This is a genomic window from Kytococcus aerolatus (genome assembly GCF_900187395.1).
GTDB classification, from domain to species: domain Bacteria; phylum Actinomycetota; class Actinomycetes; order Actinomycetales; family Dermatophilaceae; genus Kytococcus; species Kytococcus aerolatus.
This window is the reverse complement of record NZ_FYEZ01000001.1, coordinates 961,119-1,073,513: the sequence shown is the minus strand read 5'-3', so window position 1 is coordinate 1,073,513 and position 112,395 is coordinate 961,119. Positions and strand designations below refer to the sequence as shown.

105 protein-coding genes and 2 tRNA genes (2 of these 107 running past the window's edge) are annotated in these 112,395 nt (G+C 72.4%); 60 read left to right on the top strand and 47 right to left on the bottom strand.

The genetic code is table 11. The annotated features are described in order from the left end of the window. From hemB to CFT82_RS04965, 8 genes are all read left to right on the top strand, one after another. Positions 1-545, top strand: partial view of a porphobilinogen synthase gene (gene hemB / locus CFT82_RS05000; protein WP_088817916.1) — the 3' portion only. The gene continues 436 nt to the left of window position 1, outside the view; the window shows 545 of its 981 coding nt (coding positions 437-981); the start codon falls outside the window, past its left edge; it ends in the stop codon at positions 543-545. A gap of 90 nt (positions 546-635) precedes the next feature. Then, on the top strand, positions 636-1,967 hold the full coding sequence (gene hemL / locus CFT82_RS04995; protein ID WP_407656021.1) for a glutamate-1-semialdehyde 2,1-aminomutase: 1,332 nt from the start codon (positions 636-638) through the stop codon (positions 1,965-1,967). After that, positions 1,964-2,665: a histidine phosphatase family protein gene (locus CFT82_RS04990; RefSeq protein ID WP_088817915.1), complete on the top strand. Its 702-nt coding sequence runs from the start codon at positions 1,964-1,966 to the stop codon at positions 2,663-2,665. Before hemL ends, CFT82_RS04990 begins: the two co-directional genes overlap by 4 nt. Then, entirely contained in the window at positions 2,662-3,261 is a 600-nt protein-coding gene (locus CFT82_RS04985; protein WP_088817914.1) for a TlpA family protein disulfide reductase, read from the top strand. The genes CFT82_RS04990 and CFT82_RS04985 overlap by 4 nt, the downstream gene beginning before the upstream one ends. Next, positions 3,261-4,016 carry a cytochrome c biogenesis CcdA family protein gene (locus CFT82_RS04980; protein WP_088818335.1) on the top strand — a complete coding sequence of 252 codons (756 nt, stop codon included), beginning with the start codon at positions 3,261-3,263 and terminating at the stop codon, positions 4,014-4,016. Before CFT82_RS04985 ends, CFT82_RS04980 begins: the two co-directional genes overlap by 1 nt. Further along, positions 3,986-5,590, top strand: coding sequence for a cytochrome c biogenesis protein ResB (gene resB / locus CFT82_RS04975; RefSeq protein WP_234994274.1), 1,605 nt, complete (start codon positions 3,986-3,988; stop codon positions 5,588-5,590). The genes CFT82_RS04980 and resB overlap by 31 nt, the downstream gene beginning before the upstream one ends. Continuing rightward, positions 5,587-6,489, top strand: a complete 903-nt coding sequence (gene ccsB / locus CFT82_RS04970; protein ID WP_088817912.1) for a c-type cytochrome biogenesis protein CcsB — start codon at positions 5,587-5,589, stop codon at positions 6,487-6,489. The genes resB and ccsB overlap by 4 nt, the downstream gene beginning before the upstream one ends. A gap of 5 nt (positions 6,490-6,494) precedes the next feature. Next, the gene (locus CFT82_RS04965; protein ID WP_088817911.1) at positions 6,495-6,800 is read left to right on the top strand and encodes a DUF4229 domain-containing protein; all 306 of its coding nucleotides are present in this window, start codon (positions 6,495-6,497) and stop codon (positions 6,798-6,800) included. A 14-nt stretch (positions 6,801-6,814) separates the two neighbouring features. Here CFT82_RS04965 and CFT82_RS04960 read toward each other — a convergent pair whose 3' ends face one another. Continuing rightward, positions 6,815-7,828: a hypothetical protein gene (locus tag CFT82_RS04960; protein ID WP_143469491.1), complete on the bottom strand. Its 1,014-nt coding sequence runs from the start codon at positions 7,826-7,828 to the stop codon at positions 6,815-6,817. Between the two features lie 127 nt (positions 7,829-7,955). Next, positions 7,956-8,855: a 1,4-dihydroxy-2-naphthoate polyprenyltransferase gene (locus tag CFT82_RS04955; RefSeq protein WP_088817909.1), complete on the bottom strand. Its 900-nt coding sequence runs from the start codon at positions 8,853-8,855 to the stop codon at positions 7,956-7,958. A 162-nt stretch (positions 8,856-9,017) separates the two neighbouring features. Between CFT82_RS04955 and CFT82_RS11695 the strand changes: the two genes are divergently transcribed. From CFT82_RS11695 to CFT82_RS04940, 3 genes are all read left to right on the top strand, one after another. Continuing rightward, positions 9,018-9,530 (top strand): hypothetical protein, encoded by a 513-nt coding sequence (locus CFT82_RS11695; protein WP_159461862.1) that lies wholly within the window; start codon positions 9,018-9,020, stop codon positions 9,528-9,530. Positions 9,531-9,621: 91 nt separating this feature from the next. After that, positions 9,622-9,876, top strand: a complete 255-nt coding sequence (gene relB, locus CFT82_RS04945; RefSeq protein WP_088817907.1) for a type II toxin-antitoxin system RelB family antitoxin — start codon at positions 9,622-9,624, stop codon at positions 9,874-9,876. Beyond that, on the top strand, positions 9,876-11,093 hold the full coding sequence (locus CFT82_RS04940) for an MFS transporter (RefSeq protein ID WP_143469490.1): 1,218 nt from the start codon (positions 9,876-9,878) through the stop codon (positions 11,091-11,093). The genes relB and CFT82_RS04940 overlap by 1 nt, the downstream gene beginning before the upstream one ends. Positions 11,094-11,120: 27 nt before the next feature. Here the strand turns inward: CFT82_RS04940 and CFT82_RS04935 are convergent, their stop codons facing one another. Then, positions 11,121-12,269 carry an AMP-binding protein gene (locus CFT82_RS04935; RefSeq protein WP_143469489.1) on the bottom strand — a complete coding sequence of 383 codons (1,149 nt, stop codon included), beginning with the start codon at positions 12,267-12,269 and terminating at the stop codon, positions 11,121-11,123. A 67-nt stretch (positions 12,270-12,336) separates the two neighbouring features. Between CFT82_RS04935 and CFT82_RS04930 the strand changes: the two genes are divergently transcribed. Next, positions 12,337-13,416, top strand: coding sequence for a restriction endonuclease (locus CFT82_RS04930; protein WP_088817904.1), 1,080 nt, complete (start codon positions 12,337-12,339; stop codon positions 13,414-13,416). A gap of 7 nt (positions 13,417-13,423) precedes the next feature. On the opposite strand, the gene CFT82_RS04925 is transcribed toward CFT82_RS04930, so the two are convergent. Then, entirely contained in the window at positions 13,424-14,422 is a 999-nt protein-coding gene (locus CFT82_RS04925; RefSeq protein ID WP_088817903.1) for a 1,4-dihydroxy-2-naphthoyl-CoA synthase, read from the bottom strand. A gap of 137 nt (positions 14,423-14,559) precedes the next feature. Between CFT82_RS04925 and CFT82_RS04920 the strand changes: the two genes are divergently transcribed. Both CFT82_RS04920 and CFT82_RS04915 read left to right on the top strand, forming a co-directional pair. Further along, on the top strand, positions 14,560-16,032 hold the full coding sequence (locus CFT82_RS04920; RefSeq protein WP_088817902.1) for an HNH endonuclease signature motif containing protein: 1,473 nt from the start codon (positions 14,560-14,562) through the stop codon (positions 16,030-16,032). A 10-nt stretch (positions 16,033-16,042) separates the two neighbouring features. Beyond that, positions 16,043-17,131, top strand: a complete 1,089-nt coding sequence (locus tag CFT82_RS04915) for an o-succinylbenzoate synthase (RefSeq protein WP_234994273.1) — start codon at positions 16,043-16,045, stop codon at positions 17,129-17,131. Here the strand turns inward: CFT82_RS04915 and CFT82_RS04910 are convergent. Further along, positions 17,110-17,346 (bottom strand): hypothetical protein, encoded by a 237-nt coding sequence (locus CFT82_RS04910; RefSeq protein WP_088817900.1) that lies wholly within the window; start codon positions 17,344-17,346, stop codon positions 17,110-17,112. The two genes, CFT82_RS04915 and CFT82_RS04910, sit on opposite strands and share 22 nt — an antisense overlap. Positions 17,347-17,436: 90 nt before the next feature. Here CFT82_RS04910 and CFT82_RS04905 point away from each other — a divergent pair, with 90 nt between their 5' ends. From CFT82_RS04905 to CFT82_RS04890, 4 genes are all read left to right on the top strand, one after another. Next, positions 17,437-18,339, top strand: coding sequence for a hypothetical protein (locus CFT82_RS04905; protein WP_088817899.1), 903 nt, complete (start codon positions 17,437-17,439; stop codon positions 18,337-18,339). A gap of 109 nt (positions 18,340-18,448) precedes the next feature. Then, positions 18,449-18,850 (top strand): cold-shock protein, encoded by a 402-nt coding sequence (locus CFT82_RS04900; RefSeq protein ID WP_088817898.1) that lies wholly within the window; start codon positions 18,449-18,451, stop codon positions 18,848-18,850. After that, complete coding sequence (locus tag CFT82_RS04895; protein ID WP_088817897.1) at positions 18,850-19,578, top strand: DUF3027 domain-containing protein; 729 nt, start codon at positions 18,850-18,852, stop codon at positions 19,576-19,578. The genes CFT82_RS04900 and CFT82_RS04895 overlap by 1 nt, the downstream gene beginning before the upstream one ends. Further along, a complete protein-coding gene (locus CFT82_RS04890) occupies positions 19,575-21,029 on the top strand; it encodes an NCS2 family permease (protein ID WP_088817896.1) in 1,455 nt (484 codons plus the stop codon). The genes CFT82_RS04895 and CFT82_RS04890 overlap by 4 nt, the downstream gene beginning before the upstream one ends. A gap of 157 nt (positions 21,030-21,186) precedes the next feature. Here CFT82_RS04890 and CFT82_RS11485 read toward each other — a convergent pair whose 3' ends face one another. From CFT82_RS11485 to CFT82_RS04875, 3 genes are all read right to left on the bottom strand, one after another. After that, entirely contained in the window at positions 21,187-21,702 is a 516-nt protein-coding gene (locus CFT82_RS11485; RefSeq protein WP_143469488.1) for a hypothetical protein, read from the bottom strand. 89 nt (positions 21,703-21,791) lie between these two features. Then, positions 21,792-24,500 (bottom strand): aminopeptidase N, encoded by a 2,709-nt coding sequence (gene pepN / locus CFT82_RS04880; protein WP_088817894.1) that lies wholly within the window; start codon positions 24,498-24,500, stop codon positions 21,792-21,794. A 152-nt stretch (positions 24,501-24,652) separates the two neighbouring features. After that, positions 24,653-25,195 carry a hypothetical protein gene (locus tag CFT82_RS04875; protein ID WP_088817893.1) on the bottom strand — a complete coding sequence of 181 codons (543 nt, stop codon included), beginning with the start codon at positions 25,193-25,195 and terminating at the stop codon, positions 24,653-24,655. A gap of 86 nt (positions 25,196-25,281) precedes the next feature. Here CFT82_RS04875 and CFT82_RS04870 point away from each other — a divergent pair, with 86 nt between their 5' ends. Continuing rightward, positions 25,282-26,091, top strand: a complete 810-nt coding sequence (locus CFT82_RS04870; protein ID WP_234994272.1) for a pyridoxine/pyridoxamine 5'-phosphate oxidase — start codon at positions 25,282-25,284, stop codon at positions 26,089-26,091. Between the two features lie 172 nt (positions 26,092-26,263). Here CFT82_RS04870 and CFT82_RS04865 read toward each other — a convergent pair whose 3' ends face one another. Beyond that, positions 26,264-27,310 carry a S66 family peptidase gene (locus CFT82_RS04865; RefSeq protein WP_088817891.1) on the bottom strand — a complete coding sequence of 349 codons (1,047 nt, stop codon included), beginning with the start codon at positions 27,308-27,310 and terminating at the stop codon, positions 26,264-26,266. Between the two features lie 114 nt (positions 27,311-27,424). On the opposite strand from CFT82_RS04865, the gene CFT82_RS04860 reads away from it, so the two are divergent. From CFT82_RS04860 to CFT82_RS04820, 9 genes are all read left to right on the top strand, one after another. Continuing rightward, the gene (locus tag CFT82_RS04860; protein ID WP_088817890.1) at positions 27,425-28,159 is read left to right on the top strand and encodes a metal-dependent transcriptional regulator; all 735 of its coding nucleotides are present in this window, start codon (positions 27,425-27,427) and stop codon (positions 28,157-28,159) included. A gap of 7 nt (positions 28,160-28,166) precedes the next feature. Continuing rightward, complete coding sequence (locus tag CFT82_RS04855; RefSeq protein ID WP_088817889.1) at positions 28,167-29,522, top strand: hemolysin family protein; 1,356 nt, start codon at positions 28,167-28,169, stop codon at positions 29,520-29,522. Continuing rightward, positions 29,522-30,589, top strand: coding sequence for a hemolysin family protein (locus CFT82_RS04850; protein ID WP_088817888.1), 1,068 nt, complete (start codon positions 29,522-29,524; stop codon positions 30,587-30,589). Before CFT82_RS04855 ends, CFT82_RS04850 begins: the two co-directional genes overlap by 1 nt. A gap of 2 nt (positions 30,590-30,591) precedes the next feature. Then, on the top strand, positions 30,592-30,948 hold the full coding sequence (locus tag CFT82_RS04845; protein ID WP_234994271.1) for a CrcB family protein: 357 nt from the start codon (positions 30,592-30,594) through the stop codon (positions 30,946-30,948). Next, the gene (locus tag CFT82_RS04840) at positions 30,942-31,364 is read left to right on the top strand and encodes a fluoride efflux transporter FluC (protein ID WP_159461861.1); all 423 of its coding nucleotides are present in this window, start codon (positions 30,942-30,944) and stop codon (positions 31,362-31,364) included. The genes CFT82_RS04845 and CFT82_RS04840 overlap by 7 nt, the downstream gene beginning before the upstream one ends. Positions 31,365-31,464: 100 nt before the next feature. Continuing rightward, a complete protein-coding gene (locus tag CFT82_RS04835; RefSeq protein ID WP_234994270.1) occupies positions 31,465-32,610 on the top strand; it encodes a metallophosphoesterase family protein in 1,146 nt (381 codons plus the stop codon). Further along, complete coding sequence (locus CFT82_RS12190) at positions 32,607-35,267, top strand: AAA family ATPase (RefSeq protein WP_088817886.1); 2,661 nt, start codon at positions 32,607-32,609, stop codon at positions 35,265-35,267. The genes CFT82_RS04835 and CFT82_RS12190 overlap by 4 nt, the downstream gene beginning before the upstream one ends. Before the next feature lie 135 nt (positions 35,268-35,402). Next, positions 35,403-35,867, top strand: a complete 465-nt coding sequence (locus tag CFT82_RS04825; protein ID WP_088817885.1) for an SRPBCC family protein — start codon at positions 35,403-35,405, stop codon at positions 35,865-35,867. An 84-nt stretch (positions 35,868-35,951) separates the two neighbouring features. Continuing rightward, positions 35,952-36,908, top strand: coding sequence for a hypothetical protein (locus CFT82_RS04820; RefSeq protein ID WP_088817884.1), 957 nt, complete (start codon positions 35,952-35,954; stop codon positions 36,906-36,908). 162 nt (positions 36,909-37,070) lie between these two features. On the opposite strand, the gene CFT82_RS04815 is transcribed toward CFT82_RS04820, so the two are convergent. Then, a tRNA-Arg gene (locus CFT82_RS04815) sits at positions 37,071-37,142 on the bottom strand. A gap of 44 nt (positions 37,143-37,186) precedes the next feature. On the opposite strand from CFT82_RS04815, the gene CFT82_RS04810 reads away from it, so the two are divergent. Together CFT82_RS04810 and CFT82_RS04805 are read left to right on the top strand one after the other, a co-directional pair. After that, positions 37,187-40,876: a hypothetical protein gene (locus CFT82_RS04810; RefSeq protein WP_088817883.1), complete on the top strand. Its 3,690-nt coding sequence runs from the start codon at positions 37,187-37,189 to the stop codon at positions 40,874-40,876. After that, a complete protein-coding gene (locus CFT82_RS04805; RefSeq protein ID WP_088817882.1) occupies positions 40,873-41,085 on the top strand; it encodes a hypothetical protein in 213 nt (70 codons plus the stop codon). The genes CFT82_RS04810 and CFT82_RS04805 overlap by 4 nt, the downstream gene beginning before the upstream one ends. Positions 41,086-41,225: 140 nt before the next feature. Here CFT82_RS04805 and mscL read toward each other — a convergent pair whose 3' ends face one another. From mscL to CFT82_RS04780, 5 genes are all read right to left on the bottom strand, one after another. Beyond that, positions 41,226-41,603, bottom strand: a complete 378-nt coding sequence (gene mscL, locus CFT82_RS04800) for a large conductance mechanosensitive channel protein MscL (RefSeq protein WP_088817881.1) — start codon at positions 41,601-41,603, stop codon at positions 41,226-41,228. A 151-nt stretch (positions 41,604-41,754) separates the two neighbouring features. After that, the gene (locus tag CFT82_RS04795) at positions 41,755-42,417 is read right to left on the bottom strand and encodes an SAF domain-containing protein (RefSeq protein ID WP_088817880.1); all 663 of its coding nucleotides are present in this window, start codon (positions 42,415-42,417) and stop codon (positions 41,755-41,757) included. A 108-nt stretch (positions 42,418-42,525) separates the two neighbouring features. After that, on the bottom strand, positions 42,526-42,759 hold the full coding sequence (locus tag CFT82_RS04790) for an FmdB family zinc ribbon protein (RefSeq protein ID WP_088818332.1): 234 nt from the start codon (positions 42,757-42,759) through the stop codon (positions 42,526-42,528). 42 nt (positions 42,760-42,801) lie between these two features. Further along, entirely contained in the window at positions 42,802-44,346 is a 1,545-nt protein-coding gene (locus CFT82_RS04785) for a potassium/proton antiporter (protein WP_234994269.1), read from the bottom strand. Continuing rightward, positions 44,343-44,960, bottom strand: coding sequence for a 5-formyltetrahydrofolate cyclo-ligase (locus CFT82_RS04780; protein ID WP_088817879.1), 618 nt, complete (start codon positions 44,958-44,960; stop codon positions 44,343-44,345). Before CFT82_RS04780 ends, CFT82_RS04785 begins: the two co-directional genes overlap by 4 nt. 88 nt (positions 44,961-45,048) lie before the next feature. On the opposite strand from CFT82_RS04780, the gene galU reads away from it, so the two are divergent. The 5 genes from galU (at position 45,049) to CFT82_RS04755 (ending at position 48,407) form a co-directional block, all read left to right on the top strand. Beyond that, positions 45,049-45,966: a UTP--glucose-1-phosphate uridylyltransferase GalU gene (galU, locus tag CFT82_RS04775; protein WP_088818330.1), complete on the top strand. Its 918-nt coding sequence runs from the start codon at positions 45,049-45,051 to the stop codon at positions 45,964-45,966. A gap of 10 nt (positions 45,967-45,976) precedes the next feature. After that, entirely contained in the window at positions 45,977-46,597 is a 621-nt protein-coding gene (locus tag CFT82_RS04770) for a GNAT family N-acetyltransferase (protein ID WP_088817878.1), read from the top strand. Between the two features lie 92 nt (positions 46,598-46,689). Further along, positions 46,690-47,442, top strand: coding sequence for a hypothetical protein (locus CFT82_RS04765; RefSeq protein ID WP_088817877.1), 753 nt, complete (start codon positions 46,690-46,692; stop codon positions 47,440-47,442). A gap of 86 nt (positions 47,443-47,528) precedes the next feature. Continuing rightward, positions 47,529-47,604: transfer RNA gene (locus CFT82_RS04760), tRNA-Ala, on the top strand. A gap of 68 nt (positions 47,605-47,672) precedes the next feature. After that, on the top strand, positions 47,673-48,407 hold the full coding sequence (locus tag CFT82_RS04755; protein WP_159461860.1) for a restriction endonuclease: 735 nt from the start codon (positions 47,673-47,675) through the stop codon (positions 48,405-48,407). A 109-nt stretch (positions 48,408-48,516) separates the two neighbouring features. Here the strand turns inward: CFT82_RS04755 and CFT82_RS04750 are convergent, their stop codons facing one another. Beyond that, positions 48,517-49,047: a toll/interleukin-1 receptor domain-containing protein gene (locus CFT82_RS04750; protein WP_159461859.1), complete on the bottom strand. Its 531-nt coding sequence runs from the start codon at positions 49,045-49,047 to the stop codon at positions 48,517-48,519. Between CFT82_RS04750 and CFT82_RS04745 the strand changes: the two genes are divergently transcribed. Continuing rightward, positions 48,929-49,789 carry an Abi family protein gene (locus tag CFT82_RS04745; RefSeq protein WP_159461858.1) on the top strand — a complete coding sequence of 287 codons (861 nt, stop codon included), beginning with the start codon at positions 48,929-48,931 and terminating at the stop codon, positions 49,787-49,789. The two genes, CFT82_RS04750 and CFT82_RS04745, sit on opposite strands and share 119 nt — an antisense overlap. On the opposite strand, the gene CFT82_RS04740 is transcribed toward CFT82_RS04745, so the two are convergent. The 4 genes from CFT82_RS04740 to fabG all read right to left on the bottom strand — a co-directional run bounded on the left by CFT82_RS04740 (position 49,779) and on the right by fabG (position 53,290). Continuing rightward, positions 49,779-50,006, bottom strand: coding sequence for an amphi-Trp domain-containing protein (locus CFT82_RS04740; protein WP_088817874.1), 228 nt, complete (start codon positions 50,004-50,006; stop codon positions 49,779-49,781). The two genes, CFT82_RS04745 and CFT82_RS04740, sit on opposite strands and share 11 nt — an antisense overlap. Before the next feature lie 125 nt (positions 50,007-50,131). Continuing rightward, positions 50,132-51,502 carry a branched-chain amino acid transport system II carrier protein gene (brnQ, locus tag CFT82_RS04735; RefSeq protein WP_200815046.1) on the bottom strand — a complete coding sequence of 457 codons (1,371 nt, stop codon included), beginning with the start codon at positions 51,500-51,502 and terminating at the stop codon, positions 50,132-50,134. 109 nt (positions 51,503-51,611) lie between these two features. Further along, complete coding sequence (locus CFT82_RS04730; protein ID WP_143469486.1) at positions 51,612-52,517, bottom strand: hypothetical protein; 906 nt, start codon at positions 52,515-52,517, stop codon at positions 51,612-51,614. Beyond that, positions 52,514-53,290, bottom strand: a complete 777-nt coding sequence (gene fabG / locus CFT82_RS04725) for a 3-oxoacyl-ACP reductase FabG (protein ID WP_088817871.1) — start codon at positions 53,288-53,290, stop codon at positions 52,514-52,516. Before fabG ends, CFT82_RS04730 begins: the two co-directional genes overlap by 4 nt. Positions 53,291-53,392: 102 nt before the next feature. Between fabG and CFT82_RS04720 the strand changes: the two genes are divergently transcribed. Beyond that, entirely contained in the window at positions 53,393-55,540 is a 2,148-nt protein-coding gene (locus CFT82_RS04720; protein WP_088817870.1) for a RecQ family ATP-dependent DNA helicase, read from the top strand. A gap of 3 nt (positions 55,541-55,543) precedes the next feature. Here CFT82_RS04720 and CFT82_RS04715 read toward each other — a convergent pair whose 3' ends face one another. After that, positions 55,544-56,557: an LLM class flavin-dependent oxidoreductase gene (locus CFT82_RS04715; RefSeq protein ID WP_088817869.1), complete on the bottom strand. Its 1,014-nt coding sequence runs from the start codon at positions 56,555-56,557 to the stop codon at positions 55,544-55,546. 49 nt (positions 56,558-56,606) lie between these two features. Between CFT82_RS04715 and CFT82_RS04710 the strand changes: the two genes are divergently transcribed. Further along, on the top strand, positions 56,607-57,206 hold the full coding sequence (locus CFT82_RS04710) for a PH domain-containing protein (protein ID WP_088817868.1): 600 nt from the start codon (positions 56,607-56,609) through the stop codon (positions 57,204-57,206). Next, complete coding sequence (locus CFT82_RS04705; protein WP_088817867.1) at positions 57,203-58,885, top strand: PH domain-containing protein; 1,683 nt, start codon at positions 57,203-57,205, stop codon at positions 58,883-58,885. The genes CFT82_RS04710 and CFT82_RS04705 overlap by 4 nt, the downstream gene beginning before the upstream one ends. A gap of 24 nt (positions 58,886-58,909) precedes the next feature. Here CFT82_RS04705 and CFT82_RS04700 read toward each other — a convergent pair whose 3' ends face one another. Then, positions 58,910-60,523, bottom strand: a complete 1,614-nt coding sequence (locus tag CFT82_RS04700; RefSeq protein ID WP_234994266.1) for a dolichyl-phosphate-mannose--protein mannosyltransferase — start codon at positions 60,521-60,523, stop codon at positions 58,910-58,912. An 84-nt stretch (positions 60,524-60,607) separates the two neighbouring features. On the opposite strand from CFT82_RS04700, the gene CFT82_RS04695 reads away from it, so the two are divergent. The 4 genes from CFT82_RS04695 (at position 60,608) to CFT82_RS04680 (ending at position 65,481) form a co-directional block, all read left to right on the top strand. Beyond that, positions 60,608-61,303, top strand: coding sequence for a succinate dehydrogenase cytochrome b subunit (locus CFT82_RS04695; protein ID WP_088817865.1), 696 nt, complete (start codon positions 60,608-60,610; stop codon positions 61,301-61,303). Between the two features lie 21 nt (positions 61,304-61,324). Continuing rightward, on the top strand, positions 61,325-63,478 hold the full coding sequence (locus CFT82_RS04690; protein WP_088817864.1) for a fumarate reductase/succinate dehydrogenase flavoprotein subunit: 2,154 nt from the start codon (positions 61,325-61,327) through the stop codon (positions 63,476-63,478). Next, positions 63,475-64,206, top strand: coding sequence for a succinate dehydrogenase/fumarate reductase iron-sulfur subunit (locus CFT82_RS04685; protein WP_088817863.1), 732 nt, complete (start codon positions 63,475-63,477; stop codon positions 64,204-64,206). The genes CFT82_RS04690 and CFT82_RS04685 overlap by 4 nt, the downstream gene beginning before the upstream one ends. Before the next feature lie 402 nt (positions 64,207-64,608). Then, positions 64,609-65,481: an SGNH/GDSL hydrolase family protein gene (locus CFT82_RS04680; RefSeq protein ID WP_088817862.1), complete on the top strand. Its 873-nt coding sequence runs from the start codon at positions 64,609-64,611 to the stop codon at positions 65,479-65,481. A 32-nt stretch (positions 65,482-65,513) separates the two neighbouring features. On the opposite strand, the gene CFT82_RS04675 is transcribed toward CFT82_RS04680, so the two are convergent. Next, positions 65,514-66,725, bottom strand: a complete 1,212-nt coding sequence (locus CFT82_RS04675) for a helix-turn-helix domain-containing protein (protein ID WP_088817861.1) — start codon at positions 66,723-66,725, stop codon at positions 65,514-65,516. 102 nt (positions 66,726-66,827) lie between these two features. Between CFT82_RS04675 and CFT82_RS04670 the strand changes: the two genes are divergently transcribed. After that, the gene (locus CFT82_RS04670) at positions 66,828-67,955 is read left to right on the top strand and encodes a ferredoxin reductase (protein ID WP_088817860.1); all 1,128 of its coding nucleotides are present in this window, start codon (positions 66,828-66,830) and stop codon (positions 67,953-67,955) included. Then, positions 67,952-69,331, top strand: a complete 1,380-nt coding sequence (locus CFT82_RS04665; protein ID WP_200815045.1) for a fatty acid desaturase family protein — start codon at positions 67,952-67,954, stop codon at positions 69,329-69,331. The genes CFT82_RS04670 and CFT82_RS04665 overlap by 4 nt, the downstream gene beginning before the upstream one ends. 188 nt (positions 69,332-69,519) lie before the next feature. Here CFT82_RS04665 and CFT82_RS04660 read toward each other — a convergent pair whose 3' ends face one another. From CFT82_RS04660 to CFT82_RS04630, 7 genes are all read right to left on the bottom strand, one after another. Continuing rightward, a complete protein-coding gene (locus CFT82_RS04660) occupies positions 69,520-70,719 on the bottom strand; it encodes a thiolase family protein (RefSeq protein ID WP_088817859.1) in 1,200 nt (399 codons plus the stop codon). A gap of 128 nt (positions 70,720-70,847) precedes the next feature. Then, on the bottom strand, positions 70,848-72,197 hold the full coding sequence (locus CFT82_RS04655; RefSeq protein WP_088817858.1) for an FAD-dependent oxidoreductase: 1,350 nt from the start codon (positions 72,195-72,197) through the stop codon (positions 70,848-70,850). Further along, complete coding sequence (locus tag CFT82_RS04650; protein ID WP_088817857.1) at positions 72,194-73,075, bottom strand: D-hexose-6-phosphate mutarotase; 882 nt, start codon at positions 73,073-73,075, stop codon at positions 72,194-72,196. Before CFT82_RS04650 ends, CFT82_RS04655 begins: the two co-directional genes overlap by 4 nt. 377 nt (positions 73,076-73,452) lie before the next feature. After that, on the bottom strand, positions 73,453-74,574 hold the full coding sequence (locus CFT82_RS04645; protein ID WP_088817856.1) for an AI-2E family transporter: 1,122 nt from the start codon (positions 74,572-74,574) through the stop codon (positions 73,453-73,455). 100 nt (positions 74,575-74,674) lie between these two features. Next, a complete protein-coding gene (locus CFT82_RS04640; protein WP_088817855.1) occupies positions 74,675-75,337 on the bottom strand; it encodes a class I SAM-dependent methyltransferase in 663 nt (220 codons plus the stop codon). Positions 75,338-75,383: 46 nt separating this feature from the next. Next, positions 75,384-75,905 carry a hypothetical protein gene (locus tag CFT82_RS04635; protein WP_088817854.1) on the bottom strand — a complete coding sequence of 174 codons (522 nt, stop codon included), beginning with the start codon at positions 75,903-75,905 and terminating at the stop codon, positions 75,384-75,386. 350 nt (positions 75,906-76,255) lie between these two features. After that, positions 76,256-76,957 carry a DUF6318 family protein gene (locus tag CFT82_RS04630; protein ID WP_088817853.1) on the bottom strand — a complete coding sequence of 234 codons (702 nt, stop codon included), beginning with the start codon at positions 76,955-76,957 and terminating at the stop codon, positions 76,256-76,258. A gap of 182 nt (positions 76,958-77,139) precedes the next feature. Between CFT82_RS04630 and CFT82_RS04625 the strand changes: the two genes are divergently transcribed. Continuing rightward, on the top strand, positions 77,140-77,580 hold the full coding sequence (locus tag CFT82_RS04625) for a phosphatase domain-containing protein (protein WP_088817852.1): 441 nt from the start codon (positions 77,140-77,142) through the stop codon (positions 77,578-77,580). Positions 77,581-77,634: 54 nt separating this feature from the next. On the opposite strand, the gene CFT82_RS04620 is transcribed toward CFT82_RS04625, so the two are convergent. Continuing rightward, positions 77,635-77,955, bottom strand: coding sequence for a hypothetical protein (locus tag CFT82_RS04620; protein WP_143469485.1), 321 nt, complete (start codon positions 77,953-77,955; stop codon positions 77,635-77,637). Between the two features lie 545 nt (positions 77,956-78,500). On the opposite strand from CFT82_RS04620, the gene CFT82_RS04610 reads away from it, so the two are divergent. Beyond that, a complete protein-coding gene (locus tag CFT82_RS04610; protein ID WP_234994265.1) occupies positions 78,501-79,739 on the top strand; it encodes a metal-dependent hydrolase family protein in 1,239 nt (412 codons plus the stop codon). 110 nt (positions 79,740-79,849) lie between these two features. Here the strand turns inward: CFT82_RS04610 and CFT82_RS04605 are convergent, their stop codons facing one another. Next, positions 79,850-81,019, bottom strand: coding sequence for a hypothetical protein (locus CFT82_RS04605; protein ID WP_088817849.1), 1,170 nt, complete (start codon positions 81,017-81,019; stop codon positions 79,850-79,852). A 1-nt stretch (position 81,020) separates the two neighbouring features. Beyond that, the gene (locus tag CFT82_RS04600) at positions 81,021-82,208 is read right to left on the bottom strand and encodes a M20 metallopeptidase family protein (protein ID WP_088817848.1); all 1,188 of its coding nucleotides are present in this window, start codon (positions 82,206-82,208) and stop codon (positions 81,021-81,023) included. Between the two features lie 161 nt (positions 82,209-82,369). Here CFT82_RS04600 and tyrA point away from each other — a divergent pair, with 161 nt between their 5' ends. Continuing rightward, on the top strand, positions 82,370-84,481 hold the full coding sequence (gene tyrA / locus CFT82_RS04595) for a bifunctional chorismate mutase/prephenate dehydrogenase (protein WP_088817847.1): 2,112 nt from the start codon (positions 82,370-82,372) through the stop codon (positions 84,479-84,481). A gap of 75 nt (positions 84,482-84,556) precedes the next feature. Here the strand turns inward: tyrA and CFT82_RS04590 are convergent, their stop codons facing one another. Continuing rightward, the gene (locus CFT82_RS04590) at positions 84,557-86,002 is read right to left on the bottom strand and encodes a GntP family permease (protein WP_088817846.1); all 1,446 of its coding nucleotides are present in this window, start codon (positions 86,000-86,002) and stop codon (positions 84,557-84,559) included. Between the two features lie 102 nt (positions 86,003-86,104). Continuing rightward, the gene (locus CFT82_RS04585; protein ID WP_234994264.1) at positions 86,105-87,643 is read right to left on the bottom strand and encodes an HNH endonuclease signature motif containing protein; all 1,539 of its coding nucleotides are present in this window, start codon (positions 87,641-87,643) and stop codon (positions 86,105-86,107) included. A 360-nt stretch (positions 87,644-88,003) separates the two neighbouring features. Here CFT82_RS04585 and CFT82_RS04580 point away from each other — a divergent pair, with 360 nt between their 5' ends. After that, entirely contained in the window at positions 88,004-88,615 is a 612-nt protein-coding gene (locus CFT82_RS04580) for a hypothetical protein (protein ID WP_088817844.1), read from the top strand. Between the two features lie 99 nt (positions 88,616-88,714). Here the strand turns inward: CFT82_RS04580 and CFT82_RS04575 are convergent, their stop codons facing one another. From CFT82_RS04575 to CFT82_RS04550, 6 genes are all read right to left on the bottom strand, one after another. Continuing rightward, the gene (locus tag CFT82_RS04575; protein ID WP_088817843.1) at positions 88,715-89,263 is read right to left on the bottom strand and encodes a hypothetical protein; all 549 of its coding nucleotides are present in this window, start codon (positions 89,261-89,263) and stop codon (positions 88,715-88,717) included. Positions 89,264-89,311: 48 nt separating this feature from the next. Beyond that, a complete protein-coding gene (locus tag CFT82_RS04570) occupies positions 89,312-92,338 on the bottom strand; it encodes a type I restriction endonuclease subunit R (protein ID WP_088817842.1) in 3,027 nt (1,008 codons plus the stop codon). Between the two features lie 4 nt (positions 92,339-92,342). Then, positions 92,343-93,425, bottom strand: coding sequence for a restriction endonuclease subunit S domain-containing protein (locus tag CFT82_RS04565; RefSeq protein ID WP_159461857.1), 1,083 nt, complete (start codon positions 93,423-93,425; stop codon positions 92,343-92,345). Between the two features lie 164 nt (positions 93,426-93,589). Next, positions 93,590-95,524: a type I restriction-modification system subunit M gene (locus tag CFT82_RS04560; protein WP_088817840.1), complete on the bottom strand. Its 1,935-nt coding sequence runs from the start codon at positions 95,522-95,524 to the stop codon at positions 93,590-93,592. A 195-nt stretch (positions 95,525-95,719) separates the two neighbouring features. Continuing rightward, on the bottom strand, positions 95,720-96,652 hold the full coding sequence (locus CFT82_RS04555) for a nucleotidyl transferase AbiEii/AbiGii toxin family protein (RefSeq protein ID WP_088817839.1): 933 nt from the start codon (positions 96,650-96,652) through the stop codon (positions 95,720-95,722). Next, a complete protein-coding gene (locus CFT82_RS04550; protein WP_088817838.1) occupies positions 96,649-97,560 on the bottom strand; it encodes a type IV toxin-antitoxin system AbiEi family antitoxin domain-containing protein in 912 nt (303 codons plus the stop codon). Before CFT82_RS04550 ends, CFT82_RS04555 begins: the two co-directional genes overlap by 4 nt. A 167-nt stretch (positions 97,561-97,727) precedes the next feature. On the opposite strand from CFT82_RS04550, the gene CFT82_RS04545 reads away from it, so the two are divergent. Both CFT82_RS04545 and CFT82_RS04540 read left to right on the top strand, forming a co-directional pair. Further along, positions 97,728-98,618 carry a PI-PLC domain-containing protein gene (locus tag CFT82_RS04545; RefSeq protein ID WP_088817837.1) on the top strand — a complete coding sequence of 297 codons (891 nt, stop codon included), beginning with the start codon at positions 97,728-97,730 and terminating at the stop codon, positions 98,616-98,618. A 102-nt stretch (positions 98,619-98,720) separates the two neighbouring features. Then, positions 98,721-100,601, top strand: a complete 1,881-nt coding sequence (locus CFT82_RS04540) for a LamG-like jellyroll fold domain-containing protein (RefSeq protein ID WP_088817836.1) — start codon at positions 98,721-98,723, stop codon at positions 100,599-100,601. Between the two features lie 99 nt (positions 100,602-100,700). Here CFT82_RS04540 and CFT82_RS04535 read toward each other — a convergent pair whose 3' ends face one another. Then, positions 100,701-101,663: an acetamidase/formamidase family protein gene (locus CFT82_RS04535; protein ID WP_088817835.1), complete on the bottom strand. Its 963-nt coding sequence runs from the start codon at positions 101,661-101,663 to the stop codon at positions 100,701-100,703. Positions 101,664-101,782: 119 nt separating this feature from the next. On the opposite strand from CFT82_RS04535, the gene CFT82_RS04530 reads away from it, so the two are divergent. The 3 genes from CFT82_RS04530 to CFT82_RS04520 are packed head-to-tail and all read left to right on the top strand — an operon-like array spanning position 101,783 to position 102,768. Continuing rightward, the gene (locus CFT82_RS04530) at positions 101,783-102,058 is read left to right on the top strand and encodes a type II toxin-antitoxin system VapB family antitoxin (protein WP_088817834.1); all 276 of its coding nucleotides are present in this window, start codon (positions 101,783-101,785) and stop codon (positions 102,056-102,058) included. Then, positions 102,055-102,450 (top strand): type II toxin-antitoxin system VapC family toxin, encoded by a 396-nt coding sequence (locus CFT82_RS04525; RefSeq protein ID WP_088817833.1) that lies wholly within the window; start codon positions 102,055-102,057, stop codon positions 102,448-102,450. The genes CFT82_RS04530 and CFT82_RS04525 overlap by 4 nt, the downstream gene beginning before the upstream one ends. Positions 102,451-102,507: 57 nt before the next feature. Continuing rightward, positions 102,508-102,768: a hypothetical protein gene (locus CFT82_RS04520; RefSeq protein ID WP_088817832.1), complete on the top strand. Its 261-nt coding sequence runs from the start codon at positions 102,508-102,510 to the stop codon at positions 102,766-102,768. A gap of 19 nt (positions 102,769-102,787) precedes the next feature. Here CFT82_RS04520 and CFT82_RS04515 read toward each other — a convergent pair whose 3' ends face one another. The 5 genes from CFT82_RS04515 to CFT82_RS04495 all read right to left on the bottom strand — a co-directional run bounded on the left by CFT82_RS04515 (position 102,788) and on the right by CFT82_RS04495 (position 106,876). Beyond that, positions 102,788-103,192, bottom strand: a complete 405-nt coding sequence (locus CFT82_RS04515) for a hypothetical protein (protein WP_088817831.1) — start codon at positions 103,190-103,192, stop codon at positions 102,788-102,790. Between the two features lie 75 nt (positions 103,193-103,267). After that, positions 103,268-104,110, bottom strand: a complete 843-nt coding sequence (locus CFT82_RS04510) for a 5-oxoprolinase subunit C family protein (RefSeq protein WP_088817830.1) — start codon at positions 104,108-104,110, stop codon at positions 103,268-103,270. Further along, positions 104,107-104,748 carry a 5-oxoprolinase subunit B family protein gene (locus tag CFT82_RS04505; protein WP_200815044.1) on the bottom strand — a complete coding sequence of 214 codons (642 nt, stop codon included), beginning with the start codon at positions 104,746-104,748 and terminating at the stop codon, positions 104,107-104,109. The genes CFT82_RS04510 and CFT82_RS04505 overlap by 4 nt, the downstream gene beginning before the upstream one ends. Next, the gene (locus CFT82_RS04500; protein ID WP_088817829.1) at positions 104,745-105,533 is read right to left on the bottom strand and encodes a LamB/YcsF family protein; all 789 of its coding nucleotides are present in this window, start codon (positions 105,531-105,533) and stop codon (positions 104,745-104,747) included. Before CFT82_RS04500 ends, CFT82_RS04505 begins: the two co-directional genes overlap by 4 nt. 56 nt (positions 105,534-105,589) lie before the next feature. Beyond that, positions 105,590-106,876: an NRAMP family divalent metal transporter gene (locus CFT82_RS04495; RefSeq protein WP_088817828.1), complete on the bottom strand. Its 1,287-nt coding sequence runs from the start codon at positions 106,874-106,876 to the stop codon at positions 105,590-105,592. A gap of 134 nt (positions 106,877-107,010) precedes the next feature. Here CFT82_RS04495 and CFT82_RS04490 point away from each other — a divergent pair, with 134 nt between their 5' ends. The 6 genes from CFT82_RS04490 to CFT82_RS04465 all read left to right on the top strand — a co-directional run. After that, positions 107,011-107,730, top strand: a complete 720-nt coding sequence (locus CFT82_RS04490; protein ID WP_088817827.1) for a GntR family transcriptional regulator — start codon at positions 107,011-107,013, stop codon at positions 107,728-107,730. 65 nt (positions 107,731-107,795) lie between these two features. Further along, entirely contained in the window at positions 107,796-108,587 is a 792-nt protein-coding gene (locus CFT82_RS04485) for a putative hydro-lyase (RefSeq protein ID WP_234994263.1), read from the top strand. 72 nt (positions 108,588-108,659) lie between these two features. Continuing rightward, complete coding sequence (locus CFT82_RS04480; RefSeq protein ID WP_088817825.1) at positions 108,660-108,947, top strand: FmdB family zinc ribbon protein; 288 nt, start codon at positions 108,660-108,662, stop codon at positions 108,945-108,947. 54 nt (positions 108,948-109,001) lie between these two features. Further along, complete coding sequence (gene fmdA / locus CFT82_RS04475; RefSeq protein WP_088817824.1) at positions 109,002-110,255, top strand: formamidase; 1,254 nt, start codon at positions 109,002-109,004, stop codon at positions 110,253-110,255. A gap of 261 nt (positions 110,256-110,516) precedes the next feature. Continuing rightward, positions 110,517-111,698 carry a vWA domain-containing protein gene (locus CFT82_RS04470; protein ID WP_143469484.1) on the top strand — a complete coding sequence of 394 codons (1,182 nt, stop codon included), beginning with the start codon at positions 110,517-110,519 and terminating at the stop codon, positions 111,696-111,698. Positions 111,699-111,821: 123 nt separating this feature from the next. Beyond that, positions 111,822-112,395, top strand: partial view of a zinc-dependent alcohol dehydrogenase family protein gene (locus CFT82_RS04465; RefSeq protein WP_088817822.1) — the 5' portion only. It continues 479 nt past the right edge of the window; only the first 574 of its 1,053 coding nucleotides appear in the window; the start codon lies at positions 111,822-111,824; its stop codon lies beyond the right edge, outside the window.

Below are 112,395 nucleotides of genomic sequence, written 5' to 3'. Positions count from 1 at the left end.
AGCGCTACGCCGAGATGGCCGTCGCCCAGGCCCGCGCCGGCGCCCACGTGGTCGGCCCCAGCGGCATGATGGACGGCCAGGTGGCGGTGATCCGGGAGGCGCTCGACGCCGCCGGATTCGTCGACGTCGTGATCATGGCGTACACCGCCAAGTACGCCTCGGCCTTCTACGGCCCCTTCCGGGAGGCGGTCGCCTCCTCGCTGCAGGGGGACCGCCGCACCTACCAGCAGGACCCGGCCAACTTGCGCGAGAGCCGCGTCGAGCTGGAGCTCGACCTGGCCGAGGGGGCGGACATGGTCATGGTCAAGCCCGGCCTGCCCTACCTGGACGTGCTGGCCGACCTGCGGGCCCGCACCGACCGACCGATGGCCGCCTACATGGTGAGTGGCGAGTACTCCATGATCGAGGCGGCCGCCGCGAACGGGTGGCTCGACCGCCGTGCGAGCGTGCTGGAGGCGCTGCTCTCCCTCCGCCGGGCCGGGGCCGACGTGGTGCTGACCTACCACGCCCTCGAGGTCGCCGACTGGCTCCGCACCACCGACTGACACGCCTCCCGGCGAGCCGCCCCGGACGCCCGGAGGCGGCTCGCCGCACCCCGATCGCCCAGCGAACACTCAGGAAGGACTGAGATCGTCATGAGCATGCCCGGAACTGCCTCCCCCGCCGAGGGCGCCCAGCCCACCGCCTCCAGCGCCGCCTGGCTGGAGCGTGGCCGCGCCGTCATCCCGGGCGGGGTGAACTCGCCGGTCCGTGCCTTCGGGGCCGTGGGCGGCGAGCCCCGCTTCGTCGTCGAGGCGGAGGGTGCCGTGCTGCGGGACGTCGACGGCAACGAGTATCTCGACCTCGTGGGTTCCTGGGGGCCGATGATCCTCGGGCACACCCACCCGGAGGTCCTCGAGGCCGTCACCGCCGCCGCCTCCCGGGGCTTCAGCTTCGGCACCCCCAACCCGACCGAGGTGGAGCTCGCCGAGGAGATCGTCCGCCGCATCGACCCGGTGGAGTCGGTGCGCCTGGTGAACTCCGGCACCGAGGCCACGATGAGCGCCCTGCGCCTGGCCCGCGGCTTCACCGGGCGGGAGCTGGTCGTGAAGTTCGCCGGCAACTACCACGGGCACGTCGACGCGCTGCTGGCCTCCGCCGGCTCCGGTCTCGCGACCTTCGCGCTGCCGGACTCCGCCGGGGTGCCGGCCGCCACGGCCGCGCAGACCCTCGTGCTGCCCTTCAACGACGTCCCCGCCCTGGAGGCCGCCTTCGCCGAGCACGGAGCCGGCGTCGCGGCCGTCATCGTGGAGGCCTCCCCGGGCAACATGGGCATCGTCCCGCCCACCCCGGAGTTCGAGCAGGCCATGCGCCGCCTCACCCGCGAGCACGGGGCCCTGCTCATCTCCGACGAGGTGATGACCGGCTTCCGCGCCTCCCGCACCGGCTGGCTGGGTCTCTCGCAGATGGGGGACGCGCCGGACCTGTTCACCTTCGGCAAGGTCGTCGGCGGTGGCTTCCCGGTGGCGGCCTTCGGCGGGCGTGCGGAGGTCATGGCCCAGCTGGCCCCGGCCGGGCCGGTCTACCAGGCCGGCACCCTGAGCGGGAACCCGGTGGCCGCCACGGCCGGCCTCACCACGCTGCGCCGGTGCACCGACGAGGTGTACGCCACGCTGGACCACGCGCGGGAGGTCATCACCGGCGCCGTCACCGAGGCCTTCACCGCCGCCGGAATCCCGCACCGCATCGGCCGCGCCGGCACCATGTTCAGCGTCTTCCTCACCGACGCCGAGGTGACCGACTACGCGTCGGCGCAGCAGCAGGACACCGCGCTCCACGCCCGCTTCTTCCACGCCATGCTGCGGCGCGGCGTGCACCTGCCGCCGAGCGCCTTCGAGGCCTGGTTCGTCTCCGCGGCGCACACCGGTGACGTGCTCGACCGGATCGTCGAGGCCATCCACGCGTCGGCCCGGGAGATCACGGCATGAGCCGTCCCACCGTCCCGCCGACCGCGGCGCCCACGGAGGTGGTCCGTCACGACGGGCGCGCCGACCGCACGCTGGTCCACCTGGTGCGCCACGGCGAGGTCTTCAACCCGGAGAAGGTGCTCTACGGGCGCCTGCCGGGCTACCACCTCTCCGAGCTCGGCCGGGCCATGGCCGAGCGGGTCTCCGTGGCCTTCGAGGGCCACGACCTCGCCCTGCTCGGCGCCTCTCCGCTGGAGCGGGCGCAGGAGACCATCGCACCGCTGGCCCAGCGCACCGGCCTGCCGGTGACCACCGACGTCCGCGTCGTCGAGGCCGGCAACCGCTTCGAGGGGCAGCGCATGACCGGCCCCGACAGCGCGCTGAAGCGCCCCTCCTCCTGGCCGCCCCTGTGGAACCCGCTGCGCCCCAGCTGGGGTGAGGCCTACGAGACCATCGCCGCCCGCATGGACGCCGCCCTGCGCGAGGCCCGCACCGTCGCCGCCGGGCGGGAGGCCGTCATCGTCAGCCACCAGCTGCCCGTCTGGACGCTGCGCTCGAAGCTGGAGGGGCGCCCGCTGGCCCACGACCCGCGGCAGCGCGAGTGCTCGCTGGCGAGCGTCACCACCTTCGACTTCACCGGCACCGAGCTCTACGCCGTGCACTACGCCGAGCCCGCCGGGGAGCTGCTGACCGACGCCACGAAGGTCCCGGGGGCATGAGCCCGCTCGTTCGCCGTCGGGCCCTGCTCACCCTGCCCGGCCTGCTCGGCCTCTCCGCGCTGACCGCCTGCGGGGACGACTCCAACAGCGTCACCGGCCGGGCCCGCGGGGAGGGCGAGGCCGGCTACATCTCCGGGGACGGGGCCGTGGAGCAGCTGCCGCCGGAGGAGCGACGCGACCCGGTGACCCTCACCGGGAAGACCCTGGACGGGGAGGAGTTCGACCTCGCCGAGGTCGAGGAGCCCGTGGTCGTGCTCAACACCTGGGGCTCCTGGTGCCCGCCGTGCATCGAGGAGATGCCGGCCCTCCAGGAGTTCTGGGAGGCCCACGAGGGCAAGGACGTCCTCCTGCTCGGGCTGGTGCAGCGCGACACGGTCGAGACCGCGCAGGCCTTCCTCGACTCCCTGGAGATCACCTACCCGAACCTGGCCGACGACGGCGGGGCCACCCTGCGGGGGCTGCAGGGGGCGGCCGCCGCCACCCCCACCACGCTCGTCCTCGACGAGCAGCGCCGCATCGCCGCGCGGGTCTCGGGCCCGGTGGACGTCTCCACCCTCGACGGCCTGGTCGCCGACGTGCGCGCCGAGCAGACGTGATGGTGGCCAGCGTCGGGGAGACCATCACCCAGGGCTTCCTGCCCTGGGCGATGCTGCTGGCCTTCGCCGGGGGCGTCGTCTCCTTCGCCTCCCCCTGCGTGCTCCCGCTGGTCCCCGGCTTCCTCGGGTACATCACCGGGCTGGGCGGGGTCGAGGCCGAGCAGCCCGGTCGGTGCCGGCTCGTGCTCGCCGCGACGCTCTTCGTCCTCGGGTTCACGGTGGTCTTCCTCGCCCTCGGGGTGGTGGTCAGCTCGCTCTCGCTGACCCTCGCCGGGGAGCGGGGGCTGCTGCTGCGCCTCGGGGGCCTCGTCGTGCTCGTGATGGGCGCGATCATGACCTTCGGCACCGGCGGCCGGGAGTGGCGGCTCCGTTGGCGCCCGGCCGCCGGCCTGCTCGGCGCCCCCCTGCTCGGGGCGGCCTTCGGGGTGGGCTTCAGCGCCTGCATCGGCCCGGTGCTGGCGGCGATCCTCACGCTCTCCACGAGCCTCTCGGGCTCCTCGGAGGCGATCACCCGCGGCACCGTCCTGGCCGCCGCCTACAGCTTGGGCCTGGGCCTGCCCTTCGTGCTCGTGGCCGCCGGGTGGGGGCGACTCACCCGGGCCTTCCGTTGGATGCGAGACCGCCACCACCTGGTGAGTGCGGTCGGAGGAGTGGTGCTCATGGTGCTGGGCGTACTCATGCTCACGGGTGTCTGGGACGCCCTGACCGCGTGGATGCAACGCGAGTGGACCTCGTCGTTCAGGCCGGTGATCTGATGGTCGGCACGCTGCGCTGGGCCTGGAACCAGCTCACGAGCATGCGCACCGCGCTGCTCCTGCTCATGCTGCTCGCCGTGGCCGCCGTGCCCGGCTCGATCTTCCCGCAGCGCTCGGTGGACTCCGGGGCGGTAGACCGCTATCTCGACGAGCACCCGAAGATCTCCCCGGCCCTGGACGCCCTCGGCTTCTTCGAGGTCTACTCCAGCCCCTGGTTCGCGGCGATCTACCTGCTCCTCTTCACCTCGCTGGTGGGTTGCATCCTGCCGCGCTCGAAGACCTACTGGAAGGGCTGGCGCCAGCAGCCGCCGCGCGTCCCGCGCCGCCTCACCCACCTGCCCGGGCACCTGGGCGGGAGCGCCGCGGAGGTGGGGGTCGACGAGCTGGCCGACGCCGCCGAGGCGCTGGGGCACCGCCGCCGCTACCGCGTCCGGACCGGGGACGACGCCCCGGACGGCACGCGCGAGGTCTCGCTGGAGACCGGCATGCTGCGCGAGCTGGGCAACCTGGTCTTCCACATCAGCCTGGTGGGCGTGCTGCTCAGCGTGGCCGCCGGCTACCTCTTCGGCTGGCGCGGCGAGGTGATGCTCGTGGAGGGCGAGACCTTCACCAGCTCCAACGGCCGCTACGACACGCTCAACGCCGGGCCGTGGGTGGACACCAAGGACCTGCCGGACTTCACCCTCGCCGTCGACGAGGTGCGGGTGCGCTTCGAGACGGACCCGGACGCCGGCAAGGGCCAGTTCGGCCAGCCGCGCGGCTTCGAGGTGGATGCCCGCTTCGACGCCGGCGACGGGCTGCGCGAGGAGCTGCTGCAGGTCAACGATCCGCTCACCGTCGGCAGCGCCCGCATCCACCTGCTGGGCAACGGCTACGCCCCCCAGGTGAGCTACCGGGACGCCGCGGGGACGCTGCTCTTCCAGGGTGCCTCTCCCTTCCTGGTGCAGGACAACAACTACGCCTCCAGCGGGGCGGTGAAGGTGTCCGCCGCCGGGGCCGACGAGCAGATCGGTCTGGCCGGGCTCTTCCTGCCCACCCAGAAGGTCGACGCCCAGCGCGGCCCGCACTCGACCTTCCCGGGGCTGGCCGACCCGGCCCTGTTCATGACCGCCTGGAAGGGCAATCTCTTCCCCGGTGGCCGTCCGCAGTCGGTCTTCACCCTGGAGACGAAGGAGATGGAGCAGATCCAGGGCGAGGACGGCACCCCGGTGCGGATCATGCTGCGCCCGGGGGAGACCTTCGACCTGCCCGACGGCAGCGGGCAGGTGGCCTTCGAGGACGTCCGCCGCTTCGCCGGCCTCTCGGTGCGGGAGGACCCCGGCCAGGTGCCGGCCCTGGTCTTCTCGATGATCGGCCTGGCCGGGCTGGTCCTCAGCCTCGCCGTGCGACGTCGGCGATACTTCCTCCGCGTCGTCCCCGCGGGGGAGGGCGGCTCCCGGTGGGAGATCGCCGGCCTGGCCAAGGGGCACGACCCGACGCTCGACGACGGCGTGGCCCGCCTGGAGCACGACCTCCGAGAGCGCCTCGGACTGACGACCGGCGGCGAGACCGCCGGTGAGAAGGAGAACTCATGACACTGGCAGTCCTGGCCGCGGCCGGCGTGGACGAACAGATGGCGCGGACCTCCGACGTCCTGCTCGTCGTCGCCATGATGCTGCTCGCGCTGGCGATGCTCGGGTACACCGGCTTCCTCGCGGCCGACGACGGGCGCCGGATCGGCACCGTGGCGCAGGGGCTCACCCTGGCCGGCACCGTGGCCCTGGTGGCCACCATCGCCACCCGGGCCCTGGCCGTGCAGCGCGCCCCGCTGGGCAACATGTACGAGTTCGCCCTCGTGGCGGCCGGGTTCGCCCTGCTCGCCTACTGCGGCTGGGCACTGGTGAAGGACGTCCGCTGGCTCGGGCTGTTCGTCATCATCCCGGTGCTGCTCATCCTCGGCATGGCCTCCAGCGTCTGGTGGACCGAGGCCTCGGAGCTCATGCCCTCCCTGCAGAGCGCTTGGCTGGTCATCCACGTCACCGTCGCCACGCTCTCCATCGGCATCTTCGTGGTGGGCTTCGCGCTGGCCGTGCTGCACCTGCTGTCGCGCCGCTTCGAGGAGAAGGCCGAGCGCACCGGCACCGAGGTGGCCGCCGCCCGCCCCCGCTGGATGCGGCGCCTGCCCACCACCGCGCGGCTGGACAAGCTGACCTACTCGGCCCACATCATCGCCTTCCCGCTGTGGACCTTCACCCTCGTGGCCGGGGCGATCTGGGCTGAGAAGGCCTGGGGCCGCTACTGGGGCTGGGACCCCAAGGAGGTGTGGACCTTCGTCATCTGGGTGGTCTACGCCGCCTACCTGCACGCCCGGGCCACCGCCGGCTGGAACCGGCAGGCCTCCTGGGTGGCCATCGCGGGCTTCCTCTGCATCGTCATCAACTACGCCATCGTCAACGTGTACTTCGTCGGCTGGCACTCGTACTCGGGGATGTGACCTGAATGCTGCGCTACACCGTTCTGCGGATCCTGGTCTTCCTGGCCTTCCTGCTGGCCTTCTGGCTCGGGCTGGAGCTGGCCGGGCAGACCCCTCTGGGGCAGATGGGCATGGTGCTGCTCGTGGCGGCGGCCGCCCTGGCCTCGATGGTGGCCTCGCTCTTCCTGCTCAAGGCCCCGCGGCAGGACTTCTCCGCCCAGATCGACGACGCCATCGCCAAGCGGGAGGCCAAGCGCCAGCAGCGTCGGGCCGTGAGCGACGAGGCCGTCGAGGACGCCGCGGCGGAGCGCTCGGACGACGACTTCGTCTGAGCCGGGCCCTCCGGTCAGGAGTCCGAGGGGCTGGGCTCCGCGGGGCGCGAGGCGCTCGAGGGCGACGGGCTGGGTTCGGCGGTGCTGGGGTCCGCCTCGTCGAGGGGGCGGGTGCTCTCGGCGAGGCCGACCACCCAGTCACCGGTCGTCCCGGTGAAGGTGATCTCCACGCTGGTGGCCGGCTCGGCGAGCCCCCACCCCATGTCGAAGGGCTCCCCGTTGCAGAAGGCCCGAGCCAGCAGGGTCCGGCCCGGCCCGGGGTCGGCGGGCTCGCCGTCCGCGGCCAGGGGGCGGAGCTCCGCGGCGCCGTCCCCCGAGCACTCGACCGTCGCGGCGAGCCGGTGACGCGGCGCCTCGAGGTCCAGCTCGAGGGTGTCGGTGCCCGGCAGGGACCCGGCGCGGACGACGCCCGGGCGCCAGCCCCCGTCCTCGCCACCGACTCGCTGGAGCAGGTCCGCCTGCAGCTGCCGCGCCCGCTGCTCGGGCGTCAGCTCATCGGTGGCCTCCACCTCCCCGTCGGTGCCTTCCACCACGGCCAGAGCCAGGTCCACCTCGCCGCGGGGCAGGAGGGTCACCACGCGCTCCTCGCCCCGGGCCGGGAGATCCACCGGCTCCTCGGTGCCGCAGCGGAGGGTGCGGGTCTGGGGCTCCAGGCCGGTGATGCCGACGGCGCCCGGGTCGCCCTCGGCCCGCGAGGGGCAGTGCAGGACGAGGGTGTGGTCGCCCGCGGGGATCCGGACGTCGAGCCGCTTCCCCGCGAGCAGCGAGGGCCCCAGGACGGTGTCCTCCTCCTGCACCTCCAGCCGGTCGGCGGCCTCCTCGCTGACCGGCGGGAGGACCACCTCGTGGGCGGCGGCGGTCGCCCGGGTGCCCGTCGACGACGGGCTCTGCTCCTCCGGTGCGGGCTCCGAGGGGCTCGTCCCGGAGGGGTCCGGGGCCGGCTTCTCGGGGTCCGTGGAGCTGCACGCCCCGAGGGCGAGCACCCCCAGGAGGGTCAGGGCGGTCGGGCGGCGGGAGCGGCGCGGCACGGTCTTCTCCACGGGTGGGGATCACGGGCGATCCCGCATCGTCACACGACGTGCCCTGGCTCACATCCTCCTGGGGAGGGATCTCCGAGACGAGTCGGAGCCCCACGCCCCGGGAGGGGGATCTGGGTCAGCGGCCGGCCCACCACAGGCCGAGGCCCCAGAGGAGCCCGAGCACCAGCTGGAGCTTCCCGGTCTGACCGAGCACCGCGATGAGGGCCCGACCGCGGGCGCGCTGCAGCACGCTGCGGACCGGGGCCCAGGCGAGCGGCAGGGCGAGCAGGGCGAGGACCGCCGAGCTGTGCTGCAGACCGGAGACGAGCACCATGACGAAGGCCAGCACGATGAGCCCGACGTAGAGGCGGCGGGTCCGCTGCGCGCCGAGGCGGACGGCGAGCGTGATCTTCCCGGCCGTCGCGTCGCCGTCGATGTCGCGCAGGTTGTTCGTGAGGTTCAGTGCCGCGGCGACCGCGCCGATGCCGATCGCCCCGGCCACCCCCGCGAGGCTCAGGGTGTGCGCCTGCGTGACCTGGGTGCCGAGCACCGCCACGAGGCCGAAGAAGATGAACACCGCCACCTCGCCGAGGCCGCGGTAGCCGTAGGGGTTTGTGCCGCCGGTGTAGTTCCAGGCCGCCCACACCGCCGCCACGCCCGCCAGCAGCAGCCACCAGGTGCCCGAGAGCAGGCAGAGCAGGACGCCGGCCACCCCGGCCACCCCGAAGCAGGCGAAGGCCGCACGCTTCACCGTGCCCGGTGCGGCCAGCCGCTGCCCCACGAGGCGCACCGGGCCGACCCGCTCCTCGTCGGTGCCGCGGATGCCGTCGGAGTAGTCGTTGGCGTAGTTCACGCCCACCTGCAGGGCCAGCGCGACGACCAGGGCCAGCAGGGCGAACCCGAGGTGGCCGGCGTCGCCGTGGCCCGCCTCCTCGCGCAGGGCGAAGGCGGCACCGGTGCCCACCGCCACCGGTGCGACGGCCGCGGGCAGGGTGCGGGGGCGGGCGCCGTCGATCCACTGGGCGAGCGTGGCCATGGTCCTCCTGGGCAGGGGCGGGCGCGCCCTCGCAGGGGCGAGCGGTGGGTGGGTGTCCGGGCGCCGGTCGGTCCCGGCAGCCGGTCGATTCTCCCACCGGTGGCAGCCGGGAGCGCCAGTGGGCGGGCGGGCATGGCCATCAGGGGGGGCTACGGTCAGACCATGGAGCGGATGCGTGGGTGGGGAGTGCTGGCCGCGACCGGCGTCGCGATGGTGTGCGGCACGGTCGCCGGGTGCGGGGGCGAGGAGGAGCCCACTGCGGAGGGCTCGCCGGGTGCCTCGGCGTCCTGGACGCATGCCCTGCTGGAGCAGGAGACCCGGAAGGGCGAGCCGCTCCGCATCGTCACCGTCGAGCCGAACCCCGGGGAGGGTGATGACGCCCTGCTCGCCGGGCGCCTCGTGAACGTCGACGGGTGTGTCCGGGTCGACACCGGCCAGGGGGACCCGGTGCTGCCGATCTTCCCGCGCGACGCCGTGCTCCTGGAGGGCGGGAGCGTGGAGGGGGATCTGCTGTACGTCACCCAGAAGGGGCAGCCGCGCTACATCGGGACGCCGGAACGCCTCGGGGACGAGGTGGAGCTGGGCGGCGGGCTGAGCGACGAGGTCCCGGAGGAGGCCGAGGTCTGCGGCGAGGGCCCGGTCTTCCACGTCGTCGCCGAGCCGATGGAGGACTGACTCAGGGGCGTCGAGGGTGTGGGCGCGGGCAGGACGCGCAGCGTGTGACGGCGATACACTTGACTACCCGTAGTCAACCTGGGGAGCCGCCATGACCGTCGCCACCTCCGTGAAGCTGTCCGACGAGACCGGCCGCAAGCTCGAGCAGCTGGCCGCCGCCACCGGGCGCTCGAAGTCCTACTACCTCCGCGAGGCCGTGGAGACCCACATCGACCGCCTCCTCTACGAGTACGGCATCGTCCAGCGGGTCGAGGATGTCCGCGCCGGCCGCGAGGCCACCTACGGTCTCGACGAGGTGGAGGCGACAACGACCCGCAGACTCAGGGTCTGCATGAGTGAGGAGTGATGATGGCGCTCGGTGCGGACCTTCGTGATTACCGATTGTTGTGGATGGGGGGTATTCCGGCGGATGTGACGAGCACGGCGTTTGTGTTCGCCACGCCACTCATCGTGTTGCGGATGACGGATTCGGCGGGGGTCAGCGGTCTGGTGGCTGGTTTGCTGGGTTTGGCGGTGGTGGTGGGGCGTTCACCGGGTGGAGCCCTGGCTGATCGGTACGACCGGCGCCATCTCCTGGTGGCTTCGCAGCTGGGGCAGGCCGTCATCTTCGGAGTGATGGCTGCGGTGTTGTTCGCCGGGTCCACGTCGGTGGTGCTTTACGCGGGGTTGTCGATGCTCGTGGCGTTCATCGCCTCGACCAATGATGCGGCTGAGGATGCGGCAATCACGCAGGTGGTTCCGCAGGAACGCCTGGAGCAGTCGCACGGAGAGTACCAGGGGCGCAACCAGGCTGCTCAGCTGGCGGGCCCGGCGTTGGGTGGTGTGTTGCTGGGGGTGGGCCCCGGTTGGGTGTGCGCGGTCGCGGCGGTCGCGTGTGTGGTGGCCATGGTGTGCGACCTGCTCATCCAAGCGGACTTGAGTGTCGAGAAGTCCGAGGAGGAGAACTTCGCCCAGTCTGTCATGGCGGGTTTCTCCTACGTCGGGCGAGAGAGCGTGCTGCGTGACATATTGGGGGTGCAGTTCTTCTACAACCTGGCCGTCGCGGGACTGATGTTCTTCATGGTGATCGACCTGGAACGCGCAGGTGTCTCGGCCGGAGTCATCGGATTGCTCTCGGGTCTCCTGGGGGCTGTGGGCATCGCTGGTGCGGCCATAGTGCCTGCCGTGACCAAGCGCCTTTCGTTCCACCAGACGCAGTTGTTCTGTGTGTTCCTGACCGTGGTCTCGTTGGCGACCAGCGCGGCCCTCAGCGGCCATTGGGCAATGGCCATCCCTTTGGCGCTCAGCATCCTCATTGGGCCGAGCGCGGGGGCCGCTGTCTTTGCCCGCATCAGCCGCTCTGTCCCTCAAGAGCGCTTGGGGAGGGTCATCAGCGTGCAGGCGCTGAATGCCATGGGAGGCAGCGCTCTCTCCCGGCCGGCGGTGGGCTGGGCCTACGGTGGTCTGGGCGCGGTCAGCGGCGCCCTGCCGGTGGCTGCTGCGGTGATCTCCTTGGGGTGGGCGGTGGCGTTCTGGCGCAACGACGACGACCCCCAGTACCACCGGCCCCCGGAGCGTGACTGAATCGCTCGGTCTGCGCCCACTGAATGCTCAGGCTACTTCGTCCGGTTCGGTAGCGAGGCGCCGCAGCGCGCCACGGTCGTGCTTGCCCGGGCCGGTGAGCGGCATCGCCTCCACCCAGCGGACGGCGCGCGGGAGCGCGGACGCGGGCAGCGCCTCGCGCAGGGCGTCACGGAGCGTGGCCAGAGGGAGGCGCTCGCCGCGCGGCACGGCGACGACCGTCACCCGCTGGCCCCAGGTCTCGTCCGGGGCGCCCACGACGGCGCACTCGGCCACCTGCGGCAGGCAGCCCACCGCATCGGCGACGGGGCCGGGCGCGACCTTCACGCCGCCGGTGGTGATGAGGTCGTCCGCGCGGCCGGTGATGCGCAGGCGGCCGTCGGGGCCGATCTCGCCGAGGTCGTCGGTGACCAGGGTGCGGCGCGGGGTGCCGTCAGGGGCGGGTGGAGCGTCCTCGAGGCGGGCGCCCTGCCCGCCGGCGTGGGCACGGGAGGTGACGAGCTCGTCGTCGATCAGCCAGCCACGCGTCACCCACGGCGCGGTGAGGGTGACGCGGCCCGCCTCGGTGCGTCCGATCTCGACCCCGGGCAGGGGGAGGCCGTCGTACACGCACCCGCCGCAGGTCTCGGTGGAGCCGTAGGTGCGGACCACCGGCAGGCCGGCCGTGGCGGCCCGCTCGGCCACGGCGGCCGGTAGGGCGGCGCCGCCGACCAGGACGGCGTCGGTGGCCGCGGTGACGGCGCAGGCCGTGGCGGGGTCCTCGGTAAGGCGGGCGACCTGGGTGGGGACCAGGGAGAGATAGGTGCGGGTTGTCGGGTCGGCCTCCCGGGCGGTGGTGAGGTCCGCGGCCAGGCGGGTGGGGTCGAAGGAGCCCTCGGCGCCGGTGGTGATCAGGGGCTCGACCCCGGCGACGGTGGCCCGCACCAGGACCTGCACCCCGGCGATGTGGCCCGGGGGCAGGGCGAGCACCCAGCGCCCGGTGCCCCCGAGGAGCTCATGGGTGGCTGTCGCGCTGGCTCGCAGGTCGGCGCCGCGGAGCAGGGCACGGGCGGGGCTGCCGGTGGAGCCGGAGGTGCCCAGCGCGAGCTCACGCTCGCCGGCCAGCACGGGGGCGAGGGCGGCGCGTACGGCGTCGGCGGTGGTGTCCGGCGGGATGGTGACGGGGGCGGGGGGCGACATCGGCCCGAGCGTATGTGAGCAGGTCCGCACGCGGAGGTCCGAGGGCGGTACGTGCGAGGCTGGGGTCATGACGACCTGGGGTATCCACAACGACACGTTGACCACTGAACTCCTCGACGAGGGCTTCGTGAGTGTCGGGTGGGATGAAGTCGGGGACCTCCGCAGCATCGGCGACGACCAAGAGGCCGTGAAGTCCCGGTTGCGCTCCCTCTACCCCCACAAGAAGCCGCGGGCCATCGCCTCGTGGGCGGGCATTCTGCGCCGCTTCGCCTTCATCATGCAGCCGGGTGACGTGATCGTGGCCCCCTACAAGCCTGACGGGACCGTGAACCTTGGCGTGGTCAGTGGCGACTACTACTTCGACGCTGATGCATCCGTTCACCAGCACCGACGTCCGGTCGACTGGCGCGTGGTGGGCATTCCCCGCGCCAAGTTCAGCCAGTCGGCGCTCTACGAGATCGGTGCCTTCATCACGATCTTCCGGATCTCTCGTCACGAGGAGGAGTTCCGGGCCGCCCTCGATGCTGGTGGTGTGGAGGAGGCGCAGGAGCACCTGGATCAGAGGGAGGGTCGCCTCGCAGGTCAGGAGAGTCCGGCGCGCGAGGTGGAGCTGGACGTGCCGGCCGTGGATCCGTCGAGTGGGGAGGACGAGGACCGCATCACCGCGGGGCGGGTTGACCGTCTCACACGTGACTTCGTGCTGTCTCGACTTCAGCGGCCCTGGGTCTCTGACGCCGAGTTCGAGCAGCTCACGGCGGACATCCTGCAGTCGATGGGGTATATCGCCCGGGTCACGCAGTACTCGCGCGACGGCGGTGTTGACGTGCTGGCACACCGGGACCCGCTCGGCATCGAGCCGCCGCTCATCAAAGTGCAGTGCAAGCACACGACCAATCGGGTGTCCGTGGCGGATGTGCGGAGCCTCGTGGGCACACTCGACCACAACGAGGTGGGGGTGTTCGTCACGCTGGGTAGCTATCCCGCTGACGCATTGAACCTCGAGCGCTCGCGTCAGCGGCTCCGCCTCATCAGCGGTGAGGAGCTCGTGGAGCTCTTTCTCACCCACTACGAGGAGCTGCCGCGACAGTGGCGGGCTCTCGTCCCGCTGTCCCGGGTCTACGTCGTGGACGACACGGCCGAGGAGTGATCGCTCCTCAGTAGTACCAGGGGTGCGCGGACCAGTCCGGGTCGCGCTTCTCCAGGAAGGCCTCCTTGCCCTCCACGGCCTCGTCGGTCATGTACGCCAGCCGCGTGGCCTCCCCGGCGAACACCTGCTGGCCCATGAGGCCGTCGTCGGCGAGGTTGAAGGCGAACTTCAGCATCCGCTGGGCGGTGGGGGACTTGCCGAGGATCTCGCGGGCCACCTGGATGCCCTCGGCCTCGAGCTCCTCGTGCTCGGTCACGATGTTCACCGCGCCCATCCGCTGCATCGTCTCGGCGTCGTAGGTGCGGCCCAGGAAGAAGATCTCGCGGGCGAACTTCTGCCCCACCTGCTGGGCCAGGTAGGCGCTGCCGTACCCGGCGTCGAAGGAGCCGACGTCCGCGTCGGTCTGCTTGAAGCGCGCGTGCTGGCGGGAGGCCAGGGTCATGTCGCAGACCACGTGGAGCGAGTGCCCGCCGCCGGCCGCCCAGCCGTTCACCAGGGCGATGACGACCTTCGGCATCGTGCGGATCAGGCGCTGCACCTCGAGGATGTGGAGGCGGCCGCCCTCGGCCTTCGTGCGGGCCTCGTCGACGCTGGAGGCGTCCGCGGCGGCCACGTCGGCGTCGTGCTCGGTGGCGTACTGGTATCCGGAGCGGCCGCGGATGCGCTGGTCCCCGCCGGAGCAGAAGGCCCAGCCGCCGTCCTTCGCCGAGGGGCCGTTGCCGGTGAGGAGGACGACGCCCACGTCCGGGGAGCGGCGGGCGTGGTCGAGGGTGCGGTACAGCTCGTCGACCGTGTGGGGGCGGAAGGCGTTGCGCACCTCCGGGCGGTCGAAGGCGATCCGGACGACGCCGAGGGTGCGGTCGGTGCGCCCGCCGACGCCCACCGCGGGCAGGGTCGAGCGGTGGTAGGTGATGTCGGTGAGCTCCTCGAAGCCCGGGACGGTCGCCCAGGCGGTGGGGTCGAAGGTCTCGCTCACGGGGCGCGGGGTGGGGGTGGCGTCGTCCATGGGGACAGGGTAGGTGGGGCGGGGTGTGGGGACTCGCGACGGAGAAGCCGTTCGTCCACATGTTCTATCGAAGGGTGGCGCATGTTCTATCCTTGTGCTATCTTTGTACTAGTTGATCGCCGAGGGGGTGAGGACGGATGACCGACGCTGCTGGGGTGGGGTGTGGGCCCTGGGAGGCCCTGGAGGAGGCCTTCGCGCGGGCCAACGGGGCCGTGGACGAGCTGATGGCGGCGATGGCCGAGGCGGGCCGGGACGGTGGCGCGCCCGGCCCCCGGGAGCTGGAGTGGCTCGCCCGGTCGGCGGCGGCCTTCTCGGCGCGCGGTGACCGGGTGCGGCAACGTTCCTTCGGGGTGCTCCGGGCGGCGCGGGAGAGCGGTCGGGCGTCGCACGACGACGACAGCCAGTACGTGGCTCGCAAGACGGCGGGGGACGGACGACGCGCGCGGCGGGACCAGTGGTTGGCCGAGGCCCTGGGCAACGACGCCCCGGTGCTGCGGGGCGAGAACGGCACGGAGCGGGGTGGCGAGGCGCCGGGACGGGCCACGGAGGGCGGCCCGCGGCCGCTCGCGACGGCGATGGACCGGGGGCTGGTGCGGGAGGAGCAGGCCCGGGTGGTGCTCGCTGCGGTGGAGGACCTGCCGGAGAGCCACGACGCCGCGGTGAGGCGACGGTTCGAGGCCGAGCTGGGCGAGAAGGCCCAGCAGCTGACACCGCGCCAGCTGCGGGTGGCCGCGCGCCGTCTGCTCGAGGAGTACGGGGTGCCCCGGGCGGAGGTCGAGCGCCGGCACGAGGGCCGCGTGCGCGAGCGCGAGGAGCAGTCCCTGGCCAGTGCCCAGTTCTGGATGAAGGACAACGGCGACGGCACGTGGTTCGGCCAGTTCACCCTCCCGGAGCTGCAGGCCCACATGCTCGACAAGGTCATCGGGGCGCTGGCCAGCCCGCGGCGTCGTGGCACCCCGGGGGCGGGTGTCGAGGAGGTGGTCGACTGGCGCCACGAGCGCGGGCGGGCCTTCGCGGAGCTCGTGGACCACCTGCCGGCCGACGAGCTGGGTGCCAAGACCAACGCCGTCGTGATGGTCATGACCGACCTCGAGACCCTGCGGGGCGAGACCGACCGCGCCGGGGTCACCGACAGCGGGGCAGAGGTGAGCGCCGGGCAGGTGCGCCGACTGGCCGCCTCCGCCGGGATCATCCCCGTCGTCATGGGTGGGCCCTCGCAGCCGCTCGACCTGGGGCGGCAGACCCGGGTCTTCAGCACCTCGCAGCGTGCCGCCCTGGTCTCCCGGTACGACGCCTGCGCCGAGGAGCACTGCGACCGGCCGCTCGCCTGGTGCGAGATCCACCACGAACAACCCTGGGTGTCCACCACCTGGTCGGACGGGCGCTGGAGCGGACCACCGGGGCGGACGGACCTGCGGAATGCGATCCCCCTGTGCGGGCGACACCACCGGAGGCTGGCGGACCGGTCCTACCGCCACACCGTGGAGCGGGACGCGCACGGGCGAGCCACGGTGCGCTTCCACCTGCACCGGGAGCCGGCGCGCCGCGATCCGGCACCGCAGGTCCTGGCACCGGATGCTCCGACGCAGCGCGAGGCCGCCCGTGGGTAGCCTCAGGAGCGTGCTCAGCCCCGACCGTCCCCAGGCCCTCGACGACCCGACGCTGGGCCGTGCCCTGCCGCCGCTCGAGGAGCTCCTCGACGAGCTGGTCGTCGTGCAGCTCCCGCTGGTGGCGCGCTTCCGAGGGATCACCGTCCGGGAGACCGCCCTGGTGCGGGGGCCGCTCGGGTGGGCGGAGTTCGCGCCCTTCACCGAGTACGACGACGCCGAGGCCTCCCGCTGGCTGTCGGCGACGCTCGAGGCCGGGTGGTGGGGCTGGCCGGACCCGGTCCGCGAGGCGGTGGAGGTGAACGCCACCGTCCCGGCGGTCGAGGCCGGTCAGGTGCCCGGGGTCCTCGCGCGCTTCCCCGGCTGCACCACGGCCAAGATCAAGGTGGCCGAGCAGGGGGCGCTCGTCCAGGACGCCGCCCAGCTGGGTGGCGTGAGCGACCGCGCCGACCGGGCCCGGATCGCAGCGGCGCGGGAGGTGCTCGGCGAGGGCGCCGCGCTCCGGCTGGACGCGAACGGGGCCTGGTCGGTGCCCCACGCGCTGGACTTCCTGACCCGGTTGGCCGAGGACGGCGAGCGGCTCGAGTACGTCGAGCAGCCCTGCGCCACGGTCGAGGAGCTGGCCGACCTGCGGGAGGGGCTCGCCCGGCGCGGGGTGTCGGTGCGGATCGCGGCCGACGAGTCGATCCGTCGGGCGCAGGACCCCCTGCGGGTCAGGGAGCTGGCTGCCGCGGACGTCGTCGTGGTGAAGGCCGCGCCCCTCGGCGGGGTGAGCGCTGCCCGCCAGGTGCTGGACGCCGCGGGGCTGCCGGTGGTGGTCAGCTCCGCCCTGGAGTCGAGCGTGGGGCTGGCCTCCGGGGTGGCGCTCGCCGCCACGGTGCCTGCCCTGCAGGGAGCCTGCGGCCTGGGGACCGTCCGGCTCCTCGCCGAGGACGTGACCACCGACTCCCTGTCCCCGGTCGGCGGGCGGATCGACCTGCGTCGCGTGGAGCCCGACCGGCGCGTGGCGCTGGCCGCGCCGGAACGCCGGGAGTGGTGGGCGGACCGGCTCAGCCGGTGCCACCGACTGCTCCGTCGGGGTCAGATCGGGCGGAGGTCGTAGACCATGATCGCGATGAAGGTCACCGCGGCCACGAGCACCGCCCCGTTGATGGCCCCGCGCCGCACGAGCTGCCCACGCGTCGGTTCGGGAGCCTTGCGCCAGAAGGTCAGGCGGCGCCAGGTGCGGTCCTGGGCCTTCGGGTTCAACACCCCCATGAGGGACACCACGCACAGCAGGAGGCACAGGGCCACGAACAGCTTCGCTCCGGTGGGCACGGGCTCTCCTCGAGGGCGGTGGGGCGCGTGGGGTCAGGGTGTCACACGTCATCGGTGGGTCCGTGGCGTATCCCCAACTAGGATGCGGTCATGACCCAGCCACCCCCGGGCCCGACCGGTCAGTACGCCTACCACCCGCAACCTCACCCGCGGCGGAAGGGTCTGCTGCCGCTGATCCTCGGGGGGCTGACCCTCCTCGTGGGGACCCCGCTGGCCCTCTTCCTCCCCCTCGCGCTCGGCATGGGGGACCTCTTCGGTGCCGTCCTCGACCCGATCGAGCAGGGAGACACGCGCTACCTGCCCGGTGGTGAGGAGCGGGTCCTCTACGCCGCCACCACCGACACCAGCGGCGTCGAGCCCGGCCAGTGCCACGTCACCGGCCCCCAGGGCGAGGAGCTCGACCTCCACTCGGTGATCACCACCGACGTGCAGGACAGCGACTTCCTGTGGCGCTTCACGACCGCCGAGGCGGGGGACCACACCTTCGACTGCGGCGCCGACACCCCGATGGCCGTGGCCCCCGGGGACGCCGCCGACGGCGTGGTGACCTGGGCGCTGGTCGCCTTCGGCCTGGGCACCCTGGCCTTCCTGATCGGCCTGGGGCTCATCACCTGGGGCATCGTCCAGCTCATCCGGACCGGCAAGCGGACCGACAGCGGCCTCCAGCAGGGGCCCGGCGGCCCCGCCGGAGCGCACGGGCCCCGGGGTGCCGCGCAGGGCCCGACCGGTCACCCCGCCCCCGGGGCGGAGCCGTGGCAGCAGGCCGGTCAGGACGCCGCCCCGCTCCGGGGTGGCACGCCCACCGGCCCCGTCCACGCCGCGACCGGATCCACCCGGGACCCCCACCCCCTGCACGGCGTCACCGGCCGCCCGGCCCCGCAGTACGGCCAGTACGCGCCCGGCCACGAGGCGTCGAGCGGCACCAGCGGCGGCGAGGCCGGCAACGGTCGGGGGGACGGGAGCGGCCCGGAGGGCCCCCGGGCCGTAGACTGAGGGCTCTGACGCCGCCCCCTCCGGGCGGCCGTGCTGCTCTCGGCCCGATGGCCGGGCCACACCCACCTGGACCCCGCCCGCGCGCGGGTCACGTGTTCGAGGAGTCTCTGTGCCGACCGGCAAGGTGAAGTTCTACAACGCCGACAAGGGCTTCGGGTTCATCGGCGACGAATCCGGGGCCGACGTGTTCCTCGGCGCCGCCGCGCTGCCCGAGGGGGTCACGAGCCTGCGGGCCGGGACCCGGCTGGAGTACAGCATCGTGCAGGGCCGCAAGGGCAGCCAGGCCATGCACGTCCAGGTCCTCGACGCCCCGCCGTCCGTGCAGCGAGGGCGCACCCTGCGGGACCGGAAGCCGGCCGACGAGATGGCCGTCGTGGTGGAGGACCTCATCCGGCTCCTCGACGACGCCTCCAACCAGCTGCGTGCCGGTCGGTACCCCGACACCCGGCACGGCACCACCCTCGCCAAGGCCCTGCGGGCCGTGGCCGACCAGTTCGAGGCAGGACGCTGATGCCCACCCAGACCCCCACCCAGGGCGAGCGCAACCGTGCCGCCCGTGGTGACCAGACGCTGATGTCCGCTGTCGGCCGGGCCCGGGAGGCGCTCCACGGTGTGGCCGCCCCCGGCGCCGTGGGCGGCCACACCCAGGCCTACCCGGTGGCCGAACGCCTGGTGACGCACGTCTTCGAGTGCCTCCTGCCCGGTTACGTGGGCTGGCAGTGGGAGGTCACCGTCGCCCGTGCGCCGCGCAGCAAGCGGGTGACCGTCTGCGAGACGCACCTGGTGCCCGGTGACGGTGCGCTGCTCTCCCCGGAGTGGGTGCCCTGGGCCGAGCGCGTGCGCCCGGAGGACCTCGGTGCCGGTCAGGGTGGCACGGTCGAGGAGCCGCAACTGGTGCTGGTGGCCGCGCAGAACCTCTCCCAGGGCACCGCCGAGCGGCAGAGCGAGCTGATCCCCGCCGTGTGCGAGTGCTGCGACACGCACGGCTTCATCGTGCCGGTCGAGATCCGCCAGGAGGAGAAGGCCGGCGTCACCCGCCGCGAGCCCGACCCGCTGCCCCCGCCCCTGGTGGACGACTACGAGATCGAGCTCGTCGACCCGGCCGAGCTGCGTGCCGAGGAGGCGGTCCCGGAGTCCTCCGAGTCCGACTCCACCGCGGGGGAGACCAGCTCCGACGACCCGGCCGAGCAGGCTCAGCCGGAGGCGGAGACCGGCGAGGCCGCCGAGGGTGCGCGGTGAGCGCTCTGCTCGAGCGCACCTTCCACCTGGAGGAGCGCGGCACCACCGTGGCCCGGGAGGTCCGCGGCGGACTGGTCACCTTCTTCACGATGGCCTACATCATCGTGCTCAACCCGCTGATGATCGGCACGGTCGCCGACGGCACCGGCCAGTTCCTCGGCGGCGGGGACACCCCCAACATCGCGATGGTGGCCGCGGCGACCGCCCTGGTGGCGGGCGTCATGAGCATCCTCATGGGCGTGGTGGCCAACTACCCGCTCGCCCTGGCCGCCGGGCTCGGCCTCAACGCCTTCGTCGCCTTCGGGGTGGCCAGCCTGCCGGAGGTCACCTGGGCCGACGCGATGGGCCTGGTGGTCCTCGAGGGCCTCATCATCCTGCTGCTGGTGCTCACCGGTTTCCGGGAGGCCGTCTTCCGCGCCATCCCCGCCGAGCTCAAGACGGCCATCAGCGTCGGCATCGGCCTGTTCATCGCCTTCGTCGGCCTGGTCGACGCGGGCATCGTCCGCAAGCCGCAGGGCGGCCCGGTCCCGGTCGAGATGGGGGTGGGTGGCTTCCTCGCGGGGTGGCCGACCCTCGTCTTCGTCCTCGGCCTGCTGGCCATCGTGGTGATGATGGTGCGCGGGGTCCGGGGGGCGATCCTCTACGGGATCCTCGGCTCCACGATCCTGGCGATGGTGCTCGAGGCCGTCGTCGGCATCGGCGCCCAGACCGACGAGTCCGGCGAGCTGGTGAACCCGGAGGGCTGGGGGCTCAACGTCCCGAGCCTCCCGGAGACGATCGTGCAGGTGCCGGACTTCGGCCTGATCGGTGAGTTCAACCTGCTCGGCTCGTTCAGCTCCATCGGTGTGGTCGGGGCGATGCTCCTGGTCTTCACCCTGCTGCTCGCCGACTTCTTCGACACGATGGGCACGATGGTGGCCGTGGGGGCCGAGGCCGACCTGCTCGACGAGGAGGGCAACCCGCCGAACGCCCAGCGCATCCTGGTGGTGGACTCGCTGGCCGCCGTGGCCGGTGGCGTCGGCTCCATCAGCTCGAACACCTCGTTCATCGAGTCCGCCTCCGGCGTCGGCGAGGGTGCCCGCACCGGCCTCGCCAGCGTGGTCACCGGTGTGCTCTTCCTGCTGGCCACCTTCCTGGCCCCGCTGGTGAGCGTGGTGCCCTACGAGGCCGCCACCCCGGCCCTCGTGGTCGTCGGCTTCCTCATGATGCAGCAGGTCACCGGGATCCCCTGGGAGCGGCTGGACATCGCCGTCCCGGCCTTCCTGACGATCATCCTCATGCCCTTCACGTACTCCATCACCGCGGGCATCGGGGCCGGCTTCGTGAGCTACGTGGTCCTGCAGGTCGCCCAGGGGCGGGCCCGGCACCTCCACCCGCTCATGTGGATCATCGCGGTGATGTTCCTCCTGTACTTCGGCATCGATCCCCTCCGCGAGATGGCAGGTCTGTGATGAGTCATGAAACCCGACGAGTGATCGTCATGATCACGCTCGTGGCCCTGATCCTCGGGCCGATGGTGTTCGCCGCCTTCGGCTGAGTCGTCCCCGAGCGCGACACGGCCCGGAACCCCTCGGTGGGTTCCGGGCCGTGCCGCGTCCGCCGGGGTGCTCAGCGGCCGGACCCGGTGGGCTCGGGGCTGCTGGTGGGGGTGTCGCTGTCGGAGCTCCCTCCGCCCCAGCCGCTGCTGGAGGAGCTCCCTCCAGACCCTCCGCCCCAGCTGCTGCTGGAGGAGGAGCCCCCGCCCCAGCGGTTGCTGCTGGACCACGTCCGGGTGGTCTCGCTGACCACGCTCGGGGCGTTCGGGGCCGGGGTGGGGCGCGGGGTGGTCGAGGAGGGGCTGGACGAGCTGGTGGGGGTGCCCGGGACCGGCTCCTCGGCCGACGAGCTCCCGTCCTCGGACGGCCCCGACTCGCTGGCCTCCTCCGAGCCGACCGGGCCTCCCGTGTCCCGGGCGTCGGTCGACTCCTCGGCGGAGGGCGTCTCCTCCGCAGCCGGTGCCTCCCCGGCCTGCGAGGTGGTCGGGTCCTCCTCCTGGCCACCCGAGCAGCCGGCGAGGCCGAGCGCGAGCAGGGAGGCCGCCGCGAGGGCGGGCCGGACCGGTCGGGGCGGGAAGGAAGGAGACATGTCCCCACCCTGACAGACGGGAACCCGCCGAGGCACTGTGCCCGACGGGTTCCCGTCCATCGTGGTCCGACGCACCGGGTGCGCTCCGGTCAGGCGGGCTGCACCTCGCCGAGCTCGCGGGCCACGGACTGCGCGTGCTGCGCCCGGCGCAGCTGGTCCAGCGAGTCGGCCACCTCGCGGCGCAGGGCGGCCGGGGCGTCGGGGTGCTCCGCCAGCCAGCCCTCGGCCCGCTCGGCGTCGCCCTCGCCGCCGGGGAACATGCCGGGCACGATCCGCTCGGCGATCTCCATCGCGTGGTCGGCCCAGACGGACTCCAGCCGCTCGAAGTAGGCCGCGCCAAGCCATCCGAGCTCCACCTCGCGCAGCGGCTGGCGCAGGCCGGCGATGGTGGCGCTCACGTGGTCGTTGGTCATCGACAGCGGGGTGAGCAGCTGCTCCCAGGCCGCCTTCCGGGCGTCCTCGCCGGGCAGGGAGTGCACGGCCCGCAGGTGGTGCGTGATCGTCGCGTTGTCCCGCTGCCGCTCCAGCTCGGCGTCGAGCTCGGCCTCGGTGGCCTCCCCGATGGCGGCCAGGGCGGTCCACAGCTCCCAGCGGCGGTCGGACTCCAGCGTGAGTCCCTCGACCGGGCCGTGGCCGTCCGGCAGCTCGGCGCCGTCGAGCAGGGCCCGCAGGGTGGGGGCGGAGGCAGGGTCGCTGGCCGCGGTGGCGGCGAAGGCGCGGATCCACACCAGCTGGGCGTCGGACCCGGCTCCGACGGCCCGCAGGCGCTCCCAGCAGGCCTGCGCCCAGGCGCGGCGCCACGGGTCGCGCTGCTCGGCCGGCAGGTACTTCTCGATCGCCGCGCGGGCGTTGTTCGCCACGTTCTGCAGCATGCCGCCGTGGGCCTCCCCGCCCAGGTGGGCGATGGCGGCCTGCACGTACCGGGCGGGGTGCAGGCGGCCGTCGCGGGTGGCGTCCCACAGGGCCCACCAGGCCGCCGAGCGGGAGGTGTCGCCCTCCAGCGAGCCGAGGTGCTCCACCAGCGTGGTCAGCGAGGCGTCGTCCAGCAGGAGCTTGGCGTAGGTGAGGTCGCCGTCGTTGGGCAGCACGAGGTCGGGGGTCTCCCCACCCACCAGGTCGAGGCCCTCCACGCCGGCCAGGTCCACCGCGGCCTCGGCCAGGTCGAGCTCGGCGTATCCGGTCCGTTCCAGGCGGGCCGCGGGTCCGTCGCCCTGCAGGTGGTAGACGCCCACCCCGAGCCGGTGCGGGCGCAGCACCTCGCGCCCGGTCACCGGGTCGGTGCACTGCTGGGTGAGGCGGGCGGAGGTGACGCGCTCGCCGTCGCCGTCCTCCTGGCCGTCACCGTTGGTGCCCAGCTCGACGGCCAGCGAGGAGACACCCGCGGTCCGCAGCCAGGGGTCCACCCAGCCGTCCAGGTCGCGCCCGGAGGCCTCCTCGAGGGCGGCCAGCAGGTCCGGCAGGGTGGTGTTGCCGTAGGCGTGGCGCTCGAAGTAGAGCTTCGAGCCGGCGAAGAACTGCTCCCGACCCACGTAGTTCATGAGGTTCTGCAGCAGGGCGGCGCCCTTGGCGTAGGTGATGCCGTCGAAGTTCTGCCGCGCGGCCTCCAGGTCGTCGATCTCGGCGACGACCGGGTGCGTCGAGGGCAGCTGGTCCACCAGGTAGGCCCACAGCTTGCGGCCCACCGCGAAGGACACCCAGGCGTCGGTGAACTCGGTGGCGTCCGCGCTGGCCTGCGTGCCCATGAGCTCGGCGAAGGACTCCTTGAGCCACAGGTCGTTCCACCACTCCATGGTCACCAGGTCGCCGAACCACATGTGGGCCATCTCGTGGAGGATCGTGTTCGCCCGGGTGGCGCGCTGCGCCCGGGTCGGGGTCGAACGGAACACGTAGCTCTCGGTGAAGGTCACGCAGCCCGGGTTCTCCATGGCGCCGAGGTTGTACTCGGGCACGAAGACCTGGTCGTAGGTGCCCCACGGGTAGGCGACGTCGAAGGTGCGGTGGAAGAAGTCGAGCCCGGCGAAGGTGATGGCGAAGATCTCCTCGGCGTCGACGTGCTCGACCAGGCTCTGGCGCACCAGGAGCCCGACCTCCACCTCCAGCTGCTCGCCCGACGGGGTCGACCCGGTCCAGGTGCGGGCCGTCCGCTCGTACTGACCGGCGCACATCGCGCTGATGTAGGTGCTCAGCGGCAGCGTGGGCGCGAACTCGCGGCGCACCCCGGCCTCCACCGCGGTGTCGCAGACGGTGCCGGCCTCCACCGGGCTGGCGCTCGCCTCGTCGGTGTTCGCGCGCACCACCCAGTCGGCCGGGGCGGTGACCACCCAGGTGATGGCCGCCTTGAGGTCCGGCTGCTCCAGGGTGGCGTACACGCGGCGGGCGTCGGCCGGCTCGAAGTGCGTGTAGAGGTAGACGCGGTCGTCGGCCGGGTCGACGAAACGGTGCAGGCCCTGCCCGGTGCGCCCGAAGGGCGAGCGGCCCTGCACCACGAGTTCGTGCTCGCCCTCGGTCAGGCCGTCGATGCGAATGCGGGCGCCGTCGAAGGCGGCCGCCACGTCCAACGGCTGGCCGTCGAGGGTCACCGCGTCGACACCCCCGAGGTAGTCGACGAAGGTGCTCCCCGCCCCGCTGCGGAAGGTCAGGGTGGTGCTGCTCGCGTAGTCGGGGCAGTCGACCGTGCCGGCGGTGCGGACGTCGAGCTCGATCCGGTAGGCCAGCTCGCTGATGAGGGCGGAGCGCTCGGCGGCCTCCGTGCGGGCCAGGTTGCGCGAGCGGTGGGGAGCAGTCGGTCGGTGCGTCATGGGGCCAGTGTCACAGGCCCGTCAACCACGGGTGCGGGGCCCGGTGGTCCCGCACCGAGCAATGAAGAACGAACATCTAAGCCAGCAAGTGACTTAACAACCACGGGTGCGGGGCCCGGTGGTCCCGCACCGAGCAGGACCGGCGTGCGGGATCAGGGGGTGTGGATCGTCCCCTCGAGCGGCTCGTCGTCGGGGCGCGGGCCCGGCTGGCCGGGCTCGCCCTGCTCGCTCCCCTGCCCCTCGTACGGGCGTGGCGTCGCCTGCGGGCGCACCCGCTTGCGGGCCGAGAGGTCGGCGTGGCGCAGCAGCTCGCTGAAGGCCACGTCCACGTGCGGGTGGGTGGCCACCGGGGTGTCCCCGGAGAAGACCACGAACACGGGCCGGGAGTGCAGGAAGGTCTGCAGGTAGGAGCCGTCCACGACCGTCCGGGCGTGCTGGGTCGCGCGTCGCCGGGCCACCGTGGGGCCCAGCGGGGTGCGGTCCACCAGGGAGTCGGTCGACCGGGGTGTGGCGTCCGACATGCGGGTGGCGCCGGTGTCGTCCGGGCGGCGGCCGGTGCGTCGCTCGACCTCCTCCACGATGCCCGGGGCGTGCTTGCGGGCCTCCTGCACCACCGTCGGTCCGTACTTCTGGGCGGCACCGACGATGAGCGGGCCGTACTTGATGGCCTTCTGCACCATCCGCGGGTTCACCATCGTCTTCTCCTCACGGTCGCGACACGGGCGGGAGGCCCCGCCTGCTCGAGGGACCCGTCGACGGGGCCCTCCCTATGCTCAAGGCTATGGATCCCTCGGACCTTCCCGCAGACCGGAGCCGCCGCGTCCAGCGACTCGAGTACGCCGGTGAGGCGCTGGACGTCGACGCGCTGCCCACCGCGCCCTGGGCGCTCGTGGAGGACTGGGTGCGGGTGGCCCACGAGCGGGCCGTCTCCGGCACGTCCCGGGCCGGCGGGAGGCGCGTGGGTGCGCGGGTCGACGGGGTGGGGCCGACCGTCATCGAGCCGGCCGCCCTGGAGCTGGCCACGGTGGACGCGGAAGGGGCACCGGACGTGCGCACCGTCCTGTGCCGGGACATCTCCCCGGAGGGCCTGCAGCTGTTCACCTCCCTGGTCTCCGCGAAGGCGCGGCAGATCCAGCACGAGCCGCGGGTGGCCGTCACCTGGACCTGGCCGGGCATCTTCCGCGCCCTGCGCTTCCGGGGCCTCGCCGAGGAGCTGCCCCGGGACGTCGTGGACGAGTACTTCCGCAACCGCCCCTGGGGCGCTCGGATCGGGGCCCACGCCAGCCGGCAGAGCCACCCGCTGGAGAACCGGGACGAGCTCGTGGCGCGGGAGGCGGAGCTGGTGGCCCGCTGGCCCGACACCGGGGCGGAGACCGACGTGCCCACCCCGGAGCACTGGGGCGGGTTCCTCGTCCGCCCCACCTCGGTGGAGGTGTGGACCGGCCGGGTGAGCCGACTCCACGACCGCTGGCGCTGGGTGCAGCCGGAGGCCGTCGGCGGGACGGGTGGGCCCCGCCCCGGACTGCAGGGTGGGGACCTCGCCCCGCTCGACGACGACGCCGCCTGGACCCGGACGCTCCTGCAGCCCTGACGCCGGGCCCCTGCAGCCCTGACGTCCTCCGGAGCGCCCTGCCGTGTGGCGTTGTGGCCATTGCGCCGGCCTGCCGTGTGGCGTTCTGGTCACCAGGGCGGCCATTCCGTCACACGCGGCGGAGTCAGAGCGGCCGTTCCGTCACACGGGAAGCGTTGGGGCGCTCCGCGGCTCAGGCGTAGTCGGCCCAGATCCGCTGCTGGGCGGCGTCCACGGTCATCTCCCCGCCGTGCGGCAGCACCCACTGCGGGCGGGTGTGGCCGAAGGGCACACCGCTTACCACGATGGCGTCCGGGTTGTGCCGTTCCACCACCTCGCGGACCGCGTCGGCCACCTCCTGCCGGTGTGCGGCGCGCGTGGCCGGCGAGGGCACCGACTCGTGGTTCGACGACGCGGGGCGGGCCAGGAGCACCGCCCCAGCGGACTCGATCAGACCCCGCTGGGCCAGGGCCTCCAGGTTGCGGGCCAGGACGTGGGCGGGGGTCACCTCCTCGCTGGTCTCGAGCAGGAGCACGCCGCCGGCCAGGTCCTCGGCCGTCACGTCCAGCCGGCCGGCGAGCGCGATCATGGGGAACACTTCGAGGCAGCCGCCCCAGGTGCGCCCGGTGACCACGCGCTGCGGCCCGGACCACTCCCACGGCTCGGTGGTCTCGCGTTCCCCGTAGGAGGTGAGGGCCTCCGGGGACTCCCAGCGCACCCCGAAGTCCTCCGACTCCCCGGGCTCGGTGATCTCCAGCCGCTCGCCGGTGAGCAGGGCCGCGCGCAGCGAGGCGGCGTGCACGGCATCGACACCGGGCCCGGCGCCGAGGTGCACCTGGGTGGAGCCACCGTGGAAGGCCGCTACTCCCGCGGACCAGAGCCACTGCAGCAGGTTGGTGTTGTCGCTGTAGCCGAGGAGGGGCTTGGGAGCGGCCCGCACCAGCTCGGGGTCCAGCAGGCCCGTCACGCGCACCTGGTCCTCCCCGCCGATGGTCGCCAGCACGGCGCGGATCGACGGGTCGGTGAAGGCCGCCACGAGGTCTCGGGCGCGGTCGGCCGGGTGGGCGCCCAGCTCGCGCGTGGTCGGGTACTCCACCGGCTCCAGCCCGGTCAGCGTGCGGAGCCGCTCCATCGCCTGCTCGTGCACCGCCGGGGCGACGGCGGGGGCGGCGAAGGAGGGGGAGAGGACCGCGATGCGGTCCCCGGGGCGGGCCTTGGGCGGTTGGACGAGGGGGCGCATGGCTCATGCTGGCAAGTCGCCGACGAACCGGTCGTGTGAGGCTGGCCTAAGCCACTGTCACCCCCTCCCCGTAGACTGCGCGGACAGCAGGCGGACCGGAAGGCGTGCACAGCCGTGAGTGACCTCATCGACACCACCGAGATGTACCTCAAGACGATCTACGAGCTCGACGAGGAGGGCATCCCGGCCCTCCGCGCGCGCATCGCCGAGCGCCTCGGGCACTCCGGCCCCACCGTCTCCCAGACGATCGCCCGGATGGAGCGCGACGGCCTCGTGACCCTCGCCCCCGACCGGCGCCTCCACCTCACCGACGAGGGGCGCACCCTGGCCGTGCGCATCGAGCGCAAGCACCGCCTCGCCGAGCGCCTGCTCGTCGACATCATCGGGCTGGAGTGGGAGTACGTCCACGAGGAGGCCTGCCGCTGGGAGCACGTCATGAGCGACCGGGTCGAGCGCAAGATCCTCGCCCTGCTGGAGAACTCCGCCGAGTCGCCCTACGGCAACCCCATCCCCGGCCTGGCCGAGCTCGGCGGGGTGGACGGCAAGACCTTCCGGGACGGCGTCGAGATGCTCACCGACGTCGTGAAGGACGGCCACCAGACTGTCTTCGTCCGCCGCATCGGCGAGCCGGTGCAGGTCGACGGGGAGGCGCTCGCACTGCTCACCGAGGCCGGGGTGCTGCCGGGCGAGCGGGTCGAGGTGCGCCTCGAGGGCGACCGGTACGTCGCCCGGGGGCTCCGGTCCTCCTCCGCCCCCGGCGTCTCCCTGCCCCGGGAGACGGCCGACCACGTCTTCGTGAGCCGGGTCGGCACCGACACGCCGGCCCCCCGGTCCCCCCAGGAGAGTTGATCCCCAGGTGCTCATCGCCCTCGGCGTCCTGACCGTCTTCGCCCTCACCGCCCTCACGGGCTTCTTCGTGGCGCAGGAGTTCGCCTACGTCTCCGTCGACCGGCACGAGCTGCGGACCCTGGCGGACGGGGGCGACGAGCGTGCCGACCGGGCCCACGCCCTGACCGGTCGCCTGTCCTTCCTGCTCTCGGGCGCCCAGTTCGGCATCACCGTGACCGCGCTGCTCGTCGGGTTCGCCGCCGAGCCCCTCATCGGCAACGGTCTGCGGGAGCTGGTCGGGGCGGAGGCCGCGTCCGCGGTGGCCGTCACGACCGCCATCTCGCTGGGCGTGATCGTCTTCTCGACGATCGTCCAGATGGTGCTCGGCGAGCTGGGGCCGAAGAACCTGGCGATCGCCCGGGCCGTCCCCGTGGCCAAGGCGCTGGCGGCCCCCACCGAGGTCTACCTGAAGCTGGTCGGCCCGCTGGTCCGCTTCTTCGACGACTCCGCCGCGTGGATGCTGCGGAAGGTCGGCATCGAGCCGGTCGAGGAGCTGGAGGCCGGGGCCACCCCGGAGGACCTGCAGCGCATCATCGACCAGTCCCACGCCAGCGGCCTGCTCGACGACGAGCTGCAGGACCTGCTGGACCGTGGCCTGGCCTTCCGCCACCGCACCGTGGGCGAGGTGATGACCCCGCGGGTGGAGGTCGAGACGATCAGCGCCGACGAGTCCGTCGCCGCCCTGGTCGACCTGCTGGCGAGCGGGCACAGCCGCTACCCCGTCTACGGGCGGGACATCGACGACATCGTGGGTGTGGTGGGCATCTCGGACGTCATCACCGTGCCGCTGGAGGAGCGTGACGAGACGACCGTGAAGAAGGTCGTGGACGAGGCGGTCTTCCTGCCCACCTCTCTGGGGGTCACCAAAGCGCTGGAGGAGATGCGCAGCCGTCACCGCCAGACCGTGGTCGTCGTGGACGAGCACGGTGGCTTCGCCGGGGTGGTCTCCTTCGAGGACATCGCGGAGGAGGTCGTCGGCGACATCCTCGACGAGGACGACGAGGAGGAGTCGCCCGCCACCGAGCGTGCCGACGGCACCTGGGTGCTGCCGGCCAACCTGCGGCTCGACGAGGTGCAGAAGTTCACCTCCATCGACCTGCCGCAGAGCGAGGACTACGACACCCTCTCCGGGCTGGTCCTCAAGACCCTCGGCCGGGTCGTGGAGGTCGGGGACGTCGCCGAGATCTCCTGGGTGGTGCGGGACGGCGAGGGCTCCGCGATGCGCGCCCGCACCTCCTTGGAGGTTGTGTCGGTGGAGCGCCACGTGCCCGGCGAGGTGCTCCTCGCCCCGGTCGTCGTCGACGAGGCGGAGGAGGTGGCCTGATGGGGGACGTCGAGAAGCTCCTGCTGTCCGTGCTGCTGCTGGCCCTCAACGGGTTCTTCGTGGCGGCCGAGTTCGGGATCATGGCGGCCAAGCGCCACCGGCTGGAGGAGAAGGCCGCCGCCGGTGGCCGGGCCGCCCGGGCCGCCGTGGCCTCGTCCAAGGAGCTGAGCCTCATGCTGGCCGCCAGCCAGCTCGGCATCACCCTGGCGACCCTCGGCCTCGGTGCGATGGCCGAGCCGGCCATCGCCCACCTGCTGGAGCCGCTCTTCCACGCGGTCCACGTGCCCGAGCAGCTGATCCATCCGATCGCCCTGGTCATCGCCCTGACCTTCGTGACCTACCTGCACATGGTGGTCGGGGAGATGGCGCCGAAGTCGTGGGCCATCGCGCACCCGGAGACCGCGGCCATCGCCATCGCCCTGCCCTTCCGGGCCTTCGCGATGCTCACCAAGCCCTTCATCTGGCTGCTCAACGAGTGCACCAACCTGGGACTGCGGTTGTTCGGGGTGGAGACCGTGGACACCATCGAGGAGGAGCACGGGCCGGCCGAGCTGCAGCGCCTCATGTCCAGCTCGCAGGAGTCCGGCATGCTCCCGGACGAGGACGCCCGGCTGCTGGCGGGTGCCTTCCGGCTGGAGAACGAGCGCCTGACGAAGGTGGTGCGACCGCTGCAGGAGCTCGTGACCATCGACGTGGGCGCCACCGCCCAAGAGGTCGAGCGGATCAGCCGGGAGACCGGGCGCTCGCGGCTCATCGTCACGCACGGCGACCGGTACGTCGGCCTGGTGCACATCCGGGACGCGGTGCTGGCGCTGGCCACCGGGAGGAACCCGGGCGTCGTCGAGCTGCGGCAGCAGATGCCGACGCTGCGCCGGAACCTGCCGCTCATCGATGCCGCCGCCCAGATGCGGGCGCACCGGGCCCAGCTGGCGATGGTCGCCGATCCCGCCGGCCGGAAGGTCGGCATGGTGGCGCTGGAGGACATCCTCGAGCAGATCCTCGGCCAGTTCGACGACGAGACCGACGAGCTCGTGCAGGCGGCCGGGGCCCTGCGGCGGCTCCGCTGAGCGTGCTGCGGACCGGTGCGCTGGTGGCCCTCGGGGGAGGGCTCGGGGCGCTGGGGCGGGTGCTGCTCGGCGAGGGGCTGAGCGACGGGCCGGCGGTGTTGGTGGTCAATCTGCTGGGGGCGCTCCTGCTGGGGGTGGCTGACGCCCGCTGGCGAGGGCGGCGCCCTCTGCTCCTGGCGCTCGCGGGGACCGGCGCGCTGGGGGGCTTCACCACGGTGAGCGCGTGGGCGGCGCTGATGGCCGGCTCCTGGTCCTGGTTCTGGGCCGGGCCGCTGCTGCTGGCGGCGGGCGTGGTGCTCGCGCTGCTGGGCCTGCGACTCGGTGGGTGCCGGCCGGACGGGGAGCGGCGGGCGTGCTGAGCGGGCAGGTGCTGCTGTGGGTCCTCCTGGGTGGTGCCGTGGGTGCGGTGCTGCGCTGGGCGGCCGACCGGGCGGGGGCTCGGTGGTCCCCGCGGTTCCCGGAGCTGGGCGTGCTCGCCGCGAACGTGGTGGCCTCGTTCCTCCTGGGCTGGGTGCTGGGCGGGGAGCTGCTCCTGTCCGATCGCGCCCTGGCGGCCGGCGAGGGGTTCGCGGCACCGCTGCGGGGCGGGCGGCACTGGCTGGTGGGGGCGGGTCTGGCCGGGGCCCTGAGCACCTTCTCCTCGGCGGTGGTGCAGATCGCTCGGCGGCTGCTGGCTGGGCACCGGGTGGTGGCCGGGGGGTTGTTCCTGGCCACCTGGCTGCTCTGTGCGGGGGCCGCCCGGGTGGGGGCGTGGGTGGCGGTCGGTGGCCTGTGACCGGAGGTGGGTGCGGAACGGCCCGCCCACAGGGGCCGGGACGTCGGGGAGAAGTTGTCGGGGGCCTGACCTAGGTTGAGGCCGGACGGAAGGAGGGCCCGTGAGGTTCGTGCAGACCAGTGACTGGCAGTGGGGGATGACGCGGCGGTGGCTCGGCCCCGAGGACCAGGCGCGCTACACCCAGGCCCGCAACGACGCCGTGGTCCGCGCCGGGGAGGTGGCAGCGGAGCACGACTGCGCCTTCATCGTGGTGGCCGGCGACGTCTTCGACTCCAACCAGCTGCGCCCGCAGACGGTGCGACGCGCCATGGAGGCCCTGCGGCGCGTCCCGGTGCCCGTCTACCTGCTGCCGGGGAACCACGACGCCCTGGATGCCGCGTCGGTCTACGACTCGCCGACCTTCGCCGAGGCGGGGCTCGAGCACGTGCACGTCCTGCGGGACAGCACGCCGGTCGAGGCGGCCCCGGGGGTGGAGCTCGTGGGGGTGCCGCTGCACTCGAACACCCCGCACGAGGACGTGGTGGCCCCGGTGCTCGACGCGCTCGAGCCGGCCCCTCCGGGGGTGCGGCGGGTGCTCGTGGCCCACGGGCAGCTGCGGGTGCTCGACCCGGGGAACCGCGTCTCCGCGCTCGACGAGACCCGCCTGCGCCGTGCGCTGGACGAGGGCGTCGTCCACTGGGTGGCCCTGGGGGACCGCCACAGCCGCTGGGCCGATCCGGAGTCCGGGCGGATCCACTACTCGGGGGCCGTGGAGGTCACCGACTTCCGCGAGGAGCTCCCCGGGGACGTCCTCGTGGTCGACCTGGGCGAGGACGGGCAGGACCCGTCGATGACACCGGTGCACGTGGGCAGCTGGTCCTTCCTGCAGGTGCGTGAGGAGCTCACCGGGCTGGAGGACGTCCGGCGGCTGCGGGCCCGGTGGGAGCAGCTGGTGGACAAGGAGCGCACGGTCATCCGCCACGCGCTGAGCGGCACCCTCACGCTCACCGAGGACGCCGAGCTGCAGGACTTGCTGGAGTGGGCGCAGGACACCTTCGCCGCCGTGACGGCCTGGGAGCGGCACACCGACGTGGCCGTGGTGCCGGAGGACGCCGAGCTGGCCGACATCGGGGTCGGCGGGTACGTGGGACGGGCGGCGGAGGACCTGCGGGCGCTCGCCACGGACGGGGCGTCGGAGCGGTCGGCGGTCGCCGCCGACGCGCTGCGCCTGCTCCACCGCTACGCACGAGGAGGGGAGCGCGCATGAGGGTCCACAGCATCGAGGTGCAGGACTTCGCCGGGATCGAGCACTACCGGCTGGAGCTGCCGGAGCGCGGGGTGGTGGTCCTGGAGGGCCCCAACGAGGCCGGGAAGAGCACCCTGGTCCGAGCCCTGGACATGCTCCTGGCGGAGAAGGACCGGGGCCGCAACCGGCGGGTCCGGGAGGCGCAGCCCATCGGCCGTGACGTGGGCCCGCGGGTGTCGGCCGAGCTGACGGTGGGGGACCACCGCTTCCGGTACACCAAGCAGTGGCTGCGGGGGGTCATGACGGAGCTCCACATCAGCGAGCCCCGGACCGAGCAGCTCAGCGGCGACCAGGCCCACGAGCGGGTCCTGGGACTGCTCGCGGAGCACGGCGACGAGTCCCTCCGCCGGGTGCTCCAGCTGGTGCAGGAGGGGGACCTGGACGTCACCGGGCTGGACGCCTCCCGCACGCTGGCCGCAGCCCTGGACGCGGCGGCCGGGGGCGACCCCGCCGACGACTCGGGGGAGGCCGAGTCGCTGCTGGAGCGGGTGGAGACGGAGTACGGCCGGTACTGGACCGCCCGCCGGGGGGAGGCCACCGGGGAGCTCGCCACGGTGCGGCGGGAGCTGGCTGCCGCCCGGGAGCGGGAGTCCGCTGCCCGGACCGCGGTCGCGGAGGTCGAGGGCGAGGTGGAGCGGGCGGCCCGGCTCGGCGAGGAGGAGCAGCGGGCCCGGGAGACCGCCGAGCGGGCGACCGAGCGGTGGGCCGGGCTCCAGGAGCGGTGGGCCGCCACCGAGGCTGAGCGGGCCGAGCTGGAGCGAGCGCGGGAGCAGCGGGAGCGGGCCGAGCAGGACCTGCAGCGGGCGCGCCGGGACCACGACCAGCGGGTCCGGCTGATCGCGGAGGCCGAGCGGGCCGAGCAGGAGCAGGAACGTGCCGCCCAGGCCCTCCGGGAGGCGGCCGAGCCCCTGACCTTCGTGGAGGAGGAGCTGCGGGAGGCGCGGGAGGCCGAGTCCTCCGCCCGCGAGGCGGAGGCGCGGGCCCGGGCGGCGACGCGGTCGGCCGAGGGGCGCGAGGCGGTGGCCCGGGCGGCTGCCGAGCACGCCTCCCTGGCGGAGACCGTGGCCCGGATCGAGGCGCTCGAGGAGAAGCAGCGCGGGATCGAGCGGGTCCTGGCCGGGGCACGCGTGGACGGCGAGGCCCTGCGGCGCATCACGGCGGCCGAGGACGCGGTGCGCGCCGCGGTGGCCGGGCGGGACGCCGCGAGCCCGCGGGTCGAGATCACCGGTGACCCGGCGGGTGAGGTCCGGGTCGACGGGAGCGTGGTGGGGAGCGTGGACCTGCCGTGGGGGGCGACGGTCCACAGCGCGACGGTCATCGAGCACCAGGGCCTGCGGGTGCGGGTGGTGCCGCCGGAGGGTGTGGACGACTCGGAGGTGGACTCCGCGCGGCACGCGCTCGCCAAGCTGCTGGAGGAGCTGGGGGCCGAGAGCCTGACGGATGCCCACCGTCTGCACCACGAGCTGGCGCGGGCGGAGGCCGAGCAGCACGACCTGGCCGCCCGGCTCGAGGCGGCGCGGGCCGGGCGGACCCTCTCCGAGTGGCGGGCTGACGCGGAGGCTGCCGCGGCCCTGCTGGCACAGGCCGACGAGGCCGCTCGGGGGGACTCCGGGCAGTCGGGTGCCGACACCTCGTGGGCGGAGGTCCGAGCGGCCCTGGAGGAGGCCCGGAGCGAGGAGGAGCGCCGGCGACAGGCGGCTGCGGAGGCCACGGCCCGCGTGGCGGCCCGGCAGGAGGCCGCCGGCTCCCGGCGAGAGGCGCACAGCCGGGCAGAGGCCGCGCACGGAGCGGCGCAGCGGTCGCACGAGCTCGCGGCCGAGCGTCTCGCGCAGGAGCGGCAGGACCGTCCCGACGAGGCGCTGACCGCGGCCGTGGAGGAGCTCGAGCAGGAGCTGGAGCGGGCCGCCGAGCAGGAGACCGCCCTCGTCGAGCGGCTGGGGGACGCCGGGCCCTCGTTGGCCGACGACCTGGAGTCGGCCCGGGCGGCTGCGGAGCGCTCGCGCGCCCGTCTGGCGGAGGCCCAGGAGGCCCGGGTCCGCATCGAGGCGACGCTGGAGACGCTGGGGCGGGAGGGGCGCGCCGAGGACCTCTCGGCCGCCGAGGCCGAGCTGGAGCACGCCGCTGCCGAGGCGGCCCGGGTGGAGGCCCGGGCGGCCGCGGTGCAGCTCCTGCGCGAGACCCTGCACGCCCGGCGTTCGGAGGCCCAGGCCAGCTATGTCCGCCCCTTCCGGGAGGCCGTCGAGGAGCTGGGGGCGGTCCTCCACGGGGAGGGCTTCGCGGTCGAGGTCGCCCCCGATCTCACGATCACCGAGCGGACCCTGGGCGGGCGGCCCGTCCCGGTGTCCCAGCTGTCGACCGGAGCCCGCGAGCAGCTGGCGGTGCTCACCCGGTTGGCGGTGGCCCGGGTGGTGGACCCGGTACAGGGCGTCCCGGTGGTGCTCGACGACGCGCTGGGTTGGACCGACCCGAACCGGCTGCTGCGGATGGGGAGGGCCCTGGAGCGTGCCGGCCGGGACAGCCAGGTCCTGGTGCTGACCTGCACGCCCGGTCGGTACGACGGGGTGCCCAGCGCCCACGTGGTGCGGATCGACGAGCTGCGGGTCGGAGCCACGGGGTGAACCTTCTCACCCGGAGCCTGCGCAGGGCTGCGGGCCACCGGGTGGTCCACTAGCGTGAGGGCAGGCCCTCGCCGCGGCGAGGGGTCCCGGCCGGGCCCTCCGACCGGGACCACGACGTCCACCCAGGAGGTAGACATGACCGACGACCAGAAGCGCATCAGCGCCCAGCGCGAGATCCCGGCGTCCACCGAGGCCCTCTTCGAGGTGCTCTCCCTGCCGGAGAAGCACGTCGCCCTGGACGGCTGGGACACCGTGCGCGGGCTCGACCACGGTGACCGCATCACGGAGGTCGGTCAGGTGTTCACCATGAACATGGAGGCCGAGCACATGGGCGGCCAGTACCAGACGGACAACCACGTCACCGGGTACGAGAAGAACCAGCGCCTCGCCTGGAAGACGGCCCCGGCCGGCACCCAGCCCCCGGGGTGGGAGTGGATCTGGACCCTGGAGGCCCAGGGCCCGGAGTCGACGCTCGTGACGGTCACCTACGACTGGAGCGAGGTCACCGACGAGGCCCTGCTGGAGAAGGTCGGCTTCCCGCTCGTTCCGCAGGAGGCCCTCGAGGACTCGCTGGGCCGCCTCGCCGCCGAGGTTGGCTGAGCGGATCGGGGCGGGGGCTTCCCTCAGGGTCCTCCCAGCGGGACCTCCTTATGCTGGGTCCTCTCACCGACCCCCGGAGGACTGATGGACCCCAGCACGCCCGCCGAGAGCCCGCAGGGCCAGCCCCCTGCACCGGTACCGGTCGACGCCCTCGGCGTCGGCGGTACCGAGACCCCGGTGCACCACCTGCCAGACCTGGAGCAGATCGCCCCCCACCGAGGGCCCGGTGCCCTGCGCTACAGCGCGCCGCTGCCCAACGGGGTGCCGATGGAGACGCTCTTCATCAACCGGGGCGAGGAGTCGCGCACCCTGCTCGTGGGCCTGCACGGCTCCACCGACCGCAACAAGTACACGCTGCCGCGCTTCGAGTGGCTCCGGACCGTGGCCGAGCGCAGCCCGCACAGCGCCCTGTTCATCTCGGATCCCACGCTCGCCAGCGCCCCCACCCTGCGGTTGGCCTGGTACACCGGCTGGCGCGACCTGGACCTGACCCCCTTCCTCGCCGAGCAGGTCCGCCGGGCCGCGGCGGCCTGCGGTGCCGACGAGATCGTCCTGCTGGGCAGCTCCGGAGGCGGCTTCGCGGCCATGCAGGTCGCCACCCTGCTGCCGGACAGCCTGGCGGTGGCCTTCAACCCGCAGGCGTCCATCGCCCGGTACACGCCGCAGGCGCAGGTGTCCTACCTGAAGCACGTCATGCCGCACCTCGCCGAGGAGCTGCGACCCGCCATCGACGCCGGTGACGACTGGTCCGCCCAGGCCCTCGGGACCCGTGCCTCGCTCATCGAGCGCTACACCACCGAGCAGCCGAACTTCGCGGTCTACGTCCAGAACCTCAACGACGACACGCACATCGAGCGCCACTACGGGGCCTTCCGTGACGCCGTGGGGCACGGCCCGAACCGGGGGCGCCTCGACCTCGTCGAGTACGAGGGGCAGGCGGGGCACGGTCCGCCCGGTGCCGGCCGACTCCTCCAGGCCATCGAGGACGGCCTGGTGTGGCGCCGGGAGGCGCTCGCCCGCGAGGCCGGCTCCGTCGCCTGACCCGGCGCCTCCCCCCGGGCGGCGGACACGGTGCCCCACCCAGGGGGCTGACCGGGCGTCGTCCTCGCCGCGTCCGCGGCGGGGGCACGCACGGTGCACGAAAAGCACGGATCCCCGCCAGGGCGGGCCGATTTCGGCGTCCTGGCGGGGATCCCGAGGGTGTGCCCCCGGCAGGATTCGAACCTGCGACACCTTCTTTAGGAGAGAAGTGCTCTTCCCCTGAGCTACGAGGGCGAGGCGTCACAGTGTACGAGGTGTGACCCAACTACCCTGCTGGGGTGAGCACCTCCCCCGAGCAGTCCTACGCCATCGCCAGCGCCACCGTGACCCGGTGGTCGTCCGCCCTGGCCGATGCCGGCGGCCGCAACAGCCTCATCTGGGGCACGCCGCCGGGGATGCGCCTCGACCTGGTCACCGCCCACCCCGGTGGCGTCGCCAAGCTGCTCTCGGGGCAGCCGGTGACGCTCACCGAGCTGGTCCGCACCCCGGGCCCTCGCGCCCACGCGATGGAGGTGCTCGCCGCCATCGCCGACCGGGCCGCCGAGCTCGACGCCGACTGGGGGCTGGCGACGAGCTTCGTCTCGTCGGGGACGGCCACCTGGGACGTGCCCGGGACCCGCGCCCCCTCGGCGCCGGTCGTGCTGCGCCCGGTGCAGGTGCGGCACACCGACCGGTCGCGCACGGAGATCGAGCTGGTCATCACCGGGGTGCCCGAGGTGAACCCCGCCCTGCTGCGCTTCCTGCGGGTCTCGCACGAGGTGGACCTCGACCCGGTGGTGCTGGCCGAGATGGCCGACCGGCTCCACGCCCGCACCGACCAGCCCCTGCTGCACCACCTGGAGTCGCTCTGCCGGGCCGTCCCCGGTTTCCTGGTGCGCCCGGGGCAGGCGGTGGCCAGCCTCACGCTGGCCAAGGACGCCGCCATCGCCGACGTGGCGGCGGTGGCCGAGCGGTCCAGCCGGCCGCTCGGCCTATTGGCTGCGGGGACGGGGCGCAGCAGCACCAACCCGGTCGCCCCGAACCTCCCGGCGCGGGCCGGTGTGAGCAGGCCGATGGTCTGCACCCTGGACGCCACGCAGCTGCGGGTGGTCGACCTGGTGGCCGCCGGACAGGACCTCCTCGTCGAGGCCCGGCCGGGGACGGGACGCACCAGCCTGCGCTCGGCCCTGGTCGCCGACGCGCTGTCCCAGGGGCGCACCGTCCTCGTGGGCGCCGCGGACCGCACGGTCCGGCAGGAGGTCGCGGCCGTCATCGACAACTGGGTGGGCGGTGCGGTCCCGGTGGTCTGGGACGCCCCCCGGACCCGGCAGGAGCGGGCCGACCAGCACGACGCCCTCGTGGCGGGGCTGGACCTCCTCGTCGCCGGGCGCGGGGGGATCGAGGTGGAGCCGGCCGGGTCGGGACGGGCGGGCTCCACGAGCATGGGGAGCTCCCCGGGGGCGGTGCGGGACGGGGGCGAGGGTGCGCCCCGGGGCACCCTCCGGGGCGACGGCCGCCAGGCCGACCTGGCCGCCGCCTTCGCCCGCCCCCTGGGACGGGCCTCGATGGTGCACACCAAGCGTCACCCCTGGGGCGTGAGCATCCACGACGTCTACCAGCGTCTGGCGGAGCTGGCCGCCGGGCCGACCCCTCCGCGTCTCACCGCGCGGCTGCCGCAGAACGTGCTGAGCGCCACGACGGCCGCCGACCTCCCCCATCTGCAGGAGGAGTTCACCGAGCTGGCCGAGCAGGGTGCCTGGGTGGAGCGGAGCCATGCCGACCCGTGGTTCGGGGTGCAGGTGGAGACCGCCGAGCAGGGGCGGGAGCTCGTCGCGACGGCCGAGTGGCTGTCCGCCGGGGGTGCTCTGGGCAGGGTGCGCTCCGATGCCGCGGAGGTCGCGACCGGTCTGGGGCTGCCTGCTCCGAGCACGGTGGCCGATGCCGTGCCCCTGCTGCGTCTGGCCCGGGGTCTGCGCACGGCGGTCCGCCGATTCGGGGAGGAGGTCCTCACCGAGGATCTCGACCTGTGGTCGGCCGCGCACGGCGGTCGTGGTGAGGCCCAGGTGAACACGCTGCAGGCCGGGCGGGTGCGCAGCCGGGTCCGGAAGCTGCTGCAGGAGCGGGGCACCACGCCACAGGGTGGTCCGGCCGAGGCGGTGGAGCAGGCCCTCGAGGCGCTGCGCCGCTGGCAGACCTGGCCCGGCCGGGAGGGCTCGGCGTCACCGGTTCCCCCGGGGTCGGAGCTCGACGACCTCCTGGCGCACGTGCACCGCGTCCACGACCGGGTGGTGGACTTCCAGGGCCATCTCTCGGGCACCACGGAGGGGGACGATCTCCTGGACACCGAGCTCTCGGCCCTCGAGGAGCGGATGGCCCGGCTGGCCGCCCGTCCGGAGCGGGCCGAGGTGCTCCACGAGGTCTCGCCGCGCTGGCGGCAGCTGCACGGCCGGGGGTTCGGGGCCGTGCTCACCGAGTTCTCGCGGCGTGCGGTGCCGGCCGAGCAGGTTCCGGCGGAGGTCGAGCACATCTGGTTGCGGGCGCTGCTGGAGGATTTCCGCTCCGGGGAGGCCGACCTGGGGAGTAGTCCCCGCGAGGACGCGGAGGAGGACGCCGAGATCCTGGAGCAGGTGCGCTCCGAGGGGGAGCGCACCGCCCGGCAGGACGTGGCCCGGGGCGTCGCCCGGCGCCGGGAGGAGCTGCGGCACTCGCGGCGGGCCATGGCCCTCCTGGAGGCGGCGCGACGCGAGGGTCCGTGGGGCCTCCACGAGTGGTGGCGCCGGGCGCCGGAGGTGATGAGCGCGCTGACCCCGGTGGTCACCGCCTCGCCGTGGGTGGTGGCTGCCGCGCTGCCCCCCTCGCCCTCGGTGGACCTGGCCCTCGTGGACGACCTGACCCGCCTCTCCACGGCGCGCGCGGCCGGCATCCTGGCGCGGGCCCGCGCAGTGGTCGGCTTCGGTGACACCGAGCTGCCGACGCCGCTGGAGCCGCAGGCCAGCACCCCCGGGGGCAGCCTCGGCCTGGCCCACGGGGAGAGTGCGTGGGAGACCCTCTCCCGCCGTGTGCCGCACATCGCCCTGAACGCCGTGTGGCGGCCGCTCTCGGCGGACCTGGACCCGCGCCTCCCGGGGCGGGCGCCGTTGACGGCCGTGCCGGGCACGAACGAAGGGGACCGTGACCTCTGGGTGGTGGAGCAGGCCTCCGTGCCGGAGACCGTCTGGGAGCTGGTGCGCAGCACCCTGGTCCGGCCCTCCGGGGTCTGGTCGGTCCTGGTCAGCCCTCCCACGGACACGCAGGCCCAGTTCTGGGCCGACTGGCTCGGTGCGCGCCTGGAGGAGGACGGGTGGTCCGAGGAGGTCGTGCGCCAGCTCACCGTGCTGCCCTGGCACCGCGCGGGGCGGACCAGCGCGGACGTGGTGGTCGTCCTGGCCGACGGCCACGGGGGAGCGCTGGGGCAGTCCGTGGCGGCGCCCGGCTCCGACGAGAAGGTCCTGCTCCCGCTCCGCCGAGCGCGGCGTCGGAGCCACCTGGTGGCCACCGAGGGCACCTGGGAGGAGCTGCGCGGCGCACGGTCCGTGCCCACGAGCGCCGGCGGCCTGCTGGCCCGTTGGTTCGACGCGCCACCGCGGGGCCGGACGTCGGTGGAGCTCACCGACCTGCCGCCCCTGCACCGGCGTTTCGTCCAGCGACTCCGGGCCGAGGGGCTGGTGGTCCGGCCGAGCCGTCACCCGGTCATGGGGTGGTTGCTGCACCTCGCCCCCGGGCAGGACCGGGAGGAGATCACCGCGGTGGTGTTCGACGAACCGGTCGGTCTGGGACCCCTGGAGATCGACGCCCACGTCCGGGTGTGGCCGCAGCGGCTGGAGCAGGCCGGGTGGGTCGTGGAGCGGGTCTCCTCGGTGGACCTGGATGCGGACCTGGGGCGGGAGGCCATGCGGGTGCGCACGAACGTCCTGCGGGCTGCCGCCCAGCGGGCAGGACGGCGGGCGTGAGCGAGGGGCCCGCCCGGCGGCGCTCCCGGCGGGTCGTCGCACCGGCCACCAACCCGGTCGCCGAGGAGCGGGCGGTCCGTGAGGAGCCCGCTCCCCGGCCCGGTCGTGCGGCGTCGGCGACCGGGCGCCCCGTCCGGGTCGTGACGGACCGGGCGCCGGGGCCGGAGGACCGGCAGTGGCTGGAGGACCGGCCGCCCCACTGGGGCTGACCGGCCCCGGTCGCGTCCCGGGAGCGCACCGGGAGCCACGACGAAGGAGCCGCCACCCCGCAGGGGGTGGCGGCTCCTTCGGGTCGGACGGTGCCGCCGGAACGGTCGTCGTCGACCCCGGGGTCAGTGACCCGGGTGCTTCACAGGCCGCGGTTGGCCTTCAGCAGGTCACGGATCTCGGCGAGGACCTCGGAGTCGGTCTGCTCGGCCACGACGCCACGGCGCTCGTTGAACTTGTTCATCGGCATGACGAAGGCGTAGTACACGACGGCGGCGGTGATCAGGAAGGTGATCAGCGCGGTGAGGATGGCGCCGAAGTCCATGAAGGTCGCCGGGTTGCCCTCGCGCAGGTGGAAGCCGAGACCGGCGGCGTCGGCGCCACCGATGGCGGCGAGGATCGGGTCGATGAGGCTCTCGACGACCTTGTTGACGACCGCGGTGAACGCGCCACCGATGACGACCGCGACGGCCAGCTCGACGACGTTGCCGCGCATGATGAAGTCCTTGAAACCCTGCATGGGTCACTCCTTGGAGAACGAAGGGGATGGGGTGACCCCTGGGCAGGGGTCTTGTCGCCCTCACGGTAGTGCCGAGCGGGGCACTTCCAGGAGATTGACGGTGCCAGATGCGTCACATGGGCCTCGTCGCCTCTGCCACGGCCCTGCCGGCTCATCCGCTGGGGAGCAGGGTCAGCGCCAGGGGGCCGTCCAGACCGGCGGACCCGCCCTGGCCGGTGGCGCTGGCCAGGGCCGCGACCTCCCGTGCGGTGAGCTCCACCCACAGCCCGCCGGCGGCGTCGACGGAGTCCGGGTCCGGGGCGATGCTGGCCCGGACGACGGCTCGCTGCACGACGACCTTCCCGGTGGCCCGGCTCGTGATGCGCACGTGGCGACCGGCGGTCGCGGCCTGCCGGACCGGTTCCTCGAGCACGGGGACGAAGGCCAGCTCGCGGCTCCCGGTGAGACCGGCGGGCGGGTCCAGGGCGAGCCGGGCCGTCACCGGGTCCCCGGCCGCCACGGGGGTGGCCAGCGTGTGCCCCTCCAGCTCGCTCGGCGGGGTGCTCTCCCACCGGGCCGCCGACGCGGGCAGCTGCAGGGTTTCCAGGTCCTCCTCGGTGAGGGCGTGCCCCGCCGGCAGGTCCGCGGCGGCGACCACCACCGGCACCGTCTCCGGTGCCGCGGGGGCCAGCGTCTGTACCGTCAGCGCGATGGCCGGCACGGCACAGGCCACCGCGAGGACCCGGCGTCCCCGGCGCAGTCGGTGGCGACGGGCACGCGGGGACCCGGTGGTCTCCCCTCGCGGGGTGGACGGGGGACGGCGGAAGAGCGGCATCGGGACCTCCTGAGCTGGTGTCCCGTGCAGCATGGAGAACGCCGCGCCCCACGGGGCGGGAGGCGCCGGGGAGCTGTGGACGGGCCGGACCGCGCCGCCGAGATCGCCTCAGTCGCTGCTGGAGGAGCCCCCGGAACCACCCTCGGACCCGCCGGCCGGGGGACCGGAACGGCTGTCCGTGCGGTAGAAGCCCTCGCCCTTGAAGGTCACACCGACGGTGCCGTAGACCTTCTTCAGCCGACCGTGGCAGCCGGGGCACTCGGTGAGGGCGTCGTCGGTCATCTTCTGGACGATGTCGAAGGCTTTGCTGCACTCCGTGCACGCATAGGAGTAGGTGGGCATGGCGCGCATTCTAGAGCCGTGCGGGGCCCTGCGCGGCCGCGCTCAGGCCACCCTGCCCGCGAGCCCTCCGTCCTGGCTGACGGCCGCGAGCCGCTCCTCCACCGCCTTCCGCCGGCTCGCCCGGGTGACCACCAGCAACCGGTCGCCGTGGTGCAGCACCGTCTGCGGCTGCGGGGTGAAGGAGCTGCCCGCGCGGACCAGGTGGGAGACGCTCGCCCCGTCGGGCAGGCGCAGCCCCATCACCGACGTGCCGTGCAGCTGCGAGTCCGGCCCCACCGTCACCAGCAGCACCTGGGCGTCCAGCTCCTCCAGGGGGACGGCGTCCACGTCGAGCTCCACCACCTGGTCGTGCTCCTCCCCCTCGCCCACCAGCCCGAGGCGGCGCGCCACCCAGGGGAGGGTGGGCGCCTGGACGAGGGTGAGGAGCACGACCAGGACGAAGACCATGTTCGGCAGCCAGCCGGTGTACTGGGCCCCGCTGGTCAGGGGGACGGTCGCGAGCACGATGGGCACCGCACCGCGCAGACCGGCCCAGGAGAGGAAGAGCTGGTCGCGCACGGGGTAGCCGAAGGGCAGCAGGGCGATGAAGACCGAGAGCGGACGGGCCACGAGCAGCAGGATCACCCCGACGACCAGCGCGGGGACGAGCACCTCGTGGAGGCTGCCCGGCGAGATGAGCAGGCCCAGCAGCACGAAGAGCATGATCTGCGCGAGCCAGCCGATGGCCTGGGCGAAGCCGCGCACCGAGTGCAGGTGGGGCAGCCGGCTGTTCCCCAGGACCAGGCCGCACACGTAGGTGGCGATGAAGCCACTGACCTGAGCGAGCTCCCCGCTCACCCAGGCGAGCAGGCAGACCGAGAGGACCCCCAGGGCGAAGAGGCCGGAGGAGCCGGAGGCCGCGCGGGGCATGAGCCAGGCGGCCAGCCGCCCCAGGAGGAGGCCCAGCAGCACCCCGCCCAGCAGCTTCAGGGCGGCGAGGCCGGCGACGGAGAGCCAGTGGGCCGGGCCGGGCCCGCCACCGGCTCCTGTCGCGGCCCCGGTGGCCTCGGCCAGGGAGATCACGAGCAGGACCACCGGGGCGTCGTTCAGCCCGGACTCGGCCTCGAGCATGCCCCGGAGGCGGTGGGGCAGGGGGACGCTGCGCAGCACGCTGAAGACGGCGGCGGCGTCGGTGCTCGCCACGACCGCGCCGACGAGGAAGGAGACCTCCCAGGACATGCCCAGCAGGAACCGGCAGGCGAGGCCCACGACGGCCACGGAGACGGCGACCCCCAACGTGGAAAGGCTCGTGGCCGCCGGGACCTCGCCCCGGATGTCGTGCCACCGGGTGGTGAGGCCACCCTCGGCGAGGATGAGGGCCAGGGCGGTGTAACCGAGCACCTGGGTGAGGTCGAAGCTGTCGAAGGTGATGCCGAGACCGGCCTCGCCGATGAGGACGCCCAGGGCCAGGTAGATGAGCAGGCTGGGCAGCCCGGAGCGGGTGGCCAGCCGCACCGAGGCGACCCCCACGAGGAGGATCGCGGTCCAAAAGCCCAGCAGGGGGAGGTACTCCTCGACCGTCAGTCCGGTCAGTCCGGCGGGGATCACGGGCTGCCGCCGGCCCGACCGTCGAACCACCGCACGCCGTCGGCCGTGAGGACACCGTCGACCGGCTGGTCGTGGGCCTCGTGCGGAACCTCCTCGACGAGCTCGTGGGGGTGGAGCATCGTCACGACGGGGGTGCCGGGCGAGCGGTGGGGCAGGGTGCGGTCGTAGCACCCGCCGCCCTGTCCGAGGCGGTGTCCGGTGCGGTCGACCGCCAGCCCGGGGGTGAGGACGAGACCCGCCTCCGCGACGCCCTCGGGCGGCAGCTCCGCGCCGAGGGCGAGCTCCTCGAGGTCCACCAGGTCACCCTCGGGGCAGTGCTCGACGGGAGCCCAGTGCAGGCTCAGGTCGGGCTGGGTGAGGGGCACGAGCACGCGGACCCCGGCGTCCAGGAGGGCCCGGGTCAGGGGGGCGGTCGGTGGCTCGGTGGGCCAGGCGGCGTAGAGGGTGACGGTCCGGACCCCCAGCGTCTCGGCGAGGGCCAGGCCGTGGTGGGCGAGTCCGGCTGCGGCAGTCGGGCGTTCGCCCGATCCCGACCACTCCTCCCGGGCTGCGCGCACGGCCTTCCGGGCGCTCTTCTTGTCCGGCCAGGGGGCAGCGGGCGTCAGGCGGGCCATGGGCCCATTGTTCCTGACGCCCGCGCCCGCCGTGCGGCGCGACCACGGGCGGAGAGCGGGGAGCGGCGAGGTGTCCTACGGTGGGGCCATGAACAGCCGATCGACCGTGCGCAAGGCAGTCATCCCGGTGGCAGGTCTGGGGACCCGCTTCCTCCCCGCCACCAAGGCCATCCCGAAGGAGATGCTGCCGGTGGTGGACAAGCCGGCCATCCAGTACGTGGTGGAGGAGGCCGTCCGCGCCGGGGTGGGCAACATCGTCATGATCACCGGGCGCAACAAGGGTGCGCTGGAGGACCACTTCGACCGGCACTGGGAGCTGGAGAAGGCCCTGGAGAAGAAGGGCGACGACCTCCGTCTGCGTCGCGTCCAGAAGTCCAACGAGATGGGTGCTCCCCACTTCGTCCGCCAGGGCGAGCCCAAGGGGCTGGGGCACGCGGTCCTCTGCGGTCGCCCGCACGTGGGGGACGAGCCCTTCGCCGTCCTGCTGGGCGACGACCTCATCGGTGCTGACGACCGCCTGCTGGAGCAGATGATCGAGGTGCAGGAGGCGCGGGGTGGCTCGGTCGTGGCGCTCATGGAGGTGCCGGAGGACCAGGTGCACCTCTACGGCTGCGCGGCCATCGATGGCGCGCCGGACGAGAACGGCGTGGTGAAGGTGACCGGCATGGTCGAGAAGCCAGCGCCGGAGGACGCCCCGAGCAACCTGGCCATCATCGGCCGCTACGTGCTGGACCCGAGCATCTTCGCGGTGCTCGAGGACCTGCCCCCGGGCCGGGGCAACGAGATCCAGCTGACCGACGCCCTGGAGGAGCGTGCGGGTGCCACCGGTGAGGGTGCCGGGGTGTGGGGCGTGGTCTTCCGCGGCAACCGGTACGACACCGGTGACCGGCTGGACTACCTGAAGGCCAACGTCCGCCTGGGTCGCCGTCACGGCGAGTTCGGGGCGGACTTCGAGGCCTGGCTGCGCGAGTACGTCAAGGACCTCGACGAGAACCCGCGCAGCTGAGGTCACGGCCGTGCGGCTGCAGTGGCCGGTGGCTCCGGAGGGGCTGACGGCCGCCGGTGAGGCGGTGCGGTTGCGGCCCCTGCAGCGCGCGGACTGGACCGCCTACCGGGACCTGCGGGCCGACAATCTGGAGCACCTGCGCCCCGGCAGCGTGGACGACCCGGACGCCCCCGGGCTGGGCACGCTACCGATGGTGCGGCCGGCCTTCCTGCGCACTGTGCGCTCGGCGGCGCGGGCGGCCCGGCAGGGGCAGTCGCTGCGCTGGGCGGTCGAGCACCGGGGCCGGCTGGCCGGCGAGATGGTCCTGGACGCGATGCGCTGGGGCGGTCACCGGTCCTGCTCGGCCGGCTACTGGGTCGACCACCGTGTCTCGGGGCGCGGGGTGGGGCGGACGGCCCTGTGGCTGGCCCTGGAGCACGCCCTGACCCGCACGCCGCTGCACCGGGTGGAGGTCGCCGTCTCGGTGGACAACCCGGCCGGGCTGGCGCTCGCGGCCGCGCTGGGGCTGCGGGAGGAGGGGGTCCGGCGGGCGGCGGTCTTTGTCGACGGTCGGTGGCGGGACCACCTCGTGCACGCCGTCACCGCGCCGGAGTGGCCCCTGCCGGCTCCCGGCCGGGGTGGCGGCGGCTGAACCAGGCCGAGGGGGCGAGCCGGCGTCGGCGAAAGCGTCGCCGTGGGCGTGTTCAGCGACGAATCACACCGGTGTATTTCTAGACTCCGAGCATGCCGCCCAGCGTCCTGGTCCTCGTGCTCGTCGTCGTCCTCTGGATCGGCTTCGGCCTGCAGTGGTGGTGGCGCCGCCGGGAGCACGTGCAGACGGTGAAGTCCATGGACGCCTTCCTCGATGCCATGGAGGCCCTCGAGAAGACCGTGAACATCCCCGACCCGGTGAACCTGGACCGCGGCCCGTCCCGCCGCGTGCAGCCCACCGCCGCCTCCGCCCCCACGGTCACCGTGAAGGCCCGTCGCGACCCGCAGAGCGTGGCCGACGCGCGGCGTCGGGAGGCCGAGCGGCAGGCCCTGGCGGAGCGCCGCACCGAGCTCTTCGCGCTGGGGTCGGTGGGGGAGCAGCTGCGCGAGCGGTCTGTGCGGGCCGGCCTCATCCTGGCCAGCGCGCTGGGTCTGCTGGTGAGCACGATCGGTGCCGTGGCCGGTGCGATCTCGTGGTTCTGGGTGCTGGCCTGCGTGGTGGCCGTGGCGGCCTCCGTGGCCTGGTCGCGCTGGTGCGCGGAGCAGGAGCTGCGCGGTGCTGGCCTGCGCATCACCTCCGTGCGGCGCGGTGCGGCGGAGGCCTCCCGGTCCGGTCGTGCCTCCGCGGGGCGGGCGCGTGTGCCCTCCCGGCGTGGCCCGGCCCGGTCGGGCGCCCGTCGTGAGGTGGCCCGTCCGCTGCCTGCCCGCAGCGCCGGGCGTCGGGCGGGGCGCCGCGCGCCGCGCCGGGCACCGGGCGCCCGCCAGCGCTCCGGGGCCGCCCGTTGAGCGGCCCCGCGCCCCACCTCGTCGCGGTGCTGTGCCACGAGTGCTGACAGGGGGCAGGTGACCTGCTACAGTTGGCGGTCGCACAAGGGGCTATGGCGCAGTTGGTAGCGCGTCTCGTTCGCAATGAGAAGGTCAGGGGTTCGAATCCCCTTAGCTCCACCACAGCAGCATGTCGAAGGGCCCCGTCCACGGACGGGGCCCTCGTCATGCCCGGGGCCCGGGTTCAGCAGGTGCTCGACGACGGTGCAGTTCGTTCTCGGCGCGAGATCCTCACTCTGGTGGCGGACCGTGCTGGACTGAGCGAAGAGCCGAGGACGGAGCGGCTGTCTGGTGGACAGTCGAGGTTCGAGAACCGCATCGGGTGGGCCCTGTCGTTCTTGGCCAACGTGGGTGCCCTCGAACGCCCCCAGCGAGGGCACTATGAGATCACCCAGGGTGGCCGGATGATTGCCGAGCGCTATCCGGACCACGTGCGAGAGCGCGAGATCAAGGCGCTCGGCGACGACCCAGCGTGGCCGATGATCCGTCCCTATGTCGCCACGAATGTGCGGGAACCACACCCCTCGTCGACGGAAGCAGAGGCACCCGCTCAGACCCCGATCGAGCAGGTCGAGGAGGGGGTCGGGCGCATCGTGGAGGAGGTCTCAGCGGAGCTGCTGACCCGCCTGCGCGGTAAGGAGCCGGAGTTCTTCGAGCGCGCAGTCGTGGATCTTCTGCTGGCGATGGGGTATGGCGGCGTCAATGGCCGGGGTCAGGTGACGCAACTGTCCAATGACCGAGGGGTCGATGGCGTCATCGATCAAGACGTCCTGGGCCTGAGTCGTGTGTATGTGCAGGCGACCCCTGTGCGGATCGTGCTCATGGACGGTGAGCAGCTGGCGCGGCTGATGATCCAGTTCAAGGTGGGGACGCAGGTCCGGAAGGTGCACGAGCTGGTGGAGGTCGACGAGGACTTCTTCGCGTGAGGAGGGGCCACCGATCGATGAACCCTCCCTCACGCGAAGTGCCTCAGCCCATGGCGCCCCAGTGGCCGCCCCCGGTTCTCACGAACCGGCGTGCGGACGGTTTCGGCGCTCACGGGTGTGGTGCCGGGAGGAGTGAGTCGGCGATCTCGGCGGCGATCTTCTCCAGCGTTTCGTGCTCGGTGCCCAAACCGGAATGGGCTGCTAGGAGGGGGCTCTCCCCGCGCAGCTCCTCGAAGGTGATGCCGTGCGCCACGGGGATGACGCGATCCGTGTGCAACAGGCTCGAGAATTCGGCATCAGCGATTCCCTGATGCGCCAGCGCCCTGAGCATGTTGGGTGTGGCGAGGACGATTCCGATGCGTGAGGTCCGCAGTCCCCGGTCGATCTCTCGGGTGAGGGAGGTGCCGAGGCTGACGTCCTTCTCGGAGAACCAGACGCTTACTCCGAACTCCTCGAGCAGGTCGTGGAGTTCTCTTGTCAGTGAGCCCGTCAGCGAGTCCGTTGGTGGACGGGAGTCTTGGGTGCACCAAGGCTGCTGGTGCCCGGCCCGCGACTGGGCCGCCGGCGGTGAACGAGGGGACCGCTTCGTGGCCGGGACGCGCTTCGAGGACGCGGTTGCCCTGTACGAGGCCGACCGCAAGCTCCGCACCCTCGTCCACGACGGCATGGAGCGGGTCGAGATCCTTCTGCGCACGCGGGTGGGGGAGCGGCTCTGTGCGACGGGGCCGCTCGGGCATGAGGATCAAGGCCGGTTCCGCCCCTCCTTCCAGCACAAGGCGTGGATGGCAACGGCTGACAAGCGAATCTCCCGCGCACAGAAGCACAGCGATCCAGTGAGGCATCACCAGCGGCGCTACGGCGGCCGGTACCCCTTCTGGGTGCTGGCGGAGGTGCTGGACATGGCAGATGTCTCCAAGCTGTTCGAAGGGATGAAGGCCGGTGAACAGCGAGCGATCGTGGAGGGGGTGGGGTTCGCCGTCGATAGTGGTCAGCTCACGAGGAACCAGCAGAAGAAGTTCAAGGCAGCATCTCCTCTGGCCCCGTGGCTTCATCAGCTGACGGTCGTCCGCAACACCTGCGCGCACCAGGGGCGGCTCTGGAACAGGTCCTTCGCTCCGGCCCCCACGGCGGCCCTCCGAACCCTCACGCGGTTCAGGGACTTGCCGCAGGGGCAGAGCGAGAGGATCTTCGGCGCCCTGACCGTCATGTCACACCTGGTCCAGGCTGCCTCGCCCGGAAGTACATGGGCGGATCGGGTCGCTGATCACCTTGCCACGGCTTTCCTGCCCAACCCGTTGGTTGTCCCCGGCGCACTGGGGATCCCGGACACGTGGAGCGGGCAGCTCGGTGGTTCGTCGAGCCCGCCCCGCCTCACCAGCTGATCGAGATCTCGATCTCCGACTCGCCGTCCGGCTCGACCTCCACCTCGACCTCCAGCTCGACGGTGTCGGGCACCGCCACCGTCACGTCGCGCTCGCCCTGCCGGACCCGGATCTCGTTCTGCCGGCTCAGCTCGTCCGCGATCTCGCGCAGTCGGGTAGCGGCCTGCTCGCGGGTCAGCGTGGTCGTGGTCTCGTGCTCGAAGAGTTCGTCACCCATGCCCTGATTTCACCACGGTGGCCTCAGCCGGTCGGGGAGGCCCGGGGCCGCGCCGCACGCGAGAGGGGGTGGACGACGGGATCCCGTCGTCCACCCCCTCTCCTGTGCGGGGTTCGGTCAGCGCCTCAGGTGCCGACCTCCGCCGGCTCCGCGGTCTCCCGGCGGGCCGGGCGCTCCGGGGTCCCGCGCATCAGATCGATCGCGCCACCGACGAGGGCGGCGGCCAGGGTCGGCAGCATCCAGCCGAGCTGCTCGGCGTGACCCGGCGCCCAGCCGATGAGCGACTCGATGACGTCCGTCCCCCAGCCCAGCGAGCTGAGCGTCATGAGGGCCGACCAGGCGAGGGCCACGGTCAGGGCGAAGACGAAGGCCAGGTGCAGGCGGATGCGCAGCAGCGGCTCCAGCAGGGTGAGCAGGATGAGCGCCATGCCCGGCGGGTAGAGGAAGCCGATGATCGGCGCGGCCACCTCGATCACCTTGTCCAGCCCGAGGGTCGAGATGAGCAGCGAGACGACGCTGAAGACCAGCGCCCAGGTGCGGTAGGAGATCGACGGCACCAGGCGGGCGAAGAAGGCCGAGGTGGCACCCAGCAGACCGACCGAGGTGGTCAGGCAGGCCAGCACCACGATGAGGGCGAACACCACCGTGCCCCCGAAGCCCATGGTCTCGCGGGCCGCGTCGGAGAGCATGGTCGCCCCGTCGGTGTACTTCTGACCGTCGGGCAGGCGCTGGCCGATCGCGGCCAGGCCGAGGTAGACCAGTGCCAGCATCAGACCGGCGGCCACACCGGCGACGGCCACGCTGCGCACCAGGGGCTTGCCGGGCTTGATGCCGGAGTGGGTGAGCGTGGTGGCCACGACGATGCCCAGGGCCAGCGCGGCCAGGGAATCCATCGTCAGGTAGCCCTCGAGGAAGCCGGCCACGAAGGGCTGCTCGGCGTAGTCCGCCGCGGCCGGGGCGGACTGGCGCTCCATCGTGGTGAGGGTGAGCGTCACCAGCACGGCCATGAGGGCCACCAGGATCGGGGTCAGGAACTTGCCGATGGTGTCGATGATCCCGTCGGGGTCGAAGGCCAGCACGTAGGTGAGGGCGAAGAAGACGGCGGCGAAGGCGAACTTCGCCGGCCAGTTGTCGACATCCGTCAGGGGCGGCACGGCCGCGGAGTAGCTCACGGCGGCGGTGCGCGGCAGCGCGTAGGAGGCGCCGATGGACAGGTACACCAGCACCGGGAAGAGCACGCCGAAGACGCGTCCGCCCCGGGAGGTCATGTCGCGGATGTCCTCACCGGTCACGGCGATCGCGAGGACGGCCAGGATGGGCAGGGCGACGGCCGAGAGCATGAAGCCGATCAGCGCCGGGGTGAAGCCCTCCCCGGCCTGGGCGCCCAGCATCGGCGGGAACACCAGGTTCCCGGCGCCGAAGAACATGGCGAAGAGCGATGCCGCGGTCATGGTGAGCAGCACTGCTCCGGAGCGGTGGGTGGTCGGGTGGTTCACGGGACCCCTCATTCGACGTGGACGGAGGGGACCGAGCGTAACCCGTGGTGACCTGGGTCACGACAACCGGGCCGGGGTTCTGCCCCCGTCTCCCCCCCCCCGGGGGCGCTCACATGCCGGCGCGCCCTTCGGCGGACCAGCTCAGCACGTGGGCGGTGGCGCGGGTGATGTCGTCGAGAGTCAGAACCTCCCACAGCTGGTGCACCCCACCCGGGGCTGTCGGGAGCTGCTCCGCCGCTGTCACGGCGACCGCGGCGGTGGCGGCGTAGTCCCCGGTGGCCACCACGGACATCTCACCACCCTCTGCGGTCCACCTCAGGGCAGCTCTTTCCGGTCGGTCCGGCGAGTGACGGGTCAGGAGGCGGACAGCACGATCCGGAAGGGCCGTGAGGGCGGGAATCAGGTGCAGCCGCCGAGCCGTCTCCAGGAGGCGGGTGGTGCGATCGTCATCCCACGCGGTGGAGTAGGTGACGGTGAGTCCCCGGCCGGCGAGGGGAACGGCTTCAGGGTGGTGGAGGCCGAGCCCCGGGCGGGTCGGTGTCCTGGGAGGGCGATCGGCGAGCAGTCCAAGCATGGCCCGCACACCCGCTGGTCCCACGCGGGCGTTCGTGCTCTGGGTCAGGTGGACGTGAACTCGCTCCGCTCCGTGCTCGTTGGCCAGGGCGACGGCGCCGAGGCCGCTGAGCCCGGGGATGAAGCCGGCCCCCACGACGTGGGGGAGCGCGTCGCCTTCCAGGGCAGTGCGCACCCGGGGCGGCAGGGGGTCGAGGCCGACGTCGACACTGGGCACCCCGGCATCCGCAGCGGCGGCCTGGACCAGGCCTGCCGGTGCGGGTGAGGCGGCCAGGACGGCGTCCAGCGGGAGCAGGTGGCGGAGGGCGCGACCGTCCGAGAGATCGACCTCTCGTCCGACCGGTACGGGGTTGTGGCCGCGGTGCCGGAGCTCGGCGACGAGGTGCGAGCCGAGCACCCCGGTACCGCCGATCACGAGGACCTTCATGCGCTGGGAACTCACATGGCCTCGAGCGCGTCCGGGCCCTCGGGGAGGATCTGACCGCCGTCGACGATGATCGACTGCCCGGTGATGTAGCGGGCGCCGTCGGAGGCCAGGAAGGCCACGGCCTCGCCGATGTCCTTCGGCTCCCCGAGCATCCCCAGCGGGACGGCCTTGGCCATCTCGGCCAGGTACTCCTCGCCCAGGGCCTGCAGGCCGGGGGTGAGGACATTGCCCGGCAGCACGGCGTTGACGGTGATGCCGTCGCGGGCCAGCTCCATCGCCGCGGAGCGGATGAAGCCCATCTGGGCGGCCTTGGTGGCGCCGTAGTGGGCCCAGCCGGGGTAGCCGGTGAAGTTGCCGGTGATCGAGGAGGTCACCACGACGCGCCCGCGACCCGACGCGCGCAGCGCCTCGGTGGCGGCCTGGACCATGTGGATCGTGCCCTTGACGTTGACGTCGAAGATGAAGTCGATCTCCTCGTCGTCCAGCTCGGCCAGCGGGGTCTGGGGGTAGACGCCGGCATTGGAGGCCAGGACGGACAGCCCGCCGAGCTCCTCGACGACGGTGGCCACGACGCGACGGCAGGCGTCCAGGTCGCGGGCGTCCAGCGGGCGCGCCAGCAGGCCGGCCTCGCGGGCCTCGGCGCACTCCTCCTCGGTCAGGCCGGTGACGGCGACCTTCGCACCGTGGGCGGCCAGCACCTCGGCGATGCCGCGGCCGATCCCGGCGGTGCCGCCGGTGACGAGAGCGGTGCGGCCTTCGAGCAGGGGAGCGACGGGCTGGGCGTTCATGGGGTCTCCTCGAGAGTCGACAGCGAGCCTTCCCATGCAACGTAGCAGCGCCCTGCGGACGGCCCCGGGCGGGTTGTCGGGGATCGCTGGGAGAGTGGCCCCATGCCCGAGCAGACCACTGACCCCACGTTCGCCGACCGCGCCCAGGAGGTGCTCGAGCGTCTCGTCGGGCGGCCGGGCGCCACCTTCCGGGACGGCCAGCTCGAGGCGGTGCGCTCGCTGGTCGAGGACCGCTCCCGAGTGCTGGTGGTGCAGCGCACCGGATGGGGCAAGTCGGCCGTGTACTTCGTGGCCACCGCCCTGCGCCGGCAGGAGGGGGCCGGGCCGACGGTGATCGTCTCCCCGCTGCTGGCCTTGATGCGCGACCAGATCGCGGCCGCCCAGCGGGCCGGGGTGCGGGCGGTGACGATGAACTCGGCGAACGCCGAGGCCTGGGGCGAGGTGCGGGCGGCACTGGCGACCGACGAGGTCGACGTCCTCCTCGTGAGCCCGGAGCGCCTCAACAACCCGCGCTTCCGGGAGGAGCAGCTGCCCGACCTCGCGGCCCGCTGCGGCTTGCTCGTGGTGGACGAGGCGCACTGCATCTCCGACTGGGGGCACGACTTCCGCCCCGACTACCGGCGCATCCGCACCCTGCTGGGGGAGCTGCCGGCCGACACCCCGGTGCTGGCCACCACGGCGACGGCGAACGAGCGCGTGGTGCACGACGTCGTGGAGCAGCTGGGGGTGGCCTCCGACGGCAGCGAGCGGCGGGTGGAGACGGTCCGTGGCGGGCTGGCCCGGGACTCGCTGCGGCTGGGTGTGCTGCTGGACCCGGCCGGGCGCCCGCTCACCCCGGAGCAGCGCCTGGCCTGGTTGACCACCCACCTGGGGGAGCTGCCGGGCTCAGGGATCGTCTACTGCCTGACCGTCTCCGCCGCCGAGGACGTCACCGCCGCGCTGCGCGCGGCGGGCTTCGAGGTGGCGGCGTACACGGGGCGCACCGACGCGCAGGACCGGGAGGGGCTGGAGGAGGACCTGCGCCACGACCGGGTGAAGGCGCTCGTCGCCACCTCCGCGCTGGGGATGGGCTTCGACAAGCCGGACCTCGGGTTCGTGGTGCACCTGGGGGCACCGAGCTCGCCGGTGGCCTACTACCAGCAGGTGGGTCGTGCGGGCCGTGCCACCGACCGGGCCGACGTGCTCCTGCTGCCCGGCAGCGAGGACCGCGACATCTGGCAGTACTTCGCCACCGTGGGCATGCCCCGGCAGGAGCAGGCGGAAGCGGTGCTCGAGGCGTTGGGCCGGGCCGGGAAACCGCTGTCCACCCAGGCGCTGGAGACGATCGTCGACCTGCGCCGGACCCGGTTGGAGCTGCTGCTCAAGGTGCTCGACGTGGAGGGGGCGGTCTCCCGGGTGCAGGGCGGGTGGACCACGACCGGCCAGCCGTGGACGCACGACCAGAAGCGCTACGACCGGGTGGCCCGCGCCCGGGAGGCCGAGCAGGCCGCGATGGTCGAGTACCAGCGCACGACCACCTGCCGCATGCGTTTCCTGCAGGAGCAGCTGGACGACCCGACCGCCGCGGAGTGCGGCCGCTGCGACAGCTGCGCCGGCCCCTGGTTCCCGACCGATCTCCCCGCCGAGGCGGTGACCGCGGCGCAGGGGCAGCTGGCCTCCGCCGGGGTGGTCGTCGAGCCACGGGCCCAGTGGCCCACCGGCATGGCCCGCCTCGGGGTGGAGCTCAAGGGGAGGATCCCGGCCGAGGAGCAGGTCGCCCCCGGGCGGGCCCTGGCCCGGCTCAGCGACCTCGGCTGGGGGCAGCGGCTCCGGGCGGTGCTCGCCGCCGGGGACCAGCCGGTGCCCGACGACCTGCTCCGGGCCGTGGTCGGCGTGCTCGCCGCCTGGGACTGGACCCAGCGGCCCGTCGGCGTGGTGCAGATGCCCTCCCGCGGTCGACCGGCCGTGGTCGGCTCGCTGGCCCAGGGCATCGCCCGGATCGGGCGGCTTCCCCTTCTCGGGGAGCTCGACCTCGTCGACGGGGGCCCCGTCGGGGGTCCGGGCGGGAACAGCGCCTTCCGGCTGGCCGGTGTGTGGGAGCGCTTCCGGGTCGGCCCCGAGCTGGCGGAGCAGCTCGCCCCGTTGCGGGGACCCGTGCTCCTGGTGGACGACCTCGTCGACTCCCGCTGGTCCCTCACCGTGGCCGGACGGGAGCTGCGGAGGGCCGGTGCCGAGGCGGTGCTCCCGCTGGTCCTGGCCGTGGAGGGCTGAGGGTCAGCCGGGCAGGCCCCACTCCTCGGCCAGCAGCCGGAAGGAACGGCGGCGCAGCTCCGGGTCGTGGGTGTACGTGGTGATGATCAGCTCGTCGAGCTGGTGCTGGGCGGCGAAGGACTCGAGCTGGGCCACCACCTCGGACGGGGTGCCCACCGCCCGCACCCGGTGGAAGTCGGCCGTCATCGAGAGCAGCTCCTCGGGTACCGCGCTGGCGAGGTCCTCCACCGGCGGATCCACCGGGGCCGGCTGCCCGGTGCGGATGCGTGCGGCCATGAGCTGCGAGGAGGTGAACAGGTACTCGGCCTCCTCCCGGGTGGGCGCCACGAGGACGTTGATCCCGGCCATCGTGTACGGCCGCTCCACCTGGGCGGTCTCGGCCTCGGCGTCGAAGTGCTCGCGATACACCTGCAGGGCCATCTCCAGCTGCTGCGGTGCGAAGTGCGAGGCGAAGCTGAAGGGCAGCCCCAGCGCCGCCGCCACCTGCGCGCCCCCGGTCGAGGAGCCCAGCATCCACAGCGGCACCGCCGTGCCCTCACCGGGCAGGGCACGCACCCGCGCCCCGGAGCGTGGCGCCCCGAGGTACGCGTGCAGCTCGCCGACCTCCCGGGCGAAGTCCGGCAGGTGGGCGCTGCCCCGGGAGAGAGCCGCGGCCGTCATCGGGTCCGTGCCCGGCGCCCGGCCCAGCCCAAGGTCGAAGCGGTCGCCGTGGATAGTCGCCAGCGTGCCGTAGTACTCGGCCACCATGAGCGGGCTGTGGTTGGGCAGCATGACGCCGCCGGAGCCCAGCCGGATCCGGTCGGTGTGCTCGGCCACGTGGCCCAGGAGCAGCGAGGTAGCCGAGCTCATGAAGGCCTCCGAGCCGTGATGCTCGGCCATCCACAACCGGTGGTAGCCGGCCTCGTCGAGATCCTGTGCGAGCGCCCGGGAGGCGGCGATCGCCTCCTGCGGGGTCATCCCCTGCGAGCGGGGGACGAGGTCGAGGACGGAGAGCAGCGGACGATCGGTGAGAGCCATGTCCCCAGAACGCCTCCGCGGCCCGGTGTATGCCGTCCAGGAGGGGCGGATGCGCCACAATGTCCGGGTGACCCTCGACCTCCCCGACCGGGTGACCCCCGGCCTCCCCGCCACCGAACAGCTCATCGCCCCCTCGGGGCGGGACGAGGTCGTTGTCCTCGACGAGCCCCGTCACCGCGTCTCCGAGCGGGCCCCGCAGTACTGGCGGGTGGGGCACCTCATCACCTGCGCGGTGCTGCTGGTCGTCGCGGTCGTGACGCTCGGCGGCTGGTGGCTGCTGGGGTCCGCCGCTCCGCCGTGGTGGGCGTGGGCGATCGCCGGGGTGCTCCTGGCCGCGGAGGCCACGGTCACCCTGCTCATGCCCGGTCTGCGCTACCGGATCGCCCGCTGGGAGGCCACCCCGGAGGCCGTCTACACCCGCCGGGGCTGGCTGAACATCGAGCGGCGGATGCTGCCGCTGGCCCGCATCCAGACGGTGGACACCTCCCGGGGGCCGCTCATGCGCCACTTCGGGCTGACCGACGTGAAGATCACCACCGCCTCCTCGGCCGGGAACGTGAGCATCGAGGCGCTCGACGAGGCACGCGCCGAGGCCCTGCTCGAGCAGCTCACCCACGCGGCGGCCGCCGTGCGGGGGGACGGCACGTGAGCACGCCGATGGGCTGGGGCGCCCCCGGACCCGCGGAGCACCCGCCCGAAGACCACCCGCCCGCCCCGGTCGATCTCCCCTGGCGCCGGCAGGACCCGCGGATGCTGCTGGTCCACCCGGTCCGGCTGGCGGGCTCGCTGCTGCCGCTGCTCCTGGTGGTGCTCTTCACCAACTCGGGCAACGCGGTGGGGCAGCTCGTCAGCGCCGGCATCGCCGCGGTGGTGGCGGTGCTCGTCACCCTCTCGCAGTATCTGACCTTCCGCTTCCGCATCACCGAGGACACCCTGGAGATCCGGCAGGGCTGGCTGTTCCGGGTGAACACGACCACCCGCCTGGAGCGGGTCCGCACCGTCGACATCGAGGGCAACGTCCTCATGCGGGTGCTCCGGCTGCGCAAGGTCACCCTCGGCACCGGGGTGGACGACGAGCAGGTCGAGGTCGAGGGCCTCCCGGTCCAGGAGGCCGACGACCTGCGCCGCAGCCTGCTGTGGCGCTCGCAGGTCGCCCGGGCGGAGGCGGCCGGCCCCACCGCCGGGGGCGGGCCCGTCGCCACGGCCGATCCCGGTGCGGCTGCCGCCCCGCACCTTCCCGCCGACGCCCCCGGCGAGCCCGAGGAGGCCCCGGCCGAGGAGGTGCTGGCCCGCTGGCGCCCCGGGTGGGTGCGCTTCGGACCGCTGGGGGGCAGCGGGATGCTCGTGGCGGCTGCGGCGCTCGGTGTGTTCTCCCAGTTCGCCGACGAGATCATCGGCTCCGCCGTCGGCCGGGCGATCGGTGGGAGGGTCGCGCAGGTGGTGGAGAACCTGGGGCTCTGGGGCTTCCTGGCGGGGGCCCTCGCGGCCGGCGTCCTGGTCGCCGCACTCTTCTCGACGATCGCCTACGTGGTCTCGTGGTGGGGAGTCGTCGTGGAGCGCACCGGGCGGGGCACCCTCCGCGTCCGTCGCGGACTGACGACCACCCGCTCGAATTCCATGGAGGAGCGGCGGATCCGCGGCGTCCACGTCATCGAGCCGTGGCAGCAACGCTGGCAGCGAGGCGCCTCGCTGCAGGCCCTGGTGACCGGCGCCGAGGGGGGCTCGGTCGAGGTCCTCCCCGTGGTGCACCGCGACGAGACCCGCCGGTTGGCCGTCCGGGTGCTCGACAGCGGCGAGGACCGCGCCACACCGGTCGACCTCTTCGACCTGCCGCTGGTGAGCCACGGCCCCCGGGCCCTGCGGCGCATGGCGGTGGGGGCCCTGGTGGGCCTGTTCTGGCTGGGGATCCTGCCGGCTGCCGCGGGCTCGGCCCTCCTGTGGTCGATCCCGGACGCCCCGTCCACCGGCTGGCTCGGGCTGCCGCTGGTGGCCTGGCCGTGGGCCTGGGCGCTCGCCATGGCCGTGCTCTTCCTGGTGCCGGTGTACCCGGCCTGGCGCACCCTGGGCCACGGGGTGACCGACCACCACGTGTACTTCCGCTCCGGGGCGATCCTCCGCCACCACCTGGTGCTGGAGAAGGACGGCATCCTCGGCTGGGTGGTGAACGAGTCCTTCTTCCAGCGCCGGCTGGGCCTCTGCTCGGTGACCGCGACCCTCGCCGGGGGCGGGGAGGCGCACACCCTGGAGAACCTGCCGATGGAGGACGCGGTGCGCCTCCTGCGGGCCGCCAGCCCGGAGCTCGTCGGCCAGTTCAGCCGGGCGGCCTGAGCCGCCCGGCGCCGGGCGGGCGGCTCAGATCCAGCTGTCGAACCACATCCGGGCGCGCCACGCGTCGTAGGGGATGACCTGCGCGGTCCACACCGGCCAGAACCACCAGAAGTTCAGCACCACGAGCGTCAGGTAGCCGGCCACCGCCGGGACCCCCCAGCGCTGTCGCAGCACGAGGCCCAGGACCAGCACCACGGCCAGCACCATGAAGGGCTCGAAGGCGATCGAGTAGAACTGGTAGATCGTGCGGTGCTGCACCGACAGCCAGGGGAGCCAGCCGGACAGGAAGCCGACGAGCACCGCGCCGGCCCGCCAGTCGCGCTGCGTGAGCCACCAGAAGGCGAGGACGAACAGCCCGAGCGTGGCCACCCACCAGATGGAGATCGAGCCCACCGAGCTGATCGCCTTGGAGCACTTCTCCACCGCGCAGCCGTCCTGGCCGAGGGTCTTCGTCTCGTAGAAGAACGAGGTGGGACGCAGCTGCAGCGGCCAGCTCCAGGGGCTCGAGCGGTAGGTGTGGTCGCTCACCAGGCCGACGTGGAAGTCGTACATCTTCACGTGGTACTCCCACAGCGAGCGCAGCGGCGCCGGCAGCCAGGTCACCCCCTCGCCGGGGTTCTCCACCGCCCACTGGCGCATGTACGCGTCCGGCGTCCGGAACCACACGGCCCACCCGGCCAGGTAGGCCGCCAGGGCCGACCCGCAGTACACAAGGAAGGCCGACGGGCCGTCGCGCAGGAGGAGCCCGGCCGCCCACGGTCGCAGCACCCCCACCCGCCGGCGGGCCATGACGTCCCAGAGCACGGTCATGAGCCCGAAGGCCGCCAGGGCGTACAGGCCGGACCACTTCACGCCGGCGGCCAGGCCGAGCGAGAGGCCGGCCGCCCACCGGTAGGGGCGCAGCCCCAGCCACGGCCCCAGCGCCATCCCCGCCGGTGCCGTCACCCGTCCCCACCGGGACGGGTCGTCCCCGTGCAGGGCGGCCACCTTCCGGGCGAGCAGGCGGCGGGAGGCGGTCCGGTCCAGCAGCAGCATCCAGAAGCCGACCAGCACGAAGAACATGAGCACGATGTCGAGCAGGCCGGTCCGGGAGTGCACGAAGTGGTGACCTTCGAGCATGGTGAGGAAGGAGGCGAGGGTCGCCAGGGTGGCCGAGCCGGTGAGCTGCCAGCCGACCCGCCCGACGACGAGGATCGACAGCGTCCCCAGCACCCACACCGAGACCCGCCAGCCGAAGGAGGACTCGATGCCGAAGGGGATCTCCCCGGCGGCGATGACGAGCTTCCCGACCGGCGGGTGGACCACGAAGTCCGCCTCGTCGGCGTAGACGGTCTCCCAGTTGCCCGTCGTGAAGTGCTCGTCCGGCTCCTCCATGCCCTCGGGCTTGTTGCGCTCGTAGCCCCACTGGGCCACCGACCAGGCGTGCTTCACGTAGTAGGTCTCGTCGAACACGAGCTGGTGCGGCTGGTCCAGGTGCCAGACGCGCAGGCCGCCGCCCACCAGCATGCACAGCAGGGGGCCGATCCACGCCCAGCGGGCGATCCGGCGCGCCCGGGCCCCGGTGGCCGCTAACGGTCCCAGGAGGTCCACCTGGAGACGCTGCTCCAGGCCCGTGGCAGCGTGCGGTGAGGGGCGCATGAGGCGCATCCTAGGGCGGCCCGGCACGCCGGGTAGGTGACCCTCACCCGGTGACTCACCCCACAGCGCCTAGAATCCGGCTTCGTGGCACCTCATACTTCGGCACCGGCAAAGCGGTCGGCCACCACCACGACGATCTGGAACAAGATCCTCATGGCGGTCTCCGGCCTCGTGTTCATCGGCTTCGTCATCGCGCACATGCTGGGGAATCTCAAGATCCTCCAGTCGCACGAGGCGTTCGACTCCTACGCGCACCACCTCCGGACGATGGGCGAGCCCATCCTCCCGCACGAGGGCGCGCTGTGGCTCGTCCGCATCGTGCTGCTCCTGCTGCTCCTCGCCCACGTGGTCATGGCGTTGCGCCTCATGGGGCGCGCCCAGAAGGCTCGCGGCACCCGCTACGCGGTGAAGAAGTCGCTCACCTCCACGCTGAGCTCGCGCACCATGCGCTGGGGCGGCATCGCGCTGCTGCTCTTCATCATCTTCCATCTGCTGCATTTCACGACGAAGACCATCGAGCCGGCCGGCGGCTTCGCCAGCCCGGCCCAGATGTACGTGGAGAACTTCGAGATCTGGTGGGTCGTCCTGATCTACGTCCTGGCGATGATCGCCCTGGGCATGCACATCCACCACGGTTTCTTCTCCTCGATGCAGACCCTGGGTCTCACGTCCGCCAAGAACACCCCGGCCCTCCGCACGGTCGGCGCCCTCCTCGCGGCTGTTGTCGTGGTGGGCTTCCTCGTGCCGCCGGTGGCCGTGTTCTTCGATCTCGTCAACTGACGCTCCGGGAGGACAATCACCATGGCAACACTGTTCGGGGACAACGCCCCCTGGAAGCGCTCGAAGAAGGACGAGGCCCTCGCAGCGGAGGGTGCCTCCGTGGTCGACGGCCAGGCCCAGCCGACCGTCGACGGGGTCGCCGCCGGCGCCACGCCCGCCGACGCCCGTCCGATCAACAAGGACGCCTCGGCCTCCAACGAGTTCTGGGTCGAGGGTGACCCCATCGCCGACACGAAGGCCCCCGATGGCCCGGTCGAGACGATGTGGCAGCGCCGCCAGTTCGAGGCCTCGCTGGTCAACCCCGCCAACCGCCGCAAGATCGACGTGATCATCGTGGGTACCGGCCTGGCCGGTGCCGCCGCGGGTGCCACCCTCGGCGAGGCCGGCTACAACGTGAAGTCCTTCTGCTACCAGGACTCGCCGCGCCGCGCGCACTCGATCGCTGCGCAGGGTGGCATCAACGCCGCCAAGAACTACAAGAACGACAACGACTCGGTCTACCGCCTGTTCTACGACACGGTGAAGGGCGGCGACTACCGCTCCCGCGAGTCCAACGTCTACCGCCTGGCCGAGGTGTCCGCGAACATCATCGACCAGTGCGTGGCCCAGGGCGTGCCCTTCGCCCGCGAGTACGGCGGCCTGCTGGACAACCGCTCCTTCGGTGGCGTGCAGGTGCAGCGCACCTTCTACGCCCGCGGCCAGACGGGTCAGCAGCTGCTCATCGGCGCCTACCAGGCGCTGGAGCGTCAGATCGGCGCCGGCACCGTGGAGATGTTCAACGCCCACGAGATGCTCGAGCTGGTCATCGTCGAGGGCAAGGCGCGCGGCATCATCGCCCGCAACCTGCGCACCGGCGAGATCGAGACCCACATGGCCGACGCGGTCGTGCTCGCCACCGGCGGCTACGGCAACGTCTTCTTCCTCTCCACCAACGCGATGGGTTCCAACGTCACCGCCGCGTGGCGTGCGCACCGCAAGGGTGCCTACTTCGGCAACCCCTGCTACACGCAGATCCACCCGACCTGCATCCCGCAGTCCGGTGACAAGCAGTCCAAGCTCACCCTGATGTCCGAGTCGCTCCGCAACGACGGCCGCATCTGGGTGCCGAAGGACGCCGCGGACTGCGACAAGGACCCCCGCGAGATCCCGGAGGAGGCGCGCGACTACTACCTGGAGCGCATCTACCCGGCCTTCGGAAACCTCGTGCCGCGTGACATCGCCTCCCGACAGGCGAAGAACATGTGCGACGAGGGGCGCGGCGTCGGCCCGGCCATCGCCGAGGTCGGTCCGGACGGCGAGGAGCGCATGGTCCGCCGTGGCGTCTACCTGGACTTCGCCAGCGCCATCGAGCGGATGGGCCAGGAGGCGGTGGCCGCCAAGTACGGCAACCTCTTCGACATGTACGAGCGCATCACGGGTGAGAACCCCTACGAGGTGCCGATGCGCATCTACCCGGCCGTCCACTACACGATGGGTGGCCTCTGGGTGGACTACGACCTGCAGTCGACCATCCCGGGCCTGTTCGTGGCCGGCGAGGCGAACTTCTCCGACCACGGCGGCAACCGCCTCGGCGCCTCGGCGCTCATGCAGGGTCTGGCCGACGGGTACTTCGTGCTGCCGAACACCATCAACGACTACCTGGCCACCGAGGGGCAGTCCGGCGTCACCGCCGACCACCCCGAGGCCCAGGCGGCGCTGCGCGAGGTGACCGAGCGGGTCGAGAAGCTCCTGAGCATCAACGGGACCCGCAGCGTGGACTCGATCCACCGCGAGCTGGGCACCATCATGTGGGAGTACTGCGGCATGGAGCGCAGCGACGCCGGCCTGCGCACCGCCATCGAGAAGATCCGGGCGCTCCGTGAGGAGTTCTGGACCAATGTCAAGGTGCCCGGCGCTGCCGCGACGCTCAACCAGTCGCTCGAGAAGGCCGGCCGCGTGGCCGACTTCCTGGAGCTCGGTGAGCTCATGTGCATCGACGCCCTGCACCGTCGGGAGTCGGCCGGTGGTCACTTCCGTGCCGAGTCGCAGACCGAGGACGGTGAGGCCCTGCGCCACGACGACGAGTTCGCCTACGTGGCCGCCTGGGAGTACACGGGTGCCGGGAGCACCCCGGTGCTCCACAAGGAGGACCTCGTCTACAACGCCATCGAGATGAAGCAGCGGAGCTACAAGTGAGAATCACCCTGAAGATCTGGCGCCAGGACGGCGCGCACGACGGCGGGAAGTTCGCCACCTACGAGGTGGACGGCGTGACCGAGGACATGTCCTTCCTGGAGATGCTCGACGTGCTCAACGAGGAGCTCACCGAGGCCGGTGAGGAGCCGGTGGCCTTCGAGTCCGACTGCCGCGAGGGCATCTGCGGTGCCTGTGGCTTCATGGTCAACGGCATCGCCCACGGCCCGGAGCGCACCACCCTCTGCCAGCTGCACATGCGTTCCTTCAAGGACGGCGACACCCTGACCCTGGAGCCGTTCCGTGCGGACGCCTTCCCGGTGGTCAAGGACCTCGTGGTCGACCGTTCGTCCTACGACCGCATCATCGGTTCCGGTGGCTACATCTCCGTGAACACCGGTGCCGCCGTGGACGCCAACACCGTGCCGGTGCGCAAGGAGGACGCCGACCGGGCGTTCGACGCCGCCACCTGCATCGGCTGCGGCGCCTGTGCGGCGGCCTGCCCGAACGCGGCCGGCATGCTCTTCCTGGGCGCCAAGGTGACCCACCTGGGTCTGCTGCCGCAGGGCCAGCCGGAGCGCGAGTCCCGCGTGGTGAACATGGTGAACCAGCACGACGAGGAGGGCTTCGGCGGCTGCACGAACATCGGTGAGTGTGCGGCGGTCTGCCCCAAGGGCATCCCGCTGGACGTCATCAGCCAGCTGAACACGGACCTGCGCAAGGCCCTCTGAGGCCCGCAGCCCCGACCGAAGGGGGCGCTCACCGGACTCCGGTGGGTGCCCCCTTCGGCGTGTCGGGGGGCCGATCCTCGGCTGCGCCCCCTTCAGCGGGCCGGGGAGTGCAGGCCCAGCCTCGGCCGGAGTTCCCACCGATCTCGCTCAGGACCACCGTTCTCGTCCCAGACCCACGGTGCTCGTCCAGAACCACCGTGAGCGGACGGTGGTTCTGGACGAGCACCGTGATCCTGCGTCTGGGCACGCCCCGCCCCGGCCAGCCCGCCCCACCCCACCCCACCGTGCCCCGACTAGCCCGACCCGTGCGAGCGCCCTACCGGTCCGTCGGCGTACCGTGCGGTGGGAGCGCGCCGTGCGGCGGTGCCCCCGGACCCGAGCGAGCCCGAGCGGAGGCAGGACATGAGTGCAGGCAAGGCCCCTGAGGGGCGCATGTGGGAGCGCTTCGTGGCGCTGGGTGACTCGTTCACCGAGGGCATGATGGACCCCACCGACCGCGACCCGGACGTCTTCCACGGCTGGGCCGACCGCCTCGCCGCCCGGCTGGCCTTCCGCAACGCCGAGCACACCGGCCCGGACGGCACGCCCGACCCGCGCCCCTTCGGCTACGCCAACCTCGCCATCCGCGGCCGGCTCATCGAGCACGTCGTGGGGGAGCAGCTGGAGGAGGCGCTCACCCTCACCCCGGACCTCGTGAGCCTCAACGCCGGCGGCAACAACTACCTCCGCCCGCGCGCCGACAAGGACGCCGTCGTCGATCAGCTCGAGGACGCCGTTGCCCGCCTCCGGGAGACCGGCGCGGACGTCCTGCTCCTGACCGCCCCCAACACCTCCCAGCTGCCCATGGTGCGGCGCGTGACCCCGCGCTTCGCCGACTTCACGGCCAACATCTGGGGCATCGCCCAGCGCTACGACTGCTACGTGGTCGACCTGTGGACCCTCCGTGCCCTGCGCGATCCCCGGCTGTGGGCCCCGGACCGCATCCACCTCTCCACCGACGGGCACCGGCGGGTGGCGCTGCAGGCCGCGTGGACCCTCGGGCTGGAGGTCGAGGGCGGCGACGAGCGGGCGTGGAGCACCCCGTTGCCCGAGGTGGAGCCGCTGAGCCGGCTGGAGTCGGTCCAGGCCCATCGCGAGTGGGCACGCCTGCACCTGCGCCCCTGGGTGGAGCGTCGCCTCACCGGGCGGTCCTCCGGCGACGGCCGGATGCCGAAGCGCCCCACCGTCCAGCAGGTGGACGTGGAGCGCCTCGCCCCCCACCGCGACCGGATCTGACCGAGCGCGCCCTCACCCGGCCTTGCGCGCCCTCATCCGGCCTCGGGCACCACGAGGCAGGCCAGCAGGATCGCCGCGGCCCGCTCCTGGTCGTCCAGCTCCGGCCCGAGGGCGGTGCGCACCTGGGTCATCCGGTAGCGGACGGTCTGCGGGTGCACCCCGAGGTGCTCCGCGACCAGGGCTCGCTGCCCCCGGAGCAGGATCCACGTCCGCAGGGTCTCCACGAGGCGCTCCCGGGCCTGCTCACCGTGGACCGCGAGCGGGGCCAGCACCTCCCGGGCCAGTGCCTCCGCGGCCACCGGATCGCCGTGGACCACGAGGTGGGGCAGCACGTCGGTGAGCTCGAGCGGCCCCTCCCGGCGGGCCGGTCCGCCGAGCCTGGGCGCCGGGGGGACCTCCGCCCAGCGCGAGGCGAGGCGCCAGGTGTCCGGCAGGGTCGCGCGCGGGACCACCGGCCCGACGAGGCAGGCCACGCCCGCCTCGCTCGCCCCCCGACGCGTCTGCCGGAGCTCCTCCTCCGTGGGATCGCCCAGCAGCATGGTGCTCCAGCCCGACCCGGCCGCGCCGACGCCGATCTGGTCCACGGTGAGCGTCCGCAGGGGCATCCGGGCGGTGAGGGCGGGGACGTCACCGGTGCGGCAGATGATCGGCACCACCTCGGACGGGCTGGTCAGCCCGGCGGCGCGGGCCGAGCGGTCCACCTCCCCGGAACGTGCACCGCGCAGCATGAGCAGCCCGAGATGGGCCCGGGCCTGGGTGCGGGAGCGCTCGGCGTGGGCGCGCTCCTCGGTGTGGCCGGCCACCGTGGCCGCCGAGAGGTCGTCGATGTACGCGAAGGTCAGCGCGGCGAAGGCCTGCAGGTCGCGGGCCTCCAAACCCTGGGCCAGCGCCACGTCCGAGAAGGTCACCCAGCACACGCGGCCCCCGACGCGATAGGCCGCGAGCACGGTCTCCACCGAGCGTCCGGCACGTGCCTCGGAGCGGCCCAGGCCGCGGGCGCCGAGCATGGTGGGGCGGGCGGGGGCGGACCCCCGCCCGGAGGTGGCGATGAGGTCGAGGAAGCCGTAGAGCGCCATGGCCACCGCCTCCCGCAGGACCTGGGCCCCGGCGCGGAACTCCTCCCGGTAGGCGGGCAGCTCGGCCATGATCGCCTCCACCGACTCCGCGGAGGCGCTGTCGACGGCGGCGCGCAGGGCGTCGACCACGGTCGGGCTCCACGGGGCGCCGTGCAGGGTGCTCGTCATGGCCGGATCATGGCCGATCTGTTCCCGTGAGACAAATGCCTGGCGGCTTCTCCACCTTCTGGGCCGTGGAATTGGCTGCGGGGAGCAGTGAGGATGGAGCGTATGACCTACCCCCTCCGACGCGTCGCCCCTCGGCCCGAGTGGACCGGGCGACTCATCGACGCCGCCGCCGCGGTGACCACCCCCGTGGTGCCGGACGACTACGTCGACATGCTGGCCCCGCTGCACTCCCGGGTCCGGCTGCGGGCGAAGGTGGAACGCATCCGCCGGGACACCCCGCGCACCGTCTCGCTGTGGCTGCGCCCGGGCGCGCTGTGGCGCAAGCACCGCCCCGGGCAGTACGTCCGCATCGGCGTGGACGTCGACGGCGTCCGTCACTGGCGCACCTACAGCCTCACCAGCAAGCCCGCCCCCGCCGGAACCCCCGGGGAGGCCGGCCTGCTGCAGATCACCGTGACCCAGGTGCCCGACGGCATCGTGAGCACCCAGCTGACGCAGCACACCGAGGTCGGTGACCTGGTGATGCTCGACCGCGCGGACGGCGACTTCACCCTCGACGACCCGCGCCCCGGCAAGGTGCTCTTCCTGGGCGCCGGTTCCGGCATCACGCCGATCATGGGCCTGCTGCGCGGCCACCGCTGGCACGGGGAGAACGCGCCCGACGTGGTCGTGGTGCAGTCCTTCCGCGCCCCCCAGGAGCAGCTCTTCGCGCAGGAGCTGCCGGCCATCGCCGATCGCTTCGGCCTCCGGCTCATCACCCGCCAGACCGCCCAGGCGGGGCGCTTCACCCCCGACCAGCTCGACCTCGAGGTCCCCGACTGGCGCGAGCGCGAGGTGTGGGCTTGCGGCCCCGCCGGGATGCTCGACGAGGTCGAGGCCCACTTCGAGGCTGAGGGCCTGGCCGACCAGCTCCACACCGAGCGCTTCCGCACCGTCGAGATCACCCCCGGGGAGGGCGGCACCGCCACCTTCACCGCCGGCGGGAAGGCCACCGAGGTCGAGAACGACGGCGCCACCACCCTGCTCGACGCGGGGGAGGAGGCCGGCCTGCTCCTGCCCAGCGGGTGCCGCATGGGCATCTGCCACTCGTGCGTGCTCACCCTCAGCGAGGGTGCCGTGCGCGATGTCCGGGACGACTCGATCGTCCTGGCCACCCCCGAGGACCCCACCCTCGTCCAGACCTGCGTCACCACGGCTGCAGGCGACTGCCACCTGGAGGTACCGGCATGACGACCACGCCCGCCCGCCCCACGCACACCACCGCCCCCGACGGGCAGCTCGAGCAGCGACTCCGCCCGGCGGCCTTCAGCGACGCGATGCAGGTCAACAAGGCCTTCGCACGGACTCGCCGCGACACCCGCCGCGGGGTCAACCGCATCACCTCCACCGAGAACCCGGAGCGCCACTGGAAGCCGAAGCGCTCCGGCGGGGAGGACCCGGCCGCGCACCTGACGATCGAGCAGATCGAGGAGCTGGGCCGGGAGATGGACGCCATCCGCCAGCGCATCATCGACTCCCGCGGTGCGGCCGACGCGGCCTACATCCGCCGGGTCATCGCCGTGCAGCGCGGGCTCGACATGGGTGGACGCCTCGTGCTCATGGTCGGCAGCCGCAACAAGGCCGCCTGGGTGCTGGGCACCGGGGCGCTCACCGTGGCGAAGATCCTGGAGAACATGGAGATCGGCCACAACGTGCTCCACGGACAGTGGGACTGGATGCGCGACCCGTCGATCCACTCCTCCACCTGGGAGTGGGACCACGCCTCCCCGGCCGAGGCGTGGAAGCACTCGCACAACGACCTGCACCACACGTACACGAATGTCATCGGCCGGGACAACGACCTCGGCTTCGGCATCGCCCGGGTCGACAAGGACCAGCCGTGGCGCCCGTGGATGGTGTGGCAGCCGGTGCTCAACGCCGTCAACGCGCTGACCTTCGAGTACTCCATCGCGCTCTACGACCTGGAGCTCGGCCGCTACCAGGGCAAGCCGCTCAAGGCCTGGAAGCCGGCGATCCCCGGGCTGCTCGGGGTGGCCCGCAAGGTGGTGCGCCAGGTGGCCAAGGACTACGTGGTGACCCCGGCGCTCTCCGGCCCCGGCTGGAAGAGCACGCTGGCGGCCACGTGGACGGCCAACCTGACCCGCAACCTGTGGAGCAACGGCGTCATCCTGTGCGGCCACTTCCCGGAGGGCGTGCAGACCTTCAGCCGCGCCTCGACCGTCGGGGAGACCCGTGGTGAGTGGTACCTGCGGCAGATGCTCGGCAGTGCCAACATCTCCGGCTCGCCGCTCATGCACATCATGACCGGCAACCTGAGCCACCAGATCGAGCACCACTGCTTCCCGGACCTGCCGAGCAACCGGTACGCCGAGGTGGCCGTGGAGGTCCGCGACGTGTTCGACCGCTACGGGTTCGACTACGTGACCGGCCCGATGCCGGTGCAGCTGGGCAGCGCGTGGAAGAAGATCTTCAAGTACGCCCTGCCGAACGGCGCCTGGGGCGAGCTCCGGGAGCGCCCGGTCCAGTCCGTGGCCGCCGGCGCCCGCTGGTCGGTCGGTCAGGTGCTCAAGAGCCTGGGGCGCAAGAAGAAGCACTCCCGCCGCTGAGGCGCTGAGCCGCCGGCCACGTTCCGAGGCCGGCCGGCCGCTCGCCGCCCCGTTTGACGATGGTCACCTCCTGCGCACGACCATCACCGGTTCCGGTGACCGTCGTGCGCAGGAGGTGACCGTCGTCGTGCGTGGGGAGCGGGGGAGCCTGGCGCCTGGGGGAGGCTCCACAGGTGGTGCCAGCCGGCTCAGGCGTTCGGGTTCTCCAGCACCACCGCGAGGCCCTGCCCCACGCCGATGCACAGGGCGGCCACGCCCCAGCGCACCCCGTCGGCCCGCATGGCGGCGGCCAGGGTGCCCAGGACGCGCGCGCCGGAGGCCCCCAGCGGGTGACCGATGGCGATGGCTCCGCCGCGGGTGTTGACGATCTCCGGGTCGATGCCCCAGGCGTCCACGCAGGCCAGCGACTGCACGGCGAAGGCCTCGTTGAGCTCCACCAGGCCCACCTCGTCCCAGCCGATGCCGGCCCGGGCCAGGGCACGGTTCGCCGCCTCCACCGGGGCGATGCCGAAGCGCTGCGGGTCCAGGGCGAAGGTGCCCCGCCCGGCGATGCGGGCCAGCGGTTCCCGCCCGAGCCGCTCGGCGGCCTTCTCCGAGCCCAGCAGCACCGTGGAGGCACCGTCGGTGAGCGGGGAGGCGTTGCCGGCGGTGATGCGCCCGTCGGGGCGGAAGGAGGGCTTGAGCCCGGCGAGCGTCTCCGGGGTGGAGCCCGGGCGCACCGTCTCGTCGTGGGGCAGGTCGGAGGGGTCGACCCCCGGCACCCCGCAGGTCCAGTTGGCGTAGAAGCCGGACTCCCAGGCCTGCGCGGCGAGCCGGTGGGAGCGTGCGGAGAACTCGTCCATCCGTGCCCGGTCGATGCCGGTCTCGTCGGCCAGCTGCTCGTTGCACTCCCCGAGGCTGGCGGTCCACTCGGCGGGCATCTGCGGGTTCACCAGGCGCCAGCCCAGCGTGGTGGAGGCCATCTCGGCGTCTCCGGCCGGGAAGGCCCGCTCCGGCTTGGGCACCACCCAGGGGGCGCGACTCATCGACTCCACGCCGCCGACGAGGACGAGCTCGGCGTCCCCGGTCTCGATGGTCCGACTGGCCACCATCGCGGCGTCGAGGGAGGAGCCGCAGAGCCGGTTCACGGTGGTGCCGGGCACGCTGGTCGGCAGCCCGGCCAGGAGGGTGGCCATGCGGGCGACGCAGCGGTTGTCCTCCCCGGCCTGGTTCGCGGCGCCGAAGACGACCTCGTCGATCCTGGCCGGGTCGAGCCCGTCCTGCCGGGCGACCATCTCCCGGACGACGGTGGCCGCCAGGTCGTCGGCCCGCACCCCGGCCAGGGCGCCCCCGAACTTGGCGAAGGGGGTGCGGACGGTGTCGTAGACGTGGGCGGCTTCGAGCGACACGGGGGCTCCTGGGGTCGGTGCGTGGTGGGGCAGGTCACATCATGACGCACCGTGGGTCGCCGCCCCGGGCCCCGGGTCACCATCGGGCGGTGCGGGGCGCTGGTCCCGCGCCGTGGGGCTCCGCCCCGTCAGGCCCCGCTGCGGTGCGCCGTGAGGATCACCTCGGCCGCCCGCGCCCCGGCGGTCAGCGCCCCCTCGATGCCGCCGGCCCGGGCCGCGGCGGAGTGGTCGCCGGCGGTGTACAGCCCGTGGTCCAGTCGGGTCGGCACCCGCTCGGCGGTGGGCGGCAGCGCCGGCATGCCGTGGGGGATGTCCTGCCGGGCCACGAGCTCCCAGCCGAAGGCCGGCGTGTCCCAGAGCTCGGAGAGGTGCACACGCACGGCGGCCTCCTCCCCCTCCGGGTGGCCGCTGCGCCAGAGCACCGTCGCGGCCACCAGCGGCCGCCCGGACTCGCTGTACTCCGGGGCCACGTTGCTCACCACGGCGCTCACGACGACCGGTCCGCGGTGCGGGCGGACGTCCACGCGCAGGGCAGTCGAGTCGGTGGGGGCCTCGTCGGCGGTGAACCACCAGGTGGTGGCGCCGTGCCAGCCCAGGTGGGGGAGCAGCGCGGCGGTGCTCCCACTGCCGTGGAGCAGGTCCGAGGCGGCGTCGGCGGGGGTGGCCAGCAGCACCGCCGGGGCGCGCAGCACGCCCGCGGGGCCGCGCACCTCCCAGGCTCCGCCGCGGCGGACGAGGCTGTCGACGGGCCACTCGGTGCGCACCGGGCGCTGCAGGGCCCCGGCCATGACGACCGGCAGGGTCACCATGCCCGCGGCGGGCAGCGCGAAGGAGCCGCGGGCCAGGTCCGCCAGGCGACGGCGCGCCACCTCGGCCGCGCTCGCCCGCTCCCGGATCCGCGAATCGCGGGTGTTCTCCAGGGTGACGGCCTCCAGCAGGCGCTCGGCCGCGATGCGGGGGCGACCCTCGAGCCCTCCGGCGTCGAGGGCGTCGAGCCAGGTGGCGTCAGGGGAGCCGGTGGGCTGGTCGTGCCCGCTCCACCACCGGCGCAGGGCCCACACCTCCCGGACGTCGGCGGCGTCGGCGGCCAGCCCGGAGCGGAGGGTGGAGAGCAGGTGCTGCGGGGCGCGGCGCGGGTTCGTGACGCGCCGGACGTCGGAGACCTCCGGGCCCGAGGCCACGAGGAGCTCCACGCCGGGCAGGAAGCTCTCCAGGCCGAGGGCGTCGAGGTCCACATGGGCGGCCAGCTCGGGGCCGGCGGGGTTGAGCCACTGCAGGCCGTGGTCGACCGTGAAGCCGTCGACGATCTCGCTGCCGATGCGGCCGCCGGCGGTCACCTCGGCCTCCAGGAGCTCCACGGTGAGCCCGGCCTCCTCGAGGCGGCGCGTGGCGGCCAGCCCGGCCACGCCCGCGCCCACGACGAGGACGTCGGCGTCGTCGGAGCGCAGCGGCACCCGGGTCAGGCTGCGGCCGGTCATGCGGCGCCGCCGGCGTCGGAGGGGGTGAAGGTGACGGCCAGGGCGTGGGAGCCGCCGGGCTCCAGGGCGATGGAGTGGTCCACCTCGTCCCGCCGGGGGCCGATGCAGGCGGTCTCGACGCACAGGAAGCGGTGCCAGCCGTCGTCGGGCACGTCGGTCATGCTGGCGGCGCCCTCGGCCCAGGGGGTCCACACGACGGTGTCGGCGGCGCCCTGGGTCTCCAGGCGGACCGAGCGCTCGCCGTCCTCGAGGGTCACCGGGCCGGCGGTGCGGTGGATGAGATCGGTCGGACCGTCGGGGCGCAGGGTCTCGCCCGCCTCCCCGACGGACCGGGCGTTCTTGTCGACCACCACGGACCCGGCCAGGCCGGTCACGGACGTGGCGCGGACGTCGTGGACGGCCAGGTAGGTGTGCAGGGCGGCCTCGACGCGGCGCGGCTCGGCATCGGCCGGCAGGGCGGTGGTGAGCTCCAGGTGCAGCTGGGTGGCCCCGGCGGAGAGGGCCAGGGTGAGGTCGACGCCGTCGGCGTTGGTGGCCAGGGTGAGGTCCACGGTGCCGTCGGGCTCCACGTGGGCCTCCCGCAGCTGCCACGGCTGGGTGCGGGCCGGGCCGTGGCTGGGGGTGTGCTCGCCGTCGGGGCCGCCGGCGAACCAGGGGGCGCAGAGGGGGATGCCACCGCGGATGGCCCGGCCGGGGGCGCGCACGGCCTCGGGGCTCAGCCAGAGCAGGTCCTCGCCCCCGGCGGGCATCCAGGAGAGCAGGTGGGCCCCCTGGAGGTCGAGGCGCAGCGTGCAGGCCTCGGTGGCGGCGCGCAGCTCCTCGGCGCCGCTGCTGCTGGGGTGGGTGGTCACTCCGTCGGGCAGGCGTGCGGGGCACATGTCGTCCACCCTAGTCGTGGGGAGGAACGGGAGCCGTGGTCGAACGAGGGCGGGCCGGGCGAGGCTGGCGGGGCTGGGGCCCGGGAGCACGGTGCGGTCGGGGCCCGGGGCGGAGTCGGCCTGTGACCGGCAGCACGGGAAGGTAAAGGTTTGGTGATCTTTCCCGGTTCAGGGTCGTTCTGGCTGGCGCGAAGCAGATCCGTGGGGGAGAGTTGGTCCTGCTGAGACGGGGAATGGGATCTCCCGTTGAGTGTTTCTCTGATCCGAACGGTGGAGGGACGCCTGAAAAGGACCACCGCACGGGACGAGAGAGGGCCGGAAGCCAAGGCTTCCGGCCTTTCTCTCGTGCAGGGCGCCGCGGGGCAGCGGATGCGGCCTCAGGTCGTGGTCTGCGGGGTGTCGGCCGGCGCCTGCTCCGGGCGCGGCTCGGCGCCCAGCAGTGCCGTGAGCCACCGGTTGCCCGGCACGTGGTCCACCAGCACGGCCTTCATGAAGATCGTGGCCGGCACCGCCACCAGGGCCCCGAGCGGGCCGAGCAGGTAGGCCCACACGATGAGGCTGATGAAGATCACCGTGGCGTTGAGGCCGACCATGTCGCCGGTGACGCGGGGCTGGATGACCGTCTGGGCGATGAAGTTGATGGCCCAGTAGCCGACGGCCACCACCACGGCCATCACGGGCCCCTTCTCCAGCAGGGCGATGAGCATGGGCGGGACGAGGCCGATGACGAAGCCGACGTTGGGGATGTAGTTGGTGACGAAGGAGAACACACCCCAGGTGAGCGCCAGCGGGATGCCGAGGGCCAGCAGGAAGACCACGTCGACCACGGCCACCAGCAGGCCGAAGACGGTGGTGACCACCCAGTAGGAGCGGACGCGGCGGGCGAAGTCCGTGAACGCCGCGGCCGCTCGGGGGTTCTGGTCGGTCAGCACGGCCATGCGCTTCTCCACCGAGCCGGTGTCGAGCACCAGGAAGATCAGCCCGGTGAGGAGCAGCACCAGCAGGGAGGCGCCGCTGGACAGCTGCGAGGCCAGGCTCTGGACGAGGGAGGCGATCTGCTGGGGGTCGATCGAGCTCATGAGCTCCTCCAGCTGGGACTCCTCGACGCCGTAACCGGCCAGCAGGTCGATCGCCTGCTGGTAGAGATCGCGCCCCTGCTCGAGGTACTGCGGCATGACGTCCACCAGGCGCAGCACGGACCAGACCATGGCGGCGATGATCGCGGCCAGCACCGCGTAGACGGCCACCAAGGAGGCCAGCGTGGCCAGCGGTCCGGGAACCCTGCGGGCGCGCAGCCAGGTCACCATCGGGTAGGCGGTGACGACGAGGGTCAGGCCCAGGAACATCGGACCGAGCATGCCGGCCTGGGCCCGGATCCCCGCGGCGATGATGACCAGCGCCGCGAGCCCGAGCAGGCCGGCGAGGGGGCCGGCGGGCGCGCTGTGGCCGCCGGCCGTGGTGGGAGGGGTGGCGGAGGTCTCTTCGAGGCGGGTGCTCACGCTCGGGAGCCTACGGGCACGGTGGGCCCTCGGCGGTGGCTGTGCGCGCCACCCGGGTGCGTTCCGGGGTCGCTCGGCGCCGTGGTGTCGGGGTGGGTGCTCAGCGGCGGCGGGCCCGCACCACGTGGTCCTCGCTGCGGTGGGCCCCGGCGCCCTCGGTCACGTGCCGGGTGCGCAGCTCGTCGGTGACGACCTCCCACTCCGGGCCCAGCCTGTCGCGGACCGCGTCGGGGGTGAGGAAGCGCGTCGGGTCGAAGCCGCCCTCGTGGGTGTCGGCGGGGTCGATGACGTGGTGGACGAAGAGCAGGGTGCCTCCCGGGGCGACCAGCTCGGCCAGCCGCCTCTCGGCCACCTGCTCCGCGGTGCGCTGCAGCACCGGGTACATGGCCACCACCAGGTCGAAGCGGCCGGCCTCGAGCTCGGCCTCCTGGAGGGGGCTGGCGACCCCGGTGACCCGCACCCCGGCCCGGTCCGCTGCGGCCAGGGTGTGCTCCACCGCGTGCTGGGAGATGTCCAGCGCCGTCACCTCCCAGCCCTGCTGGGCGAGCCACACGGCATCGGCGCCCTCGCCGCAGCCCACGTCCAGTGCGCGCCCCGGGGCGAGGCCGGCGGCCTCGGCGGTCAGAGCCTCGTTCGGGTGGCCGCTCCAGCGGGTCCCCTCGGCGTACATCTCGTCCCAGTGCTCGGCGCTCTCCGGCGGGTGCTCGGCGCGCTGGTGCCCGTGGTGCTGGGGCGTCGCGTCGGGGGAGTCAGGGGTCGTCATGTCAGCAGTGTCTCGCTGCGGGGTCGGGTTCTCGCCGGCGGGTTGCTCACCGAGTGGTGTTGCGGGTGAGGTACTCGACCAGCGTGAGCTCCTGCGGTTCGCTCGTCAGGGTGACCTGGTGGGGGACGGGCGTCCACGGTCCACCGTCGAGGCGGTAGTCGGCGGTGTAGGTGGCGGTGACCTCCGGGGAGACCGTGCCGGTGCCTGAGTACGTGTGGGTGACGGTGCCGTCGGGCCAGGGGCCGCCCAGGTCGTCGGTGGGGCCGTGCGTGGTGCCGTCGCCGAAGTCGTAGGTCACGTCGATCAGGCGGGGACGGATCGACAGGTCGTGGCCGAGCATGTCGGCGGGGTCGAGACGTCGGACCTCACCGTCCTCGTAGCCCTCCTCGGCGAAGCCGGCCATGAAGAAGACGGGCTTGTTGACCAGCGCGTCGTCGGTGGGCGGCTGCCACTCGGGAACGGGAGCCGCGAACGTGGTGGTGTCGAAGGCCTTGCGGGCGAGCTCGGCACCGGGGACCCCGGAGCGGGGCGGCATCGCATCGGGGAAGCAGGTGGCGTCGAGGTCCATCCACGAAGAGACTGGAGTGTCGTCCTCAGACCGCATCTCTCGTCGGACGATCATCATGAAGGGCCCGTCACCCAAGACATTGCCATCGCATCGGTGACGTGACAGGTCGCAGTCGTTCCCCTCGATGTCCCCGTTGCGGCGGCCGGGGCAGTTGGGAACGGCGGTGTACTGGTAATAGAAAGTTGGGGGTTCTGCAGGGTCCGGCTGTTTGGAGTTGGGTGGCAACTCATTCACTAGTTCGCGGGTTTCCCTCAGTGTCATGCCCGCGACGATTCCGTCCGGTGTTTCGCGACAGACGGCGAGGTGGCCGCAGTCAGAGGCTCCGGTGGCGGCGAGGATGGTCGCGAAAATCATTCGACTGGTGCCCGATTCACGTTATACTGGATCGTGAGGATCTCCCATCGATCTTGGAAGTTTAGGTCGAAAATGTAGCCCAGTTGGCCTTCGTCGGGCACGGACTCCTTGACGGCGCCATTTTTATTGATGAAGTCTGTGGCCTCTTGGTCGAAGGTGACAGTCACCTCAGTAGATCCCCCTTGGCCGGGGAGTGCTCGACTGCCGGTGATCTTGTGAAGGTTTCCTGTGGCGACCACTCCGGTGTCTTTGCCCTCCTCCACGAGGTCAATGTGCCGCTGACATGTCTTACAGTCCGGGCCGGCGTACTTCTCCAGGATGCCCGTCTCGGGGTGCTGGTACAGGTAGTTCAGCGTCTCGACGTACCACAGCGCGAAGGCCTCGGCGCCCTCCTCGGAGTTCTCCTTGGCCACGGCGGGCATGGCCGGAGGCCCGTCGTCCGTGGGCTTGCTGGAGGGCTCCTTCGGCGGGGAGGGGCTGGTGTCGGGGGTGGCGTCCGTCGTCTCGCTGGCGCTGTCGTGGCTGCCCCCGTCGGGGCTGGTGGAGGTCTCACCGGTGCTCGCGCGGGGTGCGCTGCTGGCAGCAGGCGGGGTGCTGGGCGAGTCGGTCTCGTCGCCGGCCTCGGCGGTGCAGCCAGCCAGCAGGGCCGTGCTGCCGAGCACGGTCAGCAGGTGGGTGAGCGTGGGTGAGTTCCGCATGGTGACAGGGCCTCCAGAGGTGAGTGTGGGTTGAATCACACCTTGGCAGAAGACAGCCCGGCCTGGCGGCGAAAATCCACAGCAGTAGGTAAGGGTTCGGTCAAGAAATCCGACCCACCGCCGCGGTGCGGCATCCGCCGGTGCCGCGGGCTCACGTCATCCGGCCTGCGAGGATGCCGCGCATGACCACGAGCACCACCCCGGCGGAGCTGCCCACGGCCGTGCTGGTGGACGTGGACGGCACAGTCGCCACGATCACCGACCGGGGGCCCTTCGACTGGGGGCTGGTCTCCCGGGACGCCCCGGTGCCCGACGTGATCGCCGTCGTCACCGCCCTCCGCGCTGCCGGTCACCGGGTCCTCTTCTGCACCGGCCGCAGCGAGGAGTCGCGCCGCGACACCGAGGCATGGCTCGCCGAGCACGTCGGCCGCACCGAGGAGGAACCGGTGCTCATGCGCCGTCGCCGCGACTTCCGCAAGGACGTCCTCACCAAGGCCGAGCTCTTCGAGCAGCACGTGGCCGGCCGCTATCGCGTGGTGTGCGTCCTGGAGGACCGCCCGGGCGTGGTGGCCATGTGGCGGGAGCGCGGGCTCACGGTGCTCCAGGTGGCCGACGGGGGCTGAGGTGCCCACCACGTCCCGGTGGCCCGAGGGCAGCGGGAACGGTGGGCCGGCCGGTCAGCGGCTGCTGGCGCACATCTGCTGCATGCTGCTCGTCAGCCCCCGGACCTGAGGGTCGAGCTGCTCGTCGCCGGCGGCCCCTCTGGTCTCGGACTGGAGGGCCAGCGCAAGCCCCGCCAGGTCTCGCGGTGCCACGTGGGCGAAGGCCGCGAGGGCGGTCACCGCTCCCTGCCGGTCCGCCAGCACGTTCTCGGGAGACTGGGCCGTGAAGGCCTCCACGAAGGCACACGCCTCGGCGCGGTCCAGCGGGTTGGTGCTCCCGATCAGCAGGGTCATCCCGCCGAAGGGCTTGTCGGGGTCCGATCGTGCTGCGCTCACCGCCCCGGGCTCCCCGCGACGGTCGTCCCGGGCCTTCGCTGTCGAGCCCTTCCTGGGTGGCTCCGTGGTGGCCTCGTCCGGGGGCGTGGTGGGGGTTCGGCTCGGCTGGGGCGGGGCCGGCCTCGCCGAGGCGCTCGGTCCCGGTGGTGGGGAGGTCGGCGAGCTGCCGTCGTGGCTGGCCGGTTCGTCCGATGCCCCCAAGCAGCCCGCGAGCAGGGGCAGTACGAGCAGCGTGCTGGTGAGTTGTCGGGTGTGGCTCCAGCTCATGTGGCCCCCGGTCGCTCGGTGATGGGACGGTCCACGATAGACCCGCGCCGGGAAAGAGGCTCGTTGGCGCGAGGCTGCTTCGGTGCCGATGTGTCTCGGCGCTCTACCAGGCTGTCGTCACGGTGCCCGAAGGGTGGCCAGGGTCTTGGAAGCTACTCTGGTCAGGACCTGCGCGGACGGCCCGGGATCTCCGGGAAGAGCAGTGGGCGCGGTCTGGGTCTCGACGCCTCGTGACGGTGTGCGTACGGTGGGTGGATCACCCTGCTGAAGGAGTCGCCGTGAAGAACATCGCACAGTCCGTCCCCGGCCCCCTCACCTTGACCAGCGCATCCGTCTTCGACGGCATGACCTTTCTCGACGGCCCCCAGGACGTGGTCCTGGAGGGTACTCGCATCACGGAGATTCGTCCGTCCGGCGCGGCACCTGCCGAGGGCAACGTGGTGGACCTCTCCGGTCAGGTGCTCCTCCCAGGGTTCATCGACTGCCACGTCCACGTGGTCGCGGAACGTGCCGGTTCCTTGGAGGCCGTCCACGAGCCCTTCTCCCTCGAGTTCTTCCGGGCTGTCCAGAACCTCCGGGCCACCCTGCGCACCGGTGTGACGGCCGCCCGGGACGCCGGTGGCGCTGACCTGGGGGTCAAGGAGGCCTTGGCGCGCGGCTGGGTCGAGGGGCCCGAGCTGGCCATCGCGGTGCAGATCATCGGCCAGACCGGCGGGCACAGCGACCACCACACGGCCTCCGGAGCGGACCTGCCCTTCTTCCAGCGTCACCCGGGGCGGCCCCGCAGCGTGGCGGACGGAGCTGATGATTTCCTCCGCCTCACGCGTGAGCTCTTCCGGGCCGGTGCGGACCACATCAAGATCTGCTCCACCGGTGGAGTGCTCTCGCCGACGGACGACCCGCGGCACAGCCAGATGACCGACGAGGAGATCAGGGCAGTCGTCGGGGAGGCCGGTCGGCAGGGCAGCTACGTCATGAGCCACGCCCAGGGGACCGACGGGATCCAGAACGCCCTCCGGGCCGGGGTGCGCAGCATCGAGCACGGCATCTACCTCGACGACGAGACGATCGACCTCTTCCTGGAGAAGGACGCCTTCTTGGTGCCCACCCTCCAGGCCCCGCTCGAGGTCATCCGGGGCGCCGAGTCCGGTGCGGCCTCGCTGTCGCCCGTGGTCGTGGAGAAGGCGCGTCGTGTGGTGGAGGCGCACCGTGAGTCCATCGGCCGCGCCATCGAGGCCGGGGTGAAGATCGCGATGGGCACGGACGCCGGCGTGGGCGTGCACGGCACCAACCTCGAGGAGATCGGGCTGCTCCAGGATGCCGGGCTCTCCCTGGAGGGCTCGCTCCGTGCGGCCACCTCCACCGCGGCGGACCTGTTGAACCGCCCGGATCTCGGCCGGGTCGAGAAGGAGGCCACGGCCAGCCTGGTCGCCGTCCCCGAGGGGGACCTGGAGCGCCTCGGGCAGCTGCGAGCCGGGGACCTGCGGGTGTGGCTGAAGGGCGCCGAGGTCGTCTGAGTGCGGGGCGTCCTCCGCAGAAGTGACCACGGGGGGCATCCTCAGCAGAAGAAAGAGGGGGTCCGCACCGAACTCGGTGCGGACCCCCTCTTTCTGGGGGAACGGCGGTGTCACAAGGTGGAGACCAGCACGCTCGCGATGACGATCGACCCGGCACTCACCGAGGCGAAGCCTCCGACGAGCATCGGGGGGAGGAGGTGCCCCAGGACGGCCTCCTGCTCCTTCTCGTCAGGGGAGGCGCTCCGGGCGACCTCCTGGCTGATGATGTAGTCGGCCGGGAACCCCAGCATCGCCGTGAGGGCCACCGGAACACCCAGCCGGGGGTCCCAGCCGACCAGCTTGGAGGTGATGAAGCCCCCGACGACGATGCCGAGCAGGCCGATGACCAGGATGGTCGTCACCGCCGCGAGGGCGTTGATGATCTCGTCGAGCGACGCGAGCGCCAGGGGAGCCATGACCGTCGCGATCACGCCGACCATGGCCGGGGTGAAGGCGTTCGCCCGCTCCATGGCCCGCTGCGGGAGGAAGCCGAGCGCCGCCAGCAGCACACCGAGGCCGAGGCCCCAGAGGCTGTAGCTCACGCCACTCAGCTCGCCGAGCCACCAGCCGAGGGAACCGAGGCCGACGAGCAGGAAGAAGAGCACGGTCTGGCTCTGCACGACCTGCTCGGGCAGCTTCAGGCGGGAGTCGTCGACGGTGTTGAAGTCCACCGCCGCCGGGGCCGGGCCGCCCTGGGCGAGCTTCCCGTCCGGGCCGACGAGGTCCGCGGCGTACCGCTTGAGCAGCCAGTTCGTCAGGGGCATGGCCGGGAGGAACTGCAGCATCATGACCAGCGGCGGGATGGTCGCCAGCTTGTCGAAGCCGGCGCTCTGCAGTCCTTCCACGGTGAGCAGGGTGGAGACGATGCCGCCCGCGACCGGGCCTGCGCCGGCCACGGCCGTTCCGTAGCCGAAGAACTGGCTGACGATCGGGAGGATCATCAGGCACGCACCGAGCATCGCGCCGGCGGTGATGACCACGGACTTCCAGTTGGCCCGCAGGACCGACATGGGCAGGAGCGTGCCCATGTGGACCATGATCGCGGGCGTGAGGATGGCGCTCATGGCCACGAACCCGGAGGACTCCACGACCTTGGCCGGGAACCAGCCGAGCTGGACGGCGACGACCATCGCCAGCAGGGCCACGAGCATCGAGGGGACACGTGCGCGGGTGGCGATCGAGACGATCTCGCCCAGGGCGATGGCGCCCAGCACGGCGACGGCTGCGAACACGGGTTCCACGTCAGGCCTCCTGGTCCAGGCGCCGGATGGCGAAGTCGGCCAGGAGGGCCGCCTGCCGGGGGAGGACCGCGTCGTCGAAGAGGACGAGCGGGGAGTGGTTGTAGGTGGCCGTCTCGAGGTCGGTGCCGGGCGGGCTGCAGGCGAGGAAGAGGAAGGTGCCGGGCACCTCGCGGGCGACGAAGCTGAAGTCCTCGGAGCCCATCAAGGGAGTCGGGACCTCCACGACGTTCTCCGCCCCGAGGAGCTCAGCCGCCCAGGCCGCCGCCTGCTCGGTCTGGGGGCCGTCGTTGACGGTCACCGGGTACTGCTCGTCGAAGTCGACGGTGGCGGTGCAGTGGTGGGCCGCCGCGATGCTCTCCGCCAGGTGCGTCGCCTCCTGGCGGAAGGCGGCGATCGACTCGTCGGACAGGGTGCGGACGGTCGCGGAGAGGGACGCCTCCGGGGGGATCACGTTGATCGCCTCTCCGGCCGAGAGCCGGGTGATGGAGGCCACGACGGGGTCGAACACGTTGAACCGGCGCGTGACCATCACCTGCAGCTGGGACCCGTAGTCCAGCAGGGCCGGGACCGGGTCGATGGCCGTGCTGGGCTTGGACCCGTGGCCACCGCGGCCGTGGAAGGTGACGTGGAGCTCGTTGGCGCTGGCCATGGCCGGACCGGTCTTGTACTGCAGCTGACCGAGCTCCCCGGGGAAGACGTGGATGGCACAGGCCGCGACCACCGGGACCCCGGCGGCCTCGAGCAGACCTTCCTCGAGCATGTAGCGCGCGCCGCCGCAGGTCTCCTCGCCGGGTTGGAACATGAAGATCACCGAGCCCTTGATCTCCTCCCGCCGGGCGGCGAGGAGTCGGGCGGCGCCCACGAGCCCCGCGACGTGGAGGTCGTGGCCGCAGGCATGCATGCTGCCGTTCGTGGAGCGGTACTCGAGGTCGTTCTGCTCGGTGACGGGGAGGGCGTCCATGTCGCCGCGGAGGAGGACGGCCGGGCCGGGCTGACCACCTCGGAGCACGGCCACGACGCTGGTCGTCGACTCACCCGTCGTGATCTCCAGGTCGAGGCCCTCCAGGGCCTTCAAGATGCGAGCCTGGGTCTGAGGCAGCAGCAGGCCGACCTCAGGGATCTGATGGAGCTCACGGCGCAGGGCGGACAGCTCGCCGGCGAGAGCCTCGGCGTCGGACAAGAGGTTCATGCGGAACTCCTCTGCTCGGGAGCCTCACGCTAGGTGGGCCCTTTCCGCGGCACGAGAGATGAAATTCTTCGTTGTTGAATCGTGACGAACCCCGTGGTGTGGGTCACGGTGCTGGGGAGAGGCGGCTGGTGCCCCTGTGGCCCGACCTAGACTGACGCGGCATGGAGCCGCCTGAGGGAAGTCGCCGGATCGTCGTCGTGGGAGGGGCCGGTGCCCTGGGCTCGCGCTTCGTGGAGTGGTTCCGGGGCGACGGGGACCTCGTGCACGTCGTGGACCCGGCCGCGCCCGCGCCCGGCCTCGCCGAGGGGCACGCGCCGGCCGGGGGCTCGCCGGCGGAGGTCGCCGCCCGGGACGCCGAGGTGCTCGCCGCGGCGGACCTGGTGCTGGTGGCGGTGCCGATCCCGGTGACCCCGGAGGTCATCGCCGGGCTGCCCCCGCTGCGGCCCGACGCGGTGCTGGCCGACCTCACCTCGGTGAAGGGCCCGGCCCTGGAGGCCATGCTTGCCGCGCACGCCGGGCCGGTGGCCGGCCTGCACCCGATGTTCGGGCCGGACGTCGCCGGACCGGCCGGGGAGGTGGTGGTGCACAGCCCCGGCCGGGGTGACGTGCACTGGCTCCTCGAGCGTCTCACCGGGTGGGGCCTGCGGGTGGAGCCCGTGGCCGCCGCAGAGCATGACCGGCTGATGGGGCTCATCCAGGCGCTGCGGCACACGGTGACCGCCGCCTACGGGGTGAACCTGCGCCGGGAGGGCGCCGACCTGGACACCCTGCTGGCCCTGAGCTCGCCCATCTACCGCACCGAGCTGATGATGGTCGGGCGCCTGTTCGCGCAGGACCCGGGGCTCTACCACGACATCATCACCGCCTCCGAGGCGAACCTGGAGCTGCTGGAGCGCTTCCACCAGACCCTCGGGGAGCTCATCACCGGGCTGCGGGCCGGCGACCGGGAGGGTTTCGTCGCGGAGTTCGAGGCGGTGGGCGAGCACTTCGCCACGCACTCCGAGGGCTTCCTCACCGAGAGCCGGGAGCTGCTGGCCGCCGCCAAGGAGCTGCGAGCCGCGGCGCGGGACGAGGCGCAGGAGGCCGCCGCGGCCGGTGCCGGGGTGCCCGCTGCGGGGGCCGGGGCCGATGGTGCGGCCACGGGTGAGGCCGGCGACGCGGAGGACGGTGCGGCCGCCCGGGTCGACGACATGGCTGCCCGGCTGGCCCCGCACCGGGTGGAGATCGACCGCATCGACCGGGAGCTGCTGCGCCTGATCAGCGCCCGGGCGGCCCAGGCCCGCGCCATCGGGGCGATCAAGGGCACGGCGGCTGCCTACCGCCCCGAGCGGGAGGCGCAGGTGCTGCGCGGCCTGGTGGAGCGCAACCCCGGTCCGCTGCCGGACAACGCGGTGCGGCGCGTGTTCCGGGAGCTCATGAGCGAGTGCCTGGCCGTCGAGCGACCGCTCACGGTGAGCTACCTGGGGCCGCGGGGGACCTTCACCGAGCAGGCCGCGGTGCAGCACTTCGGTGGGGCTGCGCGCCCGGTGCCGGCGGCGAGCCTGGAGGGGGTGCTGCGCGAGGTGGAGGCCCGGCAGGCCGACTACGCGGTGGTGCCGGTGGAGAACTCCACCGAGGGGTCGGTGGGGCGCACCCTGGACCTGCTGACCCGGACCCCGCTGGAGGCCGTCGGCGAGGTGCGGCTGCGCATCGAGCACCAGCTCATGGGGCGTGGCGAGGTGAGTGGGGTGCGGCGGGTGTATGCGCACTCGCAAGCGCTCGCGCAGTGCCAGGACTTCCTCACCCGGCACCTGCCCGGGGTGGAACGGCTGCCGGTGAGCAGCAATGCCGAGGCCGCCCGACTGGTGGCCGAGCTGGCCGCCCAGGGGGTCACCGACGTGGCCGCCCTCGGGCCGGAGAGCGCGGCCGCCGTGTACGGGCTGAACGTGCTGCGCCCGGGGGTGCAGGACGACCCGGAGAACACGACGCGCTTCCTCGTGCTCGGCCACGAGTCGCCGCCGCCGAGCGGGTCCGACACCACGAGCCTGGTGGTGGCCCCGCCGCAGACCGACCGGGACGGCGCGCTGCTGGGGATGCTCAAGCCGCTGGCCGAGCACGGCGTCTCCATGACCCGGTTGGAGTCGCGCCCGATGCGCGGCGGGCTGTGGCAGTACCTGTTCTACCTGGAGCTCGACGGCCACGCCCAGGACCCGCAGGTGGCCGCCGCCCTGGAGGCGCTGCGCGCCGGGTCGGTCTTCTACCGGCTGGTGGGGAGCTACCCGCGGGTCGGGTGAGGTGCGCTGGGGTGCGGACCAGTGCCTCCTGCCGCACGTCGCGGACCCCGCGTCGGGTTGGGCAGAGCGTGCCGGTCAGAACGAGCCGACGGCCAAGCCGAGCGCGATGACCGTTGCGACGCCGATGAACGGGATGAGCACCGTGAGCACGAACATGTCCTTGTAGCTCTCGCGGTGGGTCAGGCCGGTCACCAGGAGCAGCGTCACCATGGCGCCGTTGTGCGGCAAGGAGTCCCAGCTCACCGCGGCCATCGCTGTCGCGCGGTGCATGAGCTCCATGTCGATGCCCTGCTGCTGCGCCATGGTCGCGAGCTGCTCGCCGAAGGCCTCCAGGGCGATCGTCATGCCGCCGGACCCCGAACCGGTCACGCCCGAGATCGTCGCGGACGAGACCGCCGAGGTGACCACCGCGTTGTCGCTGACGCCCATGATCCCGTCGCGGATCCCGGCGAAGGCCGCCAGGGAGGCGATGGTGGCGCCGAAACCGACCTCGCTGGCCGTGTTGAAGATCGGCAGCACCGCGTTGCGGGCACCTTCGGACATCTCGGTGAAGAGGCGCCCCACGTGTCGCGCGTTGAGCGCCATCACGATGAGGCAACCCACCACCAGGGCGACGGTCACCGACCACAGGGCCGCCACGGACTTCAGGTCCACGCCGCCGAACTTCTCCTCGGCCAGGTAGCCGGCGTCCATGCGGGGCACGACCACGTAGGTCATGAGGGCGTTGGTGGCCACCACGGCCAGGATCGGCACCAGGGCGAGCAGCCCCTGCCCGGTGGTGGTGCGCAGGATGTCGTCGTGGTCGGTCTGCTTGGACTTCCACACCACCGACAGGTCGGCTGGGTCGACCTTGCCGGTGCGCTCGTTGTGGGTGGGGGTGTCGAAGTGTTCCCCGGCGGCCCGCAGCGTGCGCTCGCGGTGGGCGAGCCAGAGCATGCCCACGCCGAGCACGATCGCGGTGCCGATGAGGCTCAGGCCGGGGGCGGCGAAGGTGTCGGTGCCGAAGAAGGGGGCCGGAATCGCATTGTGGATCTGCGGGCTGCCGGGCAGAGCCGCGGCGGCGAAGGTGAAGATGCCGAAGGCGATGGCGCCCGGCATGAGGCGGCGGGGCACGTCGGCGACCTTGAACAGGCTCATGGCGATCGGGAAGATCGTGAACACCACGACCCAGCCGTTCACGCCGCCGTAGGTGAGCAGGGCCGTGGCCACCACGGTCACCAGGACGGCGAAGCGAGCTCCGAGCACTCGTGCGGCCAGTCCGGCGATGCGGGTGGCCATCCCGCTGGCGGTCATGAGCTGACCGAAGATCGCGCCGGCCAAGAAGAGCGGGAAGAACGAGGAGATGAACTTGGCGGCGGCCGGCATGAACACCTGCGTGTAGCTGGCCAGCAGGGGAGCGCCGGACAGGATCGTGGCGATGAGCGCCGCCAGCGGGCCGAGGAGCAGAACGGAGTGGCCGCGGTAGGCCATGCCGATGAGGAAGGCCAGGGAGAGGAAGATGCCGATGAGGCCGAGCGACATGGCGCCTCCGGAGGTCTCGGAAGTGGGTCGCTGCTCATCCTCAGCCGCTCCCCGGCGGGCGGGGGGCCCACGAGGGAAGTTGTGTCCGAACCGTGACCTGGGTCACTGAATGCTTCCGGGGGTTGCCTCCCGTGCCTGCTGAGATCTCCCAGGCTGCCGGGGCCTCTCTCCTGGGGCACCTGCCGGCCTCCGAGTCGGCTCGGGCTCGCCGCGTCGGTGGAAGCGCACCACGGCGGTGCCGTCGTCCTGCCGTTCGGTGGTGTGGGTGACCTCGGGGTCGCTGAGCCGTCGGTGATGTCGTCCGCACAGCGGGATCGCGTTGGCCAGGTCGGTTCTTCCTCCGCCGGGGTCGAGGATCCGACCACCCGGCCCCCGAACGGGAGCCCATGGGATGTCGTGGTGGATCTCGCACCAGGAGAACGGTCGGTCGCAGTGCTCCTCGGCGCAGCTCGTGTACCGGGTGGCCAGCGCTGTTCGCTGGGCCTGGGTGAAGAAGCGCTCCTGCCGGCCGAGGTCCAGCGGGAGGGAGTCGCCGCCCATCACCACCGGGATGATGCCGGCGTTGGAGGCGAGTCGGCGGACCTGCCCGGCGGAGATCTCGTCCCCGGTGTCGGTGACGCCGGCTCGATCGGTCTCACCGCGGAGCGTCTCGAGGTCCGTGGTCACGAGGAGGATCGCGTTCACCTTGGAGCCGAGCTGGTCGGTGGGCAGGTGGTCGATGAGCTCGGCCAGCGCCTTGCCCCGCTCGTGCGCCCAGTCGAACTGGTGGTCCTTCCACGAGCCGCCCGGTGCGGTCGTGGTGCCCTGCGCGCCCGCGCCCGGCATGCCCGTGCCCGAATCGGCCGTGCCCGTGCCCGTGCCCGTGCCTGCGGTCTGCTGGGCTGCCCGCTGCTTGTGCGCAAGGTGCCGCGGTGAGGTCATGGCCTGCAGCGCCTTGGCCAGCATCCGACCCTGGAGCACGGGCAGGGTGAACTGGCCGTGCACGGTGCCGTCGCCCCGGTCGGTCATCCAGAACCGCGCGGCCGCCCAAGCAGCGTCCTCCTCGCTCCGCACCAGCTCGTTGTGGTGGGCGTCGGCCTCCCGCTCGGAGAAGCCCAGGTCGTGCAGGATGCGCCGGGCCTCCCGCCGGAGTGCGGCCGGCTTCATGCGCCCGGCCTTGGCCACGAGGATCCGCTCGGCTTCCAGCCGCTGCTCGGCCGAGAGCTCCTCGGGCAGGTCGTCCAGCGCCCCGGTGATCACCAGGGCGTGTGCCCGGGTGATCGCGCCCTCGTCCCACGCCTGGGCCGCGGGGGTCTGCTGCGGGGCCGCGGTGGCACCCGGTGCGTCAGTGCTGGAGCCGGCGGTGCCCGCCCCTGTGCCCCCGGGTGCCGCCAGTGCCGGTTGGTGGTTGCCGAGGCGCTCGGCCAGTCCGGCGTCTCGGCCCATCTGGCGCACGTCCGTGCGCGTCCGTCCGGCGGTGTACTGCGCATCGTCGTCGTGACGGGCCCGTCCCGCCTCGCGGGCCTGGCGGACCACGTCGAGCGCGCGCACACGCACCCGGTCGTGCCGGTTGGCCAGCGTCTGTGCCTGCTGCACGAGCCAGTCGAGATCACCTGCGGTGAGCGACTCGGCCGCGCCTCCCAGGTCGGCCACGGCGTGCATCAGTGCGTCCGCCGCCTCGTGGGCTCGGGCGAACGCCTCGCGCGCCGTCGCCCGCGGATCAGGGGAGGGGGCAGGCGTCGGGGTGACGTGACGCGCCCCGTACGCACTCGCGGGCAGTGGTCCGGGCGATACCGGTGCTGCCGCGCCGTTCGCGAGATCGTCCATACCCACCCCTCGGTGATCGGTCGACCACCTCCCCGCGGTCGATGCACTCAGATTAGTACACAAGTTCCCAAAAAGCAAGGATGAAACTAGAACATGTGGATGAGTGGAGAGTCTCAGGGAACGACCCACAGGCACCTGCCGCCTCCCGGGGTCCGACGCGCGGATGCTGTCGGGGGTCGCCGCCATGCTGCCGCCATGACCTCCGTGGACGTGTTCACCCCCTGGCTGCGCCCGATGAAGACCTCGGTGTTCCTGCTGGAGCAGGACGACCGCACCTTCCACCTACTCGGGTCGCACGCCGGGCTCTCCGCGGCGGGTACCGTCCTGCGTCAGGCGGGTATCGGGTGGACCCCGCGGATGGCGCCCGACCTCACGCGAGGGCGGCTGCAGATCGAGGCTCTGGAGCTCGAGTTGGGGAGCGACGTGGACCCGGTCGACGTGGTGGTCTGCGTCAGCACGCGCGTGTACCACGTGTTCGCGTACCTGGGCGGCTATCCGTACGGGGTCGACGGCGAGCCCGGGTGGTGTTTCGAACCCATGACCTGGACCTACGGCGGCGCGCGCCACCTGCTCACGGTGGACTACGGGCCGGGCGCCGGGGCGTGGTTCCTCGGGCCGGGGCGGCTGGTGCGCAAGGCGCTCGCGGCCGCGTGGGAGCACGAGGTGCCCGTGCTGCACATGGACATGGGCAGCGGGGCGGACCGTGACCCGGCCTGCTTCGCGGTGCCCTCCGGCGCGGCTGACGCGGTGGTGCAGGCGGTCGGCCGCGGGGTCACCGTGTGGTCGCGTCAGCCGGTGCGGGGGTGAGGGAGGGTGGGACGTTCGGGCGCGGTGGGGAAGGTGTCCCGCCCTTCCCCGGGGCTCTCAGGTCGTTCTGTTCCAGCGCACGGATCCTCTGTTCTTCCCTCACTCAGGGCGGATGGATTCTCCATGGGGCCCGTATCCGTAGCGCTCCAGAAGGGACTCAAGGGATGATCGGTACGCAGCACGGCGGCTTGCATCGCAGCCTGCGCGCAGGAGCTGATAGGTCCCGACGGTCCAGTTGAGAGCGCTGAACGAGACTGCTATGAAGGCAGCAGCCATCAGGATTCGGCTGGCGGGGGCCTGCATGGCGACAGCAATGCTGAGCCCGATCACACTGCATGCGATGGAGATGCCTGCCCACTGAATGGCGGCCGCGAGGCGTCGGCCAGGCTCTTCACCTCGGCTGAAGAGGTCCGCGTACAGCCAACGGCTGACTGCTTGCTCTTCCACTTGATGGACGCGGCGTTCGCGGTGAGTCAAGTGGGCCGCGAGGGGGCACAAAGAAATCCGTTCGAGTTCGCGAGCCAAGTCGGCGGCGATGTCCTCCAGGTGTTCCGGGGCCCAAGGGCGACGTCGCATGACACCTGAGGTGAGCGCGATGCCGACGCTGGCAAGTGGGGTGAGTGCACTGATCACAGTGGGTGTGTCCATGGGTTCCTCCTCAGGGAGGAACCCACCAGCCTCCACCGACAACCTCGCCTACCCCGCGCTGCGCCGGATCTCGTCGTACGTCGCGCTGACGATGTGCTCGACCATCATCCGCCGGAACTCGCTGTTCTCGAAGAACTTGTTGAACAGGCGCGTGTTGGCCTGGTCGCGGTCGAGCAGCATGTCCTCCACCCGGTCGTCCACCACCAGCGTGTAGGCCGACCGGTCGTTGTGCAGGGCCACGTCGCGCATGTCCACGTCCTCGCGGAAGACGGTGGTCTGCTGCTCGAACCAGACCTTGTCCGCCTCACCGAGGTCCATCCCGAACTTCTCGTTCATCACCGCGATGAGCGCCGAGAGCCGGTCCTCCACGGGCTCGGACTGCCCGCCCTTGCCCTGGCCGGGCAGCGCCTCGCCGGGCTCGTCGGTGCCCTCCAGCTCGATGGCCCCCTCGGTGCGCGCTGCGATCCGCAGGTGGCTGAGCTGCACGGACTTGCTGATCTGCGGCATGGGATCGCCCTCCTGGGCGGGCAGGTCGGCCAGCAGCAGCTTCCCGAACAGGTACAGCCGCTCCTGCTCCCGGTCGGCCCAGGGCAGCACCTGCGCGATGAAGGTGTACGCCCGGCAGAAGGCGTCGAGCCGTCCGCGGAACTCCTCGGCGGCGTCCTCGTCCCGCTCGTGGAGCATGTCCCACCGCCCCCGGGCGAGCCCGACGAGGTGGTAGATCTCCGGCTGGTCGCTCCCGTCGCCGCCGAGCAGCAGCTCCACGGTGCGTTCCATGTCGTCCACGACGAGCACCCCGGCGGTCATGAGCTCGTGCTCCATGGTGGTGAGCACCTGGGGGTCGGTGGGCCGGGCGAGGCTCTCCTCGTAGAAGGGCTCGAAGGCGGCCTGGATCTGCTCGGGGGTGTTGGCGAAGTCCAGGACGAAGGTGTCCTCCTTGCCGGGGGTGGTCCGGTTGAGCCGGCTGAGGGTCTGCACGGCGTTCACCCCGGTGAGGGTCTTGTCCACGTACATGGTGTGCAGCAGGGGCTGGTCGAACCCGGTCTGGTACTTCTCGGCCACCACGAGCAGGTGGCCCTCCTCCTCGAAGCGCTGGGGCAGCTCGCTCTCGGGGAAGCCGTTGAGGCCGCCCTCGGTGTAGGCGATCGTCTCGTCGTCGGGGTCGGTGACGGCCCCGGAGAAGGCGACGAGGGTGCGCAGCGGGTTCGGACCGCGGTCGTACCCCTTGGCCTCGATGTAGCGCTGGATGGCCTGGTAGGTGCGCACGGCGTGGGGCCGGGAGCGGGTGACCACCATGGCCTTGGCCCGCCCGCCGATCTTGTGGGCGGTCTTGGTGCGGAAGTGCTCGACGATGACCTCGGCCTTGCCCTCCATCATGTGGGGGTGCAGGGAGGCGTGCCGGGCCAGCGCGACCCGCCCCTTCTTCGAGTCGAGCTCCGGGTCCTGCAGGGCGGTGTTCACCAGCCGGTAGTAGACGCCGTAGGTCGTGTAGTTGGCCAGCACGTCGTGGATGAACCCCTCGGCGATGGCCTGCCGCATCGAGTACGTGTGGAAGGGCCGCTTGACGCCGTGCTCGTCGAGCTGGCCGAAGAGGTCGAGCGTCTTCGGCTTGGGGGTGGCGGTGAAGGCGAAGAAGGAGAGGTTCTGCTGCTGGCCGCGGGTCTCGGCGCTGTGCAGCACGAGGTCCTCGTCGGCGGTGGTGGCGTTGCCGTCGGTGGCCTCCGCCCGCTCGGCGGCGGCGAGGCGCTCCTCCTCGCTGGCTCCGTGGAGCACCTCCTTGACCTTCTTGGTGGCGTTGCCGCCGGTGGAGGAGTGGGCCTCGTCCACGATGATCGCGAAGCGCTGCCCCTTCACCTCGCCCGCGGTGCCCTCCTCCCGGGCCTGCTCCTTGGCCAGCTCGGCGACCACGGGGAACTTCTGGAGGGTGGTGATGATGATGCGGGCCGCGTTGCCCTCCAGAGCCTCCTTGAGTTGCTTGGAGTTCTTGTCGATCCGCACGACGGTGCCCTCGGTGTGCTCCAGTCCGGCGACGGTCTGCTGGAGCTGCCGGTCGAGCACGCGGCGGTCGGTGAGCACCACGACCTTGTCGAAGACCGGCCGGTCATCGGCCCCGTGGAGGCGGGAGAGCAGATGGGCGGACCAGGCGATGGTGTTGGACTTGCCCGATCCCGCGGAGTGCTGGATGAGCCGGTCCACGCCCGCCCCGTCGCGGGCGGTGGCCTCGAGGATGGTGCGGACGGCGTGCCACTGGTGGTACCGGGGGAAGAGCACCTCCCAGCCGCCGTCCTTGGCCTTGCGCTGCTGGATGAAGGATCCGAGGAGCTCCAGCCAGGCGTCGCGTTGCCAGACCTCCTCCCACAGGTAGGCGGTCTGGTAGCCGCCGGAGGGCGGGTTGCCGGCGGTGCCGGGGTGGCCGGGGCCGTTGCTGCCCTGGTCGAAGGGCAGGAAGCGGGTCTCGGGGCCAGCGAGCTTCGTGGTCATGGCCACGTGGTGCTGGTCGACGGCGAAGTGCACGAGGGCGCGGGAGGCGAAGATGAGGTCGTGCGGGTTCCGGGCCTCGCGGTACTGGGCCTTGGCGTTCTCCACGGTCTGCCCGGTGAAGGGGTTCTTCAGCTCGGCGGTGGCGACGGGGATGCCGTTGAGCACCAGGGTCACGTCCACCGAGTCGGAGGGGCGGCTCTCGGAGTGGTGGAGTTGGCGGACGATGGCCAGGCGGTTGGCGGCGTAGCGCCGGGCGGTGGTCTCACTGAGGCGACTGGCGGGGCGGAAGGTGGCCAGAGCGATGGTGACGCCTTGGTTCTTCAGCCCGTCGCGCAGGAGGCTGAGGGTGCCGCGGTGGTCGAGGGCGTCCTTCAGGGCGAGGGCCACCTTCTGCCCGGCCAGGGCCTCCCCGCCGTGGCGGGTGACGAGCTGCTTCCACTCCTTGGGCTGGCTCTCAGCCAGCCAGGCGGCGACCTCGTCGGGGAAGAGGCCGAGCGCCCGGTCGTATCTGGCGGGGTCGAGGCGGGACCAGCCGTTGTTCAGCAGGTGGTGCTCGACATTGGCCTCGAAGGGCAGCTCGCGGTGGTTTGCCATGGCGTCACTCCGGGATGCGGGTGCTTGCGGTGGTCACGTCCAGCTGCCCGGTGACGGCAGCGGTGATGAGGGACTGCTTGTACTCGGTGAGGAGTTTGATGAATCGGGTGAGGGATTGAGTGAGTCGCCCGGTGTCCCGCTCATGCTCTCGGAAGTTTTCTGCGAAATCGCGTTGTTGTTCGAGTGGGGGCAGCGGGAGGCGCGTACTCTGTAGGCGGTCAAGATTCACCATGTTCCGGGTGGCGCCAGTTCCTGCCTTTGCCAGGGCTGCTCGACCGGTCCCAGAGCTCAGGCAAATCTGCACAAATTCTGCCGTTGCGATGTTGCTGTTGGTGATTGCGCGATAGCATTTTCCCTTGACCATGGCTGGGCCGAGCCCTGTGGGTGCGATGCAGGCCCGCCCCGCATGGTTATTCTCGTCGCCGAGGCTTGCGATCAGCAGTTCACCCGGCTGGACTTGGCAGCGGGGAAACTGTGAGTAGATGTGGGAAGGTATGCGTGCGACGTCCTCTCCGTGAAACTTGGCGAATCCGATATTTCCTAGCCGGATGACCGCTGCCCCATTGTCGGTGTAGTCTGCGCTGGAGAAGGCGCTGCCGAAGGGTCCGTCAGAGATGAAGCGGATGAAGCGGCGAAATGGTGCCTGCGGGAGGTCTGTTTCCTTGATTGCTTCATCGAACTTCCGCCACGGCATGGTGCTGGCCAAGGCGGCCTGCCGCTGGCGGGCGGCGATGATGTTGTCGATGCGGGCCACGCGGTCGTCGAGGAAGTCCGCGATGCGCCGCTGCTCAGGCTCTGGCGGCAGTGGGAGTCGCAGTGAGCAAATGTCCTCAAAGCGGACAGTCTGGCCATCCCTGAGTTGTTGTGTCGTGGAGGCTAGTTCGCCAATGAACGCGCGTGACTTGAAGACCCAGCGGAAGTAGTGGGACTGTGCGCCGTCGAGTGCGCGCATAACCGTGTAGGCAGTGCTCACCTTCCCGTGGATTTGTGATGTTTCGAGTCCACCCTGAAAGCTGCGCAAGTGAGCGATAAAGTCCCCAGGTTCGACATGCTTCATCTTGTCAGCGCCGCTGAGGTTGAGGACCACGCGGGAGCCCGTGCGTGCCATGTAGTCGCGTTGGGTCAGAACCCCATGGTGCTGCGATGGGGTGAGGTGTTCGTCGTTAGGTCTGGAGGTTTCGCGGCGCTCACGGAAGTGTGAGCGCGGCTGGATGACAAGCCACGAAGGAGGCAGCTGAGCCAGCCAGCCGCTCACAGCCCCAGTCCCTTCATCCACTCCTGGATCTGCCGCTCGAGCTCCTTGATCTCGGCGGCGATCTCCTCCACCGGGCGGGGCGGCTCGTACACGTAGAACTGGCGGGTGAAGGGGATCTCGAAGCCCACCTTGGTCTTGCTGTAGTCCAGCCAGGCCTCGGGCACGTACGGGTGGATCTCCTCGTGCAGGTGGTTCTCGGCCGCCTCCTCCAGGGCGGAGTACCGCTTGCCCTCGGGCAGGTCCAGCCACCCGTCGGGCAGGGGGATGTTCTCGTGGTCGCGCAGGTCCGGGTCCGGGGCGGGCTCGCCCTTCTTCATGATGACCGGCGCGTCCTCGTCGTGGAGCGAGGCGGCCTTCAACACGGCCCTGCGGGCCTTGGTGTCCATCTCCGGCAGGGCGGCGGCCAGGGCCTTCTCGGTCTCGAAGCGCTGACCCACCAGGTCGTCCAACCCCTCGTACGCCTCGGCGAGCTCCGGGGTGATCTCCCAGCGGCGCCGCATCGGGCGCTCCACGGTCAGGCGCTGGTAGCCGAAGTCGTTGCGGTCCATCACCCGCACGCGCGCGTCCTCGGCGAACTCGTCGAACGGGGCGCCGTACAACTGCGCGATCTCCTCGATGGCCTCCGGGCGCAACTCCTTGCGCTTGTCACCCAGCGACTTGCGCATCTTCGTGCCCATCTCCCGGGCGTCGACCAGGCGGACCCTGCCGCGGCTCGCCTCGTCCTTGGCGTTCGTCAGGATCCACACGTAGGTGCTGATGCCCGTGTTGTAGAACATCTGGTCCGGCAGGGCCACGATGCCCTCCAGCCAGTCGTTCTCCAGGATCCACCGGCGGATCTCCGACTCACCACTGCCCGCCTGCCCGGAGAACAACGGTGATCCCGAGAGCACGATGCCGATGCGCGAGCCGCCCGGCTTCATCTTGCTCAGCATGTGCTGCAGGAACAGGAAGGAACCGTCCGAGACGCGTGGCAACCCGGCGCCGAAGCGGCCGCTCATGCCGAGGTTCTCCGCCTCGTCCTTGATGGGCTGGGCGTACTTCTTCCAGTCCACGCCATAGGGCGGGTTGGCGAGCATGAAGTCAAAGCGCTCGGTGGGGAAGGCGTCCTGCGTCAGCGAGTTGCCACGCTGCATCCGCTCCGGCGGGATCTCCAGCATCATCAGGTCGGACTGGGCGATGGCCCAGGTCTCGTCGTTCAGCTCCTGGCCGCTCACGGTGACCGTCGCGTGGCCGTTCAGCGCGGTGATGCGGTCCAGTGCACCCACCAGCATGCCGCCCGTGCCCGCCGCCGGGTCGTAGACGGTGCGGACCGGGCGCGGGTTCTCCATCAGCTCGGTGTGCGCCCTGCCCGTCAGCAGCAGCTCCACCATGAGCGTGATGACCTCGCGCGGCGTGTAGTGCTCACCGGCGGTCTCGTTGGACATCTCGGAGAACTTCCGCAGCAGCTCCTCGAAGATGTAGCCCATGGCCTCGTTGGAGACCACCGAGGTGCGCAGGTCCAGGTCCGCGAAGTCGGCCATCACCCCGTAGAGGATGTCGTCGCGGTCCATCCGCTCGATCTTCGGGTCGAAGTTGTACGCCTCGATGACCCGGCCGGCCTCCGGGGAGAGCCGGGCGATGTAGTCGGCCAGGTTGTCCCGCAGGTTCGGGGCGTCGTTCAGCAGCGTGGCAAACGTGTGCTTCGAGGTGTTGTAGAACGGGCGGCCCGCCGTGCGCTTGAGGAGCTTGTCCTGCCCCGGGCCGATCGTGTCCCAGCCCTCGGCCTGCGCCAGGACGGCGTCCTTCGTCTCCGCCAGAGCGGCATCCATGCGGCGCAGCACCAGCAGTGGCAGCATCACCGAGCCGTACTCGTGCTGCTTGAAGGTGCCGCGCAGGCGGTCGGCGATGCGCCAGACGAAGGCGACCTTGTCCTCGAAGCCTTGCGGGGCCATGTGTCTCCTCTGTAGTCCGGGGAGTCACGGTAGCGCGGTGGGTGGGTGTGTCAGTGGGGACGCCTAGATAAACCGGCGTCGAAGACCAGGGCTAGGACCGGAACCAGCCAAGCAAGGGGTGCCGTGGCCAGCTGGGTCAGGTCCAACGCCCAGTGCGTGGCCGGCCGCCCTCGATGCGGAAGAGCTTCAGGTCGCTCACGCGGGGTCCTCCCATCGCTGGCGAGCAGGGTCCCACGTGCCCCTGGTGCGGGTGCCATCGAGCACGGGGTCCAAGCACCGCCCTGCCGCAGCCAGCGAGGCGTTGAGGGCGTAAAACTCCTCCGGGAACTCCTCGAAGGTCTTGGCGTTCCGCGGGTACTCACCTGCCCAGCGAGGCCCTGGGGAGACCATGGCCGACGGCAGGGAGAGGCGACGTCGTTCGGCCTCGTGCGCCAGCATCCGGTGGAGACGCCCTGCGTCGATCTTCAGGGCGGTGGTGACGCGCACGAGATCCGCCAGGTCGCGCCAGCGGGTGGAGGGTGTGTCGCGCTTGTGGCGCTCGTACATCCCACAGACCTTGTCGGCCATGTGGTTCTCGATCGGGGCCACGGGGATGGCGGGCAGGTCGTCGAGCGCCGGGTCATCGATGACAGGGGTGGGGCGCACCCGATCAACCGGTCCCTCGACATGGCGGCGCTGGGTCACGTCGATGGAGAAGGGCTCGAACAGGGTGCCGCCCAGCATGGCGCGTGCACGGATCTTGTGGGCCCGGGTGCCGTATCCGTACTCATCGACGCGGTCGTGGGTGGTGATGTCGAGCAACTCGAAATTGAACCCGTCACCGTTGTCGGTGGCGGCCTTGGCGCGCAGATCCTCCAGGAGCGCGTGGGGATCACCGCTCTGTGATGCATGTGCGAGGTCGATGTCCTGCGTGAGGCGGCCTCCGCCGATGCGGACCAGCAGGGCGTTCCCACCCAGAAGCAGCCACTCGTCCTGGTTGTCAGCGAAGAGACGCTTGAACAGGAGGGCGAAGACGAACTGTTTGCGCAGGCGATCGACGGGCAGACCACGGCCGCGCGCCTCCTGGCGCAGCCGGTCAGTGAGCTGACGGGCCCTGGCCTGCGGTGTCTGGGGGCGGCGGGGGTTCACCGAGGGGTCTCCTTCTCGGACTCTTGGTCATCGAGTGCTGCCGTGGCCTCGGCGGCCGTGATGTCCGCGGCGAGTTTCTGGAGGCTGCGCTGAAGACGCTCGTCAGCCAGGCTCGAGTTCAGCCCGACAAGTGTGGGGGCAAGGGCTCGGTCCCAGCGTTGTGCGGTGAGCGCCGAGTTCTTCAGTGCAGCGGTCAGGGGCGCGAGATGCTCGGCCGCCCGGCGGGCAATGGGCTGAACGGCCTGCCGTACGACCTTCTCGAGTGCCTCCAGCTCGGGGGGTGTCCCGGCGCGCTCGAACGCTTCGGTCATGAGCTCGCTGTGGTCCTCCAGGCCGAAGTGCGGGGCGCAGCGATCGAGGGTGCGAAGAAGGGCCCCGAAGCTCACCCCCGGAGCGGAGAAGGCGTCCTTGACCATCGCGGAGAAGTGGTCGAAGTCAGTCGTGGTGGCCGCGAGATCCTCCAGGGTCCGGGCAACAGTCGTGACCGGCAAGCCATTCACCATCGTGCACTCCGCCGGGGACAGGCCGGACCGGTGGAAGGTCACGTCCGGGTGGATGGTCTGGCGCCGTCGTGGCGAGGTGAACTCGTGTTTCTGGGGGATCAGATCGCCCAGGCTGTGCATTGCGGCGGCGGACACATGGCTCACGACCGTGTCCGGCGGCTCGGCCCCCGAGCGGTCCCGGCCGCTGGCCTCCAGCCAGGCTGCCCGGAGCTCCTGCAGGGGGCCTGGGGGGGCGGAGGGCAGGGCGTACACCCCTCGACGAAGGCGGGTCACGTGTCCCGTGTCCGTGAGGCGCTTCAGGTCCACGGGGGTCACGCCGAACTCGCGGGCCCGGGCGGTCGTGACCAGGCCGTCCTGCTCGGTGCCGAGTTCCACCAAGGTCGTCAAGGCGTCATGGGCCTTCATGGCACCTCCCCTGCTGACTAAATGACACCCACATGATATTTAGTCAGCGGGCTTCGGGCAACAGGACTCTCGCAGCGACGACGCCTGACTTTGTGGAACTGCCGGGTGTGGGGCCTCACCACCATGCCGTTCACCCCTGCGTCACTCGCCTGTGTTCGGGTGCCTGCATGTCCTCCGTGCACTCCGCCTTCGTGACCCGTCGCACCCTGCTGGCCGGTGGTGCGTTCGCCTCCGCCCTGACCCTCCTGCCCGACGTCGGGGCTGTCGCCGGCCCTCGCGCCGCAAACACCCGGGCCACCACGCCCGCCACGGGCATCACCCCGCTCTGGCGTGCCCACGCCCACAACGACTACGAGCACGCCCGTCCGCTGCTCGACGCGCTCTCCCACGGGTTCACCTCCGTCGAGGCCGACGTCTGGCTCGAGGGCGACGAGCTCCTCATCGGCCACGCCTGGCCCGACCCGTCCCGCACCCTGCGCGAGCTCTACCTCGACCCGCTGGCCCGCATCGCGGAGGCGAACGGCGGCTGGGTGTACCCCGGTCACGCCCGTCCGGTGCGCCTGCTGGTGGACGTGAAGTCCGGTGGTGCCGAGGCCCGTGCCCTCCTCGAGGAGCTCCTGCCCACCTACGGCCGCACCTTCACCTCCTGGCGCAACGGCACCGAGCGGCCCGGTGCGGTGACCCTGGTGCTCTCCGGCCAGCAGGCCAACCAAGTGCTCGACGCACCGATTCGCTGGACCGCCTCCGACGGTCGTCTGGGCACCCCGCTGCCGGACGGTGCCACCGCCGCCGACCTGCCCCTGGTCTCGGCCAGCTGGTCCTCCCACTTCTCCTGGGTGGGCATCGGCCCGATGCCGGCCACCCAGCGGGACCGCCTCCACGCCCTAGTCGCGGAGGCCCACGCCCGTGGGCAGCAGGTGCGCTTCTGGGCCACGCCGGACACGATCTGGCTGCGGGAGAACGTCTGGGCCGAGCTGCTCGCCGCGGGGGTGGACGCGATCAACACCGACCACCTCGCCGAGCTCCGGGCCTGGCTGCTCCAGCACGACCGCGGCTGAGCGGCGTGGCGGGCGGGCCCCGGCCCCTCGTCATCCGCTCGTCATCCGCGCGTTCACCCACCCGCCATCCCACGGTCACGGAAACCTCCTACGTTCCGGCCCATGACCACCCCCTCGCAGCCGCCTGCCCAGACGTCCGCCACCGCCCCCTCCCGCCGCGCCCTCCTCACCGGTGGGTCCACCGCCGCCCTGAGCGGCCTGCTCGCCGCACCCGCGCTGGCCGGCGCCCACCCCGCCGCCGCGTCCGAGGGCCACGGGCCCCAGGGCCACGGCAAGCCCGGCCGGCGCGGCCCCCACGCCTCGCCCGACCTCCAGTTCACCCTCGCCGTCCTGCCCGACACCCAGTACCTCTTCGACGACGACTCGATCGTCGCCGAGCCGCTCGTGGCCTCGCTGAAGTACCTCCGCCGCCACCGGGACGAGCTCAACCTGGCGTTCCTCGCTCAGCTCGGTGACCTCACCGAGAGCGGCCTGCCCCACGAGATGGGCGCCTTCGACGACGCGTGGTCCATCGTCCGCCGCGCCCGCATCCCCTTCTCGACGCTCACCGGCAACCACGACGTCGACTCCTCGACCACCGACCAGCGCGGCCGCACCCCCTACCTGCAGCACTTCGGCCGCTCCACCCGCGAGCCGGGCGTGCTGGCGGTGAGCCCCGACGGCTACAACACCGCCCACGCCTTCACCGCCGCCGGCCGCGAGTGGATGGTGCTGGCCCTGGACTGGCGCCTCTCCGAGGCCGGCTTCGCCTGGGCCGACACGGTTCTCACCCGCCACCGCCACCTGCCCACCATCCTCACCACCCACGACGTCATCCACGCCGACCACGGTGACGGCGTGGGCCACCTCTCCGACTACGGCCAGGACGTCTGGGACCGGCTGATCCGCCGCCACGACCACGTCTTCCTGAGCATCAACGGCCACTTCTGGCCCACCGGTCGCACGGTCATGACCAACGACGCTGGCCACGAGACCCACCTGCACCTGGCGAACTACCAGCAGCTCTACTACGGCGGTGCCGCTGCCCTGCGCCTGTACCGCTTCGACCTGGCCCGCGGTGTGATCGACGTCGAGACCGTCGTGCCCTGGCTGGAGACGAACGAGGCCGCCGACTGCGCCCTGGCCCGGGAGGAGCTCACCCTCACCTCTGATGCGGACCGCTTCAGCGTCGAGATCGACTTCGCCGAGCGCTTCGCGGGCTTCGCGCCGGAGCCCACCCCGCAGCCCCGCCCGGCCGAGGCGGTGCTGGTGCGCGACACCCTCGCCTACTGGCGGTGGGACCAGCTGCCCACGGGTGCGCTGGACCGGGCCGCCCGCATCGAGGACCTCTCCGGCCACGGGAACCACCTGGAGGTGGTGAGCAACGGCCGTCGTGTGGAGGTCGTCGGCGAGTTCCACCCCGGGCAGCCCGGCCACGCCAGCCTGGCCTTCGGTGGTGCGGTCAAGGACGCCGGGGACTACCTGCGGACCGTGGCCGGGGCCCCGCTCAACGACGACGAGCTCGAGCGCGGCTACACCATCGAGGCGTTCTTCCGGATGCCGCAGGACTGGTCCGACCGGGACGCCTGGACCTCGCTGCTCTCCCGCCAGGGGAGCGCCGGCGAGGCCGGCGGCACCGGGGGCGACGCCGAGGAGCCCGTGGTCTCGCTGAACCTTTCCGGGGAGCGCCAGCTGCAGTTCGTCTCCTACCCGATCTCCCAGCGCGAGGGGCTGACGAACTGGGGCCACGAGCTGCGCACCGACCGCTGGTGGCACGTGGCCGTGGTCAACGACCGCAAGCACACGACGATGTACGTCGAGGGCTGCCCCGTCGCCCGCAACCCGCACACCCGCAACCGTGGGCTGCGCACCCTCGACCGTCGCTGGCTCGTGGGCGGCTACGAGTGGGACGGCGTGCTCGACGCCGTGACCCGGACGACGCTGGGTGACGTTCGCATCGTCGGGCGTGCTCTGAGCCCACGGGAGTTCATGAACCAGCGCTGAGGGGGGCGCCGACCGCGCGTGAGAGGGGGCTGGGCCGCGTGGCCCAGCCCCCTCGTCATGACTGCCACTCAGCCCACGCCGCCGGCCAACGCCCCCCTGTCACGCCCCGGGGTGCTTCGCCCCGCCGCGCAGGTACTCGGTGCTGATCCGCGCCAGGGTCACGGCCCCGACGCTGCGGAAGGGGTGCACGGGGTCGGGGTCCTGCGAGCCGGTCGGCCCGCCGAGCTCGGTGTGCGCCACGGCGCTCATGAGGGCGTAGGCGTCGTCCTTCGAGTACCCGTGCTCCTGGGTGAGCACGGCGAAGAGGGCCTCATAGGCCTGGATGACCGAGTCCTGCACCGGGTCGCCGAGCCCCACGCAGACCAGCTCGTTCCCGGTGTCCACGCGAGCGGCCGTCAGCGGCACCACCACGTCGGCGGCCTTGACCAGGTCCACCGAGACGGTCGCCCGCCCCGCCGCCTCGATGGCCACGAACGAGGACTCGCCCCGGCTCATCACCGCGTGCAGGTCGCCGATGTAGAGCAGCGCGCCTGCCACCTGCACCGGTAGGTACACGGTGCTGCCCACGGCGGCATCGGTGAGGTCCATGTTCCCGCCGGTGGGGTAGGAGGGCATGACCGTGGACATCTCGCCCCCGGGGCGGGCCACGCCGATGCAGCCGATCATCGGCGCCATCGGCACGCTCACCCCATCGGCCACCTGGGCGCGACCGTCGGCCAGAGGCACCCGGCGGACGAACCACTCGTCCCCCATGGGCCCGGCCAGCGCGCCGGCTCCGGGGATGTAGACCGACCAGCCGTGCTCGCCGAGCTCGATGTCGTGGATGGTCACCGCCAGCACGTCGCCCGGCTCGGCGCCCTCGACGAGCACGGGCCCGGTGACGGGGTTGAGCGGCTCGGTGACCTTCGACAGGTCCCGGACCTCGTCCATCTGGGCGTAGGCGGCGTCGCTGGTCTCGAAGGTGATGCGGTCCCCGGCACCGGGGGTGACGGTGAGTCGCGGCTCGCGCTCGGCGGAGATGCCGGGCGCGCCGGTCTCCTGGGGGATGAGGTGGGTGGTCATGCGTCCTCCTGGGGTGGTGATGGCCCCTCATCATGGCCCAGTCGGGTGGGTCGACGGGTCGGCGCCTGACCCCATTCCGGAGGTGCCATGGTGTAAAGCCCACGGTGTAAGGTGTATGCATGGCGCTGAACATCAAGAACGAGCGGGTGCACCAGCTGGCCCGGCAGGCGGCGGAGCTGCAGGGGACGACGCAGACCGGCGCGCTGGAGAGGGCGCTCGAGGAGTTCCTGGAGCGTCATGGCGCCGAGGCCGATGCGGGCGCGGGTGAGCGTGGCGACCGACTCGCCCGCGCCACGCTGCTGGTCGAGCAGATCCGGTGCGGCATCGAGCAGGGGGAGGGCTCTCTCGCCGAGGGCCTGGTCGAGCTCTACGACGCCGACGGGCTGCCGCGGTGATCGTCGACAGCTCGGCCCTCGTGGCGGTCCTCGAGGGGGAGGGTCCCGCCCAGCGACTGCTCGAGGCCCTGGTGGCCGCTCCGGTGGTGCGGATGTCGGCCGCCACCTACGTGGAGTGCGCGGTGGTGGTCGACCGACGCTCCTCCCCGGCCACGCGCCGCCGGTTCGACGAGCTTCTGCACGTGCTGGGCGTGGAGGTCGTCCCGCTCACCGTCGAGCACGCCCTCCTGGCCCGGGAGGCCTACCGGGACTTCGGGCAGGGCACCGGCTCACCGGCGCGCCTCAACCTGGGGGACTGCTACTCCTACGCCCTGGCCGCCGAGTCCGGGGAGCCCCTGCTCTTCGTCGGCGATGACTTCACGCACACCGATCTGGTGGCCGCCGCGTACTGAGCAGCGCTGGCCAGGGTGGCAGCACGAGGCCGAGGCGGAGCGAGGGGCGTGGGCGCGATGAAGAAGGCTGCAGGGGGCTTGCTGGTGGCCGTTGGTGCGCTGTGGATCCTGGTGAACTGCCTGCTGCAGCTGGGCCGGGTGGGCAACCCGGATGTGGCGGGCGGGCCCAATCTCTTCGACGCTGCGGCGTGGGCGGGCAACACGGCCTACCGGGCCGGGGGGCTCGTGGCCTTCCTGCTGCTGGGCCTGGGGGTTCTTCTCGTGTGGCTCGGGGTGCGCCTGCTGCGTGGCCCCCGCCGGCGCGGTGGCGGCTACTGAGCGGCCCCGCCCCGCCCGGTCAGCCCATCGGCGCGCCGGCGCGAGCCGCGATCTCCTGCGCCAGCGCCCGCGCCCCGTAGCAGCGGAAGGTCACCACACCGCGGGCGGTGTGCAGGTCGATGATGCGGGAGACCAGGCCGAAGCGCACCGCCACCCGCTGGATGGCGCCGAACGGCACCCGCCAGTGCGTCGGGATCCGGTGCATCGCCTCGTTCACGGCGTTCGGCCCGAAGCTCACCGCCTCGGCATCCACGGTGACGCGCCCGCCGACCCACAGGCCGGTGCGCCGAGCCGCCTTCTGCAGCCCGTCCTGCGCGGCCCGCCGCCGGTACTGCCACCACGGGAGGTCCGGGTCGGCCACGGTCGCCCGGTAGATGTCCGACTCCGGCGAAAGCCAGTTCGCCACCTTGGTGATCGTCTGCATGCGGGCATCCTGCCAGGCGGTCCGGGCAGGAGAGCTGGTGAGGGACCGGGGCTGCCCCCCCGGGGGGGCCGAGGCTCAGCCTCGCTCGACGAAGCGGACGCCCTGTCCGGGACGGACCTGGGCCGCCAGGTCCACCGCGTCGTCGTCCACGTACCCGATGACGGGGTAACCGCCCGTGAGCGGGTGGTCCGCCAGGAACACCACCGGCTCACCGCTGGGGGGCACCTGAATCGCCCCGCGTGCCATGCCCTCACTGGGCAGTTCTGAGATGTCGACCCTCTTCAGGGCCTCGCCCTCGAGGCGCAGACCTACTCGGTTGCTCCGGCTCGAGGCGGTCCAGGGACGGGCCAGGAAGGCCTTCCAGCCGGCGTCTCCGACGAAATCGTCTCGCGGGCCGCGCAGGACGGGGAGTCGCACCGGGCCGTCGGGGAACGACCGGTGCGGGGCGAAGTCCGCACCGTACGGGCCGGCGGAGCGGTCGGCCCCGAGGGGCAGCTCCGTGCCCGCCTCGACCACGGGCGGCCCCAGGCGCGCCAGGAGGTCGGTGCTGCGTGAACCCAGCACCGGGGCCACGTCGACACCACCGCGCACGGCCAGGTAGGTCCGCAGGCCGACCTTCGGGGTGCCGAGCGCGAGGCGCTCGCCGGCCCGCCACTCGGTGGTGCTCTCCATCGGTACCCCGGGGCACGGAGCGCCCGTGACGGCGACGACCACGTCTCGGGTCGGCTCAACCTCCAGGCCTCCGAGGGTCACCTCGAGGACCGCGGCGTGCGGCTCGTTGCCCACCAGGCGGTTCGCCAGCCGGGCGGCAGCCCGGTCGGCCGCCCCGGAGCGGCCCACCCCGATGTCGGCGTTCCCGGGGCGGCCGAGATCCTGGACGGTCGTGAGCGGACCCGTGGCGTGGACGCGCAGGCTCACCGGGAGACCTCCTCGAAGCGGATTCTCACCCCGGCGCGGAACAGCGCCGGGGGCTGACGGTCAGGGTCGAACAGCTCCAGGTCGGTGTGTCCGATGAGCTGCCACCCGCCGGGAGAGTCCTGCGGGTAGACCGCGGCGTACTCGCCGGCCAGGGCGACCGAGCCCGCGGGTACCCGGGTGCGGGGCTCGCTGCGGCGCGGGGTGTCCCACACGTGCTCGCCACCGGTGCAGTAGCCGAAGCCCGGGGCGAACCCGGCGAAGGCGACGCTCCACTCCTCGCTGGTGACGCGCTCGACGAGCGCCTCGGGGCTGAGGCCGTAGTGGTCGGCGACGTCCCGGAGGTCCTCACCGTCGAACACCGCCGGGACCGTGACCACCTCGAGCTCGCCGTGGTCGTCCGCCCGGCTGTGCTCCTGGGTCGCGAGCTCCTCGAGCCGGCCGCGCGCCCCGGCGAGGGCCTCCTCGTGGTCGAAGACCACCAGGAGCGTCCGACTGGCGGGCACCAGGTCGATCACCCCCGGCAGCTCGTCCGCCTCCAGGGCGCCGCGCAGGTGGCGGTGCAGGGCCCGGACGGCCTCGAGGCCCTCCACCTCGACGAGCACCGCGCGGGAACCGGACCGCAGCAGGCGCGGGCTCACGAAGCGGTGCCGGCCGCGGACGCGGGGCTGGAGAACGGCTCCACGGTGATGCCGTTCTCCTCGAGCGCTCCCCTCACCGAACGGGCGATCTCCACCGCGCCCGGGGTGTCTCCGTGCACGCAGATCGAACCGGGGCTCAGGGTGATCTGCCCGCCCTCGACGTCGGCCACGGGCTGTCCGGTGGCCATGGCCACGCAGCGGGCGGTGATCAACTCGACGTCGTGGAGCACCGACCCCGGCTGCTGCCGGGAGACCAGCAGACCCTCCGGGGTGTAGGCGCGGTCGGCGAAGGCCTCGGCCACGAAGCGCAGGCCGGCGGCCTCCGCCGCGGCCTGCCAGGGGGTGGCCGGTAGCCCGAGCACCCTCAGGCCCGGCCGGAAGGCCGCGAGGGCCTCCGCAGTGGCCTGGGCCTGCCCCTCGTCCCGGGCGATGGTGTTGTACAGGGCCCCGTGCGGCTTGCAGTACGCCACCTCGGCACCTTCGGCCCGGGCGATGCCCTCCAGGGCGGAGACCTGGTAGAGGACGTCCGCCGCGAGCTCCTCCGGTGCGATGTCCATCGCCCGGCGGCCGAACCCGTGCAGGTCCCGGTAGGCGACGTGGGCTCCGATCGCCACCCCGCGCTGTGCGGCCTGACGGCAGGTGCGGCGCATGATCGACGGGTCCCCGGCGTGGAATCCGGTGGCCACGTTGGCGCTGCTCACGACTTCCAGGAGGGCTTCGTCGTCCCCCATCAGCCAGGGGCCGAGCCCTTCGCCGAGGTCGGCGTTGAGGTCGATCGAGTGCATGTCTCCTCCGTCGGGGTTGAGGTCGGGGGCGGTGGTCTCCGCGTGGTGCAGGTGCGTCAGCTCGTCATGAGGTCGATGAGTGGCTGGACGGAGACCACGGCCAGGTACAGCGTGACCAGCCAGGCGAGGGTGCCGATGACCAGGAGCCACCGCGGGTACTCGTACCCGTGCAGGAGATCGCGTCGGGTCCAGCCGATCCACAGCATCACACCGATGCCCAGCGGGAGCAGGATGCCGTTGAAGGCCCCGGCGAACACCAGCAGCGTCGTGGGGGCCTTCCCGAGCACGAGGTAGAGGATCGCGCTCAGCAGGATGAAGCCGCCGGTAAGGAGGTTGCGCGTGCGCGCCGGGGTCTTCGTGGACGACGTGAGGAACGAGATCGTCGTGTACGAGCAGCCCACCACCGAGCTGATGGCGGCGGCCCAGAAGACCGCGCCGAAGAGGCGCAGGCCGACCTCGCCGGCCGCGGACTGGAAGGCGGCGGCGGCCTGGGAGGTGCCCGCGAGCTCAGCGCCACCGGCGACCACGCCGAGGATCGCCAGGAAGAGCAGCACCCGCATCAGGGAGGTCACGAGGATTGCGATGATCGAGGTCCGGCTGATGTCCTTCACGGACTCCGGCCCGGTCGTCCCGGCGTCCACCAGTCGATGGGCGCCGGCGTAGATGATGTAGCCGCCGATGGTGCCCCCGACCAGCGTGGTGATGGCCAGCGAGTCGACGACCTCGGGGGCCACGGTGTTCTTCAGGGCGCTGCCCACAGGGGGGTTCGACACGAACATCACGTAGGTCGTGAGCGCGATCATGAGGGCCCCGAGGACCACCACCGCCCGGTCCAGGGCCATGCCGGCCCAGCGGCTGACGAAGATGCTGATGGCGAGCAGGGCGGACAACCCGGCACCGATCTTGGGGTCCAGGCCCATGAGGGCCTCGGTTCCGATGCCGGTGCCGGCCACGTTGCCGATGTTGAACACGACGCCACCGACGAGGAGCAGCGCCGCCAGCAGCCATCCGAGGCCGGGCAGGACCTCGTTGGCGAGCTCCTGAGCGCGGCGCCCGGACACGCCGATGACCCGCCACACGTTGAGCTGGAGGGCGATGTCGATGAGCACCGAGACAAGGATGGCGAAGGCGAAGGCCGCGCCGAGCTGGACGGTGAACTGGGTGGTCTGCGTGATGAAGCCCGGGCCGATCGAGCTCGTGGCCATGAGGAACATGGCGCCCAGCAGGGTCGCGCGCGATGCCCGGGCCTTCCGGGGGAGGTCCTCGCCGGCATCGCCGTGGGGGGTGCCGGGGGCGGTCGGCGCCACGGTGGCACCCGAGGCGTCGGGGGTCGGGGTCGTCATGGTTCCTCCAGGGAGAAGGCGGCGCGGCGTCGATGCCGCATGGGGCGAGGCTAAGGATTGTTGAACAATCTGTGGAGAGGGTCGTGCGGATCGTGATGAACCTGTGACGTGGGCCACTGGCGCACAATGTCCCCATGACAGACGCGTCGGTTGTCCCCGCCGAGGCGCCAGCCGGCCCCCTGGTCGGGAAGGTGGCGACCGGAGCGGAGGGGTGCGCCTCGCGCCTCCGGGCGCTCGTGGCCGGTGGGGATCTCGCCCCCGGCGAGCAGCTCGTGGAGGTGGCTCTCGCGGAACGCTTCGGGGTCTCCCGGAACACCCTCCGTGAGGGATTCCGGGTGCTTGCCTCAGAGGGTCTCCTCGTCCACCGTCCCCACCGGGGGGTCTTCGTGCACTCACCCTCCGTGGAGGACGTGCGCGACCTCTACGCCGCTCGTCGAGCGGTCGAGTGCGGGGCGCTCCGGGAGGCGGAGCTGCGGGCGAGGGGTGGGTTGGCGCCCGTGGAGGAGGTGGACCGGCTCGAAGGTCTGGTCCTTCGGGCGCAGAAGGCCGTCCACGAGGGCGACTTCCGGGCGGTCGGCGATCTCAACACGGAGTTCCACCGCGCCCTCATCGCGATGCCTGGGGTGCCGACCCTGACGGAGTGGGGCGAGCGTCTGCTGGCGCGAGCCCGACTCGCCTTCCGCAGCCACGAGGTGCCCGAGCGCCTGCACGCCGACTTCGTGCCCCGCAACGCCTCCTTGGTGCCGCTGCTGGCGGCCGGGGACTTCGCGGCCAGCGCCCGGGAGCTCCGGGGGTATCTCGCGACCGCGGAGGAGGATGTCGTCGGAGGGATCCTGGCCGCTCGTCGCGGCTGAGCCCGTGGTCGGGGCTGGCCGCCCCGGATCATCTGGGGCAGGCTGGGTCGATGGAACCTCAGGCCGTGTCTCCCGTCTCCGCTGCTGCGCAGGAGGTGCGGGCGCGCTTCCGCGCCGGCGCCTGCCGTCCCACCAGTGGACTGGTGCCCGGGGCGACGCAGGCCAACATGGTCGTCCTCCCTGCGGGGTGGGCCTTCGACATGCTCCTGCTGGCTCAGCGCAACCCCGCACCGATGCCGTTGCTGGACGTCACCGAGCCCGGGCGCGTCACGACGCCCTGGGCGCCGGACGCCGACCTTCGCACCGATCTCCCCCGGTACCGGATCTGGCGGGAGGGAGAGCTCGTCGAGGAGGTCGACGACGCCACCGAGCACTGGCGGGAGGATGCCGTGGCCTTCCTCCTGGGGTGCAGCTTCGGCTTCGAGCGCGCACTCCTTGCCGCCGGGGTGCCCGTGCGGAACATCGAGCAGGGGCGCAACGTCGCCATGTACCGCACCTCCCACGAGCTGGAGCCCGCGGGCCGGCTGAGGGGGCCGTTGGTGGTCTCGATGCGGCCGATCCCGGCCGAGCTCGTGGCCACAGCGGTCCAGGTGAGCGCGGGGGTGCCACTGGCTCACGGGGCGCCGGTGCACGTGGGCCACCCCGAGCGGATCGGTGTCCAGGACCTGGCCGCGCCCGACTACGGGGAGGCGACGGACCTCCACGAGGGGGACCTGCCGGTCTTCTGGCCCTGTGGAGTCACGCCGCAGGCCGTCCTGGAGGAGAGCCGGCCGCCGTGGGCCATCACCCACGCCCCCGGGCACATGTTCATCACGGACGTCGAGGAGGGGCGACGGCCGGGAAGGCCTCTGGCGTGACCCACCCTTGCGCCGCCGCCTCGCCGGCCCTACGGTCGAGCTCTACCCACCCCCCCTGGACGGAGGCCGCCGGTGCCGCTGTACGAGATCCGCTGCGAGGCGCAGCACGACACCGAGGTGAACATCCCGCTCGCACAGGCCGACGACCCCGTCGCCTGCCCCGAGTGCGGAACCGCCGCCCGCCGCCGCATCTCCAGCCCCCGCATCGGCCGCGGCAACGATCCGCGGGCCCGCCTCATCGAATCCACGCAGGCCACCGCGCACCAGCCGGGCGTCGTCGACGCGATACCGGCCAGCGGCAATCGGCGCCCCACCCCGGTGAGCCGCGACCCGCGCCACGCGAAGCTGCCGCGCCCGTAACCCCGAGCCCCGCCTCGGGAGGGTCCCGGGGCGGTCACCCCGAAGGAGCCCGTGATGCCGAAGAACATCTTCCCGCTGGATTCCGCCAAGTCCTTCACCGAGCAAGAGCTGCTCGGCCACAACCGCTGGCACCCGGAGATCCCGCCGGTCGTCACCGTGAAGCCCGGCGACACCTTCCGCGTGGACTGCCGCGAGTGGTTCGACGGCTTCATGAAGAACGACGACTCCGCCGAGGACATCCGTGATGCCCCGATGAACAAGGTCCACACCCTCTCCGGGCCGTTCCGGATCGAGGGCGCCAAGCCGGGCGACCTGCTGGTCGTGGACATCCTCGACGTCGGCCCGATCCCGCAGGAGGAGGGCCCCCTGGCCGGCCAGGGGTGGGGCTACACCGGCATCTTCGCGAAGAAGAACGGCGGCTCCTTCCTCACCGATCAGTTCCCCGACGCGTACAAGGCCGTCTGGGACTTCACCGGCCAGACCGCCACCTCCCGCCACGTCCCCGGCGTGAGCTTCACCGGCATCATCCACCCGGGCCTCATGGGAACCGCCCCCTCGACCGAGCTCCTCGGGAAGTGGAACACCCGGGAGGCGGCGCTCATCGCCACGGACCCCGAGCGGGTGCCGCCGCTGGCCCTGCCGCCGCAGCCGGAGGACGCGATCCTCGGCGGTGTCCCGGAGGGCGACCGGGAGCGCATCGCCGGTGAGGCGGCGCGCACCGCCCCGCCGCGCGAGAACGGTGGAAACCAGGACATCAAGAACCTGTCCAAGGGAACGCGCGTCTTCTACCCGGTGTACGTGGACGGGGCCAACTTCTCCGTCGGCGACCTGCACTTCAGCCAGGGTGACGGTGAGATCACCTTCTGCGGTGGCATCGAGATGGGTGGATTCATCGACTTCCACGTCGACATCATTCCCGGCGGGATGGAGAAGTACGGCGTGCACGAGAACGCCATCTTCATGCCCGGCAACGTGGAGCCGCGCTACAGCCAGTGGCTGAGCTTCTCCGGCACCTCGGTGACCCTCGACGGTGAGCAGCGCTACCTGGACTCGCACCTCGCCTACCAGCGGGCCTGCCTGCACGCCATCGACTACCTGACGACCTTCGGCTGGTCGCCCGAGCAGGCCTATCTGCTGCTCGGCGCGGCCCCGATTGAGGGCCGATTCTCCGGCGTGGTGGACATCCCGAACGCCTGCGCGACGGTGTACCTGCCCACGGAGATCTTCGACATCGACATCCGTCCCGGTGTGGGTGAGCCGCCGCAGATCGACCCCGGCATCGGGGCGCCGCGCGCCAGCACGGACTGACGCGGATCGACGCGGATCGACGTCGACAGGAATGAGGGGCCGGGCCGGGTGGCTCGGCCCCTCATTCCTGTCCGAACAAAGGTGGCTCGTCACCCATTTCTTCGGGGTGATGGATCATCATCTTGTGTGGAAAAGCGTTCCGACAGGAGAGGCGTCGGGGGCGATGTGATCTCTGCTACGTTGATTTCGGGGGAAGGGAAAACGTTCTCCCACGGGGTGGATCCCGCACCCTGCTCACCACTTCTTCCTGAGGAGAGACACATGCGTATGTCCCTGCGCGCAGCCGTGGCCGGTGCGGCCGCGTCCGTCGTGGCCCTGCCCGTGGCCGCGACCGCCGACCAGTCCGTGACCATCACCAACCCGGAGGAGGGCGCCACCGTCGAGAGCCCCGTCTCCGTCGAGGGCGTCGTCGGCCAGGAGGGTGGCGGCGGCAACGACGTGACGATCATGCTCGACGTGTCCGGCTCCACCTACAGCCCGAACGGCATGGACTGCAACGGTGATGGTGTGGCCGATGCCCAGGACGACCTCAACGGTGACCACAACGAGGGCGACGTTCTCGACTGCGAGATCGCCGGTGCCCTCTCGCTGGCCAAGAGCCTGCGGGCCACCAACCCGAACGTGAACCTCTCGCTGGCGATCTTCGGCTCCGAGGCCGCCACCGCGAAGTACAAGGACGGCTCCACCAAGGCGCCGATCTCGCTGAAGGACGGCAACGAGTTCCAGTTCGACAAGATGGTCCGCTCGGTTGCCAACGGTGAGGTCGAGCTCTACACCCCGGAGTACGCCGGTGGTGGCACGGACTTCGACGCCGCTGTGGCCGAGACCATCAACAAGGCCGACCACGTCTTCATGCTCTCCGACGGCATGAGCTGGGTCTCCGACGAGACCCTGGCCAACCTGCAGGCCTCGGACACCAGCTTCCGCACCTTCGCGATCACCGAGAGCTCCGACTGCACGGACCTCGGCAAGATTGCCCAGGCCACCGGTGGCACCTGCACCGTGGTCAAGGACCCGAGCCAGCTGACCGCCTCTCTCACCGACGGCCCCGGCGTGGACGTGGACTCCGTGGTGCTGGAGCTCGACGGTCAGTCCTACGACCTGACCCTCGGGACCCTGAACGACTTCGTCCACGAGCAGGAGCTGTGCCCGGGTGAGTACACCGCCCTGGTCACCGCCACCTACAAGGACGGCAACGCCGTGACCGACGAGGTCACCTTCACGGTCGAGGGCGACGAGTGCGACGGCACCGAGCCGGCCCCGACCCCGGAGCCCGAACCCACCCCGGAGCCCAAGCCCAAGCCCGAGCCCGGCCCGAACCCCATCATCGACACCGGTGTGACCGCTGAGGAGAACTCCGTGGCCCCGCTGGCCGGTGCTGGTCTGCTGGTCGCTGGCGCCACCCTCCTGGGTGCCCGTCGCGTGGCTCGCAACCGCACCTGAGCTCACCGAGCCCACAGGGGCCCTGCCGGACTCGTCCGGCAGGGCCCCTGCTCGTGGTCCGGGTGGGCCCGACGCCCGGACGCCACCACCTGGCCCGGCCCGCCGGCTGGCTAGGCTTGCTCCATGAGAGCCGTGGTGATCGACGAGGTCGGTGTCCTCCCACAGGTCCGTGAGCTGCCGGAGCCCGTCTGCCCGCCCGGGGGAGTGGTCGTCGAGGTCTCGGCCACCGGGGTCTGCCGCTCGGACTGGCACGCCTGGCAGGGCCACGACCCGGTGCCCCTGCCGCACGTGCCCGGTCACGAGCTCGCCGGCGTCGTCCGCGAGGTCGGGGATGGGGTGACGCGCTGGTCGGTCGGCGACCGCGTCACCACCCCCTTCGTCTGCGGCTGCGGCCGGTGCGAGCTCTGCGCCGCGGGAGACGGCCAGGTCTGCCCCGACCAGACCCAGCCCGGCTTCACCGGCTGGGGCTCCTGGGCCGAGCGGGTGGCTCTCCACGCCGCCGACCACAACCTCGTGGCGCTGCCCGACGGCCTCGACGACGTGCAGGCCGCTGCGCTGGGCTGTCGCTTCGCCACCTCCTACCGGGCGCTGGTCGCCCACGGTGAGATCGGGCCGGGGCAGTGGGTGGCCGTGCACGGGGCCGGTGGGGCGGGGCTCTCGGCGATCCTGATCGCCCGCGCCCTGGGTGCCCGGGTGG

What these genes read in the sequence shown, in the direction of transcription:
- tyrA (WP_088817847.1), top strand. Translation starts at nt 82,370, where the DNA reads ATGGAGCCGCCTGAGGGAAGTCGCCGGATCGTCGTCGTGGGAGGGGCC.
- pepN (WP_088817894.1), bottom strand. Translation starts at nt 24,500, where the DNA reads ATGACGCACCGACCGACTGCTCCCCACCGCTCGCGCAACCTGGCCCGC.
- CFT82_RS04690 (WP_088817864.1), top strand. Translation starts at nt 61,325, where the DNA reads ATGGCAACACTGTTCGGGGACAACGCCCCCTGGAAGCGCTCGAAGAAG.
- CFT82_RS12190 (WP_088817886.1), top strand. Translation starts at nt 32,607, where the DNA reads ATGAGGGTCCACAGCATCGAGGTGCAGGACTTCGCCGGGATCGAGCAC.
- CFT82_RS04545 (WP_088817837.1), top strand. Translation starts at nt 97,728, where the DNA reads ATGTCCTCCGTGCACTCCGCCTTCGTGACCCGTCGCACCCTGCTGGCC.
- CFT82_RS11695 (WP_159461862.1), top strand. Translation starts at nt 9,018, where the DNA reads ATGGAGCGGATGCGTGGGTGGGGAGTGCTGGCCGCGACCGGCGTCGCG.
- CFT82_RS04515 (WP_088817831.1), bottom strand. Translation starts at nt 103,192, where the DNA reads ATGCAGACGATCACCAAGGTGGCGAACTGGCTTTCGCCGGAGTCGGAC.
- CFT82_RS04640 (WP_088817855.1), bottom strand. Translation starts at nt 75,337, where the DNA reads ATGACGACCCCTGACTCCCCCGACGCGACGCCCCAGCACCACGGGCAC.
- CFT82_RS04930 (WP_088817904.1), top strand. Translation starts at nt 12,337, where the DNA reads ATGACGACCTGGGGTATCCACAACGACACGTTGACCACTGAACTCCTC.
- CFT82_RS04495 (WP_088817828.1), bottom strand. Translation starts at nt 106,876, where the DNA reads ATGACGACCCCGACCCCCGACGCCTCGGGTGCCACCGTGGCGCCGACC.
- hemL (WP_407656021.1), top strand. Translation starts at nt 636, where the DNA reads ATGAGCATGCCCGGAACTGCCTCCCCCGCCGAGGGCGCCCAGCCCACC.
- CFT82_RS04925 (WP_088817903.1), bottom strand. Translation starts at nt 14,422, where the DNA reads ATGGACGACGCCACCCCCACCCCGCGCCCCGTGAGCGAGACCTTCGAC.
- CFT82_RS04540 (WP_088817836.1), top strand. Translation starts at nt 98,721, where the DNA reads ATGACCACCCCCTCGCAGCCGCCTGCCCAGACGTCCGCCACCGCCCCC.
- CFT82_RS04550 (WP_088817838.1), bottom strand. Translation starts at nt 97,560, where the DNA reads ATGAAGGCCCATGACGCCTTGACGACCTTGGTGGAACTCGGCACCGAG.
- relB (WP_088817907.1), top strand. Translation starts at nt 9,622, where the DNA reads ATGACCGTCGCCACCTCCGTGAAGCTGTCCGACGAGACCGGCCGCAAG.
- CFT82_RS04575 (WP_088817843.1), bottom strand. Translation starts at nt 89,263, where the DNA reads ATGGACACACCCACTGTGATCAGTGCACTCACCCCACTTGCCAGCGTC.
- CFT82_RS04600 (WP_088817848.1), bottom strand. Translation starts at nt 82,208, where the DNA reads ATGAACCTCTTGTCCGACGCCGAGGCTCTCGCCGGCGAGCTGTCCGCC.
- ccsB (WP_088817912.1), top strand. Translation starts at nt 5,587, where the DNA reads ATGACACTGGCAGTCCTGGCCGCGGCCGGCGTGGACGAACAGATGGCG.
- CFT82_RS04655 (WP_088817858.1), bottom strand. Translation starts at nt 72,197, where the DNA reads ATGACCGGCCGCAGCCTGACCCGGGTGCCGCTGCGCTCCGACGACGCC.
- CFT82_RS04470 (WP_143469484.1), top strand. Translation starts at nt 110,517, where the DNA reads ATGCGTATGTCCCTGCGCGCAGCCGTGGCCGGTGCGGCCGCGTCCGTC.
- CFT82_RS04870 (WP_234994272.1), top strand. Translation starts at nt 25,282, where the DNA reads ATGGATCCCTCGGACCTTCCCGCAGACCGGAGCCGCCGCGTCCAGCGA.
- CFT82_RS04680 (WP_088817862.1), top strand. Translation starts at nt 64,609, where the DNA reads ATGAGTGCAGGCAAGGCCCCTGAGGGGCGCATGTGGGAGCGCTTCGTG.
- CFT82_RS04935 (WP_143469489.1), bottom strand. Translation starts at nt 12,269, where the DNA reads ATGTCGCCCCCCGCCCCCGTCACCATCCCGCCGGACACCACCGCCGAC.
- CFT82_RS11485 (WP_143469488.1), bottom strand. Translation starts at nt 21,702, where the DNA reads ATGTCTCCTTCCTTCCCGCCCCGACCGGTCCGGCCCGCCCTCGCGGCG.
- CFT82_RS04700 (WP_234994266.1), bottom strand. Translation starts at nt 60,523, where the DNA reads ATGCGCCCCTCACCGCACGCTGCCACGGGCCTGGAGCAGCGTCTCCAG.
- CFT82_RS04965 (WP_088817911.1), top strand. Translation starts at nt 6,495, where the DNA reads ATGCTGCGCTACACCGTTCTGCGGATCCTGGTCTTCCTGGCCTTCCTG.
- CFT82_RS04635 (WP_088817854.1), bottom strand. Translation starts at nt 75,905, where the DNA reads ATGGACCTCGACGCCACCTGCTTCCCCGATGCGATGCCGCCCCGCTCC.
- CFT82_RS04590 (WP_088817846.1), bottom strand. Translation starts at nt 86,002, where the DNA reads ATGTCGCTCGGCCTCATCGGCATCTTCCTCTCCCTGGCCTTCCTCATC.
- CFT82_RS04865 (WP_088817891.1), bottom strand. Translation starts at nt 27,310, where the DNA reads ATGCGCCCCCTCGTCCAACCGCCCAAGGCCCGCCCCGGGGACCGCATC.
- CFT82_RS04790 (WP_088818332.1), bottom strand. Translation starts at nt 42,759, where the DNA reads ATGCCCACCTACTCCTATGCGTGCACGGAGTGCAGCAAAGCCTTCGAC.
- CFT82_RS04625 (WP_088817852.1), top strand. Translation starts at nt 77,140, where the DNA reads ATGACCACGAGCACCACCCCGGCGGAGCTGCCCACGGCCGTGCTGGTG.
- CFT82_RS04490 (WP_088817827.1), top strand. Translation starts at nt 107,011, where the DNA reads ATGACAGACGCGTCGGTTGTCCCCGCCGAGGCGCCAGCCGGCCCCCTG.
- CFT82_RS04765 (WP_088817877.1), top strand. Translation starts at nt 46,690, where the DNA reads ATGCCGCCCAGCGTCCTGGTCCTCGTGCTCGTCGTCGTCCTCTGGATC.
- fmdA (WP_088817824.1), top strand. Translation starts at nt 109,002, where the DNA reads ATGCCGAAGAACATCTTCCCGCTGGATTCCGCCAAGTCCTTCACCGAG.
- CFT82_RS04715 (WP_088817869.1), bottom strand. Translation starts at nt 56,557, where the DNA reads ATGGCTCTCACCGATCGTCCGCTGCTCTCCGTCCTCGACCTCGTCCCC.
- CFT82_RS04710 (WP_088817868.1), top strand. Translation starts at nt 56,607, where the DNA reads ATGCGCCACAATGTCCGGGTGACCCTCGACCTCCCCGACCGGGTGACC.
- CFT82_RS04990 (WP_088817915.1), top strand. Translation starts at nt 1,964, where the DNA reads ATGAGCCGTCCCACCGTCCCGCCGACCGCGGCGCCCACGGAGGTGGTC.
- CFT82_RS04795 (WP_088817880.1), bottom strand. Translation starts at nt 42,417, where the DNA reads ATGCCGCTCTTCCGCCGTCCCCCGTCCACCCCGCGAGGGGAGACCACC.
- CFT82_RS04740 (WP_088817874.1), bottom strand. Translation starts at nt 50,006, where the DNA reads ATGGGTGACGAACTCTTCGAGCACGAGACCACGACCACGCTGACCCGC.
- CFT82_RS04895 (WP_088817897.1), top strand. Translation starts at nt 18,850, where the DNA reads ATGCCCACCCAGACCCCCACCCAGGGCGAGCGCAACCGTGCCGCCCGT.
- CFT82_RS04955 (WP_088817909.1), bottom strand. Translation starts at nt 8,855, where the DNA reads ATGGCCACGCTCGCCCAGTGGATCGACGGCGCCCGCCCCCGCACCCTG.
- fabG (WP_088817871.1), bottom strand. Translation starts at nt 53,290, where the DNA reads ATGAACGCCCAGCCCGTCGCTCCCCTGCTCGAAGGCCGCACCGCTCTC.
- CFT82_RS04820 (WP_088817884.1), top strand. Translation starts at nt 35,952, where the DNA reads ATGGACCCCAGCACGCCCGCCGAGAGCCCGCAGGGCCAGCCCCCTGCA.
- CFT82_RS04630 (WP_088817853.1), bottom strand. Translation starts at nt 76,957, where the DNA reads ATGCGGAACTCACCCACGCTCACCCACCTGCTGACCGTGCTCGGCAGC.
- CFT82_RS04825 (WP_088817885.1), top strand. Translation starts at nt 35,403, where the DNA reads ATGACCGACGACCAGAAGCGCATCAGCGCCCAGCGCGAGATCCCGGCG.
- CFT82_RS04530 (WP_088817834.1), top strand. Translation starts at nt 101,783, where the DNA reads ATGGCGCTGAACATCAAGAACGAGCGGGTGCACCAGCTGGCCCGGCAG.
- CFT82_RS04670 (WP_088817860.1), top strand. Translation starts at nt 66,828, where the DNA reads ATGACCTACCCCCTCCGACGCGTCGCCCCTCGGCCCGAGTGGACCGGG.
- CFT82_RS04905 (WP_088817899.1), top strand. Translation starts at nt 17,437, where the DNA reads ATGACCCAGCCACCCCCGGGCCCGACCGGTCAGTACGCCTACCACCCG.
- galU (WP_088818330.1), top strand. Translation starts at nt 45,049, where the DNA reads ATGAACAGCCGATCGACCGTGCGCAAGGCAGTCATCCCGGTGGCAGGT.
- CFT82_RS04940 (WP_143469490.1), top strand. Translation starts at nt 9,876, where the DNA reads ATGATGGCGCTCGGTGCGGACCTTCGTGATTACCGATTGTTGTGGATG.
- CFT82_RS04580 (WP_088817844.1), top strand. Translation starts at nt 88,004, where the DNA reads ATGACCTCCGTGGACGTGTTCACCCCCTGGCTGCGCCCGATGAAGACC.
- CFT82_RS04980 (WP_088818335.1), top strand. Translation starts at nt 3,261, where the DNA reads ATGGTGGCCAGCGTCGGGGAGACCATCACCCAGGGCTTCCTGCCCTGG.
- CFT82_RS04665 (WP_200815045.1), top strand. Translation starts at nt 67,952, where the DNA reads ATGACGACCACGCCCGCCCGCCCCACGCACACCACCGCCCCCGACGGG.
- CFT82_RS04585 (WP_234994264.1), bottom strand. Translation starts at nt 87,643, where the DNA reads ATGCACGCCGTGGCCGACCTGGGAGGCGCGGCCGAGTCGCTCACCGCA.
- mscL (WP_088817881.1), bottom strand. Translation starts at nt 41,603, where the DNA reads ATGCAGGGTTTCAAGGACTTCATCATGCGCGGCAACGTCGTCGAGCTG.
- CFT82_RS04500 (WP_088817829.1), bottom strand. Translation starts at nt 105,533, where the DNA reads ATGCACTCGATCGACCTCAACGCCGACCTCGGCGAAGGGCTCGGCCCC.
- CFT82_RS04850 (WP_088817888.1), top strand. Translation starts at nt 29,522, where the DNA reads ATGGGGGACGTCGAGAAGCTCCTGCTGTCCGTGCTGCTGCTGGCCCTC.
- CFT82_RS04570 (WP_088817842.1), bottom strand. Translation starts at nt 92,338, where the DNA reads ATGGCAAACCACCGCGAGCTGCCCTTCGAGGCCAATGTCGAGCACCAC.
- CFT82_RS04560 (WP_088817840.1), bottom strand. Translation starts at nt 95,524, where the DNA reads ATGGCCCCGCAAGGCTTCGAGGACAAGGTCGCCTTCGTCTGGCGCATC.
- CFT82_RS04875 (WP_088817893.1), bottom strand. Translation starts at nt 25,195, where the DNA reads ATGGTGAACCCGCGGATGGTGCAGAAGGCCATCAAGTACGGCCCGCTC.
- CFT82_RS04985 (WP_088817914.1), top strand. Translation starts at nt 2,662, where the DNA reads ATGAGCCCGCTCGTTCGCCGTCGGGCCCTGCTCACCCTGCCCGGCCTG.
- CFT82_RS04780 (WP_088817879.1), bottom strand. Translation starts at nt 44,960, where the DNA reads ATGGCCCGCCTGACGCCCGCTGCCCCCTGGCCGGACAAGAAGAGCGCC.
- CFT82_RS04520 (WP_088817832.1), top strand. Translation starts at nt 102,508, where the DNA reads ATGAAGAAGGCTGCAGGGGGCTTGCTGGTGGCCGTTGGTGCGCTGTGG.
- CFT82_RS04675 (WP_088817861.1), bottom strand. Translation starts at nt 66,725, where the DNA reads ATGACGAGCACCCTGCACGGCGCCCCGTGGAGCCCGACCGTGGTCGAC.
- CFT82_RS04720 (WP_088817870.1), top strand. Translation starts at nt 53,393, where the DNA reads ATGCCCGAGCAGACCACTGACCCCACGTTCGCCGACCGCGCCCAGGAG.
- CFT82_RS04535 (WP_088817835.1), bottom strand. Translation starts at nt 101,663, where the DNA reads ATGACCACCCACCTCATCCCCCAGGAGACCGGCGCGCCCGGCATCTCC.
- CFT82_RS04650 (WP_088817857.1), bottom strand. Translation starts at nt 73,075, where the DNA reads ATGTGCCCCGCACGCCTGCCCGACGGAGTGACCACCCACCCCAGCAGC.
- CFT82_RS04920 (WP_088817902.1), top strand. Translation starts at nt 14,560, where the DNA reads ATGACCGACGCTGCTGGGGTGGGGTGTGGGCCCTGGGAGGCCCTGGAG.